The organism is Wenzhouxiangella sp. XN24 (genome assembly GCF_011064545.1).
Classification (GTDB): domain Bacteria; phylum Pseudomonadota; class Gammaproteobacteria; order Steroidobacterales; family XN24; genus XN24.
Window position 1 is genome coordinate 115,344 of the sequence record NZ_JAAMFG010000034.1, and the last position, 115,343, is coordinate 230,686.

At 64.8% G+C, this 115,343-nt stretch carries 106 protein-coding genes, 2 tRNA genes, 1 other RNA gene and 1 pseudogene (2 of these 110 cut by a window edge); 79 read left to right on the forward strand and 31 right to left on the reverse strand.

The genetic code is table 11. The annotated features are described in order from the left end of the window. From G6032_RS08235 to G6032_RS08255, 5 genes are all read left to right on the forward strand, one after another. Positions 1–388 carry the 3' portion of a hypothetical protein gene (locus G6032_RS08235; RefSeq protein WP_165281670.1) on the forward strand. It extends 416 nt beyond the left edge of the window, so 388 of the gene's 804 nt are visible here — the last part of the coding sequence; the start codon falls outside the window, past its left edge; it ends in the stop codon at positions 386–388. A gap of 3 nt (positions 389–391) precedes the next feature. After that, positions 392–2,437, forward strand: coding sequence for an MAC/perforin domain-containing protein (locus G6032_RS08240; protein ID WP_165281671.1), 2,046 nt, complete (start codon positions 392–394; stop codon positions 2,435–2,437). 105 nt (positions 2,438–2,542) lie between these two features. Further along, positions 2,543–4,255 (forward strand): VWA domain-containing protein, encoded by a 1,713-nt coding sequence (locus G6032_RS08245; RefSeq protein ID WP_206211892.1) that lies wholly within the window; start codon positions 2,543–2,545, stop codon positions 4,253–4,255. A gap of 58 nt (positions 4,256–4,313) precedes the next feature. Beyond that, entirely contained in the window at positions 4,314–4,880 is a 567-nt protein-coding gene (locus tag G6032_RS08250; protein ID WP_165281672.1) for an RNA polymerase sigma factor, read from the forward strand. Then, a complete protein-coding gene (locus G6032_RS08255) occupies positions 4,873–5,607 on the forward strand; it encodes a hypothetical protein (RefSeq protein WP_165281673.1) in 735 nt (244 codons plus the stop codon). The genes G6032_RS08250 and G6032_RS08255 overlap by 8 nt, the downstream gene beginning before the upstream one ends. A gap of 61 nt (positions 5,608–5,668) precedes the next feature. On the opposite strand, the gene G6032_RS08260 is transcribed toward G6032_RS08255, so the two are convergent. From G6032_RS08260 to G6032_RS08280, 5 genes are all read right to left on the reverse strand, one after another. Continuing rightward, positions 5,669–7,495: a DEAD/DEAH box helicase gene (locus G6032_RS08260; RefSeq protein WP_165281674.1), complete on the reverse strand. Its 1,827-nt coding sequence runs from the start codon at positions 7,493–7,495 to the stop codon at positions 5,669–5,671. A gap of 7 nt (positions 7,496–7,502) precedes the next feature. Further along, a complete protein-coding gene (locus G6032_RS08265; protein WP_165281675.1) occupies positions 7,503–8,747 on the reverse strand; it encodes a DUF418 domain-containing protein in 1,245 nt (414 codons plus the stop codon). 100 nt (positions 8,748–8,847) lie between these two features. Beyond that, on the reverse strand, positions 8,848–9,042 hold the full coding sequence (locus tag G6032_RS08270) for a hemin uptake protein HemP (protein WP_165281676.1): 195 nt from the start codon (positions 9,040–9,042) through the stop codon (positions 8,848–8,850). Continuing rightward, positions 9,030–11,180: a TonB-dependent receptor gene (locus tag G6032_RS08275; RefSeq protein ID WP_165281677.1), complete on the reverse strand. Its 2,151-nt coding sequence runs from the start codon at positions 11,178–11,180 to the stop codon at positions 9,030–9,032. Before G6032_RS08275 ends, G6032_RS08270 begins: the two co-directional genes overlap by 13 nt. Positions 11,181–11,477: 297 nt before the next feature. After that, a complete protein-coding gene (locus G6032_RS08280; RefSeq protein WP_165281678.1) occupies positions 11,478–12,287 on the reverse strand; it encodes a DUF2470 domain-containing protein in 810 nt (269 codons plus the stop codon). A 227-nt stretch (positions 12,288–12,514) separates the two neighbouring features. On the opposite strand from G6032_RS08280, the gene hutW reads away from it, so the two are divergent. The 12 genes from hutW (at position 12,515) to G6032_RS08340 (ending at position 22,511) form a co-directional block, all read left to right on the forward strand. Continuing rightward, entirely contained in the window at positions 12,515–13,894 is a 1,380-nt protein-coding gene (hutW, locus tag G6032_RS08285; protein WP_165281679.1) for a heme anaerobic degradation radical SAM methyltransferase ChuW/HutW, read from the forward strand. Then, positions 13,891–14,394, forward strand: coding sequence for a heme utilization cystosolic carrier protein HutX (gene hutX, locus G6032_RS08290; protein WP_165281680.1), 504 nt, complete (start codon positions 13,891–13,893; stop codon positions 14,392–14,394). The genes hutW and hutX overlap by 4 nt, the downstream gene beginning before the upstream one ends. Before the next feature lie 12 nt (positions 14,395–14,406). Further along, positions 14,407–15,330: an SDR family oxidoreductase gene (locus G6032_RS08295; RefSeq protein ID WP_165281681.1), complete on the forward strand. Its 924-nt coding sequence runs from the start codon at positions 14,407–14,409 to the stop codon at positions 15,328–15,330. Positions 15,331–15,346: 16 nt separating this feature from the next. Then, on the forward strand, positions 15,347–16,210 hold the full coding sequence (locus tag G6032_RS08300) for an ABC transporter substrate-binding protein (protein ID WP_165281682.1): 864 nt from the start codon (positions 15,347–15,349) through the stop codon (positions 16,208–16,210). An 18-nt stretch (positions 16,211–16,228) separates the two neighbouring features. Then, entirely contained in the window at positions 16,229–17,317 is a 1,089-nt protein-coding gene (locus tag G6032_RS08305) for an iron ABC transporter permease (protein ID WP_346763779.1), read from the forward strand. Between the two features lie 7 nt (positions 17,318–17,324). Beyond that, positions 17,325–18,137 carry a heme ABC transporter ATP-binding protein gene (locus G6032_RS08310; RefSeq protein WP_165281683.1) on the forward strand — a complete coding sequence of 271 codons (813 nt, stop codon included), beginning with the start codon at positions 17,325–17,327 and terminating at the stop codon, positions 18,135–18,137. 52 nt (positions 18,138–18,189) lie between these two features. After that, positions 18,190–18,519 carry an antibiotic biosynthesis monooxygenase gene (locus tag G6032_RS08315; RefSeq protein ID WP_240902092.1) on the forward strand — a complete coding sequence of 110 codons (330 nt, stop codon included), beginning with the start codon at positions 18,190–18,192 and terminating at the stop codon, positions 18,517–18,519. Positions 18,520–18,714: 195 nt separating this feature from the next. After that, on the forward strand, positions 18,715–19,662 hold the full coding sequence (locus G6032_RS08320) for a helix-turn-helix transcriptional regulator (protein WP_165281684.1): 948 nt from the start codon (positions 18,715–18,717) through the stop codon (positions 19,660–19,662). A 21-nt stretch (positions 19,663–19,683) separates the two neighbouring features. Then, entirely contained in the window at positions 19,684–20,394 is a 711-nt protein-coding gene (locus tag G6032_RS08325; protein ID WP_165281685.1) for a hypothetical protein, read from the forward strand. Between the two features lie 11 nt (positions 20,395–20,405). Beyond that, positions 20,406–21,158: an SDR family NAD(P)-dependent oxidoreductase gene (locus tag G6032_RS08330; protein WP_165281686.1), complete on the forward strand. Its 753-nt coding sequence runs from the start codon at positions 20,406–20,408 to the stop codon at positions 21,156–21,158. Positions 21,159–21,166: 8 nt separating this feature from the next. Next, positions 21,167–21,901, forward strand: a complete 735-nt coding sequence (locus G6032_RS08335) for a hypothetical protein (protein ID WP_165281687.1) — start codon at positions 21,167–21,169, stop codon at positions 21,899–21,901. A gap of 1 nt (position 21,902) precedes the next feature. Next, on the forward strand, positions 21,903–22,511 hold the full coding sequence (locus tag G6032_RS08340; protein ID WP_165281688.1) for a VTT domain-containing protein: 609 nt from the start codon (positions 21,903–21,905) through the stop codon (positions 22,509–22,511). 65 nt (positions 22,512–22,576) lie between these two features. On the opposite strand, the gene G6032_RS08345 is transcribed toward G6032_RS08340, so the two are convergent. The 3 genes from G6032_RS08345 to G6032_RS08355 form a co-directional block, all read right to left on the reverse strand. Beyond that, positions 22,577–23,533, reverse strand: a complete 957-nt coding sequence (locus G6032_RS08345; RefSeq protein ID WP_206211894.1) for an FAD-dependent oxidoreductase — start codon at positions 23,531–23,533, stop codon at positions 22,577–22,579. A 38-nt stretch (positions 23,534–23,571) separates the two neighbouring features. Continuing rightward, positions 23,572–24,537, reverse strand: a complete 966-nt coding sequence (locus G6032_RS08350; RefSeq protein WP_206211895.1) for a TauD/TfdA family dioxygenase — start codon at positions 24,535–24,537, stop codon at positions 23,572–23,574. Positions 24,538–24,660: 123 nt separating this feature from the next. Further along, positions 24,661–26,205 carry a phospholipase D family protein gene (locus G6032_RS08355; RefSeq protein WP_165281690.1) on the reverse strand — a complete coding sequence of 515 codons (1,545 nt, stop codon included), beginning with the start codon at positions 26,203–26,205 and terminating at the stop codon, positions 24,661–24,663. A gap of 122 nt (positions 26,206–26,327) precedes the next feature. On the opposite strand from G6032_RS08355, the gene G6032_RS08360 reads away from it, so the two are divergent. Continuing rightward, positions 26,328–27,338: a DUF481 domain-containing protein gene (locus G6032_RS08360; RefSeq protein WP_165281691.1), complete on the forward strand. Its 1,011-nt coding sequence runs from the start codon at positions 26,328–26,330 to the stop codon at positions 27,336–27,338. Positions 27,339–27,429: 91 nt separating this feature from the next. On the opposite strand, the gene G6032_RS08365 is transcribed toward G6032_RS08360, so the two are convergent. Then, on the reverse strand, positions 27,430–28,170 hold the full coding sequence (locus G6032_RS08365; protein ID WP_165281692.1) for a DUF2057 family protein: 741 nt from the start codon (positions 28,168–28,170) through the stop codon (positions 27,430–27,432). A 276-nt stretch (positions 28,171–28,446) separates the two neighbouring features. Between G6032_RS08365 and G6032_RS08370 the strand changes: the two genes are divergently transcribed. From G6032_RS08370 to G6032_RS08380, 3 genes are all read left to right on the forward strand, one after another. Beyond that, entirely contained in the window at positions 28,447–28,866 is a 420-nt protein-coding gene (locus G6032_RS08370; RefSeq protein WP_165281693.1) for a hypothetical protein, read from the forward strand. Further along, positions 28,866–29,930: a hypothetical protein gene (locus tag G6032_RS08375; protein WP_165281694.1), complete on the forward strand. Its 1,065-nt coding sequence runs from the start codon at positions 28,866–28,868 to the stop codon at positions 29,928–29,930. Before G6032_RS08370 ends, G6032_RS08375 begins: the two co-directional genes overlap by 1 nt. Positions 29,931–29,994: 64 nt before the next feature. After that, positions 29,995–30,792: a tryptophan-rich sensory protein gene (locus G6032_RS08380; RefSeq protein ID WP_165281695.1), complete on the forward strand. Its 798-nt coding sequence runs from the start codon at positions 29,995–29,997 to the stop codon at positions 30,790–30,792. Between the two features lie 22 nt (positions 30,793–30,814). On the opposite strand, the gene G6032_RS08385 is transcribed toward G6032_RS08380, so the two are convergent. The 3 genes from G6032_RS08385 to ssrA form a co-directional block, all read right to left on the reverse strand. Beyond that, positions 30,815–32,137, reverse strand: coding sequence for a hypothetical protein (locus G6032_RS08385; RefSeq protein WP_165281696.1), 1,323 nt, complete (start codon positions 32,135–32,137; stop codon positions 30,815–30,817). A gap of 239 nt (positions 32,138–32,376) precedes the next feature. Next, the gene (locus tag G6032_RS08390) at positions 32,377–33,525 is read right to left on the reverse strand and encodes a Fic family protein (protein ID WP_165281697.1); all 1,149 of its coding nucleotides are present in this window, start codon (positions 33,523–33,525) and stop codon (positions 32,377–32,379) included. Positions 33,526–33,800: 275 nt separating this feature from the next. Beyond that, positions 33,801–34,162: a transfer-messenger RNA gene (gene ssrA, locus G6032_RS08395) on the reverse strand. Between the two features lie 120 nt (positions 34,163–34,282). Here ssrA and G6032_RS08400 point away from each other — a divergent pair. After that, on the forward strand, positions 34,283–35,113 hold the full coding sequence (locus G6032_RS08400; RefSeq protein WP_165281698.1) for a hypothetical protein: 831 nt from the start codon (positions 34,283–34,285) through the stop codon (positions 35,111–35,113). Positions 35,114–35,163: 50 nt separating this feature from the next. Here G6032_RS08400 and smpB read toward each other — a convergent pair whose 3' ends face one another. After that, positions 35,164–35,646, reverse strand: coding sequence for an SsrA-binding protein SmpB (smpB, locus tag G6032_RS08405; protein WP_165281699.1), 483 nt, complete (start codon positions 35,644–35,646; stop codon positions 35,164–35,166). A 117-nt stretch (positions 35,647–35,763) separates the two neighbouring features. Between smpB and G6032_RS08410 the strand changes: the two genes are divergently transcribed. Beyond that, positions 35,764–37,152 (forward strand): sodium-dependent transporter, encoded by a 1,389-nt coding sequence (locus G6032_RS08410; RefSeq protein ID WP_165281700.1) that lies wholly within the window; start codon positions 35,764–35,766, stop codon positions 37,150–37,152. Next, positions 37,149–37,481, forward strand: a complete 333-nt coding sequence (locus tag G6032_RS08415) for an RnfH family protein (RefSeq protein ID WP_165281701.1) — start codon at positions 37,149–37,151, stop codon at positions 37,479–37,481. The genes G6032_RS08410 and G6032_RS08415 overlap by 4 nt, the downstream gene beginning before the upstream one ends. Before the next feature lie 9 nt (positions 37,482–37,490). Here the strand turns inward: G6032_RS08415 and G6032_RS08420 are convergent, their stop codons facing one another. Further along, positions 37,491–37,859: an outer membrane protein assembly factor BamE gene (locus tag G6032_RS08420; protein ID WP_165281702.1), complete on the reverse strand. Its 369-nt coding sequence runs from the start codon at positions 37,857–37,859 to the stop codon at positions 37,491–37,493. Between the two features lie 82 nt (positions 37,860–37,941). On the opposite strand from G6032_RS08420, the gene fur reads away from it, so the two are divergent. After that, positions 37,942–38,373: a ferric iron uptake transcriptional regulator gene (fur, locus tag G6032_RS08425; protein ID WP_165281703.1), complete on the forward strand. Its 432-nt coding sequence runs from the start codon at positions 37,942–37,944 to the stop codon at positions 38,371–38,373. 44 nt (positions 38,374–38,417) lie between these two features. Here fur and recN read toward each other — a convergent pair whose 3' ends face one another. Continuing rightward, positions 38,418–40,094, reverse strand: a complete 1,677-nt coding sequence (gene recN / locus G6032_RS08430; RefSeq protein ID WP_165281704.1) for a DNA repair protein RecN — start codon at positions 40,092–40,094, stop codon at positions 38,418–38,420. A 9-nt stretch (positions 40,095–40,103) separates the two neighbouring features. Further along, the gene (locus G6032_RS08435) at positions 40,104–41,012 is read right to left on the reverse strand and encodes an NAD(+) kinase (RefSeq protein WP_165281705.1); all 909 of its coding nucleotides are present in this window, start codon (positions 41,010–41,012) and stop codon (positions 40,104–40,106) included. Positions 41,013–41,239: 227 nt separating this feature from the next. On the opposite strand from G6032_RS08435, the gene hrcA reads away from it, so the two are divergent. From hrcA to greA, 8 genes are all read left to right on the forward strand, one after another. After that, complete coding sequence (gene hrcA, locus G6032_RS08440; protein ID WP_165281706.1) at positions 41,240–42,298, forward strand: heat-inducible transcriptional repressor HrcA; 1,059 nt, start codon at positions 41,240–41,242, stop codon at positions 42,296–42,298. A 106-nt stretch (positions 42,299–42,404) separates the two neighbouring features. Continuing rightward, positions 42,405–42,971 carry a nucleotide exchange factor GrpE gene (gene grpE, locus G6032_RS08445; protein ID WP_240902093.1) on the forward strand — a complete coding sequence of 189 codons (567 nt, stop codon included), beginning with the start codon at positions 42,405–42,407 and terminating at the stop codon, positions 42,969–42,971. Between the two features lie 97 nt (positions 42,972–43,068). Then, on the forward strand, positions 43,069–44,997 hold the full coding sequence (gene dnaK, locus G6032_RS08450) for a molecular chaperone DnaK (RefSeq protein WP_165281708.1): 1,929 nt from the start codon (positions 43,069–43,071) through the stop codon (positions 44,995–44,997). Between the two features lie 96 nt (positions 44,998–45,093). Then, positions 45,094–46,230: a molecular chaperone DnaJ gene (gene dnaJ, locus G6032_RS08455; RefSeq protein ID WP_165281709.1), complete on the forward strand. Its 1,137-nt coding sequence runs from the start codon at positions 45,094–45,096 to the stop codon at positions 46,228–46,230. Next, complete coding sequence (gene dapB / locus G6032_RS08460) at positions 46,227–47,057, forward strand: 4-hydroxy-tetrahydrodipicolinate reductase (protein ID WP_165281710.1); 831 nt, start codon at positions 46,227–46,229, stop codon at positions 47,055–47,057. Before dnaJ ends, dapB begins: the two co-directional genes overlap by 4 nt. 149 nt (positions 47,058–47,206) lie before the next feature. Next, positions 47,207–48,343 carry a glutamine-hydrolyzing carbamoyl-phosphate synthase small subunit gene (carA, locus tag G6032_RS08465; protein ID WP_165281711.1) on the forward strand — a complete coding sequence of 379 codons (1,137 nt, stop codon included), beginning with the start codon at positions 47,207–47,209 and terminating at the stop codon, positions 48,341–48,343. Between the two features lie 42 nt (positions 48,344–48,385). Further along, a complete protein-coding gene (carB, locus tag G6032_RS08470) occupies positions 48,386–51,610 on the forward strand; it encodes a carbamoyl-phosphate synthase large subunit (RefSeq protein WP_165281712.1) in 3,225 nt (1,074 codons plus the stop codon). Next, a complete protein-coding gene (gene greA, locus G6032_RS08475) occupies positions 51,607–52,083 on the forward strand; it encodes a transcription elongation factor GreA (RefSeq protein ID WP_165281713.1) in 477 nt (158 codons plus the stop codon). Before carB ends, greA begins: the two co-directional genes overlap by 4 nt. On the opposite strand, the gene G6032_RS08480 is transcribed toward greA, so the two are convergent. Continuing rightward, positions 52,072–52,386, reverse strand: coding sequence for a YhbY family RNA-binding protein (locus tag G6032_RS08480; RefSeq protein ID WP_165281714.1), 315 nt, complete (start codon positions 52,384–52,386; stop codon positions 52,072–52,074). The genes greA and G6032_RS08480 overlap by 12 nt on opposite strands. 114 nt (positions 52,387–52,500) lie before the next feature. Here G6032_RS08480 and rlmE point away from each other — a divergent pair, with 114 nt between their 5' ends. The 29 genes from rlmE to pnp all read left to right on the forward strand — a co-directional run bounded on the left by rlmE (position 52,501) and on the right by pnp (position 81,671). After that, the gene (gene rlmE / locus G6032_RS08485; protein WP_165281715.1) at positions 52,501–53,127 is read left to right on the forward strand and encodes a 23S rRNA (uridine(2552)-2'-O)-methyltransferase RlmE; all 627 of its coding nucleotides are present in this window, start codon (positions 52,501–52,503) and stop codon (positions 53,125–53,127) included. Positions 53,128–53,185: 58 nt separating this feature from the next. Then, entirely contained in the window at positions 53,186–55,102 is a 1,917-nt protein-coding gene (gene ftsH / locus G6032_RS08490; RefSeq protein WP_165281716.1) for an ATP-dependent zinc metalloprotease FtsH, read from the forward strand. Between the two features lie 126 nt (positions 55,103–55,228). Then, a complete protein-coding gene (folP, locus tag G6032_RS08495; RefSeq protein WP_165281717.1) occupies positions 55,229–56,089 on the forward strand; it encodes a dihydropteroate synthase in 861 nt (286 codons plus the stop codon). Continuing rightward, positions 56,086–57,423, forward strand: coding sequence for a phosphoglucosamine mutase (gene glmM, locus G6032_RS08500; RefSeq protein ID WP_165281718.1), 1,338 nt, complete (start codon positions 56,086–56,088; stop codon positions 57,421–57,423). The genes folP and glmM overlap by 4 nt, the downstream gene beginning before the upstream one ends. 54 nt (positions 57,424–57,477) lie before the next feature. Next, positions 57,478–58,230, forward strand: coding sequence for a triose-phosphate isomerase (tpiA, locus tag G6032_RS08505; RefSeq protein WP_165281719.1), 753 nt, complete (start codon positions 57,478–57,480; stop codon positions 58,228–58,230). A gap of 19 nt (positions 58,231–58,249) precedes the next feature. Continuing rightward, complete coding sequence (gene secG, locus G6032_RS08510; protein ID WP_206211896.1) at positions 58,250–58,627, forward strand: preprotein translocase subunit SecG; 378 nt, start codon at positions 58,250–58,252, stop codon at positions 58,625–58,627. A gap of 29 nt (positions 58,628–58,656) precedes the next feature. Further along, positions 58,657–58,741, forward strand: a tRNA-Leu gene (locus G6032_RS08515). 82 nt (positions 58,742–58,823) lie between these two features. Next, positions 58,824–59,180, forward strand: a complete 357-nt coding sequence (locus G6032_RS08520; RefSeq protein ID WP_165281720.1) for an NADH-quinone oxidoreductase subunit A — start codon at positions 58,824–58,826, stop codon at positions 59,178–59,180. Continuing rightward, positions 59,171–59,671 carry an NADH-quinone oxidoreductase subunit B gene (locus G6032_RS08525; protein ID WP_165281721.1) on the forward strand — a complete coding sequence of 167 codons (501 nt, stop codon included), beginning with the start codon at positions 59,171–59,173 and terminating at the stop codon, positions 59,669–59,671. Before G6032_RS08520 ends, G6032_RS08525 begins: the two co-directional genes overlap by 10 nt. After that, positions 59,668–60,348, forward strand: a complete 681-nt coding sequence (locus G6032_RS08530; protein ID WP_165281722.1) for an NADH-quinone oxidoreductase subunit C — start codon at positions 59,668–59,670, stop codon at positions 60,346–60,348. Before G6032_RS08525 ends, G6032_RS08530 begins: the two co-directional genes overlap by 4 nt. A gap of 3 nt (positions 60,349–60,351) precedes the next feature. Then, entirely contained in the window at positions 60,352–61,605 is a 1,254-nt protein-coding gene (locus tag G6032_RS08535; protein ID WP_165281723.1) for an NADH-quinone oxidoreductase subunit D, read from the forward strand. Then, the gene (locus G6032_RS08540; protein WP_165281724.1) at positions 61,602–62,108 is read left to right on the forward strand and encodes an NAD(P)H-dependent oxidoreductase subunit E; all 507 of its coding nucleotides are present in this window, start codon (positions 61,602–61,604) and stop codon (positions 62,106–62,108) included. The genes G6032_RS08535 and G6032_RS08540 overlap by 4 nt, the downstream gene beginning before the upstream one ends. Before the next feature lie 11 nt (positions 62,109–62,119). Next, entirely contained in the window at positions 62,120–63,415 is a 1,296-nt protein-coding gene (gene nuoF / locus G6032_RS08545) for an NADH-quinone oxidoreductase subunit NuoF (protein ID WP_165281725.1), read from the forward strand. Continuing rightward, entirely contained in the window at positions 63,415–65,583 is a 2,169-nt protein-coding gene (gene nuoG / locus G6032_RS08550; protein WP_165281726.1) for an NADH-quinone oxidoreductase subunit NuoG, read from the forward strand. Before nuoF ends, nuoG begins: the two co-directional genes overlap by 1 nt. Further along, a complete protein-coding gene (nuoH, locus tag G6032_RS08555; protein WP_165281727.1) occupies positions 65,580–66,626 on the forward strand; it encodes an NADH-quinone oxidoreductase subunit NuoH in 1,047 nt (348 codons plus the stop codon). The genes nuoG and nuoH overlap by 4 nt, the downstream gene beginning before the upstream one ends. Further along, a complete protein-coding gene (gene nuoI / locus G6032_RS08560; protein ID WP_165281728.1) occupies positions 66,626–67,114 on the forward strand; it encodes an NADH-quinone oxidoreductase subunit NuoI in 489 nt (162 codons plus the stop codon). Before nuoH ends, nuoI begins: the two co-directional genes overlap by 1 nt. Before the next feature lie 9 nt (positions 67,115–67,123). Further along, the gene (locus G6032_RS08565; protein WP_165281729.1) at positions 67,124–67,726 is read left to right on the forward strand and encodes an NADH-quinone oxidoreductase subunit J; all 603 of its coding nucleotides are present in this window, start codon (positions 67,124–67,126) and stop codon (positions 67,724–67,726) included. After that, entirely contained in the window at positions 67,723–68,028 is a 306-nt protein-coding gene (nuoK, locus tag G6032_RS08570; protein ID WP_165281730.1) for an NADH-quinone oxidoreductase subunit NuoK, read from the forward strand. Before G6032_RS08565 ends, nuoK begins: the two co-directional genes overlap by 4 nt. Before the next feature lie 3 nt (positions 68,029–68,031). Then, the gene (gene nuoL, locus G6032_RS08575; RefSeq protein ID WP_165281731.1) at positions 68,032–69,999 is read left to right on the forward strand and encodes an NADH-quinone oxidoreductase subunit L; all 1,968 of its coding nucleotides are present in this window, start codon (positions 68,032–68,034) and stop codon (positions 69,997–69,999) included. Positions 70,000–70,008: 9 nt separating this feature from the next. Then, a complete protein-coding gene (locus tag G6032_RS08580) occupies positions 70,009–71,523 on the forward strand; it encodes an NADH-quinone oxidoreductase subunit M (protein WP_165281732.1) in 1,515 nt (504 codons plus the stop codon). Further along, entirely contained in the window at positions 71,520–72,953 is a 1,434-nt protein-coding gene (gene nuoN, locus G6032_RS08585) for an NADH-quinone oxidoreductase subunit NuoN (RefSeq protein ID WP_165281733.1), read from the forward strand. Before G6032_RS08580 ends, nuoN begins: the two co-directional genes overlap by 4 nt. Positions 72,954–73,077: 124 nt before the next feature. After that, positions 73,078–73,154: transfer RNA gene (locus G6032_RS08590), tRNA-Met, on the forward strand. 90 nt (positions 73,155–73,244) lie between these two features. Beyond that, a complete protein-coding gene (rimP, locus tag G6032_RS08595) occupies positions 73,245–73,733 on the forward strand; it encodes a ribosome maturation factor RimP (protein WP_346763780.1) in 489 nt (162 codons plus the stop codon). Positions 73,734–73,756: 23 nt separating this feature from the next. Next, positions 73,757–75,262: a transcription termination factor NusA gene (nusA, locus tag G6032_RS08600; RefSeq protein WP_165281734.1), complete on the forward strand. Its 1,506-nt coding sequence runs from the start codon at positions 73,757–73,759 to the stop codon at positions 75,260–75,262. A gap of 19 nt (positions 75,263–75,281) precedes the next feature. After that, positions 75,282–77,831 (forward strand): translation initiation factor IF-2, encoded by a 2,550-nt coding sequence (infB, locus tag G6032_RS08605; RefSeq protein ID WP_165281735.1) that lies wholly within the window; start codon positions 75,282–75,284, stop codon positions 77,829–77,831. Then, a complete protein-coding gene (gene rbfA, locus G6032_RS08610) occupies positions 77,831–78,208 on the forward strand; it encodes a 30S ribosome-binding factor RbfA (protein WP_165281736.1) in 378 nt (125 codons plus the stop codon). Before infB ends, rbfA begins: the two co-directional genes overlap by 1 nt. After that, positions 78,201–79,136 (forward strand): tRNA pseudouridine(55) synthase TruB, encoded by a 936-nt coding sequence (truB, locus tag G6032_RS08615; RefSeq protein ID WP_165281737.1) that lies wholly within the window; start codon positions 78,201–78,203, stop codon positions 79,134–79,136. The genes rbfA and truB overlap by 8 nt, the downstream gene beginning before the upstream one ends. Positions 79,137–79,258: 122 nt before the next feature. After that, positions 79,259–79,528 (forward strand): 30S ribosomal protein S15, encoded by a 270-nt coding sequence (gene rpsO / locus G6032_RS08620; RefSeq protein ID WP_165281738.1) that lies wholly within the window; start codon positions 79,259–79,261, stop codon positions 79,526–79,528. Between the two features lie 55 nt (positions 79,529–79,583). Then, a complete protein-coding gene (gene pnp / locus G6032_RS08625; protein ID WP_165282161.1) occupies positions 79,584–81,671 on the forward strand; it encodes a polyribonucleotide nucleotidyltransferase in 2,088 nt (695 codons plus the stop codon). A 275-nt stretch (positions 81,672–81,946) separates the two neighbouring features. Here the strand turns inward: pnp and phaR are convergent, their stop codons facing one another. From phaR to queF, 5 genes and pseudogenes are all read right to left on the reverse strand, one after another. Further along, positions 81,947–82,450: a polyhydroxyalkanoate synthesis repressor PhaR gene (gene phaR, locus G6032_RS08630; RefSeq protein WP_165281739.1), complete on the reverse strand. Its 504-nt coding sequence runs from the start codon at positions 82,448–82,450 to the stop codon at positions 81,947–81,949. 97 nt (positions 82,451–82,547) lie between these two features. Continuing rightward, entirely contained in the window at positions 82,548–83,507 is a 960-nt protein-coding gene (gene gluQRS, locus G6032_RS08635; protein WP_165282162.1) for a tRNA glutamyl-Q(34) synthetase GluQRS, read from the reverse strand. Then, positions 83,485–83,877: an RNA polymerase-binding protein DksA gene (gene dksA, locus G6032_RS15685; protein ID WP_346763804.1), complete on the reverse strand. Its 393-nt coding sequence runs from the start codon at positions 83,875–83,877 to the stop codon at positions 83,485–83,487. The genes gluQRS and dksA overlap by 23 nt, the downstream gene beginning before the upstream one ends. Positions 83,878–83,961: 84 nt before the next feature. After that, positions 83,962–84,426 (reverse strand): annotated as a pseudogene (locus G6032_RS15690) (histone H1-like repetitive region-containing protein); the annotation flags it as partial. Between the two features lie 155 nt (positions 84,427–84,581). After that, positions 84,582–84,995: a preQ(1) synthase gene (queF, locus tag G6032_RS08645; RefSeq protein ID WP_240902095.1), complete on the reverse strand. Its 414-nt coding sequence runs from the start codon at positions 84,993–84,995 to the stop codon at positions 84,582–84,584. Positions 84,996–85,139: 144 nt separating this feature from the next. Between queF and smc the strand changes: the two genes are divergently transcribed. Genes smc through G6032_RS08665 form a run of 4 tightly spaced genes read left to right on the forward strand, consistent with a single transcriptional unit; the run spans position 85,140 to position 92,285 of the window. Continuing rightward, positions 85,140–88,643, forward strand: coding sequence for a chromosome segregation protein SMC (gene smc / locus G6032_RS08650; RefSeq protein ID WP_165281741.1), 3,504 nt, complete (start codon positions 85,140–85,142; stop codon positions 88,641–88,643). A gap of 20 nt (positions 88,644–88,663) precedes the next feature. Continuing rightward, complete coding sequence (locus G6032_RS08655; RefSeq protein WP_165281742.1) at positions 88,664–89,371, forward strand: cell division protein ZipA C-terminal FtsZ-binding domain-containing protein; 708 nt, start codon at positions 88,664–88,666, stop codon at positions 89,369–89,371. Beyond that, a complete protein-coding gene (ligA, locus tag G6032_RS08660) occupies positions 89,368–91,395 on the forward strand; it encodes an NAD-dependent DNA ligase LigA (protein ID WP_346763781.1) in 2,028 nt (675 codons plus the stop codon). Before G6032_RS08655 ends, ligA begins: the two co-directional genes overlap by 4 nt. Positions 91,396–91,451: 56 nt before the next feature. After that, positions 91,452–92,285, forward strand: a complete 834-nt coding sequence (locus G6032_RS08665; protein ID WP_276610938.1) for a DUF6502 family protein — start codon at positions 91,452–91,454, stop codon at positions 92,283–92,285. Positions 92,286–92,379: 94 nt separating this feature from the next. Here the strand turns inward: G6032_RS08665 and G6032_RS08670 are convergent, their stop codons facing one another. From G6032_RS08670 to G6032_RS08680, 3 genes are all read right to left on the reverse strand, one after another. Further along, complete coding sequence (locus G6032_RS08670; RefSeq protein ID WP_165281744.1) at positions 92,380–93,723, reverse strand: pentapeptide repeat-containing protein; 1,344 nt, start codon at positions 93,721–93,723, stop codon at positions 92,380–92,382. Positions 93,724–93,735: 12 nt separating this feature from the next. Further along, positions 93,736–94,632, reverse strand: coding sequence for a DUF6502 family protein (locus G6032_RS08675; protein WP_346763782.1), 897 nt, complete (start codon positions 94,630–94,632; stop codon positions 93,736–93,738). Between the two features lie 675 nt (positions 94,633–95,307). Next, on the reverse strand, positions 95,308–95,628 hold the full coding sequence (locus G6032_RS08680; protein ID WP_240902097.1) for a BolA family protein: 321 nt from the start codon (positions 95,626–95,628) through the stop codon (positions 95,308–95,310). Here G6032_RS08680 and G6032_RS08685 point away from each other — a divergent pair. From G6032_RS08685 to rluB, 6 genes are all read left to right on the forward strand, one after another. Next, positions 95,627–96,253 carry an L-threonylcarbamoyladenylate synthase gene (locus G6032_RS08685; RefSeq protein WP_165281746.1) on the forward strand — a complete coding sequence of 209 codons (627 nt, stop codon included), beginning with the start codon at positions 95,627–95,629 and terminating at the stop codon, positions 96,251–96,253. The genes G6032_RS08680 and G6032_RS08685 overlap by 2 nt on opposite strands. 33 nt (positions 96,254–96,286) lie before the next feature. Beyond that, positions 96,287–96,931 carry a site-2 protease family protein gene (locus G6032_RS08690; protein WP_165281747.1) on the forward strand — a complete coding sequence of 215 codons (645 nt, stop codon included), beginning with the start codon at positions 96,287–96,289 and terminating at the stop codon, positions 96,929–96,931. Positions 96,932–96,958: 27 nt separating this feature from the next. Continuing rightward, on the forward strand, positions 96,959–98,176 hold the full coding sequence (locus G6032_RS08695; protein ID WP_165281748.1) for a tryptophan--tRNA ligase: 1,218 nt from the start codon (positions 96,959–96,961) through the stop codon (positions 98,174–98,176). Between the two features lie 68 nt (positions 98,177–98,244). Beyond that, positions 98,245–99,087: a ScpA family protein gene (locus tag G6032_RS08700; RefSeq protein WP_206211925.1), complete on the forward strand. Its 843-nt coding sequence runs from the start codon at positions 98,245–98,247 to the stop codon at positions 99,085–99,087. 10 nt (positions 99,088–99,097) lie between these two features. After that, a complete protein-coding gene (scpB, locus tag G6032_RS08705) occupies positions 99,098–99,748 on the forward strand; it encodes an SMC-Scp complex subunit ScpB (protein ID WP_165281750.1) in 651 nt (216 codons plus the stop codon). Beyond that, the gene (rluB, locus tag G6032_RS08710; protein ID WP_165281751.1) at positions 99,699–100,547 is read left to right on the forward strand and encodes a 23S rRNA pseudouridine(2605) synthase RluB; all 849 of its coding nucleotides are present in this window, start codon (positions 99,699–99,701) and stop codon (positions 100,545–100,547) included. Before scpB ends, rluB begins: the two co-directional genes overlap by 50 nt. 16 nt (positions 100,548–100,563) lie before the next feature. Here the strand turns inward: rluB and G6032_RS08715 are convergent, their stop codons facing one another. From G6032_RS08715 to G6032_RS08740, 6 genes are read right to left on the reverse strand one after another with little or no spacing between them, the layout of a single operon-like run. Then, positions 100,564–101,319 carry a YciK family oxidoreductase gene (locus tag G6032_RS08715; RefSeq protein WP_165281752.1) on the reverse strand — a complete coding sequence of 252 codons (756 nt, stop codon included), beginning with the start codon at positions 101,317–101,319 and terminating at the stop codon, positions 100,564–100,566. 14 nt (positions 101,320–101,333) lie between these two features. Further along, on the reverse strand, positions 101,334–102,185 hold the full coding sequence (locus G6032_RS08720; protein ID WP_165281753.1) for a squalene/phytoene synthase family protein: 852 nt from the start codon (positions 102,183–102,185) through the stop codon (positions 101,334–101,336). Next, positions 102,182–103,465 carry a DNA recombination protein RmuC gene (gene rmuC / locus G6032_RS08725; protein ID WP_165281754.1) on the reverse strand — a complete coding sequence of 428 codons (1,284 nt, stop codon included), beginning with the start codon at positions 103,463–103,465 and terminating at the stop codon, positions 102,182–102,184. The genes G6032_RS08720 and rmuC overlap by 4 nt, the downstream gene beginning before the upstream one ends. Continuing rightward, positions 103,462–104,145, reverse strand: coding sequence for a phosphoglycolate phosphatase (gph, locus tag G6032_RS08730; RefSeq protein ID WP_165281755.1), 684 nt, complete (start codon positions 104,143–104,145; stop codon positions 103,462–103,464). The genes rmuC and gph overlap by 4 nt, the downstream gene beginning before the upstream one ends. After that, positions 104,142–104,861: a bifunctional 2-polyprenyl-6-hydroxyphenol methylase/3-demethylubiquinol 3-O-methyltransferase UbiG gene (gene ubiG / locus G6032_RS08735; protein WP_165281756.1), complete on the reverse strand. Its 720-nt coding sequence runs from the start codon at positions 104,859–104,861 to the stop codon at positions 104,142–104,144. Before ubiG ends, gph begins: the two co-directional genes overlap by 4 nt. After that, positions 104,858–106,183 (reverse strand): TRZ/ATZ family hydrolase, encoded by a 1,326-nt coding sequence (locus tag G6032_RS08740; protein ID WP_165281757.1) that lies wholly within the window; start codon positions 106,181–106,183, stop codon positions 104,858–104,860. Before G6032_RS08740 ends, ubiG begins: the two co-directional genes overlap by 4 nt. A 98-nt stretch (positions 106,184–106,281) precedes the next feature. On the opposite strand from G6032_RS08740, the gene mtnA reads away from it, so the two are divergent. The 7 genes from mtnA to aroA all read left to right on the forward strand — a co-directional run. After that, a complete protein-coding gene (gene mtnA / locus G6032_RS08745) occupies positions 106,282–107,349 on the forward strand; it encodes an S-methyl-5-thioribose-1-phosphate isomerase (RefSeq protein ID WP_165281758.1) in 1,068 nt (355 codons plus the stop codon). A 230-nt stretch (positions 107,350–107,579) separates the two neighbouring features. Beyond that, a complete protein-coding gene (gyrA, locus tag G6032_RS08750; protein ID WP_165281759.1) occupies positions 107,580–110,171 on the forward strand; it encodes a DNA gyrase subunit A in 2,592 nt (863 codons plus the stop codon). A gap of 24 nt (positions 110,172–110,195) precedes the next feature. Beyond that, positions 110,196–111,275, forward strand: coding sequence for a 3-phosphoserine/phosphohydroxythreonine transaminase (gene serC / locus G6032_RS08755; RefSeq protein ID WP_165281760.1), 1,080 nt, complete (start codon positions 110,196–110,198; stop codon positions 111,273–111,275). Between the two features lie 92 nt (positions 111,276–111,367). Further along, positions 111,368–112,549 carry a phosphoglycerate dehydrogenase gene (locus G6032_RS08760; RefSeq protein WP_165281761.1) on the forward strand — a complete coding sequence of 394 codons (1,182 nt, stop codon included), beginning with the start codon at positions 111,368–111,370 and terminating at the stop codon, positions 112,547–112,549. Positions 112,550–112,553: 4 nt separating this feature from the next. Further along, complete coding sequence (gene pheA, locus G6032_RS08765; RefSeq protein WP_165281762.1) at positions 112,554–113,663, forward strand: prephenate dehydratase; 1,110 nt, start codon at positions 112,554–112,556, stop codon at positions 113,661–113,663. A 26-nt stretch (positions 113,664–113,689) separates the two neighbouring features. Next, on the forward strand, positions 113,690–114,811 hold the full coding sequence (gene hisC, locus G6032_RS08770) for a histidinol-phosphate transaminase (protein WP_165281763.1): 1,122 nt from the start codon (positions 113,690–113,692) through the stop codon (positions 114,809–114,811). Then, positions 114,808–115,343 carry the 5' portion of a 3-phosphoshikimate 1-carboxyvinyltransferase gene (gene aroA / locus G6032_RS08775; RefSeq protein WP_165281764.1) on the forward strand. The gene runs 784 nt beyond the window's last position, so 536 of the gene's 1,320 nt are visible here — the first part of the coding sequence; it begins with the start codon at positions 114,808–114,810; its stop codon lies beyond the right edge, outside the window. Before hisC ends, aroA begins: the two co-directional genes overlap by 4 nt.

The window sequence follows — 115,343 nt, forward strand, 5'->3', positions numbered from 1 at the left end:
CAGCGGTCGCACGGTCGCCTTCCGCGAGCATCGCTCCACGGCGGCCTCGGCCACCACGGCCCGGCCCGGCCCGACCCCCTCCGTTTATCGCAGCGCGCCGACGCAACGCCGTGCTGTCGCCAACCAGGAGCGAACCACGCAACGCACCAACAGCGGGCGAGCCGCCGTGGGCGACGGGCGTCGCAACGCCGTGAATCTCGGTACTGCATCGCCTGCCAGTACCTGGTCGGGCTGGAACCGCGCAGTGAACACCCTGCAACCCGCCGCAACCGCATCGCGCACCCGCCAGAGCGGCGGGGGGCGCCAGGTGACCTTCCGGGAGTCCCGCGCGAGCGTCGAGCTGACGCGCCTGCGCCGGGATGCGGCGGGCAACGTTATCAATCCGTAGCGCATGCGTTTCCCGGTCGCATTTACCCTGTCAGCGGCCGTCTTCGCCGCGCAGGCCTGGGCCGCCGACGCGGGGCGGCCCGGTGAAGCGTTCTCCGGTTGCGAAACGGTGATCGCGGCGACACCGCAGATCGCCTCTTCGCGCCAGCGAATCACGGATGCCGCGATACGCGTCGATACCCTGACCAATCGCGAGTTCGCGAGTTTCTCGGTGGATGAACTGGCCGGCAGTCTCGGGGAAAACGAGATCGACGCGTGCTGGTTCCGCCTCGACGGCGTGTGGCGCGAAGACAGGCCCATCTCGCTGGATACGAGTTTCGTTCCCCGGGGCTGGAGCAGCGCCCGGCCCGAGCTCGTACACCTGGCGAACGGCACCTACACCACGCCGCTGCACATCGTCGTGCTGCCGTCTCCGGCTCCCGGGAAAATGCTGGAGGTCACGTTGGCCGAAGGCGTCGGGAGACCGGTGCGATACGTGAGCGAGGATGGTGTGACATTGCGGGAGCTGCTCGAGGACCGCGGGCAAACGAAGGTCTACTCCACCTCGCCGCGTGCGCTCACGCCCGGCCTCGCGCCAGAACTGATCGTCGACGTCACGCGCACCGGCTACCTGCGCCTGCGCATGGGTGGCGCGCACTTCTATCGCCCGGCGCCCGGCACGGTCTCCAGGGTCAGTGGCGACGATCCATTCATGATCGGCTACACGATGGAGAACCTGCGCGCCAACAGGGCGGGGTATGACATTAGCGAGCAGAACCCGAACCGGTTGTTGCAGAACCCGAAAGCGGAAGTCTTCGACTTCGCCACCGATCGCGGCGCAGTGGTCGACCAGCGCCGCGTGGTGCCGCTGGGACTGAAACTGGTCAAGGAAGAGACGCAGGGCACGGTGTACTACTCGACGAACGTGTCCAGCGAGCGCGAGTACCAGGCGATGACACAGTCTACTTTCGGCAACAGCACGCGCATCGGCATTTCCGGGCAGGTCGGCCCTGGTGGCCGGGATGGCGGCAGGACTGCCAGCGTGAACGCCGAAGCGGGAATCGGCTGGGGTGCCGCAAGCGCGAGGCAGCAGTTCAGTTCATTGCGTAACAGCGGGTCGGTCGCTGAGGAAATCGGCTACATGCGCTTCAAGAAACTCGCGCTGGTCCTGGACCCGACCTACGCGCGGCTGACTGACCGGTTCATCGACGCCGTCGCCGACGCGCAGCGCTACGGCGATTTCCGCGAGCTCCTCGACCGCTTCGGCACCCACTATGCCTATGCCGTCACCTACGGCGCCGCGGGGGAAATGCGCCAACGGATCACCGCGCAGGCCTTCGAGCGGCGCCGCCAGAGCACAACCTCGTCCAGCAGCAACGAGCGTGTTGCATTCATCGTCGGGGAGACATCCGCCTACCGCGCGTCCGAGACGCAGTCCGCCGCGAGTTTCCGCGAGACCAACGAGTATGGCGAGCGCACGTTCGACGCCGTCGGCGGCAACGGCAGCTGGGACCAGAACGGATTCTCGGCCGGCGATGCGCACTACCCGATACTCGCCGACCTGCGTCCCCTGAGCGAACTGCTGAACCCGATCAATTTCCCGGGGCAGCACGAGATCTATATCGACCTGCGGCGCGACATGGACGTGGCGATCCAGGAATACCTGCGTAGCAAGGCCGATTTATCAACGGTCTCGCTGTTGCCCGAGTTCGTTCCCCCGCCCGAGAAAAAGCCCTGGGAAGGCACCATCCGCACGATGAAAATCGTCAGCGCCACGGGCGGGCGGGGAACGGTGACCGTCACCAGTCCGGCAGCCGGTGTGCGGCAGGGCTTCACACGGATTTGCCTGGTCAACCATACGAAGGGCACCCGGACCCTGGTGCACAACGTAAGGAATATCAACAATCTCGAGAGCCACGGCTCCGGCGCGCAGTCCTGCGCCAATTTTCCGTCAAACCTGACGCTCAACCTGACGGCCATGGCAGCCGGCCGTCCTGCATCGATATCCAACTCCACCGGATTCCGTCTTGCGCCCTTTAACGGTCGCCTGCTCCATTTCACGTGGCGCTAGCGGGAGGGCCGACGGCAAAGGATTTCACGTCATTTAACCCGAATCCGGTTAACGGCCGTTTCCATGACTGAAGGCGATTGTCCGCCCCAGCCAAGGAACAGCATCATGACCTGCAAAACCCGCTTCATGCTATTCACCGTGTCCGCAGCGCTCGCGATCTTCGCCGGGTGCGCGCAACCACCCGACGTGCCGGTTCCCGAGCCCCAGGATGCGGTGCATCAACCACCCGCCGAGAGAGAAGCAGGTCGCGACTTGACCGGAAAAACTGAATACCGGGGCGCCGAGTTGCGGATGGCGGTGACGGCCCAGAAGGGTCTGATGGGAAATACAGGTCCCGGCGCTGGCGGCATCCGCATGCCGAGCGAGCCCGTCAACCGCGAGAATTACGCGAATTTTGACGACAACCCGGTGCAGCGTGTCGCAGAGGATCCCGTCTCGACTTTTAGTATCGACGTCGACACCGGGGCCTATGCCAACGTCCGCCGGCTGCTGCGCGTCGGGCAACTGCCACCACAGGACGCGGTGCGCGCGGAAGAGTTCATCAACTACTTCAGCTACGACTATGCTCCGCCGACCGGCCGGGGGACGCCGTTCAACGTCATTCGCGAGATCGCCCCGGCACCCTGGAACGCCGACAACTACCTGTTGCATATCGGCATCCAGGGGTACCGGCCCGCACAGCGCGAGGTGCCGAACGCCAATCTCGTGTTCCTGATCGACGTGTCCGGATCGATGAACGCGCCGGACAAGCTCGGCTTGTTGAAATCATCCCTGAAGCTGCTCACTCGCCAGCTCGGCGCCGACGATTCCGTGTCGATGGTGGTGTATGCGGGTGCATCCGGGGTCGTACTGGAACCGACGCCGGGCAACCAGCGCGCCACGATCATTGCCGCCCTCGAGCGCCTGCAGGCCGGCGGCTCGACCAATGGCGGAGCGGGCATCAACCTCGCCTACGCGATGGCCGAGCAGGCGTTCATCCCGGGCGGCATCAACCGCGTGCTGCTGGCGACCGACGGCGATTTCAATGTCGGCACCACCAGCATCGAGATGCTGAAGAACCTGGTCGAGGAGAAACGCAACAGCGGTATCGCGCTCACGACGCTGGGATTCGGCACCGGCAACTACAACGACCACCTGATGGAGCAGATCGCCGACGTGGGCAATGGCAACTACGCCTATATCGACACGCTGAACGAGGCGCAAAAGGTGCTGGTCGATGAACTGCACTCGACCATGCTGACCATCGCGAAAGACGTCAAGATACAGATCGAGTTCAATCCGGCGGTGGTGGCCGAGTACCGGCTGGTCGGCTATGAGAACCGCCTGTTGAAGCGTGAGGACTTCAACAACGACAAGATCGACGCCGGGGAGATCGGCGCCGGTCATAGCGTCACGGCCATCTATGAGATATCACTGGTCGGCAGCCGGGGCCAGCTGACCGATCCCCTGCGCTACCAGGACGAACCCGTCACCGCACCGAAGGGCGAAGAGATCGCGTTCCTGAAAATGCGTTACAAGGCGCCGGACAGCGGGCAAAGCCAGTTGCTGGAATGGGCGATCGAGCGCTCCAAGATGCGCGATGACGTGCGCGAGGCGTCGGAGGATTTTCGCTTCTCGGCAGCGGTCGCGGCGTTTGCGCAACAGTTGCGGGGCGGCGATTACACCGGCGAATTCTCTTACGCCGACATCAAGGCGCTGGCCAACAGTGCGCGCGGCGATGACCCCTACGGCTATCGTGGGGAATTCGTCAGTCTCGTGACCCTCGCCGGGTCGCTGGCGCAGCCGGAACCGCTGGCGCGGGTCGATGGCGAGGACTGACCCGGCGACGGGCGGATGGTTTTGACCGGCCCGGGAAGACGGACCTAGACTCGGCGCCATGGACGCGCCTGCCGCCGACGAGGCCTTGATGAGCCGCTACCGCGATGGCGATGCCGGGGCGTTCGAGACGCTCTACCAGCGCCATCGCGGTGGCCTTTTCCGCTTCATCCTGCGTCAATGCGGCGAGCAGGCGGTCGCCGAGGAACTGTTCCAGGACGTGTGGATGCGCGTCATCAAGGCGCGATCGAGCTACGAGGTCACGGCCCGGTTCACGACGTGGCTTTACCAGGTGGCCCGCAACCGCGTCATCGATCATTACCGGCGTCAGTCCCTGCGCCTGGTGGATGACGTCGACACCGACAGCGATGGTCCAGCGGAACCGGCCGCGCCTGCCTGCGAGCAGCCCGACCGGCGGGCGGAATCGACGCAAGGTATCGACCGCCTGGTGGCGCTCGTCATGCAATTGCCGCCGGACCAACGCGAAGCATTTTTGCTGCGCGAGGAGGCCGGAATGAACATCGACGAGATCGCGGACTGCACGGGGGTCGCGCCGGAAACCGCCAAGAGTCGCCTGCGCTATGCTGTCAACAAGCTGCGCGCCGGCCTGAGCGAATACCATGAGTGACGCCAAGGATAAAGACGACGACATGCTCGATAGTTTCCTGTCGGGTGACAGCGAACTCTCTCGGCGCTACCGGAGTGGCGATGCCGCGCAGCCGTCGGCGTCGGTAGACCGCGCGATACTCGATGCGGCGCGGGAGGAGGCGGGCCGCGAGGAGCCGGAGCACAAGGCGCCGGCCGCGCCGACTCCACGGCGCGGGCGCTGGAATCTGACGTGGGAGCGGCCGTTGGCGATCGCTGCAGCGGTCATGCTCAGCGCGATCGTCGTGGTGGCCATACAACACGATGCCGGCATGTTCGCACCGGAGCACAGTGACGCGGAGAAATCGATGGAGTACCGCGATGGTGCGGCAGCGCCGGCCGCCGGGCGCGCGGAGCAGCGGCCGGCTGCTCCCGAGCAACGGGCCGATTCCGTGACCGAGTCACGTGTGATGTCCGACGCACCGGCCCGCAGCGAGGCCGCCCGATCTGACAAGGGACCCGCGGCCAGGGGTAGCTTTGCCAATGGCTTGTCGAATGAGGCCGCCGAACTGGAATCGAGATCGCTGCCCGCCGAAGATGGTGCAATCCAGGACGCATTGACCCGTATCGAGATGGCCTGGAAGAGTGGCGACGCGGAGCGTGCAGAACAATTGCTCGAGCGCTTCCGCGGGGCGTATCCGGACGTCGGAGAGGAGCGCCTGCGCGAGGCGCTCCCGTCGGCGTTACTCGACAACGATGGGTCGCACTGACCCCGTAAGATATTTGCGTTGGGGGAACGCCGAATTCAACCGGGCGAGCTCCCGGCGATGTTTATTTCGCTCGTGAACCCTTCGGCGACTTGCCGGTCGGCTTGCCCGGCGATTTGCCGGGCCGTTGCCCGGGCGGTTTCCCGTTCGATTTCCCGGGCGATTTCACGGTCGACTTACCGGGCCCCTTGCGGGGCCCCTTCGACGGATGCTTGCGCGCCGTTTTCGGCGGCACGTCCGTGGCGGCGCTGATCTGGAGTACCTGTCCGGCCACCCGTGCCTTGGCGAGCTCTGCAATCACCACTTTCGGCATGCCCCTCGGCAACCCGACGAAGGTATGGTCCTCGCGGATGTCGACGTGGCCGATCTGCCAGCCTTCGAGGCCGGCGACGTTGGCGATGGCGCCCACGATGTTGCCGGGTTTCACGCCGTGCGCGTAGCCGACCTCGATGCGGAAAGTCTCCGTGTCTTCGTCGGTCAGCCGTTGCTGGGACTGCGGCGCGCCGCGTTCCGGGTGCTCGCGTGTGCGGCCGTCTTTGGCCGCCGGACTGGCGGATCCTTCCTTGAGAAGCAACGGGCTGCCACCCTGGAGCAGGCTCGCCAGCGCGGCGGCGATTTCCACGGCCGGCACGTCCTGCTCGCGCTCGAACTCTTCGATCAGGCTGATGAACGGCTCAGCCTGGCCGGCCGCGATCGCTTCGACGATCCGCAGTCGGAAGCGCGCCACCCGCTGCTCGTTCACGTCGGCGTGGGTCGGCAACTCCATCGGCTCGAGGGGGGAGCGGGTGGCCCGCTCGATGGCGCGCAGCATGTTGCGTTCACGCGGCGTGACGAAGAGGATCGCTTCGCCGCTGCGTCCCGCGCGGCCGGTTCGGCCGATACGGTGGACGTACGACTCGGTGTCGTAGGGCACGTCGTAGTTCACGACATGGCTGATCCGCTCCACGTCGAGCCCCCGCGCCGCGACGTCGGTGGCGACGAGGATGTCGAGCTTGCCGTTCTTGAAGCGCGCGACCGTGCGCTCGCGCTCCTTCTGTTGCATGTCGCCGTTCAGGGCGGTGGCCGCGAAGCCACGCGCCTCGAGCCGCTCCGCGAGTTCCACCGTCGCCACCTTGGTGCGGGTGAAAATCAGCATGCCGTCGAACGGCTCCACCTCGAGGATGCGGGTCAATGCATCGAGCTTGTGCAATCCGCTCACCACCCAGTAGCGCTGCCGGATGTTGGTGGCGGTGCTGGTCTTGCTCTTGATCGAGACCTCGACCGGATCGCTGAGGTGCTGTTGCGCGATGCGGCGAATCGGGCCCGGCAGAGTGGCCGAGAACAGGGCGACCTGGCGGCCGGGCGGCGTCTGTTCGAGGATCCATTCGATGTCCGCGACGAAGCCCATCTGGAGCATCTCGTCGGCCTCGTCCAGCACCAGGCAGGTGACGTCGCCGAGGTCCAGCGTGCCGCGCTTGAGGTGATCCATGACGCGCCCCGGCGTGCCGACGACGATCTGCGCGCCGCGCTTGAGGCTCGCCAGCTGCGGCCCGTAGCTCTGCCCGCCGTAAATCGGCAGCACGTGGAAGCCCTTGATCTTCGACGCATAGCGCTGGAAGGCCTCGGCGACCTGGATGGCCAGTTCGCGGGTGGGGACCAGCACGATGCCCTGCGGCGGGCCCGACCGGACTTCGATCCGGCTCAGCATCGGCAGCGCGAACGCGGCGGTCTTGCCGGTGCCGGTCTGCGCCTGGCCGAGCATGTCCCGCCCGGCCAGCAGCACGGGAATGGTCGCGGCCTGGATGGGGGAGGGCGCTTCGTAGCCGACGGCCGCTATGGCGTCCAGGACATCGCCGCCCAGGCCGAGTTCGTTGAACGAGGCGGCGGGTGTCTTCGCAGGAGAATCTTTCATTGGGTAGCTACAACTCTGGTTTTTCGGGTGCCGGCTCGAGTCGTCGGATCCGCGGGACGGCGCCGTAGGTCAGGGCGCGCCAGGCCCATTCCATGGGGCCGTAGTGGAAGTGCCGCAACCACAGGATCGAGAAGATCACCTGCACCGCATAAACGGCGCAGGCGAAGCCCAGCAGCATCTGGACAGACCAGAGCCCGGCCTGGCCGAGACCCACGCCGTAGAACACGCCGAGGCCGATGACAGTCTGCGCCAGATAATTGGTCAGCGCCATGCGACCCGGGGCGGCCAGGATGGCGAGGATGCCGGACATGCTTCGCCAGAGCAGCACGAAGCCCGCCGCATAGGCGAGGCCCAGCGGGATGACGGCGAAGGTGTAGGCGATGACGGCGAAAAGGCCCTGCAGGGAATGCGGCCGGTTGAACCCCAACCCGTCCAGTGACGCGAGGATCGGGCCGGCGACCCCGCCGCTGATCCCGCCGAGGACGAGGATGCCGACCAGGAGCCGGGTTTCACCCAGCAACCGGCCGGCTACGAGCCGCCGCCCGGCCCACATGCCAAGCAGCATGATCGCAAACAGCTTCGGCCAGCGCCACGTGTCGAACAGGTGCCCGAAGCGCAGCACGCCTGCGGCGACGGCCGCTTGCAGTCGCTCCCCCCAATCGCCCAGCAGCAGCCGGACCATCGGGTCTTCCGCACCCGGCGGCATCATCGCGAAAGAAAGCGAGTAGAGGCCGAGGCTTGGATCCAATGCCAGCGCCCAGAACAATGCGTAACCCACGATGGGCGCAAGAAGCGCCAGGCCGGCCGCGATGAGCAGCGTCCGGTCCGACCAGTCGCGGATCGCGAGCAGGACGAAGCCGAGCAGGGCGTAGGGCGTGAGGATGTCCCCCACCCAGAAGACGAACAGGTGGATGATCCCGAAGGCGAGCAGGATGGTGGTGCGGCGAAGGTAGATACGCGTTGCCGCGGCCCCGCGTCCCTGCAGGCGGTGGAGTTGGAGCGCGAAGCCGATCCCGAACAGTAGGGAGAACAGCGTGTAGAACTTCCCTTCGATCACCGCGAGGTGGAGGAAATCGAGGAGGTGATAGCCGTCTCCGGAGAGTTCGGCCCGTTGCCCGGCGTCGAGATACTCCCAGCCGCTGAAGACGCGGATATTCGCCAGGAAGATGCCGAACAAGGCGAAACCCCTGAGCGCATCGAGCACGTCATGGCGGTCGCTTTTCGCGGTCGGCGCGGCGGCGCTTGTCGCCATGATGCGTATCCCTCACCCGGCCCGGAACGATTGCCGGGGGATGATACGCGTGTTGACCGCTGAAATGGCGTGCCTCGTGAATCCGTCGGCTGTTAATCTTTCACTTGGTCAGGATCAGTTTCCCCAGGCGCGTTTCGCGCAGTTCGTAGACTTGGCCCCGATGGCGGATGCGCAGGCGCCGATGCTCGCCTAGCAGGTCGCGGCTGTCCATTTCCCGCGTCGGCGCGGCCGTGTCAGGCGCACGCAGGCCATCCGCACAGGCCTGCGTGTCTTTGCTGCGGTTCAATCCAGCCATTGCAAGTCCTTGGCTATGGTGAGTCGTATGCTGCGGCCGGGTTGGTCGATGCCGTTGGGATGGATGCGGTAGTCCTTGTCGAAGACATTGTCCAGCGCCAGGCGGAGCTCGAAGCCCGACAGCAGGCCACGATCCGGCAGCCAGTTGAGGAACACGTCGGTCTTGCCGTAGCCGGGCGTTGCCAGTGCGCCTTCCGGCACATCGCGGCGATCGCTCGAGGCAATGAGTTCCCCGCCCACGGACAGTTGGTCGCTCAGCAGGTGGACACCCGCAGCCAGCGCAACCCGGTCAGGTTGAACGCTCCCGAGGTCCTCGCCGTCCGCACCCTCGCCCTCGATGGCGGTAAGCGCCGCCTGGACCCACCCGACGCGGCCCTGGAGCCGCACCGTCGCCTCGAACCCCTTGAGTTCTGCATCGACATTGCTGTTGGTCGTGATCCCCGGGAATTCCAGCGTCTGGGTGATCGGGTTGAAGGCCGGCGGGCCGGAGATGAAAATCACCGTCTGATCAACGAAATTCTTCACATCGCTGGTCCAGGCGGTGAGATCGAGTTCCATGTCCAGGTCACTGCCGAACAGCGAGGCGCGTCGCCAGCGCAGGCCAGCCTGGAATTGGCTCGATTCCTCCGGAAGGAGGCCTGGCGTCGGCACGAACTCGTTGATCACGATCTGGCCGGGCCCGAACGGCGCGACAAAGTGCACGCCGTCGGCGTACAGTTCGGTGAGGCTCGGCGCACGAAAAGCCTCGGCATACTCGGTCCACAGGTAAAGATCATCGGTGGGCGACCAGCCGATGGCCAGCCGCGGCGACACGCTGTCCTCATCCCGGCTTGGAAACGCACCTGCGGGCGCGTATTCGAACTCGTCGTAGCGCACACCCGGGATCATCGAGATGCGCTCGCCGAAGGGAATCTCGGCCTGGATGAAACCGGCGCGGTAGTCCACGTCGGCGTCCGGAAATTGCGGGCGATCGGCGCCTTCGCGCGTTCCGCTCTGTTCGTCGCCGTACAGCTCGATACCATACGTCAGCCGCATGCCGTCGATCCCCCCGCCGAAGCGAGAGGAGTTGGTCACTTCCAGCCCGCGGGTTTCAAAGTTCGTCCGGTCCACACGCCCGTCGTCCAGGCGAAACTCGTCCGTGTCGACGTTGTTCCTGTAGGCGGAGAAATCCAGGTGCAGCCAACGGTTGCCCGGATCGTCGTAGCGATAGCGAAAACGGGCGCTGTCGCGTTCCGTGCTCCGGTCCACGACGTTGGTGGGTGTGGCGACTGCGTTGGCGTTGGTGGGGTTGATGCCCTGGTTCTCGAAGCGGTCGATCGTCAACTCCACGCGTTGGTGGCGTCCGGGCTCGAAACCGAACTTGAACAGCCCCTCGCCGATCTCGTCCTGCGTTGCCGCGATGGGATCGCCGCCGCCGTCTTCCAGGTCCTCGCGGACGTCACGCACCACGTAGCTGCCGAGGATGTCGAATGCGCCGGCCTGCCCATAGGCGATGGCCGATCCGCCCCACTCATCACCGTTCGACTGGTGACTGGCCTTGAGCCGGGTCCCGAATCCGTTCCGGTCCCCCGTCATGTCACGGCCGTTGACGGTCTCGATGACGAAGACACCGCCGAGTGCACCGCTGCCGTACACGGCCGAGCTGGCGCCGCGCAGCACCTCGATGGAGCGGATCAGGTCCGGATCCACCAGGAAGCGGCCGCCGTGCGCCTTGTTGAAGTTCTGCCGTGTACCGTCGAGACGGATGATGACTTGCTCGTCGGCAAAGCCGCGGATCGCCGGCTCCTCTGCGATGCGTCGCGGCCCGCCCTGGACATTCACGCCCGGTATCATCTCGAAAACGTCCTGAAAACCGTAGGGCTGTGTGTCTTGAATGCTTTCCCGCGTGAGCACCGACACCGCAGCCGGCGTCGTGAACTGCTCGCGCTCGGTCCGCGTGGCTGAAACAACGATGGCGCCGAGATTCAGCACGGCACTCGGCGACCCGGCCACCGACGCGTCGCCTGGAGCGGAGACGGCAGCGCCGGTTTCGGCCTGGCCGGCAGCGGGGGAGGAGAGCGCCAGGACGAGAGCGGTCTGGACGGTCATGGCGAGCCGCGGGCCCCGGCGGCGGACGGCACTGGCGGGCGGATTGAGCATTGGATGTACCCCTTGAGCTGTTGCGAATCCAGGGAATCGATCGTCTGGATGTCCTGGCTGGCGGGGGAATCCGCGGGCTGGGGCGATAGGTAATTGGTTGAAAGAAACTTCGGGAAGGCTAACACGAATGAGAACGATTCGCAAATAGGAATCTATGATTTGTCGCAGGGTTCCCGTGCGGTCGCTTGCGACCCGGCCTGGCTTCGTGCAGCCGCTTTTATCGATCTCGATATCGAGCTGCGCTGAGAACCGTCGCGGCCGGTGAACGGTCCGGTTTCGTGGACCGCGTCGCTGGCACTATGGGATGCCTGGCTCGTTCTCGGAGTGTCCGGAATGCCGCACCCGGTCCATTGCGGCCTGCTGGCGCGCCTCACCTGCGAGCTCGATGAGTCGCGGGCGAAGCTCCTCGGCGCGGGCGAGTGGCGCCGGGTAGGTGTAGCGGCGGTGATCATCGCCTGATGCGAGATCGATACCCTCGGGGTCCAGCCCCGTGATGCGCCAGTCACCGTCGTCGGCGCCGCAGAGACGCGTCGCGTAAAGCCTGGTCGCGTCGCGGTGATCCAAGTTCATGTGTGCGATCGCACCGGCTTCCATCGCATGCCATTCAGGCCAATCCGCACATCGGGTTTCCAGGTCCGCACGGTCCAGCGCGTAGGCTTTGCCGAAGCCCTGGACGTAGGCCGCTGACGCGATCTCGAAACGCCACAGGGAAAAATCCGGGAAGTCGATATAAAGCGAGGCCTTGGGATGCCGCTCGAGGTAGCGGCGCCGGCACCGGGCATGGGTTTCGCCAGCGAGGCGTCGGACCGTGCCGGTCAGTGAGAGGCGCGGATGCGCCAGTGGATCACCGCGGCCAGGCTCACCCAGGAGCAAGGCCGCCCGACCGTCGCGCGTCATCGCCTCGATCCGGCCGGAGAGCGAAGAATTCGGGAAGAGGGGCATGCCGTCGGTATCGGTGGCGAGCCCGACCCGGGACACGCTCGGTCCGTACTCCATGGCGTCGACCAGCGCGAGAGCGCCATGGCGCGCAGTCCGGACCAACGTCCTCGCAGCCATGCGCACCGCATCGTCCACGGCTTGCAGGAGTGACTCTTTGTTGGGCTGCATGGGCGTCATACCGAGTGGCGCTCAACTAGTTGGCAGGGTGGGTGGTCTGGAACTTGTCCCGTTCCAAGCGCTTGTCGGAATACTAACGAAAACGATTCCCATTCGCAATCAACTCTGGCATAGTCGGGATTATGAGCGTCATTCACCGATATTCGACTCCGGCGCAGGGGCTCGCCGCCGCAGGGCGGGCCGGAACTCGGCCAAATGGCGGCGTACCCGAGGCCGCAATGCCCGCCGACCTCGCAGAGGCACTCGCGGGGTTCATGGCCGCGACCCGCGGCGATCCGCTGCGCTCAGCGTTTTCCGATGTGCGGCGTGCGCACCCGGGCGGCCTCGCGGCGCCGGTGCCTGCAGAAGAGTTCGAAGCCCACTGGGCTGTCATGTCGCAATCGCCCCGGTCGGGCCCCGGCACCGCATATGTTCACGTGCCTTTCTGCGAGACGCATTGCCTGTTCTGTGGCTTCTATAAATACCACTGGCGGAAACGCGACGGCGCACCTTACGTAGACAGTGTGCTGACGCAGGCACGGCGCCTGCAGGGGCTCCCGCTGCTCGACGGCCCGCCGCTGCGGGCACTCTACCTGGGCGGGGGGACACCGACGATCCTCGCGGCGCCGGATCTCCACCGCCTGGTCAGCGAGTTGCGCGCGCTGCTTCCGCTGGCCCCCGATTGCGAGATCACGCTGGAAGGTCGCATCCTCGCCTTCACGGAAGACAAAATGCGCGCGGCCTTCGACGCCGGCGTGAACCGCGTGTCGCTGGGCGTCCAGACCTTCGATGAACCGGTTCGCCACAGCCTCGGGCGCAAGGCCGGCAGGCAGGCGGTGATCGCCACGCTGGAGAAGCTGGTCGCGCTCGACTGCGGTGCGATCGTGATCGATCTCATCTATGGGCTGCCAGGGCAGTCCTTCGAGACCTGGGCGGAAGATCTGCGCCTCGTCGAGGCCATCGGCCTGGACGGCGTCGACCTCTATGGGCTCAACCTGATCCCGGGCACCCCGTTAACGACGGCCATCGACAAGCGCAAGCTCGATCCCGTGCCGCGCCAGGACCTCGGGGTGTTCTACGCCGCCGGTGCCGAGGCCATGGAGCAGGCCGGGTGGGAGGCGATCTCCACGTCGCACTGGCGCAGCCCGAGCCTGCGCGAACGCTCGGTCTACAACTATCTCAGCAAGACAGGCGCGGAGTGCATTGCCTTCGGCGCCGGCGCGGGCGGAGCGCTGGGCGGCGTCGGCTATCGCCTGACGCCGACCGTCGATGCCTATGCCAGGCAGCTGGACCAGGGCCAGTTGCCCATCACGAACATGTTCCGCGCACGGCCGGATGCCGCCTTGGTCAACATGATCCGCGCGGGCATGGAGCGTGGCAGGCTGGATTCGGCACGGGTTCGCGCGGCCCCCGGGGGCGAGGCTGCCATGGACGACCTGGAGCCGCTCCTGGCGCACTGGTCGCGGGCCGGGTTGATGGTGCGCCGCCAAAGGTTTTTCGATCTGACTGTCGCCGGCCGTTTCTGGCAGGTGGCTATGACCCAGCGAATCATCGGATTCCTGGACCACCCGCAGCGCCAGCCGATGGCGACCCTGCTGCTCGAAGAGGGCGAGAAATGAACGACACGATCCCGGCCCGCCGCATCGATGCCACCCTGGCGGAATCCCCAACTGCTCCACTGGAAACCATCGCTGAGCGAGCCGGCACCACCGTCGCCGATGTGGTTCGGCGCCTGCCCGCCGGGGAAGCCGTTTGCGTCGATGGCGCGCACTTCGTGGATGTCATGGAGGATCTCGCGCAATGGGGCGAGATCACCTTCATCGTCAACACCGGCGATGTGATTCTCGAGGCCCGCGGCGAGGTGCCCGAGGGGAGCATCGGGCGCGGTTTCTACAACCTCAACGGCAAGCCGATCGGCGGGCATCTGAAGGCTGACGCCTGCGGGATGATCGCCTTCGTCTCACGCCAGCTTTTCGGTTCGCCCACCCGCTCGGTGCAGTTCTACGGCCATGCCGGCCACTGCCTGTTCAAAGTCTATCTGGGGCGAGACGAGGAACGACGGATCAAGGCCGACCAGGTCGAAAAATTCGTCGCGCTGCGCGAACGGCTGGCCTGCTGAGGAATCACAGCCATGGAATCCAACGACTCGACAGCCGGAGAGTTGCCGCCACCACTCGCAGATCGGCATCTCTTCTGTTTCGGCTGCGGTTACAGCGCGATGCGCCTGGGCCGGGAACTGCTTGCGGCAGGCGCACGAGTTTCCGGCACGAGCCGAACCGCATCGGGCGTGGACCGGCTCGAAAAGCTCGGCATCGCGGCCCACGTCTTCGACGGCTCCACTGCGCTCCCTGCAGCGGCGTTCGAGGGGGTCACCGACGTACTGTCCTCGATCCCGCCGGGCACGGGCGGAGATGACGGCGTGCTGACGAGGCACAACACAATCCTTGCTGACCTGCCGACGCTCTGCTGGACGGCGCTCCTGTCTACCACCGGGGTGTATGGCGACACACGGGGGGCCTGGATCGACGAGAGCGCGCCCACCGACCCCCGCACGCCCGGCAACGAGCGGCGCGTCGCCTGCGAGGAACGCTGGCTCGCCTGGGGCTGCACCCACGGCAAGCCCGTGCAAATTTTCAGGCTGCCCGGCATCTACGGCCCGCACCGCTCGCCATTCGCCCGGCTGCTTGCCGGGGACGCCCGCCGTATCGTCAAGCCGGGCCAGGTGTTCAACCGCATTCACGTGGACGACATTGTCGCCGCGCTGCTGCTGGCCATGCAGGTGCCGGCGGCCGGGCCGGTGTTCCACCTGGCCGATGACGAGCCGGCGCCCGCGGACGAAGTGCTGACTCATGCCGCCGCGCTCCTCGGGCTGCCCCCGCCGCCCGCCGTGCCCTACCACGCGGCGGACCTGCCGCCCATGGCCCGCCACTTCTACGAGGAATGCAAGCGCCTGTCCAACGGCCGGGCGCGACAGGAGCTCGGCTTTGTACCCCGTTACCCGACCTACCGCGAGGGCCTGGCCGCGATTCTCGCGGAGGAAGCCGCCGGGCAATGAACATGGAGATCTCCCGATGATACGTGTGCTTTTCTTGTTGCTCGCTACCTGTGTTTACGTCGCACCGGCCATGGCAGCCGAGCGTGTGATCTCGATCGGCGGATCGGTCACCGAAATCGTCTACATGCTGGAGCAAGAAGAGCGGCTGGTCGGGCGCGACACCACGTCCAGCTTCCCCCCGGAAGCCGAGTCGCTGCCGGACGTCGGTTACAAGCGCGCATTGTCGCCGGAAGGCGTCCTGTCGCTGGATCCGGATCTGGTGCTGGCGGAAGAGGGCAGCGGTCCGCATGAAACGATCGCCGTGCTGGAGAATGCGCGTGTCCGCTTCGTCACAGTGCCCACCGGTTACGGCGCGGAAGCGATCCGGGCCAAGATCGAAGTCGTAAGCGATGCCCTGGGCGTGCCGGACCGGGGCCGGCAGCTCGCCGACCGGATCGAGTCCGAGCTTGAAGCAGCGGTGGCGGCGGCCAGCACCGACCGGCCTGCGCGGGTCCTGTTCATCCTGTCGATGCAGGGTGGCCGGATCATGGCCGGCGGTCGCGACACCAGCGCGGACGGCATCATCCGGCTCGCCGGCGCCGAGAATGCGATGACGGGTTTCACCGGCTACAAACCACTGACCGACGAGGCCGTGATCGCCACTGCACCTGACGTGATCCTGATGATGGAACGTGCGATGGCCGGCGACGACGCAGGCGGCAACCACGGGATAGACAATGACGCCTTGTTCAATCATCCCGGCCTGGCGGCGACCCCGGCTGCCGAAAGACAGGCGGTGGTGCGCATCGACGGGCTGTTGTTGCTCGGTTTCGGACCGCGCACCCCGGAGGCGGTGCGCGCCCTGACCTCGGCGCTGGCGGATTTCGATGAAGCCGGCTGATCGCCTGTCGGTGCAAGGGTGAACGAGACGGTCATCAGCCCCGGAATGACCTGGCCCGGATCGAGCGGCGCCGGGGATCGACGGCGGCTCGCCGCGCGCACCAGCCTGGCGCTGATCTTGTTGATGCTGCTCGTCAGCGTTGTCAGCCTCGGGATCGGCGCGGCGGATGCGTCGTTCTGGAACAGCCTGGTCACCCTGGCCCGTGGTGGCGAGCTGAGCGCGCTGGAGCGGGTCATCCTGTTCGACATCAGGTTGCCGCGCCTGGCGATGGGCTTACTGGTCGGGGCCGCGCTGGCGGTCTCGGGCGCCGTGATGCAGGGCTTGTTCCGCAACCCGCTGGCCGATCCCGGGCTGGTCGGCGTCGGTGCAGGGGCCGGGCTGGGCGCGATCATCGCGATCGTGCTGGGCGCCTCGTTGCCTGCCGCGGTGAGCCTCGCGATCGGGCACTACATCGTGCCGGTGGCTGCATTCCTCGGCGGTTGGGTGGCGACCCTCGTCCTTTACCAGGTGTCGACATCGCGGGGACGCACCTCGGTAGCGATGATGCTGCTGGCCGGGATCGCGTTGGGGGCGCTGGCCGCTGCGTTGTCCGGCATCCTGGTCTACATGGCGGATGACGCGCAGCTGCGTGATTTGACCTTCTGGGGGTTCGGCTCGCTGGCCGGCGCGACCTGGGGCAAGCTGATGGCCGCCGCGCCGCTGATATTGCTGGCGATGGCCGCAGCGCCTTTCCTGGCGCGCAGCCTCAACGCGCTGGCGCTGGGTGAAGCCGCCGCGGCGCACCTCGGCATCCCGATCCAGCGCATGAAGATGCTGGCGGTAGTGGTCGTGGCAATGGCGACCGGGGCGGCCGTCGCGGTGTCGGGCGGAATCGGCTTCATCGGCATCGTCGTACCGCACCTGCTGCGCATCAGCGTCGGTCCGGACCACCGCTACCTGTTGCTCAACTCGGCCCTGCTCGGCGCCAGCCTGCTGGTGCTCGCCGATACCATCAGCCGCACCATCATCGCGCCGGCCGAGCTGCCGATCGGCATCCTGACCGCGGTCATCGGCGGCCCTGTCTTCATCTGGATACTGCTGCGAAACCGCGGCATGCTGAACTTGTGAACCATATATGCTGCATGCGACCCGACTCGAAGTTTCATTGAGCCAGCGTCCCATCCTCCGGGACGTGGAATTCCGTGCGCGACCCGGTCAGCTGACCGCGATCGTCGGTCCCAACGGCTCCGGCAAGACCACGCTGCTGCGCGCGCTGACCGGCGAAACACCGTTCACCGGGCGGGTCGAGTTGGACGGCGACGACATCACGGCCCTCAAGCCCTGGCAACTGGCGGCGCGCCGAGCCGTATTGCCGCAGGCCACTCGCCTGGCGTTCCCCTTCACCGTGCTCGAAGTCGTCCGGATCGGCCTCTCCTGCGGCCGTGATGGGGGAAGGGAAAGGCTCGCCGAAGCCGCCCTGGCGCGCGTCGGTCTCAGCGGTTTCGAGGGACGCTTGTTCCATGAGCTGTCCGGCGGCGAACAGCAACGCACCCAACTGGCGAGAGTCCTGGTGCAGGTGTGGAATCCGGTGGTCGACGGCTTGCCATGCTGGCTGTTTCTCGACGAACCGGTCGCCAGCCTGGACATCGGGCAACAACTCGAAGTCATGCGTCTCGCGCGCGAGTTCGCGACGGCTGGCGGCGGCGTGATCGCCGTCATGCATGATCTCAACCTGACGGCGATGTTCGCCGACAGCGTGGCGATCATGCGGGAGGGGCACCTGATGCAACAGGGTCCCCCGGGCGAGGTGCTCACGGATGGCTGCCTGAGTACGGCGTACGGATGCCGCGTGCGAGTCAATGTCACGCCGTCAGCGGGTGCGCCGTTTCTCTTGCCGCATGCCTGCGTCGAAACGGCTCGATTCGAACGATCGGTGTCCGCGCCTTGAGAACCGAGCCAGGGTTTTTTCCGCCATCGAACCACACAAAAAATGGAGTGACATGACCATGTACATCGCGATGAACCGCTTTCACATTCGTCCGGGTGAGGAAGAGACCTTCGAGAACATCTGGAAGCAGCGCGAAAGTCGGCTTCGTGAACTGCCGGGATTTCGCTCGTTTCGCCTGTTGCGAGGGGAAAGCCAGGAGGAATTCACGCTCTTTGCCTCGCACACGATCTGGGATTCCGAGGCCGCATTCCAGGCGTGGACGAAGTCCGAAGCATTTCGCCAGGCCCACAAGAACGCCGGCGCCCATAACAACGTCTACCTGGGGCATCCGAGGTTCGAGGGATTCCAGGAAGTGCCGGGTACGGCGGAATCCGCGGAATAGACGCGGGGCAATGCGCCGCCGGCAGAGCCGGAGATGGCGTACCATGCCCAACAGGAGTTGCCGGCCGTTGCGGCCTGGCTGAAGCAAAACTGTTTGGTCCGCCGATTGGCGCGATCGTTCAAGCGCGCAGGCGCTTCCAGCGGTAATCATTCCTCACGGGCCGCCAACCGGCCGGACCTACCGCTGAGGCAACGGATGACGGATTTCGCGAGCAATATCCTGTTTACCCTGGTCGCGCGCCAACTGGCGCGGCAGGGTATCGCGGCGCCCGGCGACCTGGCGCCGGCGCCGACTCGCGGCACGGTGGATCTCGCCGACAAGTCCACGCTTCTGTCGGCGGTCTATGCCACGCACGGCGCACTGCCGATCCTGCGCATCGGGCAGGGCGTCGGCGAGTCGGGCCCGGAGCCGACGCTTCAGGCCCTGATGATGGCCCGTGATCCCAAGGAACTGGTGGTCCGCTGGCAGCGCCTGGAACGCTACGTGCATTCCCGTCATCGCGTCCTGTTGCGCCGGGAGGAGGGGCATGAACTCCTGCTGGAGCATGTCTCGATCCGCGACGGGGAGACGCCGAGCGCGGGGGAGGATCTGCTGATCCTTGGGCTGTTGCTGGCATTGTCAGAAGCAGTGGGCGCAGAGGGGTTGACCGCCGCCCTGGTGGGCCCGCGGAGCGAGACGCCCGTCTACCGGGACGGCGTTGTCCTGGATCCGGGTCGCCATGTCGCGGGGACTGCCCTCTGGCGCATCGGCTGGCGGGGCACAGCGTCGGGTCGAGAGGTGGCGGCAGAGGCCTCGCCCTTGCCATTCCCGGTCGTGGACAATGCCCGCCGACTGGTGGACCGCCTGATGGCCCTGGTGATGGACGACTGCACGCGGCCGTGGGCGCTCGACGCCGTGGCCCGGCAGCTCGGCCATTCCTCCCGCACCTTGCAGCGTCGCCTGCGCGAAGCCGGGACCAGCTTCGGCGCGCTGGTTCGCACCGCGCAGATACGCAGGGCGACGGAATTGCTGCTCGATGGAAGCCTTTCAGTCGCGGAAATCGGCCTGATCTGTGGCTTCAGCGATCAGGCGCATTTCACCCGCGAGTTCAAGCGTCGCACCAATATCTCGCCCGGCCGATATCGAGCCGAATTTTCATCCTGAAATCACCCCCCCAAGAGTTCCATGAAACAAAATCCTGACGTTTCGCCCCTGTGCGATCCGGCGATCCGGACCAACGGACATGCCTACCTGGGCAACCATCGCTCTCGCCGGCCGATCTGGTCGGTCGAATTGAGCGCCGCGACGGATGCGACGGAGGCACAGGCCACGCGCCGCTTTTTCGGGATCGGCGGCGCGACTGTTTCCGAGGAGATCTCCGTACTGTCGCCCGAAGGCAGCCTGCTGCAAGTGACCGCCCACCAGCCCTACCTGGAGGAGGAGGCGTTTGCGCACATTCGTTCGGCCGAGAACGGCCAGAGCACCATCCATTACCGCCTCTCGGTGAACGGCATGCTGCGCGAACGGACCGAACGGGTCCGACTGCCCGTCGTCACGCTCTCTTTCCTGCCATTGTTCGCCGGCCTTCATGCGGCGGAGCTGCTGGCCGGGCGCATGATCAAGGCCCGGTTCCCTGTGTTGAAGGTGATGCGGTCAGCCACCGTGGTCCTGCGCGCCCATCGCACGCCGGGGGGCGCGGATGTCCAGGTGACGCCGACCAGCCCGCTGCTGCGTCTTCTGTTTGGCACCACGGTGTATCGGTTCGACGCAGGCTTGGCGGTGCTGCTCGGCTACCGCGGCCTGCTCGACCCCCGGGACCGCAAGCACAACGGCCGCTGGCATGAGTACCTGGGCAGCATCGACCTGGCGCGGCCCCTGCCGTTGCCGGGATGCTGACGGTGCGGAGCATGGACCTGCGCGACAGGGATATTTTGCTGACGGGCGGGACCAACGGCATCGGTCTGGCGCTCACCGGCCAGCTGGTCGGCGCCGGCGTGCGACGCATCTTCGTGGTCGGGCGGGACCCGGCCCGGCTGGATGCGGTGGCGGCGCGCTTCCCCGGTCGGATCGAGCCGCTGCGCGCCGACCTGTCCGTCCCCACGGAGGTAGATCGGCTGGTGGCAGCCATGAAGGAAGGCGCACCCGATCTGTCCATAGTCATCAACAATGCCGGCGTCCAGACACTGACGGATTTCATCTGCACCGACGCTGGCGCATATGTCCCGGAACTTCGCGCAGAGATCGAGGCGAACTTCGCGGCCGTGGTTGCACTGACCTGCGGGCTGTTGCCGCACCTGATCGCGCAGCCGTCCGCCATGGTGGTCAACGTCACTTCCGGCCTGGCGCTCGCACCCAAGAAGTCCTCGCCCGTGTATTGCGCCACCAAGGCGGCCGTTCGAGCCTTCAGCAAGGGCCTTCGCTACCAGGCGCTGGATCATGCACCGCAGCTCAAGGTGGTGGAGGCGCTGCCGCCTCTGGTGGACACTGACATGACCCGGGGCCGGGGTCGCGGGAAAATCAGCGCAGACGCCTGCGCGCGGCAGATTCTTCAGGGCATGCGCTCCGGACGGGACGAGATCTACGTCGGCAAATCCAGGCTGCTGCGCGCGATACAGGGACTCTCCCCGGCGCTGGCTGACCGCATCATGCGTAACGGGTAGGCAAGAGCATGCGAGTTGCCATCCCTGCGGTATTTGCGACCCTGCTCCTGGCGTTGCCTGCCGCCACTCAAGCGGAGACCCGGGAGGCCGTGGTCGACTTCAGCAACCGGCAGGGCCAGCCTGAGCGCTGGGTGCTCATGGAAACCGTCAGCGGTGACGCAGCGGATCGCAGCGTGCGGCGGGAATACCGCCGCGACGGCGAGCTCTTCTATGTCGAGATGAGCCGGGTGGTGGACGGCACCCTGACCGAACTCCTGGTCACCGACAGGCGCGAAGGTGGTGAGCCGGTACGGGTGACACGGCTCGGCGACCGTCTGACCTTCACCCCTCTGTATGAGGGCGCGGCACCTCGCAGTGAAACGGTGACCGGGGAAGTGCTCGCGGTCGGCCAGGTGGCGCCGCGCCTCGCAGAGCTTCTGCGCAATGAGCCGGGGATTCGCGAGCATCGTTTCCGCGTGCCCATCACGAAGGCCTTGAAGAGCGCGCCCATGCGCGCGCGGCTCACTGCTGTCACGGCGGATACCTTCGATGTGGAGTTGCGTTCGTCCGACTTCCTGGTCCAGACCTTCTTCATGCGGGACAGCTTCCGCATGAGCGTGGAGCGCGAGTCCGGGCGACTAATCCGCTTCGAGGGACAGCCCGAACCCTATGATCTTTCGTCCGGCCGGGCCCGTTCCATCTGGACAGCACACGATTTCGCGGCGGTCGAGCCCGATCCCTCCGCTGTCGCAGGAGAAAACTGACATGTCCGCATTGCCTGATTCGGGGCAGAAGCGACCATCGCGCGCGGCGCGTCTCGTCGTCTCGCTGGAGCGGCGGGCCGACCGGCCCTGGTTCCTGCCGGCGGTGAGCATATTTCCGCTGAGCGACTACGTGCTGCCGTTTCTGCCCAACCAGATGCTGTTGCTGGGCTTGTCCGTCGTGCTGCCGCGTCGGTGGTGGCAGCTGGCGCTGGCCTTCGTGCTGGCGACCGGGCTCGGCGCGCTGCTGACCGCGTTCGCCATCCAGGAATGGGGCCAGCCGCTGCTGGAGAGACTTTTCGGCGGCGGTCCGGAAAGCAGGACTGTGGCGGAGGTGATGACCGCGATTGAACGTTATGGCCTGGTGGCGCTGGTCGGGCTTGCCATGCTGCCATGGCCGCCCCGCACCGCCGTGATCGTCTGCGCGATTGCCGGGCTGTCCGTAATTTCGATCGGTGTCGCGGTGGCGGCCGGGCGAATCGTGCCGGCCGCTGCCTACACGCTCATAGGTGCGCGTGCACCGGGGCTGTTGAGGGGCTGGCGTCGGATCGACGACCTGCTCACCGAGATCGACGCGGTGCGACCGGTTGCGGTGGTGCGAAAAAGTTCGTAACACGAAGATTCGGCTTGGTCACGCCAGCCTCGCGGGGTGTCGGCGACCGCATCGATTCGTATTGCTTATCTCCGTGGTTGCGGATCAGGCAACCGGGTCTGGAGGAGGGCGGCAGCCATGGCCTCTCCGCTGTCGAATGCCGCCTCCACGCGAGGACCGCCCGCCCAGTCTCCGCAGGCCCCGACCTGCCTGGCCGGGTCCCATACATAAGGGACGCCGGCAGTCTGTTCGAGCCGTGCAAACCGCCAGCGATGGATCATCCGAAACACAGGATCGACAGGTCCGATATAGGGGCGGAGGGCCCGGAGCAATGTGTCTGTCATGCGCTCGTCCGAGTCTTCGAGATGCGCCCTCGACCACTCGGGTGTGGCATGCACCACCAGGGTCTCCAGGGCGCCGGAGCGCCCGGGCTTGGTGTTGTTCCGCGCGATCCAGGCAATCGGACCGTCAGGCGGACTGAGCGAGGCTTCCTGCAAGCCGGTAGCTTCATCGAAGGCCAGCAGCAGTGTGATGCATGGCGCGTATCGCACGCGCTCCAGTTCGATGAACCGGATCCCGGCCGAGGCGGCGAGCGGAGCGACCTGGGGGGCCGGGAGGGCCATGACGACTGCCTCGAACGAGTCCTCTCGGATGGGGTTGCCCGGTGCGTCTTCCGATAGCAGTCGCCAGCATCCGGGGCCCCCTGCGAGCGTGGTCACCCGGTACTCCCGAATCACCTTGAGTCCCTCAGCAAGCGCCCGGGCGGGCGCCGTCATCGCAGGGCTGCCGACCCACTTGCCGGGTAACCACTCGGCCACGACGCCCTGGTCATACCAGTGCGCCAACCGGGACTGGAAACGCGGCCCTCTCGCCGTGAAGTATTGCGCTCCGTGGTCGAACTGGAGATCGTTCACCCGGCGCGTCGCCATGCGTCCGCCGAGGCCCCGGCTTTTATCGAAGACGGTGCAGTCTGCGCCGGCCGCTGCCAGTGTTCGGGCGGCGCTCAGGCCGGCCATGCCGGCGCCGATGATTGCGATTTTCATGGATATGAGGCTGCGTTGGACCGGTTGGCGGAACGGAGCTAGTTCTGCATCGGGATATCGTCATCCCAGCGGAAGCCAAGCCCGCCGAACTGCCACACGCCCGCCCCGAAGGGATTTGGCCCGGCGATATCGAGCTGCAGCGGCAAGCCGAAGTCGGGCGCCAGTTCACGGACTCCGCGGACCGTGCTCCGGTCCATGATGCGCAGGCCCTGTTCTTCTGCGGGCAGGTGCGCCTGGGGCGATGCGCGATGTGCTACGGCGAGATTGTCGATGAACAGGCAGTCATTGGCCTCGTACTCGTAAGCGATGCTATAGCCGTGCTCGAAACCCGCATTGAGAATGTCGTTGTACTCATGGCACAGCCGCCTCAGCGCCTCGGCATCCAGCAGCCGAAAACCGTCCTCTCCTGGCAGCTTTTCGATCACTGCACCCGTCATCCCGAGGTGGAGCCACAAGCTCCTGCGCCCGGTGAGGGGATGTTCGTGCACCGCCGGGTGCACCACGCCGGAAGAGGAATTGACGGACGAGAGGCGACGCCAGAATGCCTGCCGCGCCTCCGGTAGCGCGTCGTAGGCCGCCCCCTGGTGCGCAAAGCAGGTGCCGCCACCCCGTTCGGCAGGCCGGATCATGTGATAACCCGAGTGGGAGAAGGTGGTCGTATTGAAACTGCCGTCGTTGTGCCACTGCGGTCCGACGCCGGGTATTCCCTGGCGTCGATCATTCGACAGGCGAAAGATATGCCGATTGCCGCCCGGCGTGGCGGGGTGTACCCCGTGGGTGCTGTGCAGCTCCTTCCCGCCCCACCAGCAGCTGGCGCGCAGGAAACCGTCCACACTGAGCTGCGTCTCGTTCTTGAACACGACGAAGCCGCGACTGGCCATCTCGTACTCGAGCGCTTCCACTACTGGGGGCGCCGGCGGGGCCTCGGAGGCGAGGTCGATCCCGTAAACGGCGGCGCCGACGGGATCGAGCGGCACGATTTCCGCGCCAGCCTCGGCGAGCACGCGAATGCTCGACTCTGCAACGGGGGAGATGATCGGGGAGGGCGTTTTCGATTCTGATTCGGGTCTGTCCATACCCCGACCCTAACAAAATGTGGCTTTTTCAGCAGCCGGCGGCTCCCGCACTCAAAGCTGGCTCTTCGGAATGATGCGTGCGAACCAGGCCATGACCCGCTGTCCCCAGGTCGTCTCCGGCTCCTTCAGGTAAATGATCTCTTCGCCGTCCTTGTGTCCGCGCCAGCGAAGCGCACCGTCGTCGTTCAGGAACACCTCGTAGGCCTGATTTTCGAGCGCTGCGTCGATCAGCGACGCGTAGCGCAGCGCGAGTTCGCGGTCGCGGATAATCACGCCCAGTTCCGTATTGAGATTCGCGGAGCGCGGATCGAAGTTGAACGAACCGATGAACACCTCCTTGTCGTCGACAATGAAGGCCTTGGTGTGCAGCGTCGCCTTTGCGCCGCTGGCATCGACGAATTCTGTCCCGGCAACGTCCGCATCGGGTCGTGCCTCGTAGATCTCGACCCCGGCGGCGAGCAGCGGTACGCGTGAGGGTGCGTAGCCGCCATGCACCGTGAACTGGTTGTTCGCCGCCAGCGAATTGGTAATGACGGTCACCTCGACACCGCGCTGCTCGAGGGCGGCCAGGCCTTCCACACCGTCTTTCATGGGTACGAAATACGGTGAAATGATGATCAGCTGATGTTGGGCCGAGCGAATGGATTCGACCAGTGGCGTGACGATCGAATCGGCAGTGCTCGCTTTGGCCTTGATGCCCTTGTCGGGCGAATCGACGACCAGCTCATAAGGCGCCCACCTCAAAATATCTTTCCCGGGCTCCAGGTATCGCAGGTATTGCGTACGAACGGCTTCCGCGTACTTCGAGCCGCGGAGGTTGTCCATCGAATCCGAAAGACGGTTGCGCAACATATTCAGGGCGGTTTCGGGGGCATCCGGTTTCTTCACGAAGGCCGACACCGGTAAAGAGGCGACGTGATTCCAGTACGTGTCGAACATATCGGACACGTCCTGGACCACGGGACCGATCCCCATGACATCCAGGTCGCCGAAATTCGCATCCTCCCGTGCGCCGAAGTATTCGTCCGCTATGTTGCGTCCGCCGATGATGGTGACCTGGTTGTCGACGGTGAAGGACTTGTTGTGCATGCGGCGGTTGATACGCCCGAAACCGGTCAAAGCGCTCTGTGCCTTGCCGGCTGCACCACGATGGAAGGGATTGAATATGCGGATCTCGAAGTTCGGGTGCGAGTGCAGGGCGGCCAGGTCCGTGTCGTAGCCGGAGGTGAACATGTCGTCGATCAGGAGTCGCACCCGGACGCCGCGGTCGGCCGCCTGCAGCAGCGTGTATACGAACACCCGCCCGACGATGTCGTTCTTGATCAGGTAGTACTGCACGTCGATGCTTTTGTCCGCGTGTTGCGCGAGCAGCAGGCGCGCGGTCAGCGCGTCGATTCCGTCATTCATCGAGTAGAAGCCGGACTGCTCCGATGGGCGCTGCGCGACGATGGGTTCGACCGCTTTCCCGAGACGCGTATCGGAGGTGTCCGGCAAGACATAGCTCTCTTGCCTTGGGTGGTCATAGTCGATCGTCGCGCAGCCCGCCGCGACGTACAGGATGCCCAGGATGAAACTGGCGCGGACGGGCCTGTTCATGTCAAACGACTCCGGTTGAGGCGACCCATGCAGCACGGTGGCCGGCATTGCGTACGTTGCCACACTGGCGCGCACGAGACGAGTATCATGCGCTGGTCCCGGGCCCGGAGAGCCGTTTCTTTATGTCTTCGAAGTATCTTGGTACCTCCCTGGTGCTGTGTGCGTTCCTTGTGCCCGGCGGTGCATTGGCCGCCGACGTCATATACATGCAGAACGGTGACCGCATTACCGGCGACATCAAGCGCGTGTGGGACAACGAGCTTTTCCTGGAGACGGACTACGCCGACGAATTTCCGGTCTCACTGGACGCCATCGCGCGCATCGAATCCGACGAGGAGCTCGAAATCGAGTTACGCGATCACAGCGAGGTGATCGGCCGCTTCGCCACCGATGCCGCGGGCAACATGATCCTGGTCACTGACGCCGGCAGTCGGGCGTTCTCGCCGATGGATATCGAGGAACTCACGGAACTGGAGGACGAGTTCGACTGGGATGTCCGCTCCGATTTCTCCTACAGGGCGACGCAAGGCAACACGGACACCAGCAATTTCCTGTGGCAGGCAGCGGGCGGCGTGAAGATCGGTGATCATCGCCACCGGGGGGATTTGCGTTTTGATCGCATCGACCAGGACGGGCTCACGACGAAGGAGCAGTACGCAGCCAACTACGTGTATAGCTGGTTCTTCTCCGACACCTGGTTCCTGGCCTCCGGTATCGGCTACGAACGCGACCCCTTGCGCGAGCTCAGCTACCGCTACACGCCCGGTGCCGGGCTGGGTTACCAGTTCTTCGACGATGCCTATCGGCAATTCGAGGTTGCACTCTCCGCTGTCGGCGTTCGAGAGAGACTGGGCGGCATTACCGAGAAATCGTCCGCCGTGCGTTGGGATCTGCGCTATCGCCGTGACCTGCTCGGCGGTGACCTGGAGTTCTACCATGACCACCGCCTTTGGACGTATGTCACCGGCCGCTCGAACAAGGTCGTCGATACCACGACCGGCATCCGCTGGGACGTGTGGGGCGACGTCTACATGAACATCCAGTTCGACTGGGACTGGGAGTCTGAACCGGCGGCCGGTAACGAGAAGGAAGACATCACCTACGCGATCGGCATTGGGGTGGAACTCGATTAGTTGTGCAGGCCGTGCGGCGACCAGGTCCCGGAATGGCGGTTCGGCGAGCGCTGCTGGATTTCCGCTTCTGAACGACGCTGCGGTTCCCGATTCAGGGCCGCTCGGCCAGCCATTGCAGGAACGCCCGGCGCGTCTCGCTGCTGGCTTCCTGCCACCACTCCTTCATGAGATCCAGCGGGTCGGCTTCCCGGGGCGGGGCGGATTTGGTTTCCTGCTCGCTGACGAGCGGCGACCCGGGGCTCGATGTGCCCGCAGCCGCTGGCGCGCCGGTCGCCGGCAGCGGTTCGACCTCCCGGTGCCCATCCGCGGTCTCCGCCGACGGCACGAGCGTGTCGTCAAATGACATGGCCGCCACCAGTCCCCGGCGGAACTGCACGCCGCTGTCCGTGGACGCCGTGCGCCGGCCACTCGAAAGCTCCTCCGACCAGCCGCTGAAATCGATCGCCAGTTCACGGGCTGCGTCGAGATCCGCCGGCCGGTCGTAATCGAGGCGGTACCGTTCGCCCGCCCGTGCTTCGACCACGAACAGGGCAGGGTCGGAACGCAGTACCTCATGCTGTTCGCCCAACTCCCACAGCTCTCGATAGAACACGAGAATTTCATAGCGGCCGGGCGCGACCTCGAGAATTTTGTCGCCAATGCTCATCATGCCGCTGCCGCCGGCGATCTCTTTGCCGTTGACCGAGGCCACCTCGAGCTGTTCGGGCATGACGATGGTCGCGACATCCGCAGGCGCCAGTTGCGAATCGTGCAGGGTGATGGGCTTCGACGCACAGCCCGAGAGGACCCCGGTCGATATCGCGAGCAACAGCAGACAGGATAATCTAAACATGTGACGCACTCCGGCAGGCGAGGGACTCGGGCGAGGCTAACACAGAGCCACGACCGGCCGGGTAGTGGCGATCATCGCGATCACAGCGAGGACACTAGTGATAAGCGACCCTATGTGAGCGGTGGATCGGTCGATCGGGCCGCCAGCCGATGCGATACGAGAATTTCCTCATACGAGTCCGCGCGGTCGCCGGGACGTACACGCCGGCAGTCGTTTACACTCGGCTGCACGATGAACCGATCCGAGTCGCTTTTTCTCACCGTGTTCGTGCCTGGCGTGGCGCTCGCGTTTTTGGTGCCCGCATTGGTTTTCGTGTTGTGCGCGCTGTTTGCCGATATGTCGGTGGTCGAAAGCCTTGCAGCCGTCGCGACGCAGTTCCGGGCCGAGCGCCATCCATTGCTCGGTGCCGCGATCCTCGGCACGCTGCCGGTGGTGGTGCTGACGCTGGTGGGCTGGTTGCTGGCACGCAAGCTCGACAAGGTGCGCGTGCGCGCGATCGCCCAGGCGGGCCTGGTCGGTATCGCGCTGGTCCTGGTGTGGGTCAATGTCGAGTTCTGGCCGGGCTATCTGCCCGATAGAACCTTCCTCGGATTTCCGCACGGGCTCGAGTTCGTTATCGGGCCGGTTTTTTTCGCGCCGCCGGCCATGCTGATCGCGATGCTGGCGGCCTGGTTCGCGACGCGCCCGCCTGCTTAATGAGGCGCATCTTCCTGCTCTTGTGTCTCTCCATCGTTTCGGCGCCAGCCGATGCGTGCCGTTGCGCGCAGCGGAGCCTGGCCGACTATTTTGATGGAGCCACGGAGGTCACGACGGCCCGGCTGATCGCAGCCAGGCAGAACGATGCAGATCCGGCGCGGCTCGAGCTGCGGTTCGAAATTGTTGCACCGGCGTGGAAATCATCGCGCACCCTGGCGGTCGGTACGCAGATTAATTACAGCACCGCATCGAGTTCGGCGGCCTGCGGCCTTTCGCCCGAATCAGGGGCCATCTACGTGTTGTTCGCGTACTCGTCCGCCGAAACGCCGGAGGCCGAATTGCACGTAGACACCTGCAGCGGGAGTCGGGTGTTGTTGCCGGCTGACGGGCGAGCACCCGAAGGGTTCAAGGATGTGCCGGCACGTTTCGTGTCGCAGCAACTCAACGCACTGGCCGGCCTCGCCGTGCTCGGTGAGGTCGCGGCGGCACAGCCCGACCCGACAGATCCGGACAATACGACGCTCGTGGGCTTGCTCGACGTTTCGGGTTTCAGCCACGCCGGGCATGCGCGTCTGTTGGAGAGCCCCGCCCGCGATGCCCCGATAATTTTGCAGCCCGAAGGCTATGCGGATCTGCAATCCCGCGAGGTGGACTACGAAGTTCCGGCCGCCGTGGTTTATGCCCACGTCGACGGCTGGTACAAGCTGCGGACCGCGGACGGCGTATTCGGCTGGTTGCCGCCGGACTATGCGGGCACCTTCTTTCCCTACGCGGATCTGCTTGTCCGTCGCCTGGCCTATGTATCGCTGCCGTGGCACGGTTTCGTCTGGCCGGCGCCTGGCGCGGGGCTGCCGCTGCGCATGCTTCCGCCTGAAGGAAAACACGAACAGCCGGTGGAAGTGCTCGAAACACAGATCGTTGGTGGTTCACCCTGGTTCCGCGTCAACCTGATGACGACCAGTCCGTGCGAAGGTGGCGAAAGCGCGCGGGGCACCGGAGGGTGGGTGCCGGCATATCGCGAAGACGGTACGCCACTCGCCTGGTTTTACTCTCGCGGGTGCTGAATGCGAGGAAAAGACTATTCGGTGCGCTTGGCCGGCGCCCTGCGTACTCTTCTACAATACGAGCATGCAGACAAGTACTCCAAAAGTTAATCAGACCGGCCTGCTTCTGGCCAACACCGCCTCCCTGCTTTTTGCTCTGGTCATGAATGCCTTGGCCGGCAGTTCCGTCTTCAGCGGGAAAACCGTGGGCGATGTGAGCAAGATTTATGACACGCTGTTCGCGCCCGCTGGATACGCGTTCGCGATCTGGGGGCTGATTTATCTGCTGCTAATTCTATTCGTCGGATACCAATGGTTCGCGTGGCTGAGGCATAACGACGACCGGGAACTGCAACAAACCGGGCTCTGGCTGAGCCTGGCCAACCTGGCCAATGGTTTCTGGATCGTGGCCTGGTTGACCGAGTCCATCGGGATTTCCGTCCTGCTTATGCTTGTTCTTCTGATTTCTCTGCTGGTTTTGGTGGTACGGCTTCGGTTGGAAATCTGGGATGCCCCGCTGCGGATCATCGTGTTTGTATGGTGGCCGATAGTCATTTATCTGGGCTGGATAGTTGTCGCTACGGTGGCCAATGTGGCCGCCTGGCTGGTCAGCATGGGCTGGCACGGCGGCTTCATGGGGGCGTCGAACTGGACCATCCTGTTGATCGCTGCCGCCACGATGATCTACGTCGCTCTGGTCTGGTTCCGCAACATGCGGGAAGCCGCGCTGGTGGGCATCTGGGCGTTGATCGCCATCGCTGTGCGGCAATGGCAGACGCACGACGAGATCGTGATCGTCGCTTCGATCGGTGCCGTCACATTGTTCACGATCGTTTCCTGGCACGCCTATAAGAATCGGGAGTCTTCACCGTTGGCTCACTGATCAGCCAGTCTGTCTGTTCGCACTAGTTGCCGAGCACCTGGTCCAGCCGCGCGTATACAGACTGCACATCATTGTGTGCACAGCCCTTGTTGACGAAGGACTGAATACGGTGGCGGCCATCAATTATTTCGCCGATGACGGATTCTGCGCCAGAGGTGGTGCTCCCCGCGCTGCGGGCGTCGACTTCGCGGCTGAGAATGCTTGAAGCATAGTAAGCCTGGTTGGCCTGGTCATAGGCGAAATAGCGCGGCTCGAACTTCCGATCGATTGTCAGGGTGTAGGGTTCGCTGGCCTGCCGGCTGCCAATCGTGAAGCCGTCCTGATCGATGGTTCGTTCGATCAGGACGATCTGGAACGACACCGGATCGGCGATGTGGGTCGGACATGTCTTCGAGTAGACAATGAGGAATTCGTTGTGGAACTGCCGAAAATAGCCAGTGTAGCGATTGCGAATCTCAGACAGGTCGCCGGCCACCATTGCGCCCAGGACATCATCGAAGGTCTTGATCGTATCCAGGTCGCGTGAGGCGCCATAGCCGGTTGCAACGGCGGACCACATGCCGTTGGCCAATGTGGCATCGACGCTGCAATCCTGGCTGGTGCAGATGAAAGTGTCCGCCATCGGGCCGGGGATGAACCTGATCTGCATGACATCCGGACACTGTGCCTGGACCTGCGGGGCGGCCATCTCAGCGAATCTGCGGAAAGTCCCGAGGCTGGGTTTGCGCGCGCCGCTGGAATTCATGCTGCCAAGCGGCAGCGTCATGCGGTCCTGGCAAATGGCGTAGCCCCGAAGTGCGATGCCCGTGAGCAGATCCTGCACGGCCAGCATGACCCGCGGCCCTGAAGGTAGCGCGGCAATCTGCGCGTCAACTGGATTGGCGGCCGCTGCGACGCTGAGGGCTGCCGCCGTGTTGGCCCAGCCTGCAGAGCGGGCAAATGACGCCACTCGCGGTCTGTCGGGCCGGTTGGCCAGGACGGTGTCCACGCGCTCGAGTTCCGGGCAGGCCGACTGCAACTGCTCGACAAGCCGGCCGGCCAGGCCGTCGGCATTGAGATCGGCAAACTTACCCGACTTTTCGAAGCGAGTGACGTCTGCACGATCATTGATACTCAGGTCTGCCTCGATCTGCTCCCCGCATGGTCCTTGATAATGGGCGAGATCGGTGCTGGCGACGCCCCGCAACATGACGGCAATCACGAGCTGCCCGTCTGGCAGGCTCTGGGTCATGACCTGATACGGGCCGTCGGATTCCACGTTGGGCTGGGAGGCCGAGGTCGGAACAGACGCCGCCAGCATGGTGACGGTGGCCAGTGCAGACAATACCGACTGTGATCTCAACATTTGGCGCTTCCTTCACACTAGACCATGACTTGAACAAGGCTTCGGGTAGATAGCCCTTATGGGGGGCTTAGGTTAGCACCGGCGTTTGACATTGTGGCGCGTTGTATATCTGGTTTTCGGTGCCATTCCTCGCCCGGTGCAGGTCGAATAGAGTCCGCGTTTGCGCAAACCAGCGCGATCAGCAGCTGCCTTGGAATATTTATGGCGTCTGTCGGAAGGTCACTGGGCGATCGGCGCGATCACTGCGACAGCAACTCGATGTAGGGCTGGTAACTGTAAAGCCGATTCTTCTTCTGGCCGGTCATCTCCGTCACGATGCCCAGGTCTTCAAGTACTTTGACGGCCGCATTGGCGGTCGGAAAGGTGGTGTCCAGCCGCTTGCGCGCCCGCTCGATGGTGAAGCGCGGCATCATCGGCAGCATTTCAAACAGTCGATAGCTGGCAGGTCCCGCCTTCGCCGATTCCAGCAGACGGCGCCGGTCGCTCGCAACCAGAGTTGCGATGGCGATGATGCCGCGTTCGGCTTCACTCGCGGCTGTTGCCACGCCCTCAAGAAAGAACGCGACCCAGGACTCCCAGTCACCCTCGCTGCGGATGATCGACAGGCGGCGGTAATATTCGGCCTGGTGCCGTTTCAGGTAGCCGCTCAGGTACATGAGCGGCTCGGGGAGCAGTCGCCAGTATTCGAGCAGCGATGCGATCAGCAGACGTCCGATGCGGCCATTGCCGTCGAGGAAAGGATGAATCGTCTCGAACTGAGCGTGTGCCAGCGCGATTTTCACGAGAGGCGGGAGCGTGTCGGCGTCATCGTGAATGAATCGCTCCAGGTCGGCCAGCAGATCTGGCACCCGGTCGGCCGGTGGCGGCACGAAGGCGGCGTTGCCCGGACGAGTGCCGCCGATCCAGTTCTGGGAGCGCCGCAGCTCCCCGGGCTGCTTGCCGGCACCGCGTACCCCGTCCATCAGGACACGGTGAGCCTCACGCAGCATGCGCACGCTGATTGGTAAACTATTGGGATCGCGGAGGTTGTCCTGTACCAGCCGAAATGCCCGCAGATAGTTGGTGACCTCCTCAAGGTCTTCCGTGTTGCTGACGGCGAACCCGGCTTCCTCATCGAACAGGTCGGTCAATGTGGCCTGGGTGCCTTCGATTTGCGAGGTCAGCAGTGCCTCCTTGCGGATCGCGCTGTACAGGAGCCAGTCGACGGATGGCACCAGCCCCGATACCCCGGACAGGCGGGCGAGTGTGAGCTCTGCCTGGTGGTTCAGGTCCGCATACACTTCCGGTCCCAGCGCAGGTTCGGCCGGGGGCAGCGGATGCGGCACGAAGGCTTGAACCGATTCACTCTGCGTGGTCGAGAGGGCGTAAGTGCCGGTGACGCGCTTCATGGTAAAGATGTCTTTAGTACAAACTTGACGTATTAAAGCATCCTTTAATTTATTGCGCTACCGCTAAAGCAGCATCCATTGGAAGCTTGGAGACGACCCCTCGCCCAGCCGCACGGCGAGCCTCCCCGTCATCGGTTTTTCGATCACGCACCTCAGCCCCTCCGTCCAAGTTGGAGGCTGACAGAATCCTGACGAAACGGAGCCGAATCCAGCCTTCTGGAGCGTAATCCAAAAAAATAAGCCGCTAATAAAATCAGCGGCTTATGGTAGGTAGATGGTGGAGGCGGCGGGAATCGAACCCGCGTCCGCGAGCCCTCCGCCCGGAGGTCTACATGCTTATTCACGTCTATTGTTTTAACCGATTGCTACCCGACGGACAGGGAAAACAAGCGGCGATCCCTAATGAGATTTAACCGATCGACCTCGGGCAGGTTTCACGGCGATCTTGTGAGTTATGACGCCTGAAATCTGGTGCTCACAAGCACGCGTCCAGTCAGACGGCACCCTACCGGGTTTTAAGCGGCGAGTGCGTAGTTGTCGTCGTTGGCAACTAAAGTTTGCAAAGTGTTTTACGAGGTCCCTGCACCTCGGCATGCACCCCGAGTTTTGCGACACACGTCGAAGCCATGTCGCCCCCGGTCATCAGTACGACCCCAAGTCTACGCCCAAGGTTCCCCTGGCGCCAGCGAGCGGCGCGGTGGCGGGAAACCGGCGCAGGATTTATATTCGCCGCAAAATAAAACAGGGGAGGGGGACGATGCCTTATCCACGCGCTTACCTGGCGCTTCTGGTGCTGGTCCCGATGATCATCCTGGCTTTCTGGCCGGGGTACTTCTCGAGACTGGGAGAAACGCCCTGGACTATTCATGTTCACGGCGTCACCGCGTCCGTCTGGGTCCTTGCGTTGATCGTCCAGAGCTGGGCGATTCATCGTCGGCAGATCGGTCTCCATCGGACCGTCGGGCGCGCGACTTTCGTCCTCGTGCCCGTCTTTATCGCCGGAGGCCTGCTGGTCCTGCAGAGCATGGCGCAGGGGACCTTTGGTGGCACTCGCCCGTTTCTGGTCATGTTCGGCCCCGGGCTGGGCGCACTGGACCTGCTCTCGGTGTTGTTTTTTTCGGGTTTCTTCTATGCGGCCCTGCGCCACCGCCGCAATGTCCAGCTGCATGCCCGCTACATGCTGGCCACGATCTTGCTCCTGGTGACGCCGATCAGTTCACGGCTGCTGAACGGTTTTGTGCCGGGACTCAGGATCCAGGGGCCCGAGGACATGCACCTGTTCACCTTGGGGGTCCACCTGGGTAACGCGATGGCACTGGCCGTTGCGTTGGGCCTGTATTTCGGGGCGCGTCGCCACGGCCGGCCTTTCCTGCTGGCGGCGGTTTTTCTGGTCGCCTCGAGCATCTGCTTCCAGTGGGCGGCGGCCGCCGGCCCGTGGCTCGTGTTTTTCCGGGCCCTCGGCGAGATGCCCACCGCCGCGCTGCTCGCGGTGGGCCTTGGACTGGGCGCGCTCGTGGTTTACCTCGGATGGCGCGGCCCACCCAAGGGCGTCGGCAAGCCGCTCGCAGGACCGGTGCCCGGATCCTGATTTTTCAGTTACAAAAGGCCTGAAGTAATCATTCCAACTAATTGTAAATATTACCTTTTAAGGATCCTTGCCTTCTGCCGCTCCCAGTCCCGATCCCGTTCGGTGGCCCGCTTGTCATGCTGCTTCTTGCCCTTGGCCAGGCCGATCTCGAGCTTGGCGCGGCCCTGCTTCCAGTACAGCGCCAGCGGCACCATGGTGTAGCCGGCGCGCTCCACCGAGCCGATCAGCCGGTCGATCTCGCGCCGCTGCAGCAGCAGCTTGCGGCTGCGGCCTGCGTCGGGATGCACGTGGGTAGAGGCGGAGTTCAGCGGCGTGATATTGGCGCCTACCAGCCAGATTTCTCCCCCGCGGACCACGACATAGGCTTCGGCGATCTGCGCGCGGCCGACACGCAGGCTCTTGACTTCCCAGCCCTCGAGAACCAGCCCGGCTTCGAGCTTTTCCTCGATAAAATAGTCGTGCCGCGCCTTCTTGTTAAGTGCGATCGTCGATCCCCCGGTGCCGGAGGCGGCCTTTTTCTTCGCGGTGCTCATCATGTTTTCCGGGGTCTGTGATCGCGGTTCGAAAGGGCGCGAGCGGCGTGGTTGTTGCCGCAAGGCCGGATTTAATCCAAAATCGCCGGCCTTTGACAGCGCAGGGTCCCACCCGGCATGGCCAAGCGTACATCGCTGCACGGCCTCTGGTCGTCTCGACTGGCCTTCATTCTCGCCGTAAGCGGTTCCGCGGTCGGTCTCGGGAACATATGGAAGTTTCCCTACGTCGCGGGCGCGAATGGCGGTGGCGCTTTCGTCCTTTTCTATCTGCTGTGCGTGGCCCTGATCGGCCTGCCCATTATGATGGCAGAAATCCTCATCGGCCGGCGCGGGCGCCGCAATCCGGTGGCGACGATGCGCATCGTCGGCGAGGAAGAGGGCAGCCGGCCGAGCTGGGCGCTGGTCGGGGTCATGGGCGTGATCGCCGGCATCATCATCCTCTCTTTTTATAGCGTCATCGCGGGCTGGTCATTGTCGTATGTCGGCCACGCCGCCCTGAACCGCTTCTCCGGTGCCGGGGCGGAGGAGGTCAACGCGCTGTTCGGGGGGCTGCTGGCCGACTGGCGGGTACTGGCGTTCTGGCACACCGCGTTCATGATCCTGACGATTTTCGTGGTCGCCCGGGGTGTCGAACGCGGGCTGGAACGCGCCGTGCGCTTCCTGATGCCTTCGCTGGCCGTCCTGATGGTCGCCTTGCTGGGCTACGCGATGATCAACGGCGATTTCCGGGGCGGCGTCAATTTCCTGCTGGAAGCTGATTTTTCCAAGCTGACGGGGGACGCCATGCTCGCGGCCCTGGGACAGGCGTTCTTCAGCCTCAGCATAGGCATGGGCGCGATCATGGCGTATGGCGCCTACCTGCCGGAGGGCACCTCGATCACCAACACGTCGATCTCGGTGGTGCTCGCGGATACGGGTATGGCGTTGCTCGCCGGCCTGGCGATCTTCCCCATCGTTTTTGCGCACGGTCTCGATCCGGGCGCCGGGCCGGGCCTCATTTTCCAGACCCTGCCGCTGGCGTTCGGCAACATGGCGGGCGGGCACGTGTTCGGCCTGCTCTTCTTTATCCTGCTCACCTTTGCGGCGTGGACCTCGTCCATCGGCCTCATCGAGCCGGCGGTGGCCTGGGCGGTGGAGACACGGGGCCGGAGTCGTCCGGCCTCGGCGATCGCCATCGGCGTCGTGATCTGGCTCCTGGGGTTCCTGACAATCCTGTCCTTCAACGAACTGGCGGATTTCAGGGTGCTGGGCCGCACCTTGTTCGAGAACCTCGATCACCTCTCCAGCAATATCCTGTTGCCGCTCGGCGGCCTGTTCATCACCATCTTCGCCGGCTGGGTGATGGCCAAGACATCGACATCGGACGAACTGGACATCGGCACCGGCGGATTGTTCAGCCTCTGGCGTTTCCTGGCGCGCTGGGTGGCGCCCGTCGCCGTGCTGTTGGTGTTTCTGCACGCCACCGGGTTGCTGGGATGGTTCGGGCTGGCGGGGTCCGCGGGATGACCGGCCCGGACGAGACCATCGAGGTCGAAGTGGCTTACGCCCGGCCCGAGCGACAGTTGATCCTGGCGGTCGAGGTGCCGCGGGGGACCAGTGCCGCGGAGGCAGTGCGGCTGTCGGGCATCGAGGAGAAGTTTCCCGAGATCGACCTCGGCTCGCAGCGGCTGGGCATCTTCGGCAAGTTGTGCAAGGCGGACAGGGAGCTCAATCCCGGCGACCGGGTCGAAATTTACCGGCCCTTGCTTGCCGATCCACGGGCTGCGCGGCGCGAGCTGGCGGCGGCCGGCAAGAGCATGGGCAAGGGTGGTCGCGACGAACCTGCAGAGCGCTAGCGGCTGCGCTCAGGCGTCGTAGAAGGGTTCCGGCTTCTCCGCGAGTTCGTCCTCGCGCTCGATCCGGCTCACCCGGCCATCCTCGAACCAGACCGTCAGGCGGCTGCTGATTTCCTCGCGGCTGCGGCCCACCTTGAAATAGAACACGTAGTCCCAGCGCGCGCTGTTGAACGGATCCGCCACCATCGGTGTGCCGATCAGGAAGCGAACCTGGCTCTGGGTCATGCCCACTTCCAGCTGGTCCACATCCTTCGCTTCGAGGTAGTTACCCTGCTGGATATTCATCCGGTAGGGACGCAGCGAGAAATCCTTGACGGCTGCGCAACCGGTCAGCAGTACGATGACGGTGAGCACGAAAAGGCGGCTTGGCTGGAGCATGGGAACCCGAACAGTTGGAGTGGACAGCGAGCGTAGGCGATAATAACAGAAGACCGGTCAACGCTCGCCTCGGGAGGCGCTCATGGAATCCAAGGAACTCAGGAAAGTCGGGCTGAAAGTCACGTTGCCACGGCTGAAGATTCTCGAGATTCTCGAGGCTAACCCCCAGCGGCACATGAGTGCCGAGGATGTCTACAAGCACTTGCTGGATTCGGATGCGGAGATCGGCCTTGCGACGGTTTATCGCGTCCTCACGCAGTTCGAGGCTGCCGGCCTGGTGCGACGACACAATTTCGAGGGCGGCAGCGCCGTCTTCGAGATGGACGACGGCGCACACCACGACCATATCATCTGCCAGCAGTGCGGCTACGTGGAGGAGTTCGTGGATCAGGTGATCGAGGCGCGCCAGGACGTGGCGGCCGCCGCCCACGGTTTCACCGTGGCCGACCATTCGCTGGTGATCTACGGCAACTGCACGCGCAAGAACTGTCCGAATCTCAACGACACCGACTGACCTTGAGCCGAGGAGCGGCGGGACGCTCAGTCGCGACCGGCTCCTCAGTCACGGCTGGCCCGCTTACGCATTTCCCGGGCGTGAGCGCGCGTCGTGCCGGTGATCTCGACCCCGCCCAGCATGCGCGCGAGCTCTTCCACCTTTTCTTTTTCCGTCAATGGTTTGAGGTTCGTTCTGGTGGTCTCCCCATCAGTCAACTTGGCCACCCTGAGGTGGTGATCCGCCTGGCTCGCGACCTGCGGGAGATGCGTAACGCACAGTACCTGGGCGCGTGTACCAAGCTCGGCAAGCCGGCGGCCGACGATTTCCGCCACGCCACCGCCGATGCCTGCATCGACCTCGTCGAACACCATCACGGGCGTCGGCTGGGCGCTCCTGGCCGCCACCTGGATCGCGAGGCTGATGCGTGACAGCTCGCCGCCGGAGGCCACCCGCGCGACGGGCGCGGGTGGCTGGCCGGGGTTGGCGCTCACCAGGAACTCGATGTTGTCGAGGCCGTGCGCCGCGCACGGGCCTTCGGCGTCGTGTTCGACGGCCACGACGAATCGCCCCCCGGGCATCCCCAGCTGGTGCATCAGCGCCGTGACCTGGGTGGAGAGCGTCTCTGCGACTTCGGCTCGCGCCGCGCCGAGTTTCGCGGCGGCCTGCCGGTAGCTTGCCTCGGCCGCTGCCAGCCGTTCCGCCGAGCGTCCCAGGCGGACCTCGGCCTCCTCCAGGGTTTCGATCTCGGCGGCCAGGTCAGACTGGCGGCCGGACAGCTCGTCGGGTGCGACCTGGTGCTTGTGGGCCAGCGCCTTGATGCCTTCGAGCCGCGCCTGGACGACATCGAGCCGTGCCGGGTCCATTTCGATTCCGCCAAGGTAGCGACGCAGTTCCGTGGCGGCCTCGGCCAGCTGGATCTCGGCTTCGGCGAGAAGGCGCTGCGGACCCGCCAGGCGGGCATCGAAATCGGCCAGTTCCGCCAGTGATTCCGCTGCGCGCGCGACCGCGTCGTGGGCGGCCCCCGCATCTGCCTCGTAGACCAGTTCGAGCGCGGCTCCGGCACCTTCGGCCAGCCTGCCGGCATTGGCGAGCCGCGAGAACTCTGCCTCCAGCTCGCCAGCTTCACCCGCCACCGGGGCGAACGCCTCCAGCTCCCGGAACTGGTAACGCAGCAGGTCGAGGCGTTGTTCCCGTTCCCGGCCGGCGCCTTCCAGCTGGCGGCGTTCGGCCAGCGCCTCGCGCCAGTCCTGCCACGCTGCTTCCAGTTGTCCCAGTGGTTCCTTATCCGTGAGCCGGGCATCGAGGAGCTCACGCTGCGCGGCCGGCTGCGCCAGCGACTGGTGCTCGTGCTGGCCATGGATCTCGACCAGCCGTTCACCGAGTTCGCGCAGCGTCTGCAGGGTCGTCGGACTGCCGTTGATCCAGGCGCGGGACCGCCCCTCCGCGCCGATCACGCGGCGCAGGACGCATTCGTCGTCCGCGTCGAGTTCGTGCTCAGCCAGCCAGGCGGCGGCCCCGGGCAAATCACCGAGCTCGAAGCTCGCCGTGATCTCGGCCCGCTCGGCACCATGGCGCACGGCGCTCGCATCTGCACGATCACCGAGGACCAGTCCCAGCGCATCGACCAGGATCGACTTGCCCGCGCCGGTTTCACCGGTCAAAACGGTCATTCCCGCCCCGAGCTCGAGGGATACGGCGTCGATGATCGCGAAGTCGCGGACCGAGATGGCAGACAACATGAGCGGCGTTCAGCCTTCGCCGACGCCGTCGTAACGGCTCTGGCTGCCGCGTCCCCAGTGGAGCTTGGAGCGCAGCAGGCGAAAGTAATCGTACCCGCGCGGGTGGATGAGCACCACGCGTTCCTCGGCCGCCCGCACCAGCAGGCGTTGTCCGGCCGTCAGTTCGCCGAGCGGCTGGCCGTCGCAGGAGACTTCGGCGCGCGTGTCGGGGCGCTCCAGTACGCGGACCTCGATGCGTGCATCGTTGCGGATCACGATGGGGCGGTCCGAGAGGGTATGCGGGCAGATCGGCACGAGCGTGATGGCTTCGAGCGAGGGGTGGATGATCGGGCCGCCGCCGGACAGCGCATACGCGGTGGAGCCGGTCGGTGTGGCGATGACGAGCCCGTCACCGCCGTGGGTGTTGACGTAGACGCCGTCGATCCAGTTTTCGAAATCCAGCATGCGTCCCGTGTCGCGTTTCTGCAGCACGACGTCGTTGAGCGCCAGGGCGCGTCGCGGGGTGTCCTCACCGTTGGCGACGACGGCCTCGAGCATCAGGCGGTGTTCCTCCTCGAAGTCCCCGCCGAGCACCTCGTCCAACCGGCGCAGCATCTCGCCCGGCGTGATATCGGCGAGAAACCCCAGTCGGCCGCGGTTGATGCCGAGCAGCGGCACGTCTTTGCCTGCCACCAGCCGGGAGGCGTAGAGCATGGTGCCGTCGCCCCCGATGGCGACGACGAGTTCGGCCACGTCGGACCACTCGCCCTCGGGCAGGGGCTCGGTGTCGCCGGCAGGAAAATCCGGATGCACTGCCGGATCGAGCAATACCCTGGTGCCTTTCGCGGCAAGGTGCCGCGCAAGTATCAGCATCGAGTCTCCGACGCGCGGGTCCCGGTGTTTTCCTGTCAGTGCGATCGTCTGGAATCGTCGACTCATGCAGTGTCCATGTCCGTCACGGGGCCGCGTTCTTGTAGCACGAAGCCGCAAGGCGGGCCAGCGCCCGAATCGCGCGGGGGCGCGCAGATATCATCTTCAAGTCGCCCGGAGGGACTGTCGCGATGGCGCCACGGCACTTTGCCTTGACACTGCGGAATCGCGGTTGCTAGCTTGGCGAGTCATCTGCGCCGCGGCGCAAGGCCCGTGCTTGCGGCGCCGGAGAAACCATGTCCAATCGATCGGTTGAGGCGGAACTGTCGGATCGTGCCCGGCACCTGCTCAAGGTGCTGGTGGAGCGCTATATCCGCGACGGCCAGCCGGTCGGCTCGCGGACCCTGTCGAAGGACTCCGGTCTCGACCTGTCGCCCGCCACGATCCGCAACGTGATGGCGGACCTGGAGGAAATGGGTCTTGTCGTGGCGCCGCACACCTCCGCCGGACGCGTGCCGACCCCGAAAGGAATCCGGCTGTTCGTCGATGCGCTGTTGAAGGTGCAGCCGCTGTCCGATGCCGCAATTCGCCGTCTCCAGGCGGAGATGGACGCGGTACGCACGGGTGACGGTGACATGGTGGGTTCGGCCTCGTCGTTGCTCTCGGCCCTCACACGGATGGCCGGCGTGGTGACGGTACCGCGCCGCAGCCACTCCTCGTTGCGCCAGATCGAGTTCCTGCCGCTGTCGGATCGCCGGGTGCTCGCCATCCTGGTCATCGACGAGAAAGAGGTGCAGAACCGCATCATTCACATGGACCGGGACTACAGCAGCGACGAGTTGCGCGAGGCGGCGAATTATCTCAATGAGCAGTTTGCCGGCCAGTCGCTGACCAGCGTCCGGGAGAAACTGCTTGCCGAGCTCGCCGATACCCGCGAAACCATGAACAGCATGATGGTCGGTGCGATCAGCATGGCGCGCCAGGCTTTCGAGACGGTCAAGGATCCCGCCCAGGGCTTCGTGCTGGCCGGCGAGACCAACCTGATGCAGTTCGCGGAACTGTCGAACGTCGAGCGGCTCCGCAGCCTGTTCGAGGCCTTCGCCAAGCAGCGCGACATCCTGCATCTGCTGGACCAGTGCCTGGCGGCGGAAAGCCTGCAGATTTTCATCGGCGAGGAATCCGGCTACCGCATCCTGGAATCGGTCAGCGTGGTCGCCAGCCCGTACTCGGTAGGCGACGAGGTCGTGGGCGTGCTCGGGGTGATCGGACCGACCCGCATGGCGTATGACCGGATCATCCCGATCGTCGACATCACGGCGCGGCTGCTGGGGTCGGCCTTGAATTCCCGGGACTAGGCCCCAGATAAGGCGCAGGACGCCAACAGGCACACTGAAGACAACTGGACACACTTGCGGCGGTCGCGCGGCGGCTGGCGCTTTTCCGAGCATGGAGAACAGGTCAATGGGCGAGACGGACAGGGATACGGCGGCGGCCGGCCCGGGCGCGGCGGCCGAGGGCGCTGAGGGGTCGGAACAGCGACAGGCCGGCGAGCCTGACCTGAGCATCGAGGCACGCCTCGAGCGGGCCGAAAACGCGGCCGCGGATTTCCGTGAGCAGTTCCTGCGCACCGCCGCCGAACTGGAAAACGTCCGACGTCGCGCGGCGCGGGACGTCGAAAGCGCCCGGCGATACGGCGTCGAGCGCTTCGCCCGGGAAATGCTGGCCGTCGTGGACAGTCTCGAGATCGGGCTCGAGTCCGCGCGCGGCGCGGGGGAGAGCGGTGCCGTGGCCGAGGGCATGGATGCCACGTTGCGGCTGCTGGTTTCGGCGCTGGAGAAATTCGACGTGACCCCGATCGAGGCACTCGGCGCGCCCTTCGACCCGGATGCACACGAGGCGATCATGACCCAGCCCTCGTCGGAGGCCGAGCCGGATACGGTCATCGGCGTGATCCAGCAGGGTTTCCGGATCCACGACCGGCTGTTGCGCCCGGCGCGGGTGATCGTGGCGCGCGCGCCCGACGCCTGATGCACCGCGGGCCCTTGAAAGTGCGGATCGGGCCCCCATGTTCAGACCCAGCGGGCCGAAAGGCGAAACGCAAGAATTCAAACTGGAGACGATTGAAATGGGCAAGGTGATCGGAATTGACCTCGGGACCACTAATTCCTGCGTGGCCATCATGGAGGGGAAGACCCCGAAAGTCATCGAGAACAGCGAAGGCGATCGCACCACGCCGTCGACGGTGGCCTTCACCAAGGACGGCGAGGTGCTGGTGGGCCAGCCCGCCAAGCGCCAGGCCGTCACCAACCCCCAGAACACGCTGTTCGCGGTCAAGCGCCTGATCGGGCGCCGTTACGACGACCCGGTGGTCGCCAAGGACCGCGACATGGTGTCTTACAAGATCGTGGAAGCGGATAACGGCGACGCCTGGGTCGAAGCCGCCGGCAAGCGCATGGCGCCGCCGGAGATCTCTGCCCGCGTCTTGATGAAGATGAAGAAGACCGCGGAGGATTACCTCGGCGAGCCCGTCACCGAGGCCGTGATCACTGTGCCGGCTTATTTCAACGACTCCCAGCGCCAGGCCACCAAGGACGCGGGCAAGATCGCCGGCCTGGAAGTCAAGCGCATCATCAACGAGCCGACGGCGGCGGCGCTGGCCTACGGCCTGGACAAGCAGCGCGGCGACCGCAAGGTCGCGGTCTATGACCTCGGCGGCGGCACCTTCGATATCTCGATCATCGAGATCGCCGAAGTCGATGGCGAGCACCAGTTCGAAGTGCTCGCCACCAACGGCGATACCTTCCTCGGCGGCGAGGACTTCGACCTCAAGGTCATCCAGTACCTCGCCGACAGCTTCGAGAAGGACAGCGGCATCGACATCCGCAAGGATGCGCTCGCCATGCAGCGCCTCAAGGAAGCGGCCGAGAAGGCCAAGATCGAGCTGTCTTCCTCGCAGCAGACCGAGGTAAACCTGCCCTACATCACGGCCGACGCCAGCGGCCCGAAGCATCTCAACATCAAGCTGACCCGCGCGAAACTCGAGTCGCTGGTGGAAGACCTGGTGCGCCGGACCATCGAGCCGTGCAAGATCGCGCTGAAGGATGCGGGTCTCAAGGTCGGTGATATCGAGGACGTGATCCTCGTCGGCGGCCAGAGCCGCATGCCGAAGGTGCAGGAAGCGGTCAAGGACTTCTTCGGCAAGGAGCCGAAGCGGGACGTGAACCCGGACGAGGCCGTGGCCATCGGCGCCGCGATCCAGGCGGGCGTGCTCTCGGGCGAAGTGAAGGACGTGCTGCTGCTCGACGTGACCCCGCTGTCGCTGGGGATCGAGACCCTCGGCGGCGTCATGACGAAGCTCATCGACAAGAACACCACGATCCCGACCAAGGCTAACCAGGTGTTCTCGACCGCGGACGACAACCAGACGGCGGTGACGATTCACGTCCTGCAGGGCGAGCGCGAGCGCGCCGTGGACAACAAGTCGCTCGGACGCTTCGACCTCACCGACCTGCCGGTGGCGCCGCGTGGCGTGCCGCAGATCGAGGTCACATTCGACATCGACGCCAACGGTATCCTGAACGTGTCGGCTAAAGACAAGGCGACCGGCAAGGAACAGAAGATCGTCATCAAGGCCTCCAGCGGCCTGACCGAGGACGAGATCAACCAGATGGTTTCGGACGCCGAGGCCCATGCCGCGGAGGACAAGAAGTTCCGCGAGCTGGTCGATGCCCGCAACCAGGCCGAGGCGCTGATTCACTCGAGCGAGAAATCGCTGGAGGACCTGGGCGAGAAGGTGCAGCCCGAGGAGCGCGCCAATATCGAGTCGGCAATCTCCGATCTCAAGGATGCGGTGAAATCCGACGACAAGGCGCGTATCGATGCGAAATCGCGTGCGCTCGGCGAGGCGTCGGCCACCGTCATGCAGCGCGTCTACGCCGAGGAGGCCAAGGCGGGCGCCGGCGCCGAAGGTGGCGAGCAGGGCGGCGCCGAGCAGGCCAGGGACGAGGATGTCGTCGATGCCGAGTTCGAGGAAGTCAAGGAAGACAACAAGTAAGTCTCCGTGCAGGAGGCTCATGTTCGATAAACGGGGACACGCCTTGCCCGGCAGCTGATGCCGGGGACGTGTCCCCATGCAAATTCGGAGCGCCGCATGGCGAAGCGCGATTACTACGAGGCTCTCGGGCTGCCTCGGAATGCCACCGAGGCTGAACTGAAGACAGCCTATCGGCGGCTTGCCATGAAATTTCACCCGGATCGCAACCCCGGCGATGCCCAGGCCGAAGCGTCGTTCAAGGAAATCAAGGAAGCCTGGGAGGTCCTCAAAGACCCCCGCAAACGGGCGGCCTACGACCAGTTCGGCCATGCCGGGCTCGGGGGCGAGGGACCGGGGGGCGGGGGCTTCGCCGGCGGCGAAGCGTTCAGCGATATTTTCGGTGAGGTCTTCGGCGATATTTTCGGCTCCGGCCGACGCAGCCGGTCCCGTGTCTATCGCGGCGCAGACCTGCGTTACGAAGTCGAACTCGAGCTCGAACAGGCCGCCTTCGGTGACACCGTCACGATCAGCCTCCCGCTGGCGGTGGAATGCACCGTGTGCCATGGCAGCGGGGCCAAGGCGGGCTCCAGTGCGGTGCCGTGCCGGACCTGCGGCGGCCGTGGGGCGGTGCGCATGCAGCAGGGGTTCTTCGCAGTCGAGCAGACCTGCCGGGCTTGTCACGGCCAGGGCACGGTCATCGAGGATCCATGCGAGGCGTGCCACGGCGAAGGCCGGGTCCGGGATACCAAGACGCTCGCGGTGAAGATTCCTGCCGGCGTGGACAGCGGCGATCGCATCCGGCTGGGCGGCGAGGGCGAGGCGGGACCCAATGGCGGTCCCCCGGGCGATCTCTACGTGGAGATCGTGGTCAAGCCGCACACCATATTCGAGCGCCAGGGCGCCGACCTCGCCTGCGAGATTCCCGTGAGTTTCGCCTCGGCCGCGCTCGGCGGCGAGGTCGAAGTGCCGGTGCTGGGCGAAAAGACCCGCGAGCAGCTGAAGATTCCCGAGGGCACCCAGAGCGGCAAGGTGTTCCGTCTCCGAGGCAAGGGCATTCGCCCGGTACGTGGTGGTCCCCAGGGTGACCTGATGGTGCACGTCGTGGTGGAAACGCCCGTCGGCCTGAACAAGCGCCAGAAGGAACTGCTGCGCGAGTTCGAGAGCAACCTGCGGGACAGCAAGCGCAGTCACAGCCCGAGAGAACAGGGCTGGATGGACAAGGCACGCGGCTTTTTCGACAGGTTGAGCTCGTGAGTTCCTCGATCCCCGTCGCCGTCCTCGGCGCCCCCGGGCGCATGGGGCAGACGCTGTTGCGCTGCCTGCCGGAGTTTCCGGGGCTTGTGCTGAAGGGCGCCCTGAGTGCCCCCGGGGACGGCCTGCAGGGACGCGACGCGGGTGAAGTGGCGGGACTTCCGGAACTGGGCGTGGCGCTCGACGAGCGGATCGACAGCGCGCTGACGGGGGTTCGGGTGGCCATCGATTTCACCCTGGGCGAAGCCGTCCCGGGCAACGCGGACGCCTGTCGCCGGGCCGGGGTCGGGCTGGTGTGCGGCGTCACGGGGCTCGATGCCGCGGCTCACGAAGCGCTGCACGCGGCCGCCCGGCAGGTGCCGGTCTTGTGGGCCCCGAACATGAGCGCAGGCGTCGCCGTACTGGAACGTATTGCCGCGCTCGCGGCGGCGGCGCTGGGGGATTTCGATGCAGCCGTGCAGGACGTGCATCATGCCGCAAAGCGCGACGCGCCCTCGGGCACGGCATTGGCATTGGGTCGCGCGGTCGCCCTTGCGCGCGGCCTGGACGCCGCGGCGGCGCAGCCGGATGCCGAGCCGGGTACGGAACTCCAAGCGCCGGCCCTGCGGTACGGCGCCTTGCGCGTGGGCGACGTGGTGGGGGAACACACCGTGCTGCTGGCGGGTCCCGGTGAACGCCTGGCCTTGTCGCATATCGCCACGGACAGGGCGATATTCGCCCGCGGCGCTTTGCGCGCCGCAGCCTGGCTGGCCGATCGACCCGCCGGAATGTACACGCTCGGCGAGGTTCTCGGGCTCGGACGCGTGGACACTCTGGCAGGCGGTCAGTAAACTATCGAATTCAGGCGTGGGCCTGATCTAATCGGACGGGAATTTCGCCCCTGCAGCCAGCAGGGACGGGCGTTTCACCGAGTAAAGAGCGGGACGGGACCAGCGCGGGCCCTTCCCGCTTTTAGCATGCGCGAGAGAAAATCCGGGAGATGGATGTGACGGAGCCGGCAGTCCTGGGACTTGAAGACGGCACGGTGTTTCGCGGCCTTTCGGTCGGTGCCGCGGGAGAAACTGTCGGCGAGGTCGTCTTCAATACGGCGATGTCGGGTTACCAGGAGATCCTCACGGATCCTTCTTACGCACAGCAGATCGTCACGCTGACCTATCCCCATATCGGCAACACCGGCGCCAACCCCGAAGACTGCGAGTCGGACCGGGTCCATGCGGCCGGGCTCGTGATGCGCGACATGCCCCCTCGGTCGAGCAACTACCGGGCGACCGAAACGCTGCCGGAGTACCTGCGCCGGGAAGGCCTGGTGGCGATTTCCGACATCGATACGCGCGAGTTGACCCGCCTCATCCGCGAGAAGGGCGCCCAGTCGGGATGCATTCTCGCGGGCAGTGATGACGGCGCGGCTGCGGTCGCGAAAGCCCGCGAGTTCCCTGGCCTGAAAGGGATGGATCTCGCCCGGGTGGTGTCCAGCCGGAAACCCTATGAATGGACCGAAGGCGCATGGCGCCACGCCCAGGAGCCCCGGGAGCCGGTCGCAACGGCCTATCGCGTGGTGGCCTGGGACTACGGCATCAAGAGAAACATCCTCCGCCTGCTGGTCGATGCCGGCTGCGCGGTGACGGTCGTACCGGCGCTGACGCCGGCCGCCGACGTGCTGGCAATGAAGCCGGACGGGGTATTCCTGTCGAACGGGCCGGGCGATCCGGAACCCTGCGTTTACGCGATCGAGGCCACGCGGGCCTGCATGGCGGCGGGTGTGCCGGTGTTCGGCATCTGCCTCGGCCACCAGATCCTGGGACTGGCCGGCGGCGCGCGGACCCTGAAGATGAAATTCGGTCACCACGGCGCCAACCATCCGGTACAGGACCTCGACACGGGCCAGGTGCTGATCACCAGCCAGAACCACGGCTTCGCCGTCGATGAGCAGACCTTGCCGGCGAACATGCGTGCCACGCACCGCTCGCTGTTCGATGGGACCCTGCAGGGCATCGAGCGTACGGACTGCCCCGCCTTTTCTTTCCAGGGCCACCCCGAGGCAAGCCCGGGACCGCATGACCTGCGGCCCTTGTTCGGCCGCTTCACGGCCATGATGGCGACGGCGAAACAGCAATGACTCACCACCTGAGCCGGCCCGTGGACTCGGGCAGGGATGGACATGCCCAGAAGAACTGATATCGAGAGCGTGATGATCATCGGCGCTGGGCCGATCGTGATCGGGCAGGCGTGCGAGTTCGATTACTCCGGCGCCCAGGCCTGCAAGGCGCTGCGCGAGGAAGGTTATCGGGTCATCCTGGTGAACTCGAATCCCGCGACGATCATGACCGATCCGGATACCGCGGATGCCGTGTACATCGAGCCGATCGACTGGCGTGTGCTGGAACGCATCATCGAGAAGGAACGCCCGGACGCGTTGCTGCCGACGATGGGCGGCCAGACCGCGCTGAACAGCGCGCTCGACCTGGTGAAGCACGGCGTGCTGGAGCGTTACGGCGTGGAATTGATCGGCGCCTCGCGCGAGGCGATCGACACGGCCGAAGACCGCGACCTGTTCCGCAAGGCGATGATCGAGATCGGTCTCGAGGTGCCGCGTTCTTCGGTCGCCCACACGATGGACGAGGCGCGCGCCGTGCAGGCGGAGATCGGCTTTCCGACCATCATCCGGCCGAGCTTCACGCTGGGCGGCAGTGGCGGCGGCATCGCCTACAACCAGGATGAATTCGAGGCCATCGTGGAGCGCGGGCTCGACCTGTCGCCGACGACCGAGGTCCTGCTCGAGGAGTCGATCCTGGGGTGGAAGGAATTCGAGATGGAGGTGGTGCGGGACCGCAAGGACAACTGCATCATCATCTGCGCGATCGAGAACCTCGATCCGATGGGCGTGCATACGGGCGACTCCATCACGGTCGCCCCGGCCCAGACGCTGACGGACAAGGAATACCAGCGCATGCGCGATGCCTCCATCGCCGTGCTGCGTCGGATCGGTGTCGAGACCGGCGGCTCGAACGTGCAGTTCGCCGTCAACCCGGAGGACGGCCGTCTCATCATCATCGAGATGAACCCGCGCGTGTCGCGCTCCTCGGCGCTGGCGTCCAAGGCCACCGGCTTCCCCATCGCCAAGGTCGCCGCCAAGCTGGCGGTCGGCTACACGCTGGACGAGCTGAAAAACGACATCACCGGCGGCGCCACGCCTGCCTCTTTCGAACCGACCATCGATTACGTGGTCACCAAGATCCCGCGCTTCACCTTCGAGAAATTCCCCGACGCGGACCCGCTGCTCACCACGCAGATGAAATCCGTCGGCGAGGTGATGGCGATGGGCCGCACCTTCCAGGAGTCGCTGCAGAAGGCTTTGCGCGGCCTCGAGACGGACAACACGGGGCTCGACGAACAGCTCGAGCCGCCGTTCGACGAGGCCGCGATGCAGCGCATCGAGCGGGAGTTGCGCTTCCCCGGGGCGAACCGCCTCCTGTACACGGCGGATGCGTTCCGCGCGGGCGTCGCGTTCGAGACCGTGCACGAGTGGAGCCGGATCGATCCCTGGTTCCTCGCGCAGATCGAGGAACTGGTGCAGGAAGAGGCGCGCGTGAAGGCGGAAGGGCTCGACGGCCTGTCCCGCGAGCGGCTGCGCCGACTGAAGCGACGAGGGTTCTCCGACGCCCGGCTGGGGCGCCTGCTCGGCGTCAGGGAGCCCGTGGTGCGGGCCCTGCGGCTCGAGCACGGGTTGCGGCCGGTCTACAAGCGGGTCGACACCTGCGCGGCGGAATTTTCGACGACCACCGCCTACATGTATTCGAGTTACGAGGAGACCTGCGAGGCGCAGCCCACGGACCGGCGCAAGATCATGATCCTCGGCGGCGGGCCCAACCGGATCGGGCAGGGCATCGAGTTCGATTACTGTTGCGTCCATGCGGCGCTGGCACTGCGGGAAGCGGGTTTCGAGACCATCATGGTCAACTGCAATCCGGAGACCGTCAGCACGGATTACGACACCTCCGATCGCCTTTATTTCGAGCCTCTGACCTTCGAGGACGTCATGGAGGTCGTGGAACTGGAGCGCCCCGAGGGGATCATCGTGCAGTTCGGCGGGCAGACGCCGCTGAAGCTGGCCCGGCAGCTGGAAGCGGCCGGGGCGCCGATCATCGGCACCTCGCCGGACTCGATCGATCTCGCCGAGGATCGCGAGCGATTCCAGAAACTCGTCAATGACCTGGAGCTCAAGCAGCCGGCCAATCGCACGGCGCGCAACGTCGAGGACGCGGTGCGGCTGGCCGAACAGGTGGGCTACCCGCTCGTCGTGCGGCCCTCTTACGTGCTCGGCGGACGCGCCATGGAGGTCGTCTTTTCCGAGCAGGAATTGCGCACCTACATGCAGTTCGCGGTGAAGATCAGCGAAGACAGCCCGATCCTTCTCGACCGTTTCCTGGATAACGCGGTCGAGGTCGATATCGATATCGTCAGCGACGGCGAGACCGTCGTCATCGGCGGCATCATGGAGCACATCGAACAGGCGGGCGTGCACTCCGGTGACTCCGGTTGCTGCCTCCCGCCCAACACGCTGGATCCCTCGATCCAGGAGCAGTTGCGCGACCAGGTCCGGCGTCTTGCCCGTGCGCTGGGCGTCGTCGGCCTGATGAATACCCAGTTCGCGATCCAGCGCGGCCAGATTTTCCTGCTCGAGGTGAACCCGCGGGCGTCGCGCACCGTGCCCTTCGTCTCGAAGGCCACCGGCCGACCGCTGGCGAAGATCGCAGCCTTGTGCATGGCCGGCATCAGTCTCAAGGAGCAGGGCGTGAGCGGGGAGCGCCGCCCCGACTACCTTTCGGTCAAGGCCTCGGTCTTTCCCTTCGCCAAGTTCCTCGGCGCCGATCCGATCCTCGGTCCGGAGATGAAGTCCACCGGCGAGGTGATGGGCACGGGGCGCTTCTTCGGCGAGGCCTATGCGAAAGCCCAGCTGGCGGCGGGTGTCGTCCTTCCCCTGGGGGGCACGGCCCTGATCAGCGTACGCGACGAGGACAAGAACGGCGCGATCGACCTTGCACGGATCCTCGTGGACCGCGGCTTCGAGATCGTGGCCACCGCAGGCACCGCCCGTGCGCTCGAGGAGGCAGGCGTGCCGTGCCGGGCCGTCCTGAAGGTGCGCGAGGGCCGGCCGCATATCGTGGACATGATCAAGAACGGCGAAATCAGCCTGGTCGTCAACACGACGGACAACCGGCAGGCGATCCGCGAATCACATTCCATCCGCCGCGAAGCGGTGCACCGCAAGGTGACGTATTACACTACGATCTCTGCAGCCAAGGCGACGTGCGTGGCGCTCGATCACCTGGATGCGACGGACGTCAACCGGCTGCAAGACCTGCACGCGGAGATTTCATCATGAACAAGGTGCCGATGACCGCCGGCGGGGTGGAGCGCCTGCGCGAAGAACTCGCCCGGCTCAAGACGGTCGAGCGGCCGCGGATCAGCCAGGCGATCGGCGAGGCCCGGGCGCACGGCGATCTCAAGGAAAATGCTGAGTATCACGCCGCGAAGGAGCAGCAGGGCCTCGCAGAGGCGCGCATCCGGGACCTCGAGTACAAGCTGTCGCATGTCGAGATCATCGACGTCCGCAAGCTGAATGCCGGGGGACGGGTGGTGTTCGGCGCCACTGTCGAGCTGTTTTGCGCCACCGAGGAAACGGAGCTGCGCTACCAGATCGTCGGCGAGGAGGAGGCGGACATCAAGGCGGGACGCATTTCGATCGCCTCGCCGATCGCCCGGGCGCTGATCGGCAAGAGCGAGGGTGACGAGATCACCGTGCAGGCGCCGGGCGGCGACCGCGTCTACGAAATACTTCAGGTGTTATACATCTGAGCGTGGCGCTTTCGGCAACAGGATCTTGCGTTCGTCCGGATTGGGCCGCCACAGCAGTGCGACGTTGCCGATGCGCTGCACGAGCTCGGCACCGGAGCCTGCGCAGATCTCACGTATCATTTCGTCACGGGCCCCACGGTCGCTGCTACGCACGCGGACTTTCAGGAGCTCGTGATGGTCCAGCGTGCCTTCGAGTTCCGCAAGAAATCCAGGCGACAGGCCGGCATTGCCGGTCGACAACAGGGGCTGCAGCTCATGCCCAAGTTTTCTCAAATATTTTCTTTGCTTTTCATTCAACGACATGAGCGTGTTTCTTCTAGTAATACATGAGTCCGGATACGCTCGTCGGCAGCGACGCCGGCCGGGCGGGCGCGTAGTCTAGCAGGGCATGGGTTGCGCACAGGAATCTGCCGGTACATGACGGGACGAACACGCCACGGTAAGCGCTGGATGGACGAACACGTCGCCGATGAATTCGTGCGGCGGGCCAAGCAGGAGGGCTGGCGGGGTCGCGCGGTGTTCAAGTTGATCGAGATCCAGGAGAAGGATCGCCTGATCAAGCCGAATATGACCGTGGTCGATCTCGGGGCGGCTCCGGGCGCCTGGAGCCAGTATGCTTTACGTGCCGTCGGGCATCGGGGACGGGTGATCGCGCTGGATTTGCTGCCGATGGACCCGCTGGCCGGGGTGGAATTCATCGCGGGCGACTTCCGCGAACAGGCCACGCTGGAGGCTCTGGAGGCTGCGCTCGGGGAGGACCGGCCGGGGGTTGTAATGAGTGATATGGCCCCCAATATCAGTGGGGTGCCGACCGTGGACCAGCCGCGGGCGATGTACCTCGCGGAACTCGCGCTGGACTTTGCGCGCGCGCATTTGACTCCGGGAGGGGGCCTGGTGACGAAAGTATTCCAGGGAGAGGGCAGTGACGCCCTCGTCAAGGAGGCCCGCAAGAGTTTTGGTACTGTACGCATGCGCAAGCCGAAGGCGTCGCGGGACCGGAGCAGGGAGTTTTATCTGGTGGCGGGAAACTACCAAGGCTTATAGTGTCTAAAATATCCAACTGGGGCCTCGGTCCCGCATTGCCAGCTGAGGAGCGAGGTCATTGAACGATCTAGCCAAGAACATCGTGTTGTGGATCGTCATCGCAGTGGTGCTGCTGACGGTGTTCAACAGTTTCGGGACTGCACCGCGCACGGTGCAGGACATCCCGTATTCGACTTTCCTGCAACGCGTGGATGAAGGCTCTGTCCAGGAAGTGGTCTTCGAAGGCGACGAGATCATCGGCACCTTCTCTGGCGGCGAACGATTTACGACGTACAGCCCCGAAACGGACAACCGCGCCCTGATCGGCGAACTCAAGAACGCCGGCGTGACCTTCCGCTCCAGCCCCCCGCAGCAGCAGTCCTTCCTGATGCAGCTGTTCATTTCCTCGTTCCCGATCCTCCTCTTGATCGCCGTCTGGGTGTACTTCATGCGCCAGATGCAGGGCGGCGGAGGCGGACGCGGCGCGATGTCCTTCGGCAAGAGCCGCGCCCGGCTGCTCGGCGAGGACCAGGTCTCGGTCACCTTCGCAGACGTGGCCGGGGTCGAGGAGGCCAAGGAGGAAGTCAGCGAGATCGTGGATTTCCTCAAGGACCCGGCCAAGTTCCAGCGGCTCGGGGGGAAGATTCCCAAGGGCGTGCTGATGGTCGGCTCGCCCGGCACCGGCAAGACGCTCCTGGCGCGCGCGATCGCCGGCGAGGCCAAGGTGCCGTTCTTCACGATCTCGGGATCCGACTTCGTCGAGATGTTCGTCGGCGTGGGTGCTTCCCGGGTCCGCGACATGTTCGAGCAGGCCAAGAAGCACGCACCCTGCATCATCTTCATCGACGAGATCGACGCGGTCGGCCGCCATCGCGGTGCCGGCCTCGGCGGCGGGCACGACGAGCGTGAGCAGACGCTGAACCAGCTGCTGGTGGAGATGGACGGCTTCGAGGGTAACGAGGGCATCATCGTCATCGCCGCCACGAACCGTCCGGACGTGCTCGACCCGGCGCTGCTGCGCCCGGGGCGCTTCGACCGCCAGGTCGTGGTGCCGCTGCCCGACGTGCGCGGCCGCGAGCAGATTCTCAAGGTCCACATGCGCAAGGTGCCGCTGGCCGATGACGTGCGGCCGGGTATCATCGCGCGCGGCACGCCGGGTTTCTCCGGCGCCGATCTCGCGAACCTCGTCAACGAGGCCGCGCTGTTCGCGGCGCGGGCGAATCGTCGCACCGTGACAATGGAGGAATTCGAGAAGGCCAAGGACAAGATCATGATGGGCGCGGAGCGCCGCTCCATGGTGATGAACGACGCGGAGAAGAAGCTGACGGCCTACCACGAGGCGGGACACGCCATCGTGGGTCTCAATGTTCCGGACCACGATCCGGTCTACAAGGTGAGCATCATTCCGCGCGGGCGGGCGCTCGGCATTACGATGTTCCTCCCCGAGGAGGACCGCTACAGCTACAGCAAGCGCCGGCTCGAAAGCCAGATCGCCTCGCTGTTCGGCGGGCGCATCGCCGAAGAGCTCATTTTCGGCGGGGAGGCCGTGACGACCGGGGCATCCAACGACATCGAGCGGGCCACCAGCCTGGCGCGCAACATGGTGACGAAGTGGGGTCTTTCGGAGCGACTCGGACCGCTGGCTTACAGCGAGGACGACGGCGAGATCTTCCTCGGCCGTTCGGTGACGCAGCACAAGCAGGTGTCCGACGTCACGGCGCACGCCATCGACGAGGAGATCCGCTCGATCATCGACAACAATTATCGGCGCGCCCAGCAGATCCTCGAGGACCGGATGGATAACCTCCATGCCATGGCCGAGGCGCTGATCAAGTACGAGACGATCGACGAAGGGCAGATCAAGGACATCATGGCCGGGCGCGAGCCGCGGCCACCTGCCGACTGGACGGATACGCCGCCGGCGGTGCCCACGGAGCCGCGTCCCCAGGACGGGGGCGATCCCAATCCGATTGCCGGGCCCGCGAGTCAGCACTGAGGCGGGGGCGATATCGTCTCTCGTCACGGAGAACGCCGGGCCAGCCCCGGCGTTTTCCGTATTGGCAGCGTGAGATCGGGCCGGGCGGAGGTTAAACTGCCCGCTGCTCCGGTTCCCGGTTCTTCCATGCACCTCGAATTACGCACCCGTCGTCTGGCGCTCGATCAGCCCCTGGTCATGGGCGTGCTCAACGTGACGCCGGACTCGTTCTCCGACGGGGGGCGCTTTGCGGCAACCGAGGCGGCGCTGCGACAGGCGCGAAAGCTCGCGGCGGAAGGCGCGGGCCTCCTGGATATCGGCGGCGAGTCTACCCGACCGGGTGCCGCGCCGGTCGCGGTCGAGGAGGAGCTCCGGCGTGTGCTTCCCGTGATCGAGGCGCTGGTGCGCGAACATGGACCGCCGTTGTCGATCGACACCGCCAAGCCCGAGGTGATGCTCGCTGCATCCGCGGCGGGCGCGGAATTGATCAATGACGTGCGCGCACTTCGGGCGCCGGGTGCGCTGGAGGCCGCCGCTGCGAGCGGTTGCGCCGTGTGCCTGATGCATATGCAGGGGGAGCCGCGCACCATGCAGTCCGCGCCCGCGTACGGCGATGTGGTGGAGGAGGTCTATGCTTTCCTGGCAGACCGCATCGAGGCCTGTTTGCGGGCCGGCATCGAGCTGGAGCGCATCCTCGTCGATCCGGGCTTCGGCTTCGGCAAGACACTGGAACACAACCTGCTGCTGATGCGGGGGTTGTCGCGTTTCACCGCGCTGGGCGTGCCCGTGCTCGTCGGCGTCTCGCGCAAATCGATGATCGGCACGGTGACCGGGCGCAGCGTCGAGGCCCGTGTCGCCGGCGGCCTGGCGCTGGCGGCATTGGCGGTGGGCTCCGGGGCGCGGATAATCCGCAGCCACGACGTGGCCGAGACGCTGGACGCCGTGAGGATGGCCGCTGCCGTGACGGCGGTCGGCGACGACAACGAGCATGAGGGAGTGCAGGGATGAGCAGACGATATTTCGGTACCGACGGAGTCCGCGGACGGGTGGGGCAGCCGCCCATGACCGTGGATTTCGCCCTGCGACTGGCGAGCGCCGCCGCACGGGTGCTCGCGCCGCAAGGCGGTACCGTGCTGATCGGCAAGGACACGCGCCTGTCCGGCTACATGTTCGAGGCTGCGCTGGAGGCCGGTTTTACCGCGGCCGGAGCCAATGTCCTGCTGGCCGGCCCCTTGCCGACCCCGGCGGTCGCTTATCTGTGCCGCCAGCTCGGGGCCGATTTCGGAATCGTCATCAGCGCCTCGCATAACCTCTATGACGACAACGGCATCAAGATTTTCGCCGCGGGCGGAGAAAAGCTCACGGACGAACAGGAGGCCGCGATCGAGGCCCTGCTCGACGAGCCGCCCGTGACGCTTGAATCCACGAGCCTGGGCCGGGCGCGCCGGGTCGACCAGGCGCGCGTCGATTACCAGGAGTTCTGCAAGGCGATGTTGCCGGCAGGAACGACCCTGGCTGGCTTCAAGCTGGTGATCGATTGCGCTCACGGCGCCGCCTACAAGGTCGCGCCTCGTGTACTGGCCGAGCTCGGCGCCGAAATCATCCCGATCGGCTGTTCGCCGAACGGGAGGAACATCAACCAGGGTTGCGGCTCGACCCATCCGGAATTGCTGGCGACGACCGTGACGGGCGTGGGCGCCAGCATGGGTGTGGCGCTGGACGGCGACGGCGACCGTTGTGTGCTGGTGGACGAGCGGGGCACGCTGGTGGACGGCGACCAGTTGCTCTACGTGCTGGCCCGCGACGCCCAGGCGCGTGGCGAATTGCGCGGCCCGGTGGTCGGTACGGCGATGAGCAATCTCGGCCTGGAGCAGGCGCTCGATGCGCTGGGAATCCCCTTCCTGCGTGCGGCCGTGGGCGATCGCTACGTCATGAGCATGTTGAAAGCCAACGGGGGGGAGCTGGGGGGCGAGACCTCCGGTCACCTGATCAACCTGGCCAGGACATCGACCGGCGACGGCCTGGCGACCGCGCTGCAGGTGCTCGGCGTGATGCAACGGACCGGCGAGCCCCTGTCGGCGCTGGTGGCCGGCATGCAGCGCATGCCGCAAACCATGATCAACGTGCGGGTGGAGCAACGCATCGACTGCGATGCCGTGCCGGAGATCCGCGAGGCAAAGGCTGCGGTGGAGGCGGAACTCGGCACGCGCGGCCGGGTGGTGCTGCGCGCGTCCGGGACTGAGCCGCTCATTCGGGTCATGGTCGAGGCGGCCGCGGCTGCCGAGGCGCTCAGCCTGGCGGAGCGCCTGGCCGAGACGGTCAGGGCGGCGGCAAAACATTGATTTCGCCCGGGGCGGCGGCTAAAGTGCCGCGGCTTTACGGGCCGGGAGACCGGAATGAGACAAAAGCTGGTTGCGGGTAACTGGAAGATGCATGGCTCGCGGACGTTCACGCGTTCGCTACTGGCGGAGCTGGCCGCGGCGTTCCCCGACGGCGCGCCCTGCGATATTGCCGTGTGTCCCCCTTATCCCTACCTGCCGGAGGCGGTCGGCTGCGCCGCCGGCAGTCCGATCCTGGTCGGCGCGCAGGACATCTCGGCCGAGGACGAGGGTGCCTTCACCGGTGAAGTGTCGGGCGGGATGCTCGCCGACCTCGGCTGTCGCTTCGCCATCGTCGGGCATTCCGAGCGGCGCAGCCTGCACGGCGAAAGCGATGAACTCGTGGCGCGCAAGTTCGGCGCCGCCCAGCGTCACGGCCTGGTGCCGATTCTCTGCGTGGGCGAGAGTCTCGAGGAGCGCGAGGCCGAGCGGACCGAGGCGGTGGTCGGGCGCCAGCTCAAGGCGGTGCTCGATAGCGCAGGCATCGAAGCCTTTTCCCATGCCGTGATCGCGTACGAGCCCATCTGGGCGATCGGGACGGGCCGGACGGCCTCGCCGGAACAGGCGCAAGCCGTGCATGCATTTATCCGTGGCCTGTTGCGTTCCGAAAATGCTACAATTTCGGACTTCGTCAAGGTGCTGTACGGCGGGAGCGTGAAGGCCGCCAATGCAGCCGATATTTTTGCCATGCCGGATGTCGACGGCGGACTCGTGGGCGGCGCCTCCCTGGAGAGCGCGGGTTTCGCGGGTATCTGCCGGGCCGCCGGTTGAGCAGCGGAAACCATATTCGATGTTGCAGACCCTAGCTACCGTAAGCCACGTTTTCCTGGCGATCGCCATCATCGCCCTGGTCCTTCTGCAGAAGGGCAAGGGTGCGGATGCCGGCGCGGCCTTCGGCGCGGGAGCCTCCGGGACCGTGTTCGGTTCGCGTGGCACGACCTCGTTCCTGAGCAGGACGACGGCGATTCTCGCGACGATGTTTTTCCTCACCAGTCTCGGCCTGGCCTATCTTGCCGGCCAGCGCACCGAGCCTGAAAGTATCCTCGAGCGGGCGCCGATGACTGCACCGGCCGACCAGGCGCCGAGCGTGATCCCGGCGCCGGAGACGGATGTACCGGGCCTGCCGGCCACCGAGACGCCGGCCGAGGAGTCCGGGCCGCCGGAATAGGGTCGGCGGCGCATTTCGATGTCTGACATGCGGATGTGGTGGAACTGGTAGACACGCTGTCTTGAGGGGGCAGTGGCGAAAGCCGTGTCGGTTCGAGTCCGACCATCCGCACCATTTTCTTGTCCCTCCCGGCGGGGAAATCTGGAACCGCCGGGGGCGCGAATAGAAAACCAGGGGGAGGCGAACAGGAAAGGGAATGCTCGAGAATTACCTGCCAGTCCTCGTTTTCCTCCTGATCGCGACCCTGCTGGGCGGGGCGCTGCTTTCGCTGGGCTTCATTCTTGGCCCGCGGCGCCCGGATGACGAGAAGACGTCGCCTTACGAGTGCGGCTTCGAGGCGTTCGAGGATTCCCGCATGAAGTTCGACGTCCGCTATTACCTGGTCGCCATCCTGTTCATCATCTTCGACCTGGAGATCGCTTTTCTCTTCCCGTGGGCCGTGTCGCTCGACGCCGTCGGCGGCTTCGGCATGCTCGCCATGGCGGTTTTTTTGCTCATCCTGGTCGTGGGCTTCATCTACGAATGGAAAAAGGGAGCGCTGGAATGGGATTGAATACCCCCGTGCCGGCCTCGCTGGGCAAGAGCCAGCAACCCGGCATCGTCACGACGTCCGTGGATGCGGTCGTCAACTGGGCGCGGACGGGTTCGATGTGGCCGATGACCTTCGGTCTCGCCTGTTGTGCGATCGAGATGATGCATGCCGGAGCTGCGCGCTACGACCTCGACCGCTTCGGCGTGATTTTTCGTCCCAGTCCCCGCCAGTCCGACGTGATGATTGTGGCCGGCACGCTGGTAAACAAGATGGCCCCGGCCCTCCGCAAGGTCTATGACCAGATGTCCGAGCCTCGCTGGGTCATCTCCATGGGCAGCTGCGCCAACGGCGGCGGTTATTACCATTATTCCTACGCGGTGGTGCGCGGCTGCGATCGCATCGTGCCCGTCGATGTCTACGTGCCGGGCTGCCCGCCGACCGCCGAGGCGCTCATTTTCGGGATTCTGCAGCTGCAGAAGAAAATCCGTCGCACCAACACGATTGCGCGATGAATATGCGGAGCGAAAGACTGGCAGAGCGCATTCGCGCGCGGTTCGGTGACGATGCGGAACTGCTGCATGGCGTCGCGAACGAATTGACGCTGGTCGTCGCTCCCGGGGAACTGATCGAGACGGCAACGGTGCTGCGGGACGAGCCGGGTTTCGAGTTTGCCATGCTCGTGGAACTCGCCGCGGTCGATTACCTGGTTTACGGACTCGACGAGTGGAAGACCCGCAGCGCGACGGAATCCGGGTTCAGCCGCGGGGTCGTGCGGGGCTCGCCGCCGGTGTCTCCCGACACGCCGAAACGCTTCGCCGTGGCGTATCACCTCCTGTCGCTCAGTCTCAATCATCGCCTGCGGCTGCGTTGCTACCCGGCGCCGGGCGATCCGCCGCGGCTGCCGACCGTGAACGATGTCTGGCCCGCCGCCAACTGGCTTGAGCGGGAGGCGTTCGACCTGTTCGGCGTCCTGTTCGACGGCCATCCGGACCTGCGCCGGATCCTCACGGACTACGGTTTCATCGGCCATCCTTTCCGCAAGGATTTCCCGTTGATCGGCCAGGTGCAGGTGCGCTACGACGCGGACGAGAAGCGGGTCGTTTACGAGCCCGTGGATATCGAGCCGCGCACGCTGGTGCCGAGGGTCATCCGTGACGACCACCGCTATGACCCGGCCATGAAGGACTGATCGATGGCCGAGATCCGCAGCTTCACGATGAACTTCGGCCCGCAGCATCCGGCGGCGCACGGGGTCCTGCGCCTCGTGCTGGAGATGGACGGCGAGACGATCCAGAAGGCCGATCCGCACATCGGGCTGCTGCATCGCGCGACCGAAAAGCTGGCGGAAAGCAAGCCGTTCAACCAGTCCATCGGTTACATGGACCGGCTCGATTACACCTCGATGATGTGCAACGAACACGCCTACGTGCTGGCGATCGAGCGCCTGCTCGGCGTCGAGCCGCCGCTTCGGGCGCAATACATCCGCGTCATGTTCGACGAGATCACGCGAATCCTGAATCACCTGATGTGGCTCGGCGCGCATGGCCTGGACATCGGCGCGATGACGATGTTCCTCTACTGCTTCCGCGAGCGCGAGGATCTCATGGACTGCTACGAGGCGGTGTCCGGCACGCGCATGCACGCGACGTACTACCGGCCCGGGGGGGTACACCGCGACCTGCCTCTGGAAATGCCCCGCTACGAGGGTTCGCGGTTTCGCAGCAAGAAGGCGACGGACAAGCTCAACGAGGCGCGCTCCGGCTCGCTGCTGGATTTTATCGAGGACTTCACGGACCGTTTCCCGGCCTGCGTCGACGACTACGAAACGCTGCTCACGGACAACCGGATCTGGAAGCAGCGGACGGTGAACATCGGCGTCGTCTCCCCGGAACGGGCCGTGGCGCTGGGGTTCACCGGGCCGATGCTGCGCGGCTCCGGAATCGCCTGGGACCTGCGCAAGAAGCAGCCGTACGAGGTTTATTCCGAGATGGATTTCGACATTCCCGTCGGGACCAACGGGGATTGCTACGACCGTTACCTCGTGCGGGTGGAGGAACTGCGCCAGTCCAATCGCATCATCCGCCAGTGCGTGCGCTGGCTGCGGGAGAATCCCGGCCCGGTCTCGATCGCCGACCAGAAGATCGTGCCGCCGCGCCGCGTCGACATGAAGGACGACATGGAATCCCTGATTCATCATTTCAAGCTCTACACCGAGGGATACTGCGTTCCCGAGGGCGAGGTCTACGCGGCCATCGAGGGACCGAAAGGCGAGTTCGGTTGCTACCTCGTCTCCGATGGCGCCAACAAGCCGTACCGCGTCAAGTTGCGCCCGCCCGGTTTCATTCACATGGCGGCACTCGACGAGATGGTCCGGGGGCACATGCTGGCCGACGTGGTCGCGGTGATCGGCACGATCGACGTCGTGTTCGGGGAGGTGGACCGATGAGCGCGACGGAGAAGCAGGCGACCGCCGTGCTTTCGGCCCATCTGCGCGAGGAGATCGATCGCTGGGTGACACGTTTTCCGCCGGGCCGGCAGCGCTCGGCGGTGCTCACGGCGCTGCGCGTCGCACAACACGAGAACGGCGGCTACCTCACGCCCGAACTGATGGACGGGATCGCGGCCTACCTGGATATGCCCTCGGTCCAGGTCTACGAGGTCGCGACCTTTTATTCGATGTTCGAGACGTCACCCTGCGGGCGCCACCACGTCTCGATCTGCACCAATGTCTCCTGCATGTTGCGCGGCGGAAACGAGCTGCTGAGCCATGCCGAGAAGACGCTGGGCATCAAGGTGGGCGAGAGCACGCCGGATGGCCGCATTTTCCTCAAGCGCGAGGAGGAATGTCTTGCGGCCTGCATCGGTGCGCCGATGGCCATGGTGGACCATGTCTACCATGAGAACCTGACGCCCGAGAAACTCGACGAACTCCTCGAGGGGCTGGACTGATGGGGCGACCGATGAACCAGGTCTGTTTCGCGCCCCTGGACCGGGACGCTTCGTGGACTTTGCCGGTATACGAAGCCACGGGCGGCTACACCGCATGGCGGTCACTCCTGCAGGACGGTACGGCCCCTTCGAGCATCATCGACGAAATCAAGGCCTCCGGCCTGCGCGGGCGCGGCGGAGCCGGCTTCCCGACGGGCCTGAAGTGGAGCTTCATGCCGAAGGACCCTGCGATCCAGAAATACGTAGTGTGCAATTCGGACGAGAGCGAACCCGGCACCTGCAGCGACCGCGACATCCTGCGCTATAACCCGCATGCGGTCATCGAGGGCATGGCGATTGCCGGGTACGCGATGGGCGCCACGGTGGGATACAACTACATCCGGGGCGAGTTCCTGGCCGAACCCATCCCGCGCTTCGAAAGCGCGCTGGCAGAGGCTTACGCGGCCGGCTTGCTCGGCAAGAACATCCTCGGCAGCGGCGTGGATTTCGATCTTTACACCTTCATCGGTGCAGGCGCCTACATCTGTGGCGAGGAGACGGCCCTGCTGGAGTCGCTCGAAGGCAAGCAGGGCAAGCCGCGGTTCAAGCCGCCGTTTCCCGCCAACAAGGGCGTGTTCGGCCAGCCGACGACGATCAACAACACCCAGACTTTCGCGTCCGTCCCGGCGATCATGCGGCACGGTGCGGGCTGGTTCGCCGAACTGGGCGTCGAGGGTTCCGGCGGCACAGCGATCTTCTCCGTGTCCGGCCACGTAACGAATCCGGGGAACTTCGAGGTCGGGCTGGGCATTCCCTTTCGGGAACTGCTGGCATTGGCCGGAGGGGTGTGGAAAGGGCGCAAGCTCAAGGCCGTCATTCCGGGGGGATCGTCCGCGCCTGTCGTGCCGGCGGCTGCCATTCTCGAGGCCCTCATGGACTTCGAGTCGATCAAGAAAGCGGGCTCCATGCTCGGCTCCGGCGCGGTGATGGTGATGGACGAGTCCACCTGCATGGTGCGCATGCTGGAGCGCATCAGCCGTTTCTACTTCGCCGAATCCTGCGGCCAGTGCACGCCCTGTCGCGAGGGCACCGGCTGGATGAATCGCGTCCTGCTGCGCATCCTGGCAGGGCAGGGGCGCAGCGAAGACCTGGACCTGCTGGACAGCGTTTCCCGTCGTATCGAGGGTCACACGATCTGCGCTTTCGGTGACGCCGCGGCCTGGCCGGTGCAAAGTTTCATCAAGCATTTCCGCCCCGAGTTCGAGTACATGATCGAGCATCGCGGGCGCAGCCTCGTCGATGGTGCCGCCGGGACACAGGCCGCCTGATGGACAAGGATTTCGTCAACATCGAGGTCAACGGCAAGGCGCTCCAGGCGCCGCGCGGCAAGATGATCATCGAGATCACGGATGCCGAGGCGGTCTACGTGCCGCGTTTCTGTTATCACCCGAAGCTCAGCATTGCCGCGAACTGCCGCATGTGCCTCGTCGAAGTCGAGGGTGCGCCCAAGCCGTTGCCGGCCTGTGCCACGCCGATCATGGAGGGCATGAAGATCCACACCCGTTCGGGCCGGGCGATCGCGGCGCAGAAGGCGACGATGGAGTTCCTGCTGATCAATCACCCGCTGGATTGCCCGATCTGCGACCAGGGCGGCGAGTGCGAGCTGCAGGACATCGCGATGGGCTTCGGCTCCGATGTGTCCCGCTTCACGGAACGCAAGCGGATCGTCAAGGACAAGAACCTCGGGCCGCTCGTCTCCACGGACATGACGCGGTGTATCCATTGCACCCGCTGCGTGCGCTTCGGCCAGGAGATTGCCGGGATCCAGGAACTCGGCACGGTGGGTCGCGGCGAGAGCACGGAGATCGGGACATTCATCGAGCGCAGCGTCGATCACGAGCTGTCGGGCAACATCATAGACGTCTGCCCGGTCGGTGCGCTGAACAACAAGCCGTACCGTTACCGTGCCCGCGCCTGGGAGATGACCCAGCACGACACGGTCTCCCCGCACGACTGTACGGGCGCGCATCTTTACACCCACACGCTGCGCGGCAGGGTGATGCGCAACGTGCCGCGCAACTGCGAAGAGATCAACGAGACCTGGGCGGCAGACCGCGACCGCTACGGATGTCACGGGCTGTATTCGCCGGACCGGCTGGAGCACCCCATGGTCCGGGGCGGCGACGGCGAATGGCAGGAGGCCTCCTGGGAAGATGCATTGCTGCGCACGGCCGAGGGCCTCAGGTCGGCGCGACCCGAACTCACCGGGTTTCTTGCTGCGCCCGGCGCCACGCTCGAGGAGCACTACCTGCTGGCCAGGCTGGCGCGCGGACTGGGCAGCCCCAACCTCGACCACCGGCTGCGCCGCAGCGATTTTTCCTGCCAGGAAGAAGATCCCCTGGCGCCGGGCATCGGGATCCGCATAAGCGACATCGATGACTTGTCCGGCCTCCTGGTGATCGGTTCCGACTTGCGTCGCGAGGTGCCCGTCCTGGCTCACCGCGTGCGCCAGGCCGCCCTGCGGGGCGCACGTGTCGGATTCCTCAATCCGGACGCGTTCGAGTGGCTGTTCCCGGTTGCCGGGGAAAGCATTGCGCCATTTGCGGCGCAGGCGGAAGCCCTGGCGAAAGTGTTGGCGGCGGCGTGCGACGGAGACTTCAGCGGGCTGCCGGATCCGCTGGCGGATCAGCTGCGGGACCTGGCGCCCGGGCCCGCAGAGCGCGCGCTCGCCCAGGTGTTGGCCGGGGAGGGTCCGCGTGCGGTCTGGCTGGGCCTGCTTGCACAGCGCCATCCCGGCTTCGCCGACCTGCGGGTGCTCGCCGCGGCCCTGTGCGCCCGTACCGGCGCAACGCTCGGCTACCTCGGCGAAGGCGCCAATGCCGCGGGTGCCTGCCTCGCCGGGCTCCTGCCGCACAGGGAGATCGGCGGTCGCCCTGCACCCCGGGTCGGGCTGGACACGCTCGGCATGCTCGGGGGCAAGCTCCAGGCCCTGGTGACGCTCGGACTCGAGCCGGAACACGACACGGCCGCGGGTATTGGCGCACTCGCCGGGCTGGCGGCGACCGATTTCGTCGTCTGCCTTGCCCCGTGGGCCACGCCGGCGATGCGTGATTACGCCGACGTGCTGCTGCCCGTGGGCGCCGCTTACGAAACTTCCGGGACCTTCGTGAACTGCGAGGGTCGTCGGCAGAGCTTCCCCGGCGCCGGACGCCCCGTCGGCGAAGCGCGTCCGGCGTGGAAAGTGCTGCGCGTGCTCGGCAACCATCTCGACCTCGAAGGCTTCGAATACCAGTCCTCGGTCGATGTTCTCGCGGAACTCGAAACGCGGCTCGCCGAGCCCGGACCGGATCCGGAGGTGACCCTGCGGGCCGTCGCGCTGCGCCACGAGGGCGAAATCGATGCGCCCGGCATGTATGCGACCGACATGCTCCTGCGTCGCTCACAGCCACTCCAGGACACCGCTGAAGGGCGTCGCGGCGGGAGGCGCTGGACATGATCGAGGCGTGGTTCGGTCTCCCGGGCGGCCTGCAACAGACGTTGATCGTCGTGTTGCAGGTGCTGCTGGTCGTCGTGCCACTGATTCTCACGGTCGCCTACCTGACCCTCGCCGAGCGCAAGGTCATCGGCTGGATCCAGAATCGCGTGGGCCCGAATCGCGTCGGCCCGAAAGGCCTGCTGCAGCCATTTGCCGACGTGCTGAAGCTGCTCGTGAAGGAAATCGTCATCCCGGCGAAGTCCAGCCGCTTCCTGTTCGTCATCGCGCCCTTGCTGGCGATCGTCCCGGCTTTTGCCACCTGGGCGGTCATTCCCGTCAGCCCGGAATTCGTGCTGGCCGACATCAATGCCGGCGTGCTTTACGTTCTCGCGCTGACCTCGATGGGCGTGTACGGCATCATCCTCGCCGGCTGGGCCTCCAATTCGAAGTACGCCCTGCTCGGCGCGATGCGCTCCGCCGCCCAGATCGTGGCCTACGAAATCGCGATGGGATTCGCGCTGGTGGGCGTGTTGATGGCGAGCGGAAGTCTCAACCTGGGCGCCATCGTGCGCGCCCAGGAGGGCAGCGTGGCGCACTGGTTCTGGTTGCCGCTGCTGCCGCTTTTCGTCGTCTACTTCATTTCCGGCGTGGCGGAGACCAACCGTGCGCCCTTCGATGTCGCCGAGGGCGAGTCCGAGATCGTCGCCGGTTTCCACGTAGAGTATTCCGGCATGGCCTTCGCGGTGTTTTTCCTCGCGGAGTACGCCAACATGGTGCTGATCTCGGCGCTGGCCGCGATCTTCTTCTTCGGCGGCTGGTTGTCGCCGTTCCAGGGCCTTCCGCTCCTGGGCGACACCTTTCTCGCCGCGCCGTCCTTCTTCTGGTTCGCCATGAAGACGGCCTTCTTCCTGTTCTGCTTTCTTTGGTTCCGGGCCACGTTCCCTCGTTACCGCTATGACCAGATCATGCGGCTCGGCTGGAAAGTATTCATTCCCGTGACGCTCGTCTGGCTGTTCGTCGAAGGCCTGATGATCTGGTTCGATTTCGGCCCCTGGTTCAACTGATGTCATCACTGCGCAATATCACCAAGACCCTGTTCCTCACCGAGCTCCTCGCCGGGCTGCGCCTTACATTGCGTAACCTTTTCAAGCGCAAGGTGACGGTGCATTACCCGGAAGAGAAGGCGCCCCAGTCGCCGCGCTTTCGCGGCCTGCACGCGCTGCGCCGGTATCCCAACGGCGAGGAGCGCTGTATCGCCTGCAAGTTGTGCGAAGCGGTCTGCCCGGCGCTGGCCATCACCATCGAGAGCGACGTCGGCGAGAACGGGCTTCGCCGCACGACGCGCTACGACATCGACCTGTTCAAGTGCATCTACTGCGGCTTCTGCGAAGAGGCCTGCCCGGTCGACTCGATCGTCGAGACGCGGATCCACGAGTACCACATGGAAAATCCCGGCGAGAACATCATGACCAAGGAGAAACTCCTCGCCATAGGCGACAAGTACGAAGCCATGATCGCCTCAGACAAAGCGGCCGACGCAAGTTACCGATAGGACATCGCAGTGATCGAGGCCATCATTTTCTATGTCTTCGGCGCGATCCTCCTGGGCGCTGCGATCGGCGTCATCGCGTCCAGGAACGCCGTACATTCGGCCATGTTCCTGGTGCTGAGTTTTTTCACCAGCGCTTTCCTGTGGTTACTGCTCGAGGCGGAATTTCTCGCCATCGTCCTGGTACTCGTCTATGTCGGCGCGGTGATGGTGCTGTTTTTGTTCGTCGTGATGATGCTCGATGTCGGGGTGGATCGACTGCGCGGCGGGTTCACGCGCTATGCGCCCCTGAGCCTCGTGGTCGTGGCGCTGGTGATGGGCATGCTCGGCGTGCTCGTCTGGAGCCGGACGGGCGAGCTCAGCATGATCAATGCGCCGCCGCGCGCACCCGCGGACTACAGCAATACCGAGGCGCTCGGGGCGGTGCTGTACACCGAGTACGTGTACGCTTTCGAGCTCGCGGCGGTACTGCTGCTGGTGGCGATCGTAGCGGCCATCACGCTGACGATGCGTAAGCGCCCGGACCTGAAAGTCCAGGATATCGGCAAGCAGGTGGCCACCCGGCGCCAGGACAGGGTCCGGCTGGTGCGCATGGATGCGGAGAAGGACGAATGATCGGCCTGCCGCATTACCTCACCCTTGCAGCGATCCTGTTCACCCTGTCGATCGCCGGCATCTTCATCAATCGCCGCAACGTCATTCTTTTGTTGATGTGCGTGGAACTGATGTTGCTGGCGGTGAATTTCAATTTCATCATCATGTCCCGTTTCCTGGACGATATCGCGGGACAGGTCTTCGTGTTCTTCATTCTCACGGTCGCCGCCGCGGAGGCCGCCATCGGCCTGGCGATTCTCGTCGTGCTGTTTCGCAGCCGACGCAGCGTGCAGGTGGATGACATGGACTCGATGAAGGGCTGAGCCATGGAACAGGTCTATCTCACCATCGTTCTCGCCCCCTTGCTCGCAGCCGTCGTGGTCGGACTGTTCGGTCGGCTGATCGGGCGGACCGGTGCCCATACCCTGACGATCTTCGGCGTGGGACTGTCGTTCGCGCTTTCCGCGTGGGTGCTCCGCGGGCTGGTGAACGGCACGATCGAGCCGTTCAACGGGACGGTGTACGAATGGGCCGTCGTAGACGGCATTCGCATGGAAGTGGGCTTTCTCGTGGACCGGCTCTCGGCGCTGATGATGGCGGTCGTGACCTTCGTCTCCCTGTGCGTCCACGTCTACACCATCGGTTACATGCGGGACGATCCGGGTTACCAGCGCTTTTTCAGCTACATCTCGCTGTTCACCTTCTCCATGCTGATGCTGGTGATGGCGAACAATTTCCTGCAGTTGTTTTTCGGCTGGGAGGCCGTCGGTCTCGTCAGTTACCTGCTGATCGGTTTCTGGTTCAAGAAGCCCTCGGCCGTCCACGCCAACATGAAGGCCTTCCTGGTGAACCGGGTCGGGGATTTCGGCTTCCTGTTGGGCATCGCCGGCGTGCTGTTCTGGTTCGGCAGCCTCGATTACCAGACGGTGTTCGAGCGCGCCCCGGCGCTCGCCGGGACACAGGTGGAGATCTTCCCGGGGGTGGGCTGGTCGGCGATGACGGTCGTCTGCATCCTGCTGTTCATCGGCGCCATGGGCAAGTCGGCGCAGGTGCCCCTGCATGTCTGGTTGCCGGACTCGATGGAAGGCCCGACACCGATCTCCGCGCTGATCCACGCCGCGACGATGGTCACGGCGGGCATTTTCATGGTGGCGCGGATGTCGCCGCTGTTCGAGTTTTCGGCGACGGCCTTGTCGGTGGTGCTCGTGATCGGCGCCACGACGGCGTTGTTCATGGGCCTGCTGGGCATCGTGCAGAACGACATCAAGCGGGTCGTAGCCTATTCCACACTGTCCCAGCTCGGCTACATGACGGTCGCGCTCGGGGCCTCGGCCTATGCCGCCGGCATGTTCCACCTTGCCACCCATGCCTTTTTCAAGGCGCTGCTGTTCCTGGCCGCCGGCAGCGTGATCATCGCCATGCACCACGAGCAGGACATCCGCAGGATGGGTGGGCTGCGGCGCTACCTGCCGATCACCTACTGGACGGCGTTGATCGGCTCGCTGGCGCTCATCGGTTTCCCCGGTTTCTCCGGGTTCTTTTCGAAGGACGCGATCATCGAGGCCGTGCATCTCGCGGAGCTTCCCGGCGCCGGTTACGCCTATGCCTGCGTCACGGCCGGCGTGTTCATCACGGCCCTGTACAGCTTCCGCATGTTCTTCCTCGTGTTTCACGGCAAGGAGCGTTTCGGCGCAGAAACGCGCAGCCACCTTCAAGAGCCCCCGGCCGTGGTGACGGGTCCCCTGGTCCTGCTTGCCATTCCCTCGATTTTCATCGGCTGGCTGGCGATGGAAGCAGTGTTGTTCGGCGGTTACTTCGGCGACGCGATCCAGGTGTCCCCGGATCGCGACACGCTGGCGGCCCTGGCGGCAAAAGGCATCGACAGCCCGACGGCCATGCTGGGCCATGTGCTCGCAGCGCCTGCGTTGTGGCTCTCCCTGGCGGGCGTCGCGACGGCCTGGTTCCTGTACCTCCGACGTCCCGAGTTGCCCGGCAGGATCGCCGGCCGCCTCACCCTGGTGAACCGTGTCCTGGAGCGCAAGTACTACTTCGACGCCTTCAATGAGCGCGTCCTTGCGCCGCTGGCCCGCGGCACCGGCGGGCTGTTCTGGCGGGCAGGAGACACCGCGCTGATCGACGGCCTGATCGTGAACGGCTCGGCGCGGGCGGTGGGCTGGCTGTCCGGCGTCGTGCGCCGCGTGCAGTCCGGCTACCTGTATCACTATGCCTTCGCGATGTTCATCGGCCTTGCGCTGATGCTCGCCTGGCTCAGCCTCAGCACGACGCAAGGGTAGGGGACCGGAATGCCGACCAACCTGCCGCTGCTGAGCATACTGATCTGGCTGCCCATTCTCGGCGGACTGCTCGTGCTCGCGGCGGGCGACCGAAGAACGCCCCTCGCGCGGCAACTGGCGTTGGCTGTGGCCTTGCTCACCCTGCTCGCGAGCCTGCCGCTGTGGATCCGCTTCGACGCGACGACCGCGGCCATGCAGTTCACCGAGCGCGCTGCATGGATTCCGGCTTTCGACGCCTGGTACCACCTCGGCGTGGACGGGATCTCCATGCCGCTGATCCTGCTCACGACCTTCATCACCGTGCTGGTGGTGATCGCGGGCTGGCAGAGCATCACCAGCCGCCCGGCACAGTATTTCGCCGCGTTCCTGATACTCGAAGGCATGATGATCGGCGTCTTCGCGGCCGTCGATGCGCTGCTGTTCTACGTCTTCTGGGAAGCCATGCTGATCCCGATGTTCATCATCATCGGCATATGGGGCGGGGCACGACGGGTCTACGCGACGCTGAAGTTCTTCCTCTATACCTTCCTCGGGTCCGTGTTCATGCTGGTCTCGCTGATCTACCTGCGGGTGGCGAGCGGCTCTTACGACATCCCGACCCTGCACGCATGGCCGCTCGGCATGACGGAGCAGATGCTCATCTTCCTCGCGTTCCTGGCGGCATTCGCCGTGAAAGTGCCGATGTGGCCGGTGCATACCTGGCTGCCGGATGCCCACGTGGAGGCGCCGACGGGGGGCTCGGTGATCCTGGCGGCCATCATGCTGAAAATGGGCGGCTACGGCTTCCTGCGATTCAGCCTGCCGATCACCCCGGATGCCAGCCAGGCGCTCGACTGGCTGATGATCGCGCTGTCGCTCATTGCCGTGGTTTATATCGGCTTCGTGGCGCTGGTGCAGAACGACATGAAGAAGCTGATCGCCTATTCGTCGATCGCGCACATGGGTTTCGTGACGCTCGGGCTGTTCATCGCCTGGCGCATCCTCGACAACACCGGCGCGGCGGAAGGCATCGTCATGGGCCTGCAGGGCGGCATGGTCCAGATGATCTCGCACGGCCTGATCTCCGGGGCGATGTTCCTTTGCGTGGGGGTGCTTTACGATCGCATGCACAGTCGCGAGATCTCGGCCTATGGCGGTGTGGCGAATACCATGCCCTGGTTCGCGGCGTTCTTCGTCCTGTTCGCGATGGCCAATGCCGGCCTGCCCGGAACCTCGGGCTTCGTCGGCGAGTTTTTGGTGATTCTCGCGAGCTTCAAGGCCAACTTCTGGTACGCAGTCCTGGCCGCGACCACGCTGGTGCTCGGCGCCGCGTACACCCTGTGGATGGTGAAGCGGGTGCTCTACGGCGAGGTGGCCAACGAGCGCGTCGCCGCGCTTGAGGACATCGGTCGGCGCGAGTTTCTCGTGCTGGGCATACTGGCCGCGGCAGTGCTGCTGCTCGGTCTCTGGCCGGCTCCCTTAATCGATGCGATGGCCGTCACCCTGCAGGCGCTCGCGGATCACGTGGTGCAGTCCAAGCTATGAACGGCATGACTCAATTCGCTCCCGCGACGGCGGAAATCTTCCTGATGGCGGCGGCTTGTGTCGTGCTGCTGGCCGACCTGTTTCTCGCCCAACGGCATCGGATCGTGACGTACTGGCTGGCGCTGGCCGCGTTGCTGGGCACGGCGCTTTGCCTCGCCGGTACGGCACCGGAGGGGCGCGTCGTCACGCTCAGCGGCGCCTTCGTCGCGGATCCGCTGTCGCAGCTGCTGAAACTGTTCACTTGTGGCGTCGTCGCCGTGACCTTCTTGTATGCGCGGGATTACCTGCGGGCCAGGGACCTGTTCAAGGGGGAATATTTCGTTCTTGGCCTGTTCGCCACGCTCGGCATATTCGTCATGATCTCGGCGCACAGCATGCTGAGCCTGTATCTCGGCCTGGAACTGATGTCCCTGTCGCTGTATGCGATGGTCGCGTTCAACCGGGACAGCCCGATGGCGGCCGAGGCGGCCATGAAGTACTTCATTCTCGGTGCCATCGCGACAGGCTGCTTCCTGTATGGCACGTCGATCCTTTACGGCGTCACCGGCTCCCTGGACCTGGGTGAAATCGCGCAGCGCGCCGGCGAACTGGACCGCCTTGACATCCATATCCTGGTGGCGCTCTCTTTCATCCTGGTCGGGGTGGCTTTCAAGTTCGGCGCCGTGCCGTTCCACATGTGGCTGCCCGACGTCTACCAGGGCGCGATCACTCCGGTGACCCTGTTCATCGGTACGGCCGCGAAGATCGCCTCGCTGGCCATGATCTACCGGGTGCTGGTCGAGGGGCTCGGCGCACTGCATGGCAGCTGGGCGGACATGCTGGCGGTCCTGGCCGTGTTGTCGATGGCCATCGGCAACATCGTGGCCATCGCCCAGGACAACCTGAAGCGGATGCTCGCCTACTCGACGATTTCCCATGTCGGCTTCATCCTGCTGGGCATCCTTGCCGGCACGGTCGGGGGGTACGAGGCCGCGATCTATTACACGCTCGCCTACGTGATCATGGCCGGCGCCGCCTTCGGCATGATCATCCTGCTCAGCCGGCGCGGGTTCGAGGCGGAGGCCATCGACGATTTTCGTGGCCTGAATGCCCGCAGCCCGTGGTTCGCCGCCATCATGCTGATCGTCATGTTCAGCATGGCGGGGGTCCCGCCCCTGCTCGGCTTCTACGCGAAATTCGCCGTTCTGGCCGCGGTGATCGAGGTGGGGCGGACCTGGCTGGCAGTGGCCGGCGTACTGTTTTCCGTGATCGGCGCCTATTACTACCTGCGGATCGTCAAGGTGATGTACTTCGACGCACCTGCCGATACCCAGCCGCTGGCGGCCAGTCTCGACCTGCGTGTCGTCCTGAGCCTGAACGGACTGCTCGTGCTCGGCCTGGGCATCTTCCCGCAGGCGCTGATCGCGCTCAGTATCGCTGCTTTGCGCTGAGTTGCGGCTGCGGCTGCACGGGATGGCACCGCGCATTGCGCTGCGGGATCGAGCGGATCAGGGCCCAATCGGCCGTTCCCCTTGCGCTGCGGCAAAGCGCTCCGTAAAATACCCAGTCTGCGGATGCGGGGTGGAGCAGTCTGGCAGCTCGTCGGGCTCATAACCCGAAGGTCGCAGGTTCGAATCCTGCCCCCGCTACCAACGCTTTTCGCCGGAAAAGGCCCCCTAGGGGCTTTTTCTTTATCCGGCCCATTAAAGGGCCGGGAGATGGCCTCGGAAGGAGGCCGACAGGTGGGCCGCAGGGCCCATTTTTTGTTGGGCGAGGCAGTGATGCTGAAAGACACATTGCTTGAGCTCCTCGGCCCCGAAATCGAGGCCATGGGGTACGAACTGGTGGAACTGGACGCGCCGGCGCCGGGCGGGTCCGGGACTTTGAGGATCTACATCGACGGCGATAACGGAATCGGCCTGGAGGATTGCGAGCGGGTGAGCCACAGGGTGAGCGGGGTGCTGGATGTGGAGGACCCGATTCACGGGCACTACATCCTGGAGGTGTCCTCCCCGGGGCTCGATCGGCCGCTGCGGACGGAGCAGCACTTTCGCAGCCAGGCCGGGAAGCTGGTGAAGATCGTGCTCGCGGCGGGGCGGCCGGGACGGCGACGCTACAAGGGAACCATCGTGGGAATCGACGACGGCATTGTGGAAATTGAGGTGGATGGCGAGCGGTTTTCGCTCTCGTTATCCGATATCGAATCTGCCCGGCTCGTGCCGGAGTACTAGTCCTGGGGATCGGGTCAACTGAAATGAACAAGGAAATCCTACAGGTCATCGAACAGGTGTCGGCCGAAAAAGAACTCGACAAGGAGATCATTTTCGAGGCCCTGGAGATGGCGCTGGCGACCGCCGCCCGCAAGCAGTTTGGCGAGGACATCGAGGCGCGCGTCTCGATGGACCGCAAGACCGGCAAGCTCAGCACCTTCCGCCGCTGGAAGGTGTTCGCGGACGACTCCACCGAACTCGAGACCCCGAGTCGCGAGTTGCGGCTGGAAGATGCACTGGATATCGATCCCGCCGCGGAAGTGGACGGCTATGTCGAGGAGCCGCTGGACATCGCGCCGACCGGCCGAATCGTGGCACAGACCGCGAAACAGGTGGTGGTGCAGAAGGTGCGCGAGGCGGAGCGGGCGCAGGTCGTCGAAGAGTTCCGCGACCGTGTCGGCACGCTCATCGGCGGGATCGTGAAGCGCGTCGATCGGAACGGCGTATTCGTGGATCTCGGCGGCAATGCCGAGGGCTTCATCTCGCGCGAGGAGATGATTCCCCGCGAAGCCGTCCGCACCCAGGACCGCATCAAGGGCTTCTTGCGCGAAGTACGCTCCGAGCCGCGGGGTCCGCAGATCTTTCTCTCGCGCACCGCGCCCGAATTCATCATCGAACTGTTTCGCCTCGAGGTTCCGGAGGTCGGCCAGGGCCTGATCGAGATCCTCGGCGCCGCCCGCGATCCCGGCCATCGCGCCAAGATCGCCGTCAAGAGCCTGGACCAGCGCATCGATCCGATCGGCGCCTGCGTGGGCATGCGGGGCTCCCGTGTGCAGGCCGTCTCCAACGAATTGGCCGGGGAACGTGTCGACATCATTCCCTGGGACGACAATCCGGCACAGTTCGTGATCAATGCCATGTCGCCCGCTGAAGTGGTTTCCATCGTCGTGGACGAGGATTCCCACAGCATGAACGTGGCGGTCGAGGAGGACAAATTATCCCAGGCGATCGGCCGCGGGGGGCAGAACGTCCGCCTCGCGAGCGAGCTGGCCGGCTGGGAGCTCAATGTCATGACGGCCAGCGAAGCCGAAGAGAAGAGCGAGGCGGAGTCGCGCGCCTTGATCGAGGTCTTCAAGGTCCAGCTCGACGTGGATGAGGAGGTCGCCGTGATTCTCGTCCAGGAAGGGTTCTCGAGTGTCGAGGAGATTGCCTACGTGCCGACGTCCGAACTGCTCGCGGTCGAGGAGTTCGACGAGGATATCGTCGAGGAGCTGCGCAGTCGGGCACGTGACGTGCTGATCACGCAGGCGATCGTCAAGGAAGAGAAACTCGACCAGGCCGAGCCTGCCGAGGATCTCCTGGCGCTCGACGGCATGGATCGCAGCCTGGCGTTCGCGCTGGCCGGTCGAGGTATCCGCACGCGTGAGGACCTGGCCGACCAGTCGACCGATGAACTCGAGGATATCGAGGGGCTGGACGCCGAACGTGCCGGCAAGCTGATCATGGCCGCCCGCGCCCATTGGTTCGAGAGCGCCGAAGAGAACGGCTGAATACGAGGTTCTAATGCATATGGCCGACGTCACTGTTGCCCAGTTCGCCGATGTCCTGAAGGTCCCTGTCGACCGGCTGTTGAGTCAGCTGGAGGAAGCCGGTATCCGCGTGGCCGGTGCGGAGGACACGATCAGCGACGAGGCGAAGCTCGAGTTGCTGACTTTCCTGCGGGAGAGTCACGGGCGCGAGGCGCCCGCCGTGACGCCGCGCAAGATCACGCTGAGCCGAAAGACCCAGAGCGAACTTCGCCAGCCGGTCGGCCAGGGGCGGACCCGCACCGTCAACGTCGAGGTCCGCAAGAAGCGCACCTACATCAAGCGCGATGTGCTCGAGGAACAGGCTCGCCAGCAGCAGGAAGAACTCGATCGCGAACGCGAGGCCGTCGAGGCGGCGAAGCGCAAGGCGGAAGAGGAAGCGCGTCGCAGCGTCGAGGAAGAACAGAAGCTCCGCGACGACGAGGAAAAACGTCGCCAGGCGGATGAAGCAGCGCGCCTCAAGGCGGAAGAGGATGCCCGCAAGAAGCTCGAGGAAGAGGCCCGCCGGGTAGCCGAGGAAGAGGCCCGCGTGCTGGCCGAGGCCCGCAAGCGCGGCTCCGAGGACGATCGCAAGCGCAAGGACGCCGAGCGTGCGCCGCCGCGTCGCGCCGGCGGCGCGGAGCAACCGGGTGGCGCCACCAAGTACGGCCGCAAGGAGCTGCACGTGTCGGGCGACAAGTCCGGCAAGCGCCGCAAGCGCCCGGCCGGCGGACGCCGCAGCGGCGGGGCCCAGATCGAACGGCAGGGATTCGAGCGCCCGACCGCGCCCGTCGTGCGCGAGGTCGGCATTCCCGAGACCATCACCGTGGCGGAACTGGCCCAGAAGATGGCAGTGAAGGCGACGGAAGTGATCAAGACCATGATGGGCATGGGCGCAATGGTCACGATCAACCAGGTCATCGACAAGGACACCGCGGCGCTCGTGGTCGAGGAGATGGGCCACACGCCGAAGATGCTGCGCGAGAACCAGATCGAGGAAGTCGTCGAACAGGCATCCCGCGGCACAGGGGAAGTCGAGGCGCGCTGGCCGGTCGTCACGATCATGGGCCATGTCGATCACGGCAAGACTTCACTGCTCGATTACATCCGTCGCAGCAAGGTCGCGGCGGGCGAGGCCGGCGGCATCACGCAGCACATCGGCGCCTACGTGGTCGAGTCCGCCAAGGGACGCGTCACTTTCCTCGATACGCCGGGCCATGCCGCGTTCACCGCCATGCGCGCCCGCGGGGCGCAGGCCACCGACGTGGTCATCCTCGTCGTGGCCGCGGATGACGGCGTGATGCCCCAGACGGTCGAAGCCGTGCAGCATGCCCGGGCGGCCGGCGTACCGATCGTCGTGGCGGTCAACAAGATCGACAAGGCGGGCGCCGACCCGGAGCGCGTGAAGAGTGAGCTCGCCCAGCACGAGGTCATCCCGGAAGAATGGGGCGGTGACACGCAGTTCGTGAGCGTCTCGGCGCACACGGGCGAGGGCATCGACACTTTGCTCGAGTCGGTCGCCCTGCAGGCCGAAGTGCTCGAGTTGACTGCAGTCACGAGCGGTCCGGCCAGTGGCGTGGTGATCGAATCCAGCCTCGAGAAGGGCCGCGGTGCCGTCGCGACGGTGCTCGTGCAACAGGGCACGCTGCAGGCCGGCGACGCCGTGCTCGCGGGTCGCGAATACGGTCGTGTGCGCGCCATGTTCAACGAACTCGGTAAACCAGTGAAGGAAGCCGGTCCGTCCACGCCTGTCCAGGTGCTCGGATTGTCGGGCACGCCCATGGCCGGAGACGACGTCGTGGTGCTGCCCGATGAACGCAAGGCCCGCGAGGTGGCTTTGCACCGCCAGGGCAAGTTCCGCGACGTCAAGCTCGCCAAGCAACAGGCTTCGAAGCTCGAGGACGTCTTCACGCAGATGGAGGAAGGCGAAGCCAGTTCGGTTCAGCTGCTCATCAAGGCCGACGTGCAGGGCAGCGCTGAGGCGTTGCGGGATGCGATGACGCGGCTGTCCTCGGACGAGGTCAAGGTGAAGGTCATCAGCAGCAACGTCGGCGGCATTACGGAATCCGACGTGAACCTGGCGGCCGCTTCCGGTGCGATCATCATCGGCTTCAACGTGCGCGCCGACGCGGCGGCCAGGACCGCGGTCAAGGAGACCGGCGTAGATGTGCGCTATTACAGCATCATCTACGAGGCCATCGACGACGTGAAATCCGCGATCGTCGGCCTGCTGTCGCCCGAGATTCGCGAGCAGATCGTCGGCACCGCCGAGGTCCGGGAAGTGTTCACTTCGCCGAAATTCGGCCAGGTGGCCGGCTGCCTGGTCACCGAGGGCACGGTCAAGCGCAACAACCCGATCCGCGTCCTGCGTGACAACGTCGTGATCTTCGAGGGAGCTTTGGAGTCGCTGCGGCGTTTCAAGGACGACGTGAACGAGGTCCGCTCCGGCACCGAGTGCGGCATCGGCGTGCGCAACTACACCGATGTGCGTCCCGGCGACCAGATCGAGTGCTTCGAGCGCATCGAGATTGCCCGGACGTTCCAGCAGAGCTGATGCCTCGCGAGTTCACCCGCAGTCGCCGGGTAGGCGAACAGATGCAGCGCCTCATGGGCGAGATCCTGCTGCGCGACGTCCATGATCCGGGCGCACGCGGTGTGAGCGTCACCGCTGTCGAGGTATCCAAGGACCTGTCGCACGCAACCGTCTGGTTCAGCCTGCTCGATCCGGCGGCGGATCCCAAGCCGGCGGCCGCCGCCCTGGCACGCGCATCGGGAATGATCCGCGGCAAGCTGGGTCGCGCCATGTACATCCGCCAGGTGCCGGAATTGCATTTCCGCCATGACGAGAGCCTGGAGCGCGGTTCGCGCCTCTCGGAGCTGATCAACAGGGCAGTCGCCTCGGACAAGTCCGGGTCCGGCCAGGATGAATGAAGGGCTCGCCGCCCGGCCCCGGCCCGCGAACGGCGGGCCGGATGGGGTCGTTTTGCTGGACAAGCCGGTGGGGCTGTCGTCGAACATCGCCTTGCAGAAGGTGCGCCGGCTCTTCGGGTCGCGCAAGGCAGGGCATACCGGAAGCCTGGATCCCCTGGCCAGCGGCCTGCTGCCCGTCTGCCTGGGCCAAGCGACCCGGTTCAGCGGGTACCTGCTCGGTGCGGCCAAGGGCTACCGCGTGACCGGCCGACTCGGCGAGCGCACGGCAACCGGTGATGTCGAGGGCGACGTGGTCGAGCGTTGCGCCTGGGAGCAGCTTTCGCGTGACGACTTCGTTGCCGTATTGCCGGGTTTTCGCGGCCCCATCCTGCAGGTGCCGCCGATGTATTCGGCATTGAAGCAGGGGGGCGAGCGGCTATACAAGAAGGCTCGCCGCGGGGAAGTGGTCGAGCGACCGGCGCGCGAAGTGGAAATCCATGGGCTCGAACTCGAGGCGTGGACTCCGCCGTCGTTCTCGCTGGATGTGCGTTGTTCGAAAGGCACCTATATCCGCACGCTCGTCGAGGACCTGGCGCGGGCTGCAGGCAGCTGTGCACACGTGACGGCCTTGCGCCGCTATGCCGCGGGCCCTTACGAGCATGAAAGCATGTACACCCTCGAGGCACTCGAAGCCCTGGCTGCGGAGAGTCCGGAGCGCCTCGCGGAAGTGGTGTTGCCGATCGATTCGACCGTCGCGGGGCTGCCCATGGTCACGCTTCCTGCGGAAGCCGCGCACCGCCTGATGCAGGGGCAGCCCGTGGCGCTCGGGCCGGAAGGCGACGCGGGCCTGGTGCGGGTTTACAGCCCGGCGGGCTTCATCGGCCTCGGTGAGCGCGGCGCGACGGGAGAATTGCGTGTCAAACGTCTACTCGGCACCTGCAAGGTGTAGCTTAAGGCGTCGAAGATAAAGGATTTTTAGTGGTGGCGGGCTTGTTCCATCGTGCTTCGGCGCGCTAGAATTGCCGGCTTGTCAAAGGGACAGCGAAAGAGCAGGTTCTCAGGAGATATCAGATGCCTCTGTCGGTAGAGCAGAAGAAAGAAATCATCACGGAGTACGGTCGCGGCAACGCGGACACCGGCTCCCCGGAAGTGCAGGTGGCCTTGTTGTCCGCCCGCATCAGCGAACTCACAGAGCATTTCGCTACCCACAAGAAGGACCACCATTCACGGCGTGGTCTGCTCAAGCTGGTCAACCAGCGTCGCCAGCTTCTGGATTACCTGAAGCGGAAGGACGTGGGACGTTACCAGGAAATCATTTCCCGTCTCGGCCTGCGTCGCTGAGGACATTCCAAGTCCGGTCATGGGGACCGGCAGACAATAGGCGAAGAAAGTGAATCTGACTCCCATCAAGAAATCGTTCCAGTACGGCGCCCACACGGTTACGCTCGAGACCGGCGAGATTGCTCGCCAGGCGGATGCGGCCGTGGTCGTCACCATGGCGGATACCGTCGTACTCGTCACCGCGGTCGGCCGCAAGTATGCCGCCGAAGGGCAGAACTTCATGCCGCTCACGGTGAATTACCAGGAAAAGACCTATGCGGCAGGCCGCATCCCCGGTGGCTTCTTCAAGCGTGAAGGACGCCCCTCGGAAAAGGAAACCCTGACTTCCCGCCTGATCGATCGCCCGATCCGGCCTTTGTTTCCCAAGGGCTTCTACAACGAAGTCCAGGTCATCGCCACCGTCATGTCGGCGAATCCGGACATCGATCCTGATATCCCCGCCCTGATCGGCGCCTCCGCGGCGCTGTCGCTCTCCGGCATCCCCTTCGACGGTCCGATCGGGGCCGCGCGGGTGGGCTACGCCAATGGCGAATACGTGCTGAATCCCACGGCCACGCAGTTGGCAGACTCCGCGCTGGACCTGGTGGTCGCGGGCACCGCCGAGGCCGTCCTGATGGTCGAGTCCGAGGCGAAGATCCTGTCCGAGGAGGTCATGCTGGGCGCCGTGGTGTTCGGCCACGACCAGATGCAGACGGTGATCAGCGCGATCAACGAACTCAAGGCCGAAGCCGGCAAGCCGGCCTGGGACTGGACGCCGCCGCCGGCCGACGATGAGCTCGCCGAAGCGGTTGCCGCCGAAGCGGCCGAAGCGTTCACCGAGGCTTACCAGATCACGGAGAAGCAGGAGCGCTACGGGCGGGTCGACGAGATCAAGTCGGCCGTCAAGGAGAAGCTCGGCGGTGGCGAAGACGCCAGGTGGACAGCCGACCAGGTCAAGGCGGCGCTGAATGCCCTCGAGAGCAAGACTGTGCGCAATCGCGTCACCGGCGGCGCACCGCGTATCGACGGCCGGGACACGCGTACCGTGCGGCCGATCCAGGTCCGGACGGGCGTGTTGCCGCGTACTCATGGTTCGGCGCTGTTCACCCGCGGCGAGACCCAGGCCATGGCCGTGGTCACGCTCGGCACCGGCCGCGACGCGCAGATCATCGATGCGCTGTCGGGCGAGTTCCGCGAGCCGTTCATGCTGCACTACAACTTCCCGCCTTATTGTGTCGGCGAGACCAGCTTCATGCTGATGCCCAAACGCCGCGAAATCGGGCATGGCAAGCTGGCGCGGCGTGCGGTGCAGGCCGTGTTGCCCGATATGGCCGAGTTCCCTTACGTCATCCGGATCGTCTCGGAAGTGACCGAATCCAACGGCTCGAGCTCCATGGCCACCGTGTGTGGTTCGAGCCTGGCGCTGATGGACGCCGGCGTGCCGATCAAGGCGCCGGTCGCCGGTGTCGCCATGGGCCTGGTCAAGGAAGGGGACCGCTACGCCGTGCTCACCGATATTCTCGGCGACGAGGACCATCTCGGCGACATGGATTTCAAGGTGGCCGGCACGGATACCGGAATCACCGCATTGCAGATGGACATCAAGATCAACGGGATCACCCGCGAGATCATGTCCGACGCTCTCGCGCAGGCGCGTGACGCGCGGCTGCACATCCTCGGCGAGATGAACAGCGTACTCGGCAAGCCGCGCGAGAAGATGTCCGACTGGGCACCGACCATCATGGCGTTCAAGATCGATCCGGAGAAGATCCGCGAGGTCATCGGCAAGGGTGGCTCCGTGATCCGCCAGATCACCGAGGAGACCGGTGCGACGATCGACATCGACAATGACGGGACGATCCGGATCGCCTCGGTAGATGGCGACTCGGGGCGCGAGGCACGTCGCCGCATCGACCTGATCACGGCGGATGTCGAAGTGGGCCAGGTCTACGAGGGCAAGGTCGCGCGGCTGATGGACTTCGGCGCATTCGTGACGATTCTCCCGGGCAAGGACGGCCTGGTGCACATCTCGCAGATCTCCGACGAGCGCGTGGAGCGCGTCAGCGACAAGCTCAAGGAGGGCGACTCGGTGCGCGTCAAGGTGCTCGAGGTCGACCGGCAGGGTCGCGTCCGTCTCAGCATGCGGGACGTCGACGCGAACTGAGTCTCCGACCAGCGGTCGAGGATGAGGCGGGCGCTTTCCGGCGCCCGCCTTTCTTTTGCGCGACAAAAAAAGCCCCCGCCAATGGCGGGGGCTCAAGAGGTCGGAAATAATCGACCAATTGGAGGAGTCGTCAAGGGATGATGCGTTGCATCAATTTGACGCAATGCAAAATATCAGCGACAAGCGAAGCTGTCAATATGAATTGGATTACGTCTTGATGACACAGCGGCTACGGCTGCCGCCGAAGCACCCCGCCAGGCAGGCCAAGAGCCGTTTCAGCGTTTCCCGCTTCCCGTCTTCCGCTTGGCGGATTCCTCTTCCTCTTCCTGGCGCGTCGCCGAGAAGTTGCGAAAGATCTCTTCCTGCAAGGCTTTCCAGCGCTGGTAGTTCTTCTGGGCGATGCCGGCGACCATGCCGACGGGGTCCACGCCGACCACTTCCTTGAGGCGCTCGCGGAGCTGCTGCTGCTGGCCCATGAACAGGCGCAGGCTCTGATCGAGGTAACCGCTGACCATTCCCTGCATCGTGCTGCCGTAGGAGCGGATGATCTGGGAAAGGAAGTCCCGGCTCATGATGGGTTCGCCGGTCTGTTCCTGCTCGCTGATGACCTGGAGCATGATGCTGCGCGTGATGTCCTTGCCGGTCTTTTTCTCGAGCACCACGAAATCGACCTTCTCCACCACCAGCCGCTTGATGTCGGACAGGGTGATGTAGCGACTCTCTTCGGTGTCGTAGAGGCGCCGATTGGGATACTTCTTGATAATGCGTGGCTCGCTCATATCCTGCTTCCATTCGTGTTCGCCGGGGAGGCGCTCAGGGACGATGCGCCGCAACAGTTGCATAAGATAATCGATTTTTGCACTGCAGCCAAAGTTTTCAGGGCATCTGGATATTACGGATTCCCGCAAGATGCTGCGGGCTCCAGTGGGCCAGGGCCCAGTCCCAGAGTTCGACCGGGGCGGCTCCCCGCAGTTCCGCCGGCGGTTCCTGGCCGAGGCATTTCAGCGCCTGCCATGCCGTGGTCCCGGGATCGCTCGTCGCCACGGCCCGGGCGCCGGTCTGCTTGCTCAGCTTCGCGCCGTCCGGCTGGACGATGACGGGCAGGTGCATGTATCGCGGTTCCGGATAACCGAGGAGCGTTTGCAGCCACCGTTGGCGGGGGGTCGAATCGAGGAGATCGACTCCGCGCACCACGTCGGTCACTCCCTGCTCGTAATCATCGACCACCACGGCCAGCTGGTAAGCGATGAGTCCGTCCCGGCGGCGCAGCACGAAGTCCCCGGGATCCATTTCCAGCACCTGCGTGAACCCGTCTTGCAGCCGGTCCTTGATCTCGATCGGCTCCGATGTGGTCAGGGCACGAACGACCCGGGTGCGCTTCGCTGCGGACGGCGGCAGCGACCTGCAGGTGCCGGGGTAACTGGTGTCGTCCGGGCGATCGCGCCTTCGGTTCGCGGCCGCAATCGATTTACGCGTGCATAGGCAGGGATAAGCCCAGCCGAGATCCAGCAGCCGCTGCAGGCCCGCAACATGAGCTTCGCTGCGCCGACTCTGGAAAACCACGTCGCCGTCCCACCAGAGGCCGAAGGCGTCGAGGGCGCGGATGATGTCCTCGGCGGCGCCGGGCACCTCCCGGGGCGGATCGATGTCCTCGATCCGCAACAGCCATTCTCCGCGTGCGGCGCGGGCGTCCAGCCAGCTGCCCGCAGCAGCAAGCAGGGAGCCGAAGTGCAGAGGGCCGGTAGGCGAGGGGGCAAACCGGCCCCGGTAAGGCCGGGTTGGGGCGGGCGGTTCCCGCGGGCCGCCTTGAAGGTCAGCGGTCGTCCCGGTCCCGATACTGCTTCTCGGCGAGTTCTCGCCGCTCCTGGGCCTCCACGGTCAGCGTCGCGACGGGGCGCGCTTCCAGGCGCCGCAAGCCGATCTCCTCGCCGGTCTCCGAGCAGAAACCGTAAGTGCCGTCATCGATCCGCCCCAGGGCCTGTTCGATCTTCTTCAGCAACTTGCGTTCCCGGTCGCGCGTGCGAAGCTCAAGGCCGAATTCCGATTCCTGCGTCGCCCGGTCGTTGGGGTCAGGGAAGTTGGCGGCCTCGTCCTTCATGTGGTGCATCGTGCGATCCACCTCTTCCATCAGCTCCTGCTTCCAGGCGACGAGGATATGGCGGAAGTGTCCGCGCATGGCCTCGCTCATGTACTCCTCGCCGGGGATCGGCTGGTACGGCTTGAATCCTTTGAGCGGGCCGGAAAAGCCGAAACTCGGTTCGACCTGTTCGGGATTGAGGGCCAGGGGCTTTTTTGCCGCTGGACGCCGGCTCTTCTTTGCCGTCGCCTTCGATACGGGGGCCTTCCTCGCCGCCGGCTTCTTGGCGGCGGTCTTCTTCGCGGGAGCTTTTTTCGCAGCCGCCTTGCTGGCCGTGGGCTTTTTCGCCGCAGTTTTCCTGGCGGCCGGCGTTTTCGCGGCGACTTTCCTGGCAGGCGCCGACTTTTTCGCCGGCTTCTTGGCTACGGTCTTCTTCGCCGGGCTCTTTGCGGCGGCCTTTTTGGCCGGGGCTTTTTTGGCAGCGGTTTTCTTCACGGCGGTCTTCTTCGCAGGCGTCTTCTTCGCGGCCGTTTTCTTGGCCGAGGTTTTCCTGGCAGCGGGTTTGCTGTTCGCGGCTGAGGTCTTGCGTGCAGGCGCCTTTTTACTCGCCGGGGCCTTCCCCGGGGTGCGCGACTTCGCGGCGGTAGACTTCTTTTTGCTGCTCTTGCTCGCGGGCATTTTTGCCTCCCGGCGGGTACGAGTTCCCTATTCAATGACTATAGCCGCCGCACGCCTCGAAAGGCGGCGGACGGTGGTTCAAGCAGGGCTTTTTAGCCCGTTTCAGGTCCGGAGTCCAGTCCTGTGGTCGGCCGCGAAGCTGCGACCCGCGGTGCTCAGGGCAACTCCACGGCGGGCAATGCCTGCCAGCCAGGTTTGCGGTACTCCGCGATCACCGAGGTGTACAGCCCGCCGCGCACATTGAAGTCCGCCGTGACCCGCATGAATCGCGGCGCCAGTCGATCTCGCAGGTCGGCGAGCATCTGGTTCGTCACGGCCTCGTGAAATGCGCCCTCGTCGCGAAAACTCCACATGTAGAGCTTGAGTGACTTGAGTTCGATGCAAAGCCGGTCTGGGACGTACTCGACCCGGATTTCCGCAAAATCGGGCTGGCCCGTTTTCGGGCACAAGCAGGTGAACTCAGGGATCCGGATCCGAATAGTGTAGTCGTTCTCCGGGCCCGGATTCGGGAAGGTCTCGAGGTCCCTGTTGGGCCCTGCATCGGCCCCCAGCGCGCGCAGATCTGCCAAGGCGTGACTCCTGTGTCGAAGGCCGGTTGCCAGGCGCCCGGGCACTGGCGAGGCGACTGGAATTGAAGGCGAATTACTTTACACTAGCGGGCTTGCATTGTTCACCCGTCCGCTCGTCCTTCAACCCCCGGAAACATTCCCCGCATGCGTCTTAGCAAGATCAAGCTCGCCGGATTCAAGTCCTTCGTGGATCCGACGACGATTCGCTTTCCGAGCAACCTGATCGGCGTCGTCGGGCCGAACGGTTGCGGCAAGTCGAATGTCATCGACGCGGTACGCTGGGTGATGGGGGAGAGTTCCGCGAAGCACTTGCGCGGCGACTCGATGACCGACGTCATTTTCAACGGCTCGAGCGCCCGCAAGCCCGTCGGCACGGCGACCATCGAACTGGTATTCGACAACTCGGACGGCGCAGCGGGCGGGCAGTATGCAAGTTTCGCGGAGATCTCCGCGCGGCGCGTCTTGTCACGCGACGGCACCTCGAACTATTTCCTGAACGGGGCGAGATGCCGGCGCAAGGACATCACCGGCCTGTTTCTCGGCACCGGACTGGGGCCGCGCAGCTACGCCATCATTGAACAGGGGATGATCTCCCGGTTGATCGAGGCCAAGCCGGAAGAGCTTCGCATGTACCTCGAAGAGGCGGCCGGGATCTCCAAGTACAAGGAGCGCCGCCGCGAGACGGAGACGCGGATTCGCCATACCCGCGAGAACCTGGAGCGGCTCAATGATCTCCGCGAGGAAGTCGAAAAACAGATCCGGCACCTCCAGCGGCAGGCGCGCACGGCGGAACGATTCCGGGAGATGAAGGCCGAGGAGCGCCGCCTCGAAGCGGAATTGCTCGCGCTGCGGCTCGATGGGCTTGAAGCGGAGGAGGCCGGCCGGAAGGCGGCCCTGGATGAACGCGAGACCCACCTGCAGGCGTCCATCGCGGAGTTGCGCCGCATCGAGGCGGAGCTCGAGGCCGCCCGGGAACGGCATCGCGAGGATGGCGAGCACCTGAATGCGGTGCAGGCGGATTACTACCGGGTAGGGGCGGAGATCGCTCGCCTCGAACAGGCTATTCAGCATGCCAAGGAGCTGCGCGGTCGCCAGGCCCAGGAGCTGGAACAGGCCGAGCAAGGCATCCTGGACATTCGTCAGCACCTGGAGCGGGACCAGGAACTGCTCGTCGAATTGAACGAATTGCTGGGGTCGCTCGGGCCTGAACTCGATGCTGCACGCCATGCCGAGGCCGCCTCATCCGAGGCGCTCCGCACGGCGGAACAGGCGATGCAGAACTGGCAGTCCGAATGGGAAGGATTCAACAGGGATGCCAGCAATGCCCGGGAGACCGTCGAGGTCGAGCGGGCCCGCATCGAGCAGCTCGACGGCCAGGTTGCGCGTCTCGCGCAACGCCGGGAGCGGGTCCAGGAGGAGCGCGGCCGGCTCGCTGCGGAATCGGGGAACGACGACCTGGAGGCGCTCGGGCGGGAGCTCGAGCAGGCCCGCGAGACCGAGCGCAGCACCCAGGCCAGGGACATCGCCGTGCGGGACGAGATCGTTGCGCTGCGTGAGCAGGATGAGCAACTGGTCGCCCAGCTGGATGAGGGCCGCAGTGCATTGCAGAAGCTGCGCGGGACCCTGGCATCCCTGGAAGCCCTGCAGCAGGCGGCACTGGGGCGTCGCGGCAACCAGGTCGGCACCTGGCTCGAGGGTCAGGGGCTGGCAGAGCGTCCGCGGCTGGCAGAGCGGCTCTCCGTGGAGGCGGGCTGGGAACGCGCCGTCGAAACGGTGCTGGGCCATTATCTCGAGGCGGTGTGTGTCGATGGCCTCGAAGACATCGCCAGCGCGCTCGACAGCCTGACCGAGGGCGCCGCGAGCTTCCTGGAAATCGAGGCCAGCGAAGACACGGCAGGCGACGATACGATGCTGGCGGGACGCGTGAGCGGTCTTCCAGCAGCTATAGCCCTGTTGCGCGGGGTTCATGCCGTGGAGGACCTGGGCGCGGCACTGGCACGGCGTCAGTCACTCGGGCCGGGAGAGTCTGTAATCACCCGGGACGGGATCTGGCTCGGCCGGCACTGGCTGAGGGTGAATCGAGCCGAGGATCCACGTTCAGGGGTGCTGGCGCGGGAGCAGGAGATCCGCGAACTGCGCGCCTCGCTCGGTGGCGCCGCTTATGAAATCGAGGAATTGTCGGCCCGCCACGAGGAAATTCGTGCGCGCCTCGCGATGCTCGAGTCGTCCCGCGACGAGGTGCGCCAGGAGGCAGCGGAAGCCCACCGCACGGCAGCCGGGCTGCAGGCGACGCTGCAGACCGCCCGTTCCCGCGCAGAGCAGGCTGCCAGTCGCCTGCAGGCGCTGCAACAGGAATCAGACGAGATCGAGGCGCAACTCGCCGAGGCTGACGAACGGACCCGCGAGAGCCGGGGCCGCCTCCAGGAGGGCATCGAGTTGATGAACGGTTTCGAGACCCGCCGTGAGTCACTCGAGTCGGCCCGCCAGGGCCTGCTCTCCGCGTTGCATGATGCGCGGGAAAAGGCACGAACGGATCGCGCGGCGGCGCAGGACATCGCCATCCGGGTCGAGTCCCGGCGCTCGAGCCTGGACTCCGCGAGCCTCAGCATGCAGCGTTTCCAGGAGCAGATGGCGCGCTTCGCGGCCCGCAAGGAAGAGTTGGAGCGCCAGATCGCCGCCGCTGCCGCGCCGTTGACCGAGCGGGAAGAGGCCCTGGAAGGGCTGCTTGCCCAACGGCTGGCGGAAGAGGAGCGCCTCGCTGTCGCGCGACGCAAGGTGCAGGAGTTGGAAACGGAGCTGCGGGAGCTCCAGGAGAAACGGGCGGCACGGGACCAGGCCGTGGAGGCGAACCGCCAGGAACTCGAGGCCATGCGCCTGTCCGCTCGCGAGGTCAGCGTGCGACTGCAGACTGCGATGGAGCAGTTCGCGAGTACCGGCTTCGACCTGGAGGCCCTGCGCGGCGAGCTCGCGGCGGATGCGGACATCCCTCGGTGGGAGGAGCGCCTCGCTCAGTTGACCTCACGGATCGAGCGACTGGGCCCGATCAATCTCGCGTCCATCGATGAATTGAAGGAGCAGACCGAGCGCAAGACGTACCTCGACGCGCAGCTGGCCGATCTGAACGAAGCGTTGAACACGCTCGAGAACGCAATCCGTCGCATCGATCGCGAGACGCGTAAGCGATTCCAGGAGACCTTCGACCGGGTCAACGCCGGTATGCAGGAGCTTTTTCCGAAATTGTTCGGCGGCGGGCACGGGCACCTGGCGCTGGAATCCGATGACCTCCTGGAGTCCGGCGTGACCGTCATGGCACGCCCGCCGGGCAAGCGGATCAGCACGATTCACCTGTTGTCCGGCGGCGAGAAAGCCCTGACCGCCGTGGCGCTGGTGTTCGCGATCTTCCAGTTGAATCCCGCGCCGTTCTGCATGCTCGACGAGGTGGACGCCCCCCTCGACGACGCGAACGTAGGACGGTTCTGCGATATAGTTCGAACAATGTCCGAACAGGTGCAATTCATCGTCATCACTCACAACAAGACCACGATGGAGATGGTCCACCAGTTGACCGGCGTGACGATGCACGAGCCGGGCGTTTCACGCCTGGTCGCCGTAGACATCGAGGAAGCCGTGCAAATGGCGGCCGGCTAGGGTTCGAGGAGAAGCGACGGGTGCCTGAGCTTCGCTGGATACTGACAGCCATCGGGGTAGCCCTGATCATCGGGGTCTACTTCTGGAGCCGTCGCGATCGCTCCGAACCAGGCGATGAGTCCCGCCGTGAGCCCGGCTTCGGTGAGCGGGAAAGCAGTTGGAGCAGTTTCGAGGAGCAAGAGGCACAACTGCCGCCCATGGTGCCGCTCGAAGCGCCCACCGCCACGGAGTCGCCTGGGGAGGCCCTCGAGAGTGATACGCCGGAACTCCCGCCCGAAGGAGAGCAGCTGATCGTGGCATTGCGCCTCCGGTCGCGACACCCGGACGGATTCAACGGCACCGATCTCATCAAGGCGTTTTCTGCCGAGGGCCTCGAATTCGGGCGTTTCGGCGCCTTCCATTCCCTGGATGAGCGCAGGCGCAGCCGGTTCCTGGTGGCGAGTCTCGTCGAACCCGGCAGCTTCGAGATCGAGAAAATGCACGAACTCCAGTGTCCGGGGGTTTCCATGTTCATGGTCCTGCCCGGACCTCGCGAGCCGTTGGGCGCGCTCGATGCGATGTTTGTCTGCGCGCGGCGCCTGGCCGAGCGCCTGGACGCGGAAGTGCTGGACGACAAGGGCAATGCGCTTACGATGCAGCAGGCGGGCTGGTTGCGTGAACAGGTCATCGAGTATCACCGTCGCAGCAAGCTCAGTGCCGGCAACGGGAGGCCCGGAGAGCCGGTGTGAGTCAGCCCGGGAAGGACACGTGTGAGCGTGCCGCGGCGCTGCGCGAGCAGATTGCGTACCACGACTACCGCTACTACGTGCTCGATGATCCTGAAATCGCGGACGCGGATTACGATCGGCTGTTCCGGGAACTCAAGGCGCTTGAGGCGACTTACCCGGAACTCAGGACCGAGGATTCCCCCACCCGGCGCGTCGGTGGCGCACCCGTTTCGGGATTCGCATCCGCCAAACATCTCCGACCGATGCTGTCACTGGATAACGCATTCACGGCCGATGAGCTTGTGGCGTTTGATCGCCGCCTGTGCGACCGATTGGGGATCGAGGAGGCATTGTCGTATTCAGCCGAGACCAAGTTCGATGGCACGGCAATCAGCCTGCTCTACGAGGAGGGGAAACTGGTCCGAGGTGCGACACGCGGCGATGGGCAGACAGGTGAAGACATCACTCACAACGTGAGAACCATCGAAACCGTACCACTGCGACTGCGCGGAGTCCGGTTCCCGAAGCGCCTCGAGGTCCGCGGCGAGGTCTATATTCCCAAGGCTGGATTCAATGCACTCAATGCGCGGCTCGCCAACGAGGGCGCCAAGACCTTCGTGAATCCGAGAAATGCCGCGGCGGGAACACTGCGCCAGCTCGACCCTCGGGTCGCCGCGGCACGCCCCCTGGAGTTCTACGCCTACGGAATTGGCTACCATGAGAACCACGCGCTGCCGTCCCGCCACAGCGAGATACTCGAGGAGCTGAGGGAATGGGGTGTCCGGGTATCTCCGCTGTCCAGAGTCGTCGAAGGCGTGGATGGCTGCCAGAACTACTACGACGACATAGCCGGGAAGCGTGATGAGCTTCCGTACGAGATCGACGGCGTCGTGTTCAAGGTGGACCGGCTCGATTACCAGGAGATGCTGGGCTTCGTGTCACGCGCGCCGCGCTGGGCCATTGCATTCAAGTTTCCAGCGCAGGAAGTGACCACCGTGCTCCGTGGCGTCGATTTCCAGGTGGGGCGGACTGGGGCGCTGACGCCCGTGGCCCGCCTAGAACCGGTTTTCGTCGGCGGAGTGACCGTGAGTAACGCGACGCTTCACAACATTGACGAGATCGAACGAAAAGATGTGCATATCGGCGACACGGTCATCGTGCGTCGGGCGGGTGACGTGATCCCGGAGGTCGTTCGCGTAGTTCCGGAAAAACGTAGTTCCGATGCACAGCAGATCACGTTGCCCACGGAATGCCCGGTTTGCGGTTCCGACGTTGTAAGGCCCGAAGGGCAGGCCGCGGCCCGCTGTTCAGGCGGACTCGTGTGTCCGGCACAGCGCAAGGAGAAGCTGCGGCATTTTGCGTCTCGGCGCGCCATGGACATCGAAGGCCTGGGTACCAAGATTATCGAGCAGCTCGTTGGCGGAGGAGAGGATGAGGCTATCGTCCGGACGCCTGCTGATATCTACAGGTTGTCCATGGAGCAACTCGTTTCTCTGGATCGAATGGGTGAGAAGTCCGCTCGCAACCTGCTGGCGGCTATAGAGGACAGCAAGGAAACGACGCTCCCGAGATTCCTCTTCTCGCTGGGTATACCCGAGGTCGGCGAGACTACTGCTGCAAACCTCGCCAGGCACTTTGGTGACCTCGAGTCGCTGGCCGCCGCGTCACGAGACGAACTCGAGCAGATACCGGATGTGGGCCCGGTCGTCGCGCAGCACGTTCATGATTTTTTCGACCAGCAAGAGAACAGGGATGTTATTGCTGCACTGGTTGGCGTCGGCGTGCATTGGCCACAGGAGCCGTCAGTAGTAGATAATCGTCGTTTTGAAGGCCAGACATTCGTGCTCACCGGCAGCCTCGAAACGATGACCAGAGACGAGGCGCGCGAGCGGATCGAGAATGCAGGTGGGAAAGTCACATCCAGCGTTTCCCGCAAGACGAACTTTGTTGTGAAAGGTAATGATCCAGGCTCGAAGCTAAAGAAGGCGGAGGAACTGGAAGTTCCTGTGATCGACGAGTCGGGGCTGTTGGGAATGTTGGGTTAAATGTGTCTGAGCATCGGTTCTCGCAAGAGCATTTGCAAATCCTTTAGGCAGAATATATGGCTAGCGCCACACAAAGAGCTGTTCTAAGCGCGTGTCGGGAATTCATGAAACCCCTAGTCCGCCTCCTTCTCAAGAATGGAATCGGGTACCGGGAGTTCTCCGATATATGTAAGTCGTGTTTTGTGGCAGTAGCTAGTGATGAATTTGGGCTTCGTGGGCGGAAGACCAATATGTCGCGTGTTGCAGTAATGACCGGTTTGTCACGCAAGGAAGTAAAGAAAGTTAGGAACTCCACCGATATAGAAATGTTAGCCTCGTTGTCGCGGACAAGGCGACCAGAGTTGGTCATGTCCGCTTGGCACTCTGATCCGGAGTTCTCCGACAAGGCTAACGGTCCAAAGCCTTTACCATTCTTCGGGCAGGGTCCCAACTTCAAGGCTCTTGTTGACAAAGTGGGAGGTGACATACCGCCAAGAGCGATGCTGAACGAACTGATTCGTGCAGGTTCTGTCGTCCAGGACGGGGAGATCCTTTTAGCCGTTTCCAGGTCGTATATTCCGCAACCTAATGACCCCGAGGCAATGCTTGTAGCCGGTGGGGCCATAAGGGACCTCATCTCAACGATCGACCATAATTTGAGTTGTCAGGATCAGGAGATGCGCTTCTTCGAGCGTCGAGTGTATTCTGAAAAACTCCCGATAGTTCAGCGTGATCGCTTTCGGAAACTAGCCGCAAATAGAGGCGAGGAACTACTCCGGGACTTGAACGCTTGGTTAAGCGAGCGCGAATTGTCTAAAAGCCACACCTCAGTTGTTCCTAGCCAAGGCGACAGCAGCAAACGGTTAGGCGTGGGCGTGTTCTTTTTTGATGATTCAGTTAATACTGATTGATTGCGACCACCACAGAGTTTTCCCTGCAAAATGCACGGCGATGCTATGGCCTTGGAAGCGACGAGGATGTTTTTTTGTCTGCTAGCTGCAAAAACTAAATCTCATCCGGCGGCTCTACAACTTCCGTATCCGTACCTGAACCATCGATACCGAACGTCTTCGCGCCCGAGCCGTCTATACCGAACGTCTTGGCGCCCGAACCATCGATACCGAACGTCTTCGCGCCCGAGCCGTCGATACCGAACGTCTTGGCGCCCGAACCATCGATACCGAACGTCTTCGCGCCCGAACCATCTATACCGAACGTCTTGGCGCCCGAACCATCGATACCGAACGTCTTCGCGCCCGAACCATCGATACCGAACGTCTTGGCGCCCGAGCCGTCGATACCGAACGTCTTGGCGCCCGAGCCGTCGATACCGAACGTCTTGGCGCCCGAACCATCGATACCGAACGTCTTCGCGCCCGAACCATCGATACCGAACGTCTTGGCGCCCGAACCATCGATACCGAACGTCTTGGCGCCCGAGCCGTCGATACCGAACGTCTTGGCGCCCGAACCATCGATACCGAACGTCTTCGCGCCCGAGCCGTCGATACCGAACGTCTTGGCGCCCGAACCATCGATACCGAACGTCTTCGCGCCGGAACCATCGATACCTTCGATCTTTGCTCCAGAACCATCGATACCTTCGATCTTTGCTCCAGAACCATCGATACCGAGTGTCTTGGCCCCGGAGCCATCGATGCCGAGCACCTCAGCCGGCCTGAGTCGAGTCGTGCCCGTTGTAATTCCCGGCGATGACGCAACGATCCTGGAGTCAACGATTCCGACTAGACCTTGATGATCGAGATTGAAGTAGCCGGCTTTAGAAAATGCTGCGATTTGATGAGGTTCGATCGGCGCGCCGTCAATGGCCTGCGTGCCAACTACAACGAACAACGAGGATTGGTTGGCAAGAATCCATGGGGAAATATCGAGAGCGCCATTATTAGTAACGGTCACATTGCCGATTTGGAGTGTGCCGTTTTTACCGACTGGGCCGGGCATCAATCCGGAATAAACAACGATTGAGCTTCCCGGTGAATAAACCTCATCAAGCACAACGAGTCTGTCGACCTCAATATCTCCTTTCGAGTTCATCGACCCGAATACTGCGACATACTGCGCCGGCAGTATTGGGCTTTCTAGGCTGTGAACATCGATTGAAGTGCCCAAAACAGTGATTGTGTTTTCATCTGATTGAACATTGTCGACACGGCCAATAATGATGGCCCCGCTTAATTCAACGTTATTCTGGGCCTTTGCCGCGGTAGGGCGCCCCTTGTTCAAATCGACGCTTGCGAATGTCGCTGGAGCAAGACCTGCAGTCGCGGTTATCGCTAACGCGATGACCGTTTTGAGTTGGTTTATGCCAATCTTTCGAGAGCTAGTCATCAGTCTCCACTCCTACGCATTCGGCGTATTTTTTTCGAACCAGTAGACCCCAACTCCAACGTGTTTGGCTTTAGGGTCTACAGGGATTCCATTAGGGTCTATGCCAGAGCGACGTCGGCGTTTACGAGCTTCCTTAAGTTGCTCGTCAAGCCAATTGTCGAGCTTTGCGAGAAAACTCTGTCCTTCTTCTTTTGCGAGATCTCGGAATGCCTCTAGAGATGCTCCTGACAGCGGCTCATGTGTATACATCCGGCGTTCGAATCGGGGCGGTCCTATACGGTCTGGGTTCAGATTGAAGTCAAGTGTTTCCGCAAGGTCATGAATGACCCAACTCATCCGCTCTACACTCTCCGGCCGGAGACGCCCCGTGATGAAGGGTCTGTTGGTGAGCCGTGCCTTCCCAGCTGAGGTCAACTCAGCCAAGCCGACGCGCTTTAGTTCTTCGAGAACCTCCAATGGCGGATTCCTGCCACCGAATCTCCTAACAAGATCTGGGAAAGAGTGTTCGCCGGGCTCCAAGGGAAGTTCCATGGGTATTCCATAAGGGCCGACGAAGTCGCGCTGCCACCCAACGATGAGACGACCAATTAGCGTTAAGTTGCTAAGTTCCTCTGCGGCACCAACTGCCAACGTTTCTTTAATTCGCTCGGCTTGACTCCGGGGAATTCCGGTCAGGATCGCCAATTGCGCTGTTGATCTTCCAGCGCCTGGGTGAAGGTCTTTGGCGCACTCCGCCATCGATCTTTGTAGAGCTTCATGCAAATCGTCGTGCGCTAAGCCGTGGCGCATAGCCATTCGGACCAACGGCAACATTAAGTTCCGAAATGCCGCCAAGTAGACCGCTCGGGTATGGGCTCCCACTGACTCCATGGTGGAATCGAATCTGCTGAATACTTCGTGCGTCTTCATACTGGCTATCTATCAGGGAGTGGAGCGCGAATGGGCTAACGTCTCGCGGCCGCGAATTTGACTATAACCAGCCCTAATTTCCGGTCAATTATTCAACATATTGTGGCTTCCCCAGCCGCGTGTTTCGTGATCACTGGGAGCAAATGGGCGGAGGCGAGGTGGCGAAAAAACGACCAAAGTCAGGATGTAACAACTGAAACCTCATTAGCCGCCGAGTTTGGGGTTCGGGCTAAGAGGAAACGCGTTATGTCAAACGCGCGGGGGAGTTCCCAGTTAAATGCGGACCTTCCGCTACGTTACCAATACCACCCTGAAGCACTGCCAACTTATTGGTCGCCAGTTTGAGCGTGATCGCGAAAATTAGGCGCTATTTGTCAGGAATTTGACAGAATCTGGAGCCGTTTCGAGAGTTCCGTTTTTAGGGCAATCGAACGCTCGGGTTATGTAAAATGTTTTCTTTGGCCCGGGTCCGCAAGCGATCCCGATCCCAGCGCGTGAGATGAGCACGCTATATTCGGCGTATCGAAAATCAAACTGTGAAGTGCGTCACAGTTCCAGGAGCCGAGAATCGAAGGACGGCGCCTTCCCTGGGCGAAAAGGCGATAGGACCTGGTTGGGGATTTCCGAGAGGTTGAAAAAATGTTGCGGCGCAGCGCAATTCTCTGCGCGAGCCGGTCAAAGCTCCCCTGAGGCGATCGCCTGGATGGTCAACGCATGGATGTCGGTCTTCATCAATGAACCGAGCGCGTCGTAAATCATCCGGTGGCGACGGATTTGTGAAACCCCTTTGAACGCTTCGGCAACGATGGTGACCCGGAAGTGCCCCCGACCGTCCCGTGCGCCGGCGTGGCCGGCGTGCAGGTGACTTTCATCTTCGATTTCGAGCATTTCCGGTTCGAGGGCATCCAGGAGGCAGGCCCGGATCATTTCGACACGCGTTTCTTGCATGCAATCAACCCCTTTTTCCCATGTGCTGTCGGCTAGAATGGCGCCCATGGCCGAAGTCTTCGAAATTCACCCGCAAAATCCCCAGCCGAGACTCGTTCGGGAGGTCGCAGACCTTATCGAGGGCGGGGGCATTGTGGCGTACCCGACGGATTCTTCATATGCCTTTGGCTGGGCGATGGGTAACAAGGCGGCCCAGGAGCGGATCCGGCGACTGAAACACCTCGACAAGCACCATCACTTCACCTTGTTATGTCAGGGCTTGTCCGAGCTGTCGACCTATGCGCGGGTCGATAACCAGGCCTACAGGCTGCTCAAGGCATTGACCCCCGGACCGTACACATTCATCCTGCCGGCCACGCGGTTGGTCCCGAATAGGCTCCAGCATGCGAAGCGCAAGAGTATCGGCATCCGCGTCCCGAATCATAAGATCGCCCTGGCGATCCTTACTGCGATGCCGGAACCGTTGATGAGTACGACCCTGCAGTTGCCGGGACAGGAACAACCCATGAATGACCCATGGGAAATCCAGGCGCAGCTCGACCACGAGCTCGTCGCAATCGTTGATGGTGGTTCATGTCCGCGGGCGGAAACATCAGTAATCGACTTGACCGGTTCCGTTCCCGTTGTGACGCGGGAAGGGCTCGGCGACACCAGTCACTTGCCGTCTGCCTGAGCCCGACGACCGCCGCAGCCATATAATGAAACAATGAATCAGCTTTCGTTGCTCCAGGTTCTCGCCGTCGCTGCGATCCCCGTCCTCTTCGCCATCACCCTCCATGAGGTCGCTCATGGCTGGGTTGCGCGCCGATTCGGCGATCGGACCGCGGAGATGCTGGGACGACTCACGGTCAATCCCCTCAAGCACATCGACCCGATCGGAACCGTCATCGTGCCTGCATTGGCGCTGATGACGACGGGTTTCCTGTTCGGGTGGGCGAAGCCGGTGCCCGTGTCGATCCGCAACCTGCGCAACCCACGGCAACACATGATGCTGGTTGCCGCCGCCGGGCCCGGGGCCAATATCCTGATGGCGATCTTCTGGGCGCTGTTTACGAAGCTCGTGTTCATGAGCGGCATGCAGGGGATGACGCTGCAGTTCTTTGTGACGATGGGGCAGATCGGTGTCCTTATCAACGTGATTCTTGCCGTGTTCAACATGCTGCCGATCCCGCCGCTGGATGGCGGGCGGGTTCTCAGCGGGCTGCTGCCGCCACGCGCTTCGACGCGGCTCGATGCGATCGAGCCTTACGGGATCATTATCGTCCTGGCATTCATATTCTTCGGCTGGCGCTACTTCCAGCCGATCATCTTCACGTTGAGAGATTTCTTTTTCGCGATGGTCGGCTTGTGACCACTGCAAATTCGCACGGAGCAGACATTGAGCAGCACTACCGGCCCTAATCGACGGGTCTTATCCGGCATGCGGCCCACCGGCGGGCTCCACCTCGGACATCTACATGGCGCGCTCAACAACTGGTTGCGCTTGCAGTACGAGTACGACTGCTTCTTTTTCGTGGCGGACTGGCACGCGCTCACGACGCACTACGAAGATACTTCGATCATCGCACCGAGCGTGCGCGAGATGCTGGTCGAGTGGCTTGCCGTCGGGATCAATCCGTCAGCCGCAACGATATTCGTGCAATCCGACGTGCCGGAGCATGCCGAGCTCCATCTGTTGCTCTCGATGATCACTCCGCTTGGCTGGCTGGAGCGCGTCCCGACGTACAAGGACCAGCAGGAGAAGCTCAAGGAACGAGACCTGGCCACGTATGGGTTCCTCGGCTACCCGCTGCTGCAGAGCGCAGATATCCTGATGTATCGGGCGGGGCACGTGCCGGTGGGCGAGGACCAGGTCGCGCATGTCGAGATCACGCGTGAAGTCGCGCGTCGCTTCAATCATCTTTATGGCCGCGAGGCGGATTTCGAGCAACGGGCGGAGCGCGCGATGCGACACCTCGGCGGCAAGCAGAGCCGTCTCTATGCGGATTTTCGCAAGAGCTACCAGGAGCGTGGTGACGAGGCGGCACTGGAATCGGGCAGGGCCCTGGTCGAGAATCACCCCCGGCTGACCATGGCGGATCGCGAGCGCCTGCTCGGGTACCTGGAGGGCGTCGGGCGCACGATCCTTGTCGAGCCGGAGGCGCTGCTGACGCACACGCCACGCGTGCCGGGCCTCGATGGGCAGAAAATGTCGAAATCCTATGGCAACACCATCGGCCTCGGGGAAGCGCCGGAGGCGGTCGAGAAGAAATTGCGCACCATGCAGACCGATCCGGCGCGGGTGCGGCGTACCGATCCCGGTGAGCCGGAGAAATGCCCCGTCTGGCAGTTTCACCAGATCTATTCAGGCGACGCCGTGCAGAGCTGGGTACAGGAGGGTTGCCGTAGCGCCGGAATCGGCTGCATCGAGTGCAAGCAGCCGGTGATCGATGCAGTACTCAAGGAATTGCAGCCGATCCGCGAGCGCATCATCGAATTCACGGCCAGTCCGGGAACGGTAGATATCATTCTTTCGGAAGGACGGGACCGGGCACGGGACGCCGCACGTGAAACCATGGATGACGTGCGGGATGCCATGGGGCTGGAGTATCGATGAGCGAAGGGTCGCCCATCGATACGCCGGACCAGGAAGCGCCCTTGACCGATGAGGCGGCCGGGAAACCGATGGGCGCCGGCCAGGCGGAAATGCCGTTTGCCGTCGTCGAAGGCGAGCCGCTGATCCAGTTGCCTGTCGACCTGTACATTCCGCCTCATGCGCTCGAGGTCATCCTGGATGCCTTCGAGGGGCCGCTCGACCTCCTGCTGTACCTGATCAAGCGGCAGAACATCGATATTCTCAACATTCCGATCGCCAGGATCACCCAGCAGTACATGCAGTACATCGAGGTCATGCAGGAGCTGCAGCTCGAGCTCGCTGCCGAGTACCTCGTGATGGCCGCCATGCTTGCCGAGATCAAGTCGCGCATGCTGCTGCCGCGCCCTGCGGCACAGGAGGAGGAGGGCGAGGACCCGCGCGCTGAACTGGTCCGCAGGCTCCAGGAATACGAGCGTTTCAAGCAGGCCGCGCAGGAGATTGACGGCCTTCCGCGCCTTGAACGCGATACGTTCCAGGCGAGCGCGGAGATGTGCGAGCGGAAGGTGGTCGAGATTCTTCCCGACGTCACGCTGCGCGAACTGTTGCTGAGCTTCCAGGAAGTCCTCGCACGTGCCGACATGTTCGCCCACCACCATGTGCAGCGCGAGACCCTGTCCGTACGCCAGCGCATGTCTGACGTGCTGTCCAGGATCCAGGGCGGGCAGTTCGTCGAGTTCACCTCGCTGTTCACGCCAAAGGAAGGCCGCATGGGTGTCGTCGTCACTTTTCTTGCGATCCTGGAACTGATTCGCGAAACCTTGCTGGACATCGTCCAGGCTGAGCCTTTTGCCCCTATACATGTCAAGGCGCGCAATGCCGAACGTCCAGCTCCGGCCGGGGACGCGCAGACGCACGCCGGCCACCAGAACTGAAGAACCCGCCATGGAAACCGAAAAACTTGCACAGATCGTAGAGGCGGCGCTGCTCGCAGCCGGAAGGCCGTTGAGCCTGGAACAGTTACAGGCGCTCTTCCCTGAACCGGATTGTCCCGAGCGCGCTGAGCTCAGGGCCGCGATCGAGGCCTTGGAGGCGGACTACGAGACACGCCCGCTGCGAATCGTCGAGGTAGCCAGTGGCTGGCGCATCCAGGTGCGCGAGGCGTTCTCGCCGTGGCTCTCGCGCCTGTGGCAGGACCGTCCGGCGCGCTATTCCCGGGCGTTGCTCGAGACCCTGGCCCTGGTCGCTTATCGTCAACCGATCACGCGTGGTGAAATCGAGGACATTCGCGGGGTCAGTGTCAGCTCGAATATCATGCGGACCCTGATGGAGCGCGGCTGGGTTCGCATCGTGGGGCATCGCGATGTGCCGGGGCGTCCGGGCATGTATGCCACGACCCGCCAGTTCCTGGATTACTTCGGCCTCAAGAAGCTCGAAGACCTGCCCCCGCTGGCCGCGATCAGGGACCTGGACAGCATCAGCGTAGAGTTGGATTTCGGGCTCCCGGAGATGTCATCCGTGTCCCCGGAAGAGGAGACCGGCGAGCATGAAGAAGAAACCGACGCTGACACGCGGCAAGACGCGACCGGCGCCTGACGCCGACCCCGTCCGCATCCACAAGTTGCTGGCGGATGCCGGTGTCGGGTCGCGACGGGAGATCGAACGCTGGATCGACGAAGGGCGCATCATGGTCAACGGGCGGCCTGCAGAGGTCGGTGAGCGTCTCTCGGGCGATGAGAAAATCATGGTGGACGGGCGCCCGGTCCGCCTCAACGAGACTTCGCGGCATCGCTATCTCGCTTACCACAAGCCGGCGGACGAGGTCTGCACGCGGCGGGACCCGGAGGGTCGCCGGACGGTTTTCGAATCCCTTCCACACCTGCGCGGCCAGCGCTGGATCGCGGTCGGACGCCTGGACGTCAGCACGACGGGACTGCTCCTGTTCACCACCGACGGCGGGCTGGCGAACGCCCTCATGCATCCGTCCGGAGAGGTGTTGCGTGAATATGCCGTGCGGGTGCTGGGCGAGCCTGACGAGGAGGCACTCGGCCGTCTCCTCACGGGGATCCAGCTCGACGACGGAATGGCGCGCTTCGACAAGATCGAGTTGCGCGGCGGCGAAGGGCGAAATCGCTGGTATCACGTCACCTTGCGCGAGGGTCGAAACCGGGAAGTCCGGCGCCTTTGGGAAGCCGTCGGACTCACCGTGAGCCGCCTGTCGCGCGTGGCCTATGGCCCTGTTTCATTGGATAGACAATTGAGTCGCGGCCGCTTCCGGGACCTCGATGCATCGGAGATCACGGCACTTTATGAATGTGTCGGGCTCCCCGCGCCGAAACTCGCGGTGGTGGATGCGCGTGCCTTGAAACCGCGCCGCAAGCGGACCTCGCGCTGAGGCCGGCGAGCGTCGACTACTGCGCGTCGATACTCTGCCCCGTCGTGCCGCGCCCGTCCGGGCCCAGCAGGTAGAGATAGGGCCCGAGGATCTCTTCAGGCGTCTTGAGGCGCGCCGGGTCCTCGGCCGGATAGGCCTCGGCGCGCATGGCCGTGCGAGTCGCGCCCGGATTGACGGCGTTGACGCGGATTCCGGCCTTGCCGGCCAACTCATCGGCCAGCACCTGGTTCAACCCTTCGACGCCGAACTTGGAGACGGCGTAAGCGCCCCAATAGGCCTTGCCACGCCGGCCCACACCGCTGGAAGTGAAGATCACCGAGGCATCCTTGGACTTGAGAAGCAACGGCAACAGGCAACGGCAAAGTATGAACGGCGCCGTGAGATTCACGTGCAAGACGCGTTGCCACTGGGCGACGTCGTGATGCTCGATCGGTGTGCGTGCCCCGAGGATGCCGGCGTTGTTCACCAGCCCGTCCAGTCGTCCCCACTGTTCCTCGATCGCCGCGCTGAGACGATCGTAATCGGCGCCCACGGCGCGTTCCAGGTCGAGCGGGAAGATGGCGGGCATGTGTCCGCCGGCGGCGCAGATCTCGTCATAAACCGACTCGAGATGACTGACCGTCCGCCCGAGCAGGATGACCGTTGCGCCGAGCCCGGCACTGGCTTTCGCAAGGGCACGGCCGATGCCCGCTCCGGCTCCCGTAATGAGTATGACCCGGTCCTGCAGGGAGCCGGGAGGCGGTTCGTAATGCGTGATCTGTTGGCTATCCATGTGTTGTGTCGCTCTCATTGGTGCGCGCGGCCAGCCTGCCGCGCTGCGCGCCACGCCGTCCAGAGGTTGTCCAGGTTGCCGGGCAGCGCCCGCGGGTTGAATGCTGCCTTGTGCAGCCTCGCCAGCTGGCGGCGATACAGGGCGGCCAGCACAAGGCCGGTGCGTTGCCTTGGGCGTTCCGCTGCGGGCAGGGTGCTGGAGGCTTCGTCCAGCGCGATACGAGCTTCACCGGCGAGTCGGTCGAGGCATGCCCGGGTCGCGGGATCGATGCGACCGTCTTCGCCCACCTGTTCCTCCGCGCCCGTCTCGACGATCCAGTCTCTCGGCAGCAGGCGGCGCCCTGCGGCGAGATCGCCGCGCAGTCCGGAGATGATCTCCACCAGCCGGATGCCGCTGCCGAGACGCTGTGCGAAACGCCTTGCTGCACGCTCGTTCTCCGGTTCCGAGACGCCGAGCGTGCCGACGATCATTTCTTGCAACACGCCGCTGGCCCGGTAGCAATACAGCGCGAGCTCTGCGTAATTCCTGCACGGCACCTCCTGCAGCTCGCTTTCCGCAGCATCGACGATTTCAAGCAGGTATTCGGGCTGGATCACGCCCTTCGGCGCAGCGTCCGCCAGCAGTCGGGTGGCCGGGTGCTGTTCCCGACCCGCACCGAAACCGCGGGCTTCGGCCCGCCACCATTCCAGCCGCGCCCGTGCGACCGCCGGCTCCGACGGGCGGCGGACCGACGCCATGATCGCCGCGCGCAAGCTCCATAGTGCGGCGACCGTCTCGCGATGCTCGGCCGGAGTGAACAGCAGGCCGTACCACACGGGCGAACCCGGCGGCGCGTCCTCGGGGGCATCGAAACCGGTGTCGCTCACGATGCCTCCGGATCCCCGGGCTGATCGACCTTGCGCGGCACGACGTCGAGTTCCGGCAGAGACTCCATTTCCTTGCGCGCCTGGACGCCGAGTTCGGTGAAGCGGCGCGCGCCCGGCAGGACCTGCCGTTCCATGGAGCCCACGGCGCTGTTGTAGGCCTCGACGCTGCTGGACAGCGTGCGGCCCACGCGCGACAAGTGGCCGGTGAACGTGGCGAGGCGCTTGTAGAGATCGCTGGCGAGATCACGGATCTGCTTGGCGTTCTCGGCCAGCGCGACCTGCCGCCAGCCGTAGGCCACGGCTTTCAGCAGGGCGACGAAACTGGTGGGGGTCGCGAGAATCACGTGCTGGTTCAGGGCTTCATCCAGCAACCCCGGGTCGCGGGCGAGGGCGGCGCTGAGAAACTGGTCCCCCGGGATGAACAGGATCACGAATTCCGGACTGCGTTCGAACTGCGACCAGTAGGCTTTCGCGGCCAGTTCGCGGACCCGCTCGCGGACCTTGCGCGTGTGTCGCTGCAAGGCGGCTTCACGTGTCGCGTCGTCGGGAGCCTCAACCGCGGCGAGATAGGCGTCCAGCGGTGTCTTGACGTCGACCACCAGTTGGCGGCCCTCGGCAAGGTGAACGATCATGTCGGGACGCAGGTTACCGTCTTCCGAAGGGGTGTGTTCCTGCTCGGTGAAATCGCAGTGTTCCACCATGCCCGCGAGCTCGACGAGGCGACGCAGGGTCATTTCCCCCCACTGGCCACGCACCTCGGGGCGGCGCAGGGCGGTGACGAGATTGCGGGTCTCGGCATTCAACGTCTGCTGGCTCAGGCTGATCGATTCGAGCAGGCCGCGGATATTGCCGAAGGCCTCATGGCGCTCCTTCTCGATCTCAGCGATCTGGCGTTCCGTTTTTTGCAGTGCCTCGCGGATCGGGGATACCAGCGCTTCGACCGCCGTTTCCCGCGCCTTGAGGTCGCTCTGGGCGTGGGAGCGATGCACGTCGAGGTTCTGTTTCGCCAGGTCGAGAAAGCTGCGGCTGTTGTCCTGCAAGGAGCGCCGGGCGAGCGTGTCGAACACATGGGCCAGGCGCTGCTCGGCCTGGGCGAGCGTGGCGTCGCGCTCCTCGTCAGCCAGTGCCCGGGCCTCGAGCCGGCTTTCCGCCACGGCGAGCTTTTCCCGCGCCCGGGCGATCCGGGGTTGCAGGACCAGGAGCGTGAAGACGATGCCGAGTGCGAGACCGCCCAGCCCGATGGCGGCAGGTATCCAGATCGCGGCATCGATGGGCGTCATGCAACCCCCAGCAGTGCGCCGAGTTCACCCGCCAGCGGCGTGAGACCGTCCGGCGCATGCATCAGCCGATCGGCCTGCCAGGCCGCGGGATCGTCGTCCGCAGGGATATATCCCCAGGTCGCCGCGATGGTGTACATGCCGGCGGCGCGACCCGCCTGGATATCGCGGATATTGTCGCCGACATAAACGCAGCGCTTTGCGGCCAGGCCGAGCTCCCGCGCGGCATGCAGCAGCGGCATCGGGTGAGGCTTGGCGAAGGGCAGGGTATCGCCGCTGATGACGGTACCGGCCCGTTCGCTGAGCCCGAGCGCCGCCAGCAGCGGCTCGGTGAGCCAGCCCGGCTTGTTGGTGACGATGCCCCAGGCGACGTCGGCGGCGTCGAACGCGTCGAGCGCTTCCGCGACGCCGGGGAACAGCCGCGACTCGCGACACAGCCCCGCCTCGTAACATGCGAGGAAACGATTGCGCAGCTGGGCCATGCGGGCCGTGTCGAGTGTTTCGCCGTAGCCCAGCTGGATCATCCTCATGGCGCCCCATGAGACCCACGGGCGAACGCGTTCGAAGGGCAGGGCCGCGCGACCGTCGGCGGCCAGCAGGCTGTTGAGCGCCGCCGCAAGATCCGGCGCCGTGTCCGCGAGTGTCCCGTCGAGATCGAACAGGACGGCCGCCCGGTGAGTCATTGAGCCTCCGGCTTGCTGCTGTGCGCGAGATAGTTGACGTGGACGTTGCCGCCCAGGCGGCATTCGCGGGTGAAAGGGTTGTAATGCATGCCGGTGAAACCATGCAACTCCAGTTCCGCGGCGCGAATCCACTCGGCCATCTCGGAGGGCCGGATCAGCTTCCCGTATTCGTGTGTGCCCCGCGGGAGCAGGCGCAACACGTATTCCGCGCCGAAAATCGCCATCACCCAGGCTTTCGGGTTGCGATTGATGGTCGAGAAGAACACCTGGCCGCCGGGGCGCACCAGCCGGCTGCACGCGGTCACGACGAGCGACGGGTCGGGCACGTGTTCGAGCATTTCGAGACACGTGACGACATCGTAGCGCTCGGGGTGCTCGCGGGCATGCTCCTCCGCCGTGGATTTCAGGTACTCGATGTCGAAGCCGGAGTCACGCTGGTGGATCCGGGCGACCGCCAGGGGGGCCGCGGCCATGTCGATGGCCGTGACCTTCGCGCCGCGCGCCGCCATCGCCTCGGCGAGGATGCCTCCGCCGCAGCCGATGTCGAGCACGCGCTTGCCGTCCAGCCCGACGCGCTCGTCGATGAAAGTGAGCCGCGCGGGGTTGATGTCGTGCAGCGGCTTGAAATCGCCGTCTGTGTCCCACCAGCGGTCCGCCAGGGCCTCGAAGCGGGCGATCTCGGCTGCATCGACGTTGGCGTTGCTCGTTTCGTTCATTGTCTGTCTGCTCCTGCGATTCTGTCGCCCCATGTTGCCGCGCGTTCCATGATGGCGGTTTCGTCCAGGCGTGTGAGCCGGCCCTCCGCGACCATTCTGCGCCCGGCGACCCAGGTGTCGCTCACCTGGTCTCGCGTGGCGGTGTAGACCAGTTGCGCCACCGGGTCGTAGACCGGCCAGCTTCCCGGCCGTGCCAGGTCGATGCAGCACAGGTCGGCCCACTTCCCCGGCTCGATGGAGCCCGTCTCGTCGCCCAGGCCGAGCGCGCGGGCGCCATGGAGGGTCGCCATCGCCAGGGCCTGTTCTGCCGAGACGGCGTCGGCGCGCCCGGCCAGCCCCTTGGCCAGCAGTGCCGCACTGCGCATCTCCCCGATCATGTCCAGGTCGTTATTGCTCGCCGCACCATCGGTGCCGAGGCACACGTTCACGCCGGCGCCCAGCAGCTTCGCCACGGGACAGAATCCGCTGGCGAGCTTCAGATTGGATTCAGGGCAATGGACGACACTGGAACCGGCCGCCGCCAGCATGTCGATTTCGCTGTCCTGCAGCTGGGTAGCGTGCACGGCCATCAGCAGCGGGGAGACGAGCCCGAGTTTATCCAGCCGCGCCAGGGGACGCATGCCATAGTCCTTCACGCTGCCGGCCACTTCGTCGGCTGTTTCGTGGACATGAGTATGGACGGGCACTTCGAACTCGTCCGCGAGGCTGCGGACCTTGAGCAGCTGGTCGTCGTCCACTGTGTAGGGCGCGTGGGGTGCGAAGGCCGTGGTGACGAGCGGGTGGCTCTTGTATTCGTCCCGCAACTCCAGGCCCTTGCGCAGGTACTCCGCAGGATCCCCCGCCCAGACGGTCGGAAACTTGATCAGGATCATGCCGACGCAGGCGCGCATCCCCACCCGTGCGGCGACGCGTGCCACGACATCGGGAAAGAAATACATGTCATTGAACGTGGTGGTGCCGCCCAGCAGCATCTCCGCCATCGCGAGCTCGGTGCCGTGTTCCACGAATTCCGCGCTCATCCAGCGCTGCTCCGCCGGCCAGATGTGTTGCTGCAGCCAGGTCATGAGCGGCAGGTCGTCGGCGAGACCCCTGAGCAAGGCCATCGCCGCATGCGTGTGGGCATTGACGAGCCCCGGGATCAGCAGGTGACCCGGCCGCTCGAGCACCTCGGCCGCATCGTATTTCTCGTGCGCTTCCGCAACGGGCAGCACGCCGACGAAGCGTCCCTGGCGGACAGCGACGGCGTGATGCTCCAGCACGCCGCCCCCCGCCGTGACCGGCGCGACCCAGCGGGCCTTGATCAGCGTGTCAATTTTCTCCATGCTCGATCACTCTAGAGAGCGGCGGCCCGCATGCCGGCGGCTTGCCGAAGCCAGTCATTCTACCGCCCCGCGCCCGGGCGAACGAGTTTGTCAGCGTCATGAAAGGTCAGCCCAGCCCTGTCGAACCCGACGATCCGACCGGAATCCGTGCCGTCACCTGGCGCGACGGCCGCCTCGACCTGCTCGACCAGCGTCGCCTGCCGGCCGATGTGCGTCGTGTCGTCTGCGAGGATGTCGACGCCGTCATCCATTGCATCCGGGACATGGTGGTTCGCGGCGCGCCGGCCATCGGCGTGACGGCGGCGTACGGGGCCGTGCTCGCGGCGCGTGCCCGACTCGAAGCCGACGGCGCAGGGTGGCTGGCCGGGTTCCGCACCGATGTCGCGCGCCTGGCTCGCGCCCGGCCCACCGCAGTGAACCTGGCGTGGGCCGTGGCACGCATGCTCCGCGCGGCGGAAGCGGCGGCCGACGGCGCGGACCCGGTGAACGCCCTGCTCGACGAAGCGCGTCGCCTCCATGCGGAGGATATTGCGATGAACGTCGCGATGGCGAAGCACGGGGCGAACCTGCTCGAAACGCCCGGCAGCGTGATCACGCATTGCAACGCGGGCGCGCTCGCGACCGGGGGACTGGGCACGGCCCTGGGCGTGATTCGCGAGGCCTGGCGCCGCGGCCTCGTCACCCGCGTGTGGGTGGACGAAACGCGTCCCTGGCTGCAGGGCGCACGCCTCACGGCGTGGGAACTGGGGCGCGAAGGCATTCCAGCGACCATCATCGCCGATTCCGCAGCGGCCCAGGTGATGCGAAAGGATCCCCCCACGTGGGCCATCGTCGGCGCCGATCGCGTGGCGGCGAACGGCGACGTGGTGAACAAGATCGGCACCTATTCGCTGGCCGTCAACGCGCGTCACCACGGGGTGCGTTTCATGGTCGTGGCGCCGACGTCCACGCTGGACGGAGCGACGCCCACGGGTGACGACGTGCCCATCGAGCAGCGCGACCCGGAGGAGCTCTGGGAGGCGGCGGGCGGCCTGCCCGCAGGCGCGGAGGCCACGAACCCGGCGTTCGACGTCACCCCGGCCGGCCTGGTGGACGCCCTCGTGACGGAGCGTGGCGTCGCGATGCCGCCGGACGAAGACTCGGTGGCGGAACTGTTACGCGCCTGAATCGCGGCTTACGCAATCCCGGGCCGCCAGGCGCGATAAATACCCGGACCCTGTAGCCACCCTGCCTGTCGGGCCGAAAACACCTGAGACGGCGCCTCGGGCCGCTTTCAGACGCTCGGCGCCGCCCCCCTGTGTTAACATTACGCGCTTGTATCCGGCGCCGCTTCCGCACTGCAGCAAGCAGCGCTTCGGGCTTCTCAACTCTCTGAAAACAAACGGCCGACCACCTCATGTCAGAAGTCGCAAAAGAGATTCTCCAGGTCAACCTGGAAGATGAAATGAGGCAGTCCTACCTGGATTACGCGATGAGCGTAATCGTCGGACGCGCCCTGCCCGATGTACGTGATGGCCTGAAGCCGGTTCACCGGCGTGTCCTGTTCGCCATGCGCGAGCTCGGCAACGACTGGAACAAGGCCTACAAGAAGTCCGCGCGCGTGGTCGGCGACGTCATCGGTAAGTACCACCCGCACGGTGATTCCGCCGTCTACGACACGATCGTCCGGATGGCGCAGCCGTTTTCGATGCGCTACGTGCTGGTCGACGGGCAGGGCAACTTCGGCTCGGTCGATGGCGATTCGCCTGCGGCCATGCGCTACACCGAAGTTCGCATGGCCAAGCTGGCCCACGAGCTGCTGGCGGACATCGACAAGGAAACCGTGGACCTGGTCGCCAACTACGACGAGTCGGAGCACGAGCCCTCGGTGCTGCCGACCCGGTTGCCGAACCTGCTGATCAACGGTTCCGCCGGCATCGCCGTGGGCATGGCGACGAATATCCCCCCGCACAACCTGCAGGAAATCATCAACGCCTGCGTGGCGCTGATCGACGCTCCCGAACTGGGGATCGACGGGTTGATGGAGCACGTCCCGGGACCGGATTTCCCGACCGCCGCGCTGATCAACGGCGCCACCGGGATCCGGGAGGCCTATGAGACCGGCCGCGGCCGCGTGCACATCCGGGCCCGGGCGCATTTCGAGCCGTTCCGCGACGGCAGCCGGGAGGCGATCGTCGTCACGGAACTGCCCTACCAGGTGAACAAGGCGCGCCTGGTCGAAAAGATCGCCGAACTGGTGAGAGAAAAGAAGCTGGAGGGCATCAGCGAACTGCGCGACGAGTCCGACAAGGACGGCCTGCGGGTCGTGATCGAGCTCAAGCGGGGCGAGAACGGGGAGGTGGTGCTGAACAACCTGTTCAAGCACACGCCGCTGCAGACCGTCTTCGGCATCAACATGGTCGCCCTGGTGGACGGGCAGCCCCGCCTGCTCAACCTGAAAGAGATTCTCGAAGCGTTCCTGCGCCACCGCCGCGAGGTCGTGACCCGGCGCACCATCTACGAACTGCGCAAGGCGCGCGATCGCGCCCATGTCCTCGAGGGCCTCGCGGTTGCGTTGACGAACATCGACGAGGTCATCGCCCTCATCAAGGCTTCGCCGACGTCGGCCGAGGCGCGCGCCGCCCTCACGGGACGCACCTGGGCGCCCGGCGTGGTCACCGGCCTGCTGGAGCGTGCCGGCGCGGAGGCGACCCGCCCCGCGGGACTGGCGGCGGACCTGGGCCTGGTCGAGGAGGGCTATCGTCTCTCGGAAGCCCAGGCGCAGGCGATCCTCGATCTCCGTCTCCATCGCCTCACCGGCCTCGAGCAGGAGAAAATAATTAATGAATACCAAGAGATAATAGAGAAAATTAAAGAGCTTTCTGAGATCCTGGAAAGCCCGGGCCGGTTGTCGGAAGTGATCCGCGCGGAGTTACTCGCCGTACGCGACGAATACGGTGACGCGCGGCGCACCGAAATTCTGCCGGACCACCTCGACCTGTCGCTCGAAGACCTGATCAGCGAGGAAGACGTCATCGTGACGCTGTCTCATGGCGGGTACGCGAAGGCCCAGCCGGTCACGGATTACCAGGCGCAACGGCGCGGCGGCCGCGGACGCGCCGCGACGCGCGTCAAGGAAGAGGATTTCGTCGACAAGCTGTTCATCGCCAATACGCATGACTGGCTGTTGTGTTTCTCGAGCCGCGGCAAGGTCTACTGGCTCAAGGTCTACGAGTTGCCGATCGCCGGGCGGGGCTCGCGCGGCAAGCCGATCGTCAACCTGCTGCCGCTCGAAGCGGAAGAGCGCATCAACGCGGTGCTGCCGGTCCGTGAATTCATCGAGGGACCTTACGTATTCATGGCGACCAGCCGCGGCACGGTCAAGAAGACGCCGCTGGTCGCGTTCTCCAGGCCGCGCCGCGACGGCATCATCGCGATCGACCTGCGGGACGACGATTTCCTCATCGATGTCGGCATCACCGACGGCCGCCAGCAGATCATGCTGTGTGCCTCGAACGGCAAGGCGGTCCGTTTCCGCGAGGCGGACGTGCGCCCGATGGGGCGCACGGCAGGCGGGGTGCGCGGGCTTCGGCTCGCCGACGAACACCACGTGATCGCACTCATCATCGCGGACGAGGGCCACCTGCTGCTCGCCACCGAGCACGGCTACGGCAAGCTCACCCACGTGTCGGATTTCCCCGTGCATGGCCGTGGCGGACAGGGGGTCATCGGCATCCAGACGAACGAGCGCAACGGCCTGATGGTCGGGGCCTTGCTGGTGCAACCGGATGACCAGGTGATGATGATCTCCAGCACCGGGGTGCTGGTGCGTACGGCCATCGAAGGCATTCCCGTCCTGTCGCGCAACACCCAGGGTGTGCGCCTGATCCGGCTGGACGAGGGAGGCCGCCTCGTCGGCATGGGACGTGTCGCCGCGGAACAGGCGGGCGACCTGGACGAGGACACGACGGAAGAACCGGATCCCGGCGCCGACGGCGCCCCCGGCTAAAACGCTTTAACAGGGAGCAGACGAATGGAACGGGTATTCAACTTCAGCGCCGGTCCGGCCGCGATACCGCTGGCAGTGCTCGAGCGCGCCCGGGACGAACTGGTCGACTGGCAGGGTTGCGGCATGTCGGTCATGGAGCTGTCGCACCGTGGCAAGGAGTTCATGTCGATCGCGGAACGCGCCGAGGCGGACCTGCGGCGACTGCTGGATATCCCGGCCGGCTACCGCGTGCTGTTCCTGCAGGGCGGCGCCTCCGCGCAATTCAGCGCGGTGCCGCTGAACCTCGCGGGACCCGACGACAAGGCGGACTACGTAGTCACCGGGTCATGGTCGAAGAAGGCACTGGCAGAGGGTCGCCGCTTCCTGAACGCCAACGTGGCCGCCGACTCGGCCGGTACCGGGCACACGGAGATTCCCGATCCCGCGGGATGGGCGACGAGCAACGACGCCGCGTACCTGCACTACACGCCGAACGAGACCATCGGCGGCGTGGAGTTCCATTTCATTCCCGAAGTCTCGGCGCCGCTGGTCGCGGACATGTCGTCCACACTGTTGTCCCGGCCGCTGGATGTCAGCCGCTTCGGCCTGATTTACGCCGGCGCGCAGAAGAATATCGGTCCGGCGGGCCTCGCGATCGCCATCGTGCGCGAGGATCTCATGGGCCGGGCGCGCTCCACGACGCCGGTCACCATGGATTATCACCAGCAGTCCGAGGCGGGCTCGATGTACAACACGCCCCCCACCTGGGCGTGGTACATCGCGGGGCTGGTTTTCCAGTGGCTGCTGGAGGAAGGCGGACTCGAAGAGATGGAGCGGCGCAACCGGCGCAAGGCCGAGACGCTTTACGGGGCGATCGACGGCTCCGACTTCTATGCCAATCCGGTCGCGAAGCCGTCCCGCTCGTGGATGAATATTCCGTTCACGCTCGCCGACCCGTCACTGGACGGCAAGTTCCTGGAGCAGGCCAAGGCTGCGGGGCTCCTCAATCTCAAGGGCCATCGTTCCGTGGGCGGCATGCGCGCGAGCATCTACAACGCGATGCCCCAGGCGGGCGTCGAGGCGCTCGTGGCTTTCATGACCGAGTTCGAACGCACCCACGGCTAGCCCCGATCGGCCCGTCCGTAGGGGCGGACTGTTGCAATGCGGCATGAATCTGCCAATATCGAACGGATAATTCGGCGCCGCTGGAGAGCGACATGAGCTTCAAGATCCTGACCCTGAACAATATCGCCCTCGCAGGGCTCGAGCGGCTGCCACGCGACCGCTACGAGGTCGCTTCCGAGATCGGCCACCCGGACGCCGTGATGGTCCGGTCCGCCGATATGCACAAGGCCGACATCCCCGCCAGCGTGAAGGCGATCGGGCGCGCCGGGGCAGGGGTCAACAACATTCCCGTAGAGCAGATGAGCCAGCGGGGCATCCCGGTGTTCAATGCGCCGGGCGCAAATGCCAACGCCGTGAAAGAACTCGTCGTCGGCGGGATGCTGCTCGCGGCGCGTAATCTTGCCGAGGCGTGGGATTACGTGCGCACGCTCGACGGGAACGCCGAGGAACTCCATCGCGCCGTGGAAAGCGGCAAGAAGAAGTTCGTCGGTTTCGAGTTGCCCGGGCGCAGCATCGGGGTGATCGGCCTCGGGGCCATCGGTGTCGAAGTCGCCAACACGGCACTGGCGCTGGGCATGGAGGTGATCGGCTTCGATCCGCGGATCACCGTCCAGCGGGCATGGCAGCTGGATTCCGGCGTTCGCCAGGCCACCAGCATCGACGAGTTGTTCAGCCGCTCCCAGATCATCACCGTCCACGTGCCGCTGGCCGAGGGGACCCGCGGGCTGGTGAATGCGGATCGTCTCGCCCTGATGAAACCCGGCGGCATCCTGCTCAACTTCGCCCGTGGAGAGATCGTGGACGATGCGGCGGCAATTGCCGCGCTGGATGCCGGAGGTCTCGGCCGTTACGTCACGGATTTCCCGACCGCAGCCAACAAGAGCCATCCGAAGGTCATCGCGTTGCCCCATCTCGGCGCATCGACGCGCGAGGCCGAAGAGAATTGCGCCATCATGGTGGCGGAACATCTCCGCGATTTCCTCGAAAATGGCAATATCCGGCATTCCGTCAACTTTCCCGAGTCCATCCTGCCGCGGATGTCGGGCAATACCCGGCTTGCGATCGCCAATGCCAACGTGCCGAACATGGTCGGACAGATCTCGACCGAGCTTGCCACGGCTGGCCTGAACATCTCCGACCTGCTGAACAAGTCCCGTGGCGAGATCGCCTATACGCTGCTGGACGTCGACGGCGAGGTGCCACCCGGGGTGCTTGAACGGCTTGCAGGCATCCAGGGCGTCCTGTCGTTGCGGGTGGCCCCGGGAACGGCATGAGCCGATGAGCGAGTCTTCCGACGACCGCAGGCTCAGCGAGATCCGGCGCCAGATCGACTCGATCGATGCCCAGTTGCAGGAGTTGATCAATGAACGAGCGCGCCTCGCGCGGGAAGTCGGGCAGACCAAGTACCCGCAACCGGCCGGGCTGTCATCGACGCCGCGGGATTACTACCGCCCCGAGCGCGAGGCGGAGATCCTCCGGGCCGCGGTGGCGCGCAACACGGGACCGCTCAAGGACGAGGAGATCGTACGACTCTTCCGGGAGGTCATGTCGGCCTGCCTCTCGCAGCAGGAACCGCTGAAGGTGGCGTTCCTGGGCCCCGAGGGGACTTTCTCCCAGGCCGCCGTGCTCAAGCAATTCGGCCATTCGGTCCGCACCCTGGCCGCACCCTCCATCGAGGAAGTTTTCCACGACGTGGCCGCGGGAATCGCCGATTTCGGCGTCGTGCCGGTGGAGAATTCCACCGAGGGGACCGTCAGCACGACACTCGACATGCTGGTCACCACGCCGTTGTCGATCAGCGGCGAGGTCGAACTGCGCATCCGCCAGCACCTGCTCGCACGCGTGGATTCGCTGGCGGGAGTCCAACGCGTGTACTCCCACCAGCAGTCGCTGGCGCAGTGCCGGGCATGGCTCGAGCAGCGCCTGCCCGGCGTGGAGCAGGTGGCGGTGGCGTCGAACGCGGAGGCGGCGCGCCTGGCCGCCGAGGAGATCGGCGCGGCGGCGATCGCCGGCGATACGGCGGCGGAGATCTATCGCCTCGAGATCCTGATGCCCAATATCGAGGACCGGCCCGACAACACGACCCGGTTCGTGGTCATCGGCCGTGAAGCGCCGGGGCCCAGCGGACGGGACAAGACGTCGCTCTTGTTGTCCTCCCGACATGCGGCCGGCGCACTGCAGGAATTGCTCTATCCCTTGTCGCAGCATGACGTCAGCATGACCCGGATCGAGTCGCGGCCCTCGCGCCGCGGCAAGTGGGACTATGTTTTTTTCGTCGATGTCGAGGGGCATCGTGACGACCCGAATGTCGCTGCCGCACTCCGGGACCTGGAGAAAGCCGCCGCCTGGTGCCGCGTGCTCGGCTCCTATCCGGCAGCGATCCTGTAAACTTCGGCCTCCGCTCGGGAGGTTGCATGACTAACAGATTCCTGGACCTGGCTGCGCCGGGACTACACGGGCTCCGGCCCTACCAGCCCGGCAAGCCGGTCGCCGAACTCGAACGCGAGTACGGCGTCATTGATATCGTCAAACTGGCCTCGAACGAAAACCCGCTGGGCCCTTCGTCGCGCGTGCTCACCGCGATCTCCGAGGCGGCCGCCGACCTGCCGCGATACCCCGATGCCAACGGTTTCGAGCTCAAGCAGGCGCTGGCCGCGCGGCACGGGCTGCCGGCCGCCTGCATCACGCTCGGCAACGGTTCCAACGACGTCCTGGCCCTGCTGGCCGAGGCCTTCCTGCAACCCGGCAGGGAAGCGGTGTACTCCCGCCATGCCTTCGCGGTGTATTCGCTGGTGGTGCAGGCGACCGGCGCCACACACCGGGTCGCTGCGGCCCATCCCGCCGGGCATGCACAGCCTTATGGGCATGATCTGGATGCCATGGCCGCATTCGTGGGTCCGGCCACGCGCCTCGTCTTCATCGCCAACCCCAACAATCCGACCGGCACCTGGCTGGATGCGGAGCGGCTCGAGGCCTTCATCCAGGCGCTGCCCGAACACGTCATCGTGGTCGTGGACGAGGCTTATTTCGAGTACGTGGATGCACCGGCTTACCCGGACACGAGCCAGTGGGTGGCCCGCTTCCCGAATCTCGTCGTGACCCGCACGTTTTCCAAGGCTTATGGGCTGGCCGGACTGAGGATCGGCTATGCGTTGTCCGGCAGCGACATCGCGGATTTGCTGAATCGCATCCGCCAGCCGTTCAACACCAGCAGTATCGCCCAGGCCGCCGCACTGGCTGCACTGGAGGATGTCGATCACCTCGCCCGCAGCGTGGCACTGAATGCGGTGGAAATGGCGCGCGTCGCTGAAGCCTGTGAACGCCTCGGACTCGGCGTCGTGCCCTCGGCCGGCAACTTCCTGCTGGTCGATATGCATCGGCCCGCGCAACCCCTTTTCGAGGCCCTGTTGCACGAGGGTGTGATCGTCCGGCCGGTGGCGAATTACGAGTTGCCCGATCATCTGCGTATCAGCATCGGCACGGAACAGGAAAACGATCGCCTGGTGACCGCGCTGGCCAGGGTCATCGGCGCATGAGCGCAGCAGGCTGGCGGGTGAACCCGGCACCGACTCTCGGCGGATCCATCGTCGTCCCCGGCGACAAGTCGATTTCCCACCGCGTCATGTTGTTGGGGGCGGTGGCTGAGGCCCCCCTCGAGGTGCAGGGCTTCCTGCAGAGCGAGGATTGTCTCGCCACGCGCCACGCCGTGGAGTCTCTCGGCGCCCGGGTGGAGGAACTGGCCGACGGGGGCCTGAGGGTGTTGCCGCCGGAGCAGCTCCGGGCGCCCTCAGTGCCGCTGGATTTCGGCAACTCGGGTACGGGCATCAGGCTCATGACCGGCCTGCTGGCCGGACACGGGCTGGCCGCCGTACTCGACGGCGACGAGTCTTTGCGCCGTCGCCCGATGGAACGGGTGGCCGCGCCGCTGCGCAGCATGGGCGCCCGGATCGAAACGACCGCCGGCCGACCGCCGCTCAGGATCAGCGGCCAGGCGCGGCTGGAAGCCATCGACTACGCCCTGCCGGTGGCCAGCGCCCAGGTCAAGTCCGCCCTGCTGCTCGCCGGGTT

Coding starts and splice junctions, on each gene's coding strand:
- nuoI (WP_165281728.1), top strand. CDS start 66,626: ATGTCATCACTGCGCAATATCACCAAGACCCTGTTCCTCACCGAGCTC.
- G6032_RS08260 (WP_165281674.1), bottom strand. CDS start 7,495: ATGAAAGATTCTCCTGCGAAGACACCCGCCGCCTCGTTCAACGAACTC.
- G6032_RS08580 (WP_165281732.1), top strand. CDS start 70,009: ATGCCGACCAACCTGCCGCTGCTGAGCATACTGATCTGGCTGCCCATT.
- G6032_RS08345 (WP_206211894.1), bottom strand. CDS start 23,533: ATGAAAATCGCAATCATCGGCGCCGGCATGGCCGGCCTGAGCGCCGCC.
- G6032_RS08420 (WP_165281702.1), bottom strand. CDS start 37,859: ATGCTCCAGCCAAGCCGCCTTTTCGTGCTCACCGTCATCGTACTGCTG.
- nuoK (WP_165281730.1), top strand. CDS start 67,723: ATGATCGGCCTGCCGCATTACCTCACCCTTGCAGCGATCCTGTTCACC.
- carA (WP_165281711.1), top strand. CDS start 47,207: ATGGATGTGACGGAGCCGGCAGTCCTGGGACTTGAAGACGGCACGGTG.
- tpiA (WP_165281719.1), top strand. CDS start 57,478: ATGAGACAAAAGCTGGTTGCGGGTAACTGGAAGATGCATGGCTCGCGG.
- G6032_RS08680 (WP_240902097.1), bottom strand. CDS start 95,628: ATGGGCGCCATTCTAGCCGACAGCACATGGGAAAAAGGGGTTGATTGC.
- infB (WP_165281735.1), top strand. CDS start 75,282: ATGGCCGACGTCACTGTTGCCCAGTTCGCCGATGTCCTGAAGGTCCCT.
- recN (WP_165281704.1), bottom strand. CDS start 40,094: ATGTTGTCTGCCATCTCGGTCCGCGACTTCGCGATCATCGACGCCGTA.
- hutX (WP_165281680.1), top strand. CDS start 13,891: ATGAACGACACGATCCCGGCCCGCCGCATCGATGCCACCCTGGCGGAA.
- nuoG (WP_165281726.1), top strand. CDS start 63,415: ATGGACAAGGATTTCGTCAACATCGAGGTCAACGGCAAGGCGCTCCAG.
- G6032_RS08700 (WP_206211925.1), top strand. CDS start 98,245: ATGGGCGCCGGCCAGGCGGAAATGCCGTTTGCCGTCGTCGAAGGCGAG.
- G6032_RS08320 (WP_165281684.1), top strand. CDS start 18,715: ATGACGGATTTCGCGAGCAATATCCTGTTTACCCTGGTCGCGCGCCAA.
- G6032_RS08310 (WP_165281683.1), top strand. CDS start 17,325: ATGCTGCATGCGACCCGACTCGAAGTTTCATTGAGCCAGCGTCCCATC.
- mtnA (WP_165281758.1), top strand. CDS start 106,282: ATGAAAGGTCAGCCCAGCCCTGTCGAACCCGACGATCCGACCGGAATC.
- G6032_RS08245 (WP_206211892.1), top strand. CDS start 2,543: ATGACCTGCAAAACCCGCTTCATGCTATTCACCGTGTCCGCAGCGCTC.
- G6032_RS08265 (WP_165281675.1), bottom strand. CDS start 8,747: ATGGCGACAAGCGCCGCCGCGCCGACCGCGAAAAGCGACCGCCATGAC.
- G6032_RS08400 (WP_165281698.1), top strand. CDS start 34,283: ATGCCTTATCCACGCGCTTACCTGGCGCTTCTGGTGCTGGTCCCGATG.
- gph (WP_165281755.1), bottom strand. CDS start 104,145: ATGACTCACCGGGCGGCCGTCCTGTTCGATCTCGACGGGACACTCGCG.
- serC (WP_165281760.1), top strand. CDS start 110,196: ATGGAACGGGTATTCAACTTCAGCGCCGGTCCGGCCGCGATACCGCTG.
- G6032_RS08535 (WP_165281723.1), top strand. CDS start 60,352: ATGGCCGAGATCCGCAGCTTCACGATGAACTTCGGCCCGCAGCATCCG.
- nuoL (WP_165281731.1), top strand. CDS start 68,032: ATGGAACAGGTCTATCTCACCATCGTTCTCGCCCCCTTGCTCGCAGCC.
- greA (WP_165281713.1), top strand. CDS start 51,607: ATGAACAAGGTGCCGATGACCGCCGGCGGGGTGGAGCGCCTGCGCGAA.
- G6032_RS08375 (WP_165281694.1), top strand. CDS start 28,866: ATGAGGCGCATCTTCCTGCTCTTGTGTCTCTCCATCGTTTCGGCGCCA.
- smpB (WP_165281699.1), bottom strand. CDS start 35,646: ATGAGCACCGCGAAGAAAAAGGCCGCCTCCGGCACCGGGGGATCGACG.
- G6032_RS08665 (WP_276610938.1), top strand. CDS start 91,452: ATGGCTAGCGCCACACAAAGAGCTGTTCTAAGCGCGTGTCGGGAATTC.
- nuoF (WP_165281725.1), top strand. CDS start 62,120: ATGAACCAGGTCTGTTTCGCGCCCCTGGACCGGGACGCTTCGTGGACT.
- G6032_RS08525 (WP_165281721.1), top strand. CDS start 59,171: ATGGGATTGAATACCCCCGTGCCGGCCTCGCTGGGCAAGAGCCAGCAA.
- nuoN (WP_165281733.1), top strand. CDS start 71,520: ATGAACGGCATGACTCAATTCGCTCCCGCGACGGCGGAAATCTTCCTG.
- G6032_RS08355 (WP_165281690.1), bottom strand. CDS start 26,205: ATGAACAGGCCCGTCCGCGCCAGTTTCATCCTGGGCATCCTGTACGTC.
- G6032_RS08360 (WP_165281691.1), top strand. CDS start 26,328: ATGTCTTCGAAGTATCTTGGTACCTCCCTGGTGCTGTGTGCGTTCCTT.
- rmuC (WP_165281754.1), bottom strand. CDS start 103,465: ATGACGCCCATCGATGCCGCGATCTGGATACCTGCCGCCATCGGGCTG.
- hutW (WP_165281679.1), top strand. CDS start 12,515: ATGCCCGCCGACCTCGCAGAGGCACTCGCGGGGTTCATGGCCGCGACC.
- G6032_RS08480 (WP_165281714.1), bottom strand. CDS start 52,386: ATGTCGTTGAATGAAAAGCAAAGAAAATATTTGAGAAAACTTGGGCAT.
- G6032_RS08250 (WP_165281672.1), top strand. CDS start 4,314: ATGGACGCGCCTGCCGCCGACGAGGCCTTGATGAGCCGCTACCGCGAT.
- G6032_RS08300 (WP_165281682.1), top strand. CDS start 15,347: ATGATACGTGTGCTTTTCTTGTTGCTCGCTACCTGTGTTTACGTCGCA.
- rlmE (WP_165281715.1), top strand. CDS start 52,501: ATGACGGGACGAACACGCCACGGTAAGCGCTGGATGGACGAACACGTC.
- G6032_RS08740 (WP_165281757.1), bottom strand. CDS start 106,183: ATGGAGAAAATTGACACGCTGATCAAGGCCCGCTGGGTCGCGCCGGTC.
- phaR (WP_165281739.1), bottom strand. CDS start 82,450: ATGAGCGAGCCACGCATTATCAAGAAGTATCCCAATCGGCGCCTCTAC.
- smc (WP_165281741.1), top strand. CDS start 85,140: ATGCGTCTTAGCAAGATCAAGCTCGCCGGATTCAAGTCCTTCGTGGAT.
- G6032_RS08240 (WP_165281671.1), top strand. CDS start 392: ATGCGTTTCCCGGTCGCATTTACCCTGTCAGCGGCCGTCTTCGCCGCG.
- G6032_RS08410 (WP_165281700.1), top strand. CDS start 35,764: ATGGCCAAGCGTACATCGCTGCACGGCCTCTGGTCGTCTCGACTGGCC.
- G6032_RS08255 (WP_165281673.1), top strand. CDS start 4,873: ATGAGTGACGCCAAGGATAAAGACGACGACATGCTCGATAGTTTCCTG.
- hisC (WP_165281763.1), top strand. CDS start 113,690: ATGACTAACAGATTCCTGGACCTGGCTGCGCCGGGACTACACGGGCTC.
- G6032_RS08275 (WP_165281677.1), bottom strand. CDS start 11,180: ATGCTCAATCCGCCCGCCAGTGCCGTCCGCCGCCGGGGCCCGCGGCTC.
- G6032_RS08435 (WP_165281705.1), bottom strand. CDS start 41,012: ATGAGTCGACGATTCCAGACGATCGCACTGACAGGAAAACACCGGGAC.
- folP (WP_165281717.1), top strand. CDS start 55,229: ATGCACCTCGAATTACGCACCCGTCGTCTGGCGCTCGATCAGCCCCTG.
- G6032_RS08685 (WP_165281746.1), top strand. CDS start 95,627: ATGGCCGAAGTCTTCGAAATTCACCCGCAAAATCCCCAGCCGAGACTC.
- truB (WP_165281737.1), top strand. CDS start 78,201: ATGAATGAAGGGCTCGCCGCCCGGCCCCGGCCCGCGAACGGCGGGCCG.
- fur (WP_165281703.1), top strand. CDS start 37,942: ATGGAATCCAAGGAACTCAGGAAAGTCGGGCTGAAAGTCACGTTGCCA.
- nusA (WP_165281734.1), top strand. CDS start 73,757: ATGAACAAGGAAATCCTACAGGTCATCGAACAGGTGTCGGCCGAAAAA.
- ubiG (WP_165281756.1), bottom strand. CDS start 104,861: ATGAACGAAACGAGCAACGCCAACGTCGATGCAGCCGAGATCGCCCGC.
- dnaJ (WP_165281709.1), top strand. CDS start 45,094: ATGGCGAAGCGCGATTACTACGAGGCTCTCGGGCTGCCTCGGAATGCC.
- rpsO (WP_165281738.1), top strand. CDS start 79,259: ATGCCTCTGTCGGTAGAGCAGAAGAAAGAAATCATCACGGAGTACGGT.
- G6032_RS08540 (WP_165281724.1), top strand. CDS start 61,602: ATGAGCGCGACGGAGAAGCAGGCGACCGCCGTGCTTTCGGCCCATCTG.
- G6032_RS08385 (WP_165281696.1), bottom strand. CDS start 32,137: ATGTTGAGATCACAGTCGGTATTGTCTGCACTGGCCACCGTCACCATG.
- glmM (WP_165281718.1), top strand. CDS start 56,086: ATGAGCAGACGATATTTCGGTACCGACGGAGTCCGCGGACGGGTGGGG.
- grpE (WP_240902093.1), top strand. CDS start 42,405: ATGGGCGAGACGGACAGGGATACGGCGGCGGCCGGCCCGGGCGCGGCG.
- G6032_RS08325 (WP_165281685.1), top strand. CDS start 19,684: ATGAAACAAAATCCTGACGTTTCGCCCCTGTGCGATCCGGCGATCCGG.
- G6032_RS08270 (WP_165281676.1), bottom strand. CDS start 9,042: ATGGCTGGATTGAACCGCAGCAAAGACACGCAGGCCTGTGCGGATGGC.
- pheA (WP_165281762.1), top strand. CDS start 112,554: ATGAGCGAGTCTTCCGACGACCGCAGGCTCAGCGAGATCCGGCGCCAG.
- rbfA (WP_165281736.1), top strand. CDS start 77,831: ATGCCTCGCGAGTTCACCCGCAGTCGCCGGGTAGGCGAACAGATGCAG.
- G6032_RS08715 (WP_165281752.1), bottom strand. CDS start 101,319: ATGGATAGCCAACAGATCACGCATTACGAACCGCCTCCCGGCTCCCTG.
- G6032_RS08530 (WP_165281722.1), top strand. CDS start 59,668: ATGAATATGCGGAGCGAAAGACTGGCAGAGCGCATTCGCGCGCGGTTC.
- secG (WP_206211896.1), top strand. CDS start 58,250: ATGTTGCAGACCCTAGCTACCGTAAGCCACGTTTTCCTGGCGATCGCC.
- G6032_RS08295 (WP_165281681.1), top strand. CDS start 14,407: ATGGAATCCAACGACTCGACAGCCGGAGAGTTGCCGCCACCACTCGCA.
- G6032_RS08670 (WP_165281744.1), bottom strand. CDS start 93,723: ATGACTAGCTCTCGAAAGATTGGCATAAACCAACTCAAAACGGTCATC.
- G6032_RS08315 (WP_240902092.1), top strand. CDS start 18,190: ATGACCATGTACATCGCGATGAACCGCTTTCACATTCGTCCGGGTGAG.
- gyrA (WP_165281759.1), top strand. CDS start 107,580: ATGTCAGAAGTCGCAAAAGAGATTCTCCAGGTCAACCTGGAAGATGAA.
- G6032_RS08380 (WP_165281695.1), top strand. CDS start 29,995: ATGCAGACAAGTACTCCAAAAGTTAATCAGACCGGCCTGCTTCTGGCC.
- G6032_RS08340 (WP_165281688.1), top strand. CDS start 21,903: ATGTCCGCATTGCCTGATTCGGGGCAGAAGCGACCATCGCGCGCGGCG.
- G6032_RS08690 (WP_165281747.1), top strand. CDS start 96,287: ATGAATCAGCTTTCGTTGCTCCAGGTTCTCGCCGTCGCTGCGATCCCC.
- carB (WP_165281712.1), top strand. CDS start 48,386: ATGCCCAGAAGAACTGATATCGAGAGCGTGATGATCATCGGCGCTGGG.
- G6032_RS08675 (WP_346763782.1), bottom strand. CDS start 94,632: ATGAAGACGCACGAAGTATTCAGCAGATTCGATTCCACCATGGAGTCA.
- G6032_RS08760 (WP_165281761.1), top strand. CDS start 111,368: ATGAGCTTCAAGATCCTGACCCTGAACAATATCGCCCTCGCAGGGCTC.
- G6032_RS08335 (WP_165281687.1), top strand. CDS start 21,167: ATGCGAGTTGCCATCCCTGCGGTATTTGCGACCCTGCTCCTGGCGTTG.
- G6032_RS08520 (WP_165281720.1), top strand. CDS start 58,824: ATGCTCGAGAATTACCTGCCAGTCCTCGTTTTCCTCCTGATCGCGACC.
- rluB (WP_165281751.1), top strand. CDS start 99,699: ATGAAGAAGAAACCGACGCTGACACGCGGCAAGACGCGACCGGCGCCT.
- G6032_RS08330 (WP_165281686.1), top strand. CDS start 20,406: ATGGACCTGCGCGACAGGGATATTTTGCTGACGGGCGGGACCAACGGC.
- hrcA (WP_165281706.1), top strand. CDS start 41,240: ATGTCCAATCGATCGGTTGAGGCGGAACTGTCGGATCGTGCCCGGCAC.
- G6032_RS08390 (WP_165281697.1), bottom strand. CDS start 33,525: ATGAAGCGCGTCACCGGCACTTACGCCCTCTCGACCACGCAGAGTGAA.
- dnaK (WP_165281708.1), top strand. CDS start 43,069: ATGGGCAAGGTGATCGGAATTGACCTCGGGACCACTAATTCCTGCGTG.
- G6032_RS08415 (WP_165281701.1), top strand. CDS start 37,149: ATGACCGGCCCGGACGAGACCATCGAGGTCGAAGTGGCTTACGCCCGG.
- scpB (WP_165281750.1), top strand. CDS start 99,098: ATGGAAACCGAAAAACTTGCACAGATCGTAGAGGCGGCGCTGCTCGCA.
- G6032_RS08365 (WP_165281692.1), bottom strand. CDS start 28,170: ATGTTTAGATTATCCTGTCTGCTGTTGCTCGCGATATCGACCGGGGTC.
- nuoH (WP_165281727.1), top strand. CDS start 65,580: ATGATCGAGGCGTGGTTCGGTCTCCCGGGCGGCCTGCAACAGACGTTG.
- G6032_RS08280 (WP_165281678.1), bottom strand. CDS start 12,287: ATGCAGCCCAACAAAGAGTCACTCCTGCAAGCCGTGGACGATGCGGTG.